Raw genomic sequence first — 112,152 nt, forward strand, 5'->3', positions numbered from 1 at the left:
CCGCCGCCACGACCGCAGCGCGAACACCACCAGGCCGGCCGCGCCGAGCGCCAGCGCCACCAGCACCGACGGGCCGATCCCGCCGCCGCCCTCACCGACCGCGGTGAGCGCGTAGACGAACAGCGGCAACCCGAGCCCGACCAGCGCGAACCCGGTCCAGTCCAGCCGTCCGGCGCCACCCGGCTCACCGCGCGGCACGTACTTCAGCCCGAGCGCCACCCCGATCGCGCCGATCGGCAGGTTGATCAGGAACAGCCACTCCCAGGACAGCGAGTCCAGCAGCACCCCGCCGACGGTCGGTCCGATCGCGGGCGCGCTGCTCACCGCGATGCCGAGGATGCTCATCACGCGCCCGAGCCGCGCGGGGCCGACCGCCTGGCCGAGGATCGTCTGCCCGGCCGGGGTCAGCAGCCCGGCGGCCAGGCCCTGCACGACGCGCAGCGCGACGAGCCACCCGATGTCGCCGGCCAGCGCGCACAGCCCGGACGCGACGGTGAACGCCGCGAAAGCGCCCAGCCACAGCCGCCCGACACCGATGCGGCGGCCGAGCCACCCGCACAGCGGCAGCGACACGGCGAGCGCGATCAGGTAGGCGGTCGTCACCCACTGCACCTCGCCGAGCGAGGCGCCCAGGTCCGTGCCGATGCGGTCGAGACCGACGTTGACCAGTGACGAGTCCAGCATGCCGACGAAGGCGCCGAAGACGATCACCAGGGAGATCCGCCACACGGGCCAGGGAATCCGTTCCATGATCCCGAAGCTAGAACCTCTAGTAATGTCGAGGTCAATGCTCGCTGAGCAGCACCGTAGGATGGGCGCGGCGAAATCCGGCGACACGGGACGGGACGATGAAGCACATCTACGCGGGCAAGGTCCGGGAGCTGTACTCCGACGGGGACGACATCCTGCTCGTCGCATCCGACCGCATCTCGCTCTACGACGTGGTGATGCCCACTCCGATCCCGGACAAGGGCAAGCTGCTCACCCAGCTGTCGCTGTGGTGGTTCGAGCACCTCGCGGAGATCGTGCCGAACCACGTCGTGTCCACCGACGTGCCCGAGGAGTTCGCCGCCCGCGCGATCCGCGTCAAGCCGCTGAAGATGGTGCAGGTCGAGTGCATCGCGCGCGGCTACCTGACCGGCCTCGGCCTGAAGGAGTACCAGAAGCAGGGCACCGTGTCCGGCGTCGCACTGCCGCCGGGCCTGGTCGAGGGCAGCAAGCTGCCGGAGCCGATCTTCACGCCGACCACCAAGGCGACCGAGGGCCACGACGAGTTCATCACCTTCGACGACGTGATCGCGCAGGAGGGCCGCGAGACCGCGGAGCGCCTGCGGGAGCTGACCCTGGCGATCTACCGCGCGGGCGCCGAGCGGGCCGCCGCGAACGGGATCATCGTCGCGGACACCAAGGTCGAGTTCGGCTGGGACGCCGACGGCGTGCTGACCCTCGGCGACGAGGTCCTGACGTCCGACTCGTCGCGGTTCTGGCCGGCCGACCGGTGGCAGCCGGGCCGCCCGCAGTTCTCGTTCGACAAGCAGTACGTGCGTGACTGGGTCAGCGGCACCGGCTGGGACAAGACGCCGCCCGCGCCGGAGATCCCGGCCGACGTGGTGGCCACCACCCGCGCCCGCTACATCGAGGTCTACGAGCGGATCACCGGACGCACCTGGGGCGCATAAAGAGCGTTCATGGGTCCCGGTACCAACGGGACTTGGACTTATCGCTCGCGGCGGCGGAACCTGGGCTCATGAGCACGGAACGCAAAGTCGCCCTGGTCGCCGGGGCGAACGGGGTCATCGGCCGCAACCTCGTCGACCACCTGGTCTCGCTCGGGGACTGGGAGGTGATCGGGCTGTCCCGGCGCGGCGGGACGGGCCGCGGGCGCGTCCGCCACGTCGCGGTCGACCTGCTGGACCCGGCCGACGCCCGGGACAAGCTCGGCGGGCTGACCGATGTGACGCACGTCTTCTACGCGGCCTACCAGGACAAGCCGACGTGGGCCGAGCTGGTCGGGCCGAACGTCGGGATGCTGGTCAACCTCGTGGACGCGATCGAGCCGGTCGCCCGCGGGTTGCGGCACATCAGCCTCATGCAGGGCTACAAGGTCTACGGCGCGCACCTCGGCCCGTTCAAGACGCCGGCCCGCGAGGACGACGCCGGGCACCTGCCGCCGGAGTTCAATGTGGACCAGCAGAACTTCCTGGAGCAGCGGCAACGGGGCAAGGCGTGGACGTGGTCGGCGCTGCGGCCGTCGGTGGTGTGCGGGTTCGCGCTCGGCAACCCGATGAACCTGGCGACCGTGATCGCGGTGTACGCCTCGATCTCGAAGGAACTCGGCGTACCGCTGCGGTTCCCGGGCAAGCCCGGTGCGTACACGTCGCTGCTGGAGATGACCGACGCCGGGCTGCTCGCGAAGGCGACCGTGTGGGCGGCGACCGACGAGCGCTGCGGCAACCAGGCGTTCAACATCAACAACGGCGACCTGTTCCGGTGGCACGAGCTGTGGCCGAAGCTGGCCCGGTGGTTCGACCTGGAAGTGGCGCCGCCGCTGCAGATGTCGCTGGAGACGGTCATGGCGGACAAGGAGCCGCTGTGGAACGCGATGCGTGAGCGGTACGGGCTGGAGCCGTCGTTCGGCGAGGTGTCCTCGTGGCGCTTCGGCGACTTCGTCTTCGGCTGGGACTACGACGTGATCGCGGACGGGTCGAAGGCTCGCCGGTTCGGGTTCCACGAGTTCGTCGACACCGAGGAGATGTTCCTGTCGATCTTCGACGAGCTGCGCAAGCGTAAAGTCATCCCGTGATGGCTAACCTGAACGCATGAGCACTCCCGTGGAGTTCTACTGGCGCCCCGGCTGCGGCTTCTGCATGGCGTTGCGGGCCGGCCTGGAGCGGGCCGGCCTGCCGTTCACCGAGGTGAACATCTGGGAGGAGCCGGGAGCGGCCGAACGGGTCCGCGAGGCCGCGAACGGCAACGAGACGGTGCCCACGGTCTTCGTCGGCCCGACGGCCATGGTGAACCCCAGCGTGGACGAGGTGCTGGCGGCGGTGCGCGAGCACGCTCCCGAGCTGCTCTGACGCGATCTACCGGTAGGTACAGTGGAGCCGTGGACACCTCGGAGCGGCTGATCCGCAGCACGCAGGAGCTGCTGCGGGACCGCGGCTACGTCGGCACCAGCCCGAAGGCCATCCAGCAGCGCGCGCAGGCCGGCCAGGGCAGCATGTACCACCACTTCAGCGGCAAACCGGCCCTCGCGCTCGCCGCCATCCGCCGCACCGCCGAGGAGTTGCGTGCCGAGACCGAGGCCCTGCTCGCCGGTGGTGGCACCGCGCTCGACCGGATCGAGAAGTACCTCCTGCGTGAGCGGGACGTCCTGCGCGGGTGCCCGGTCGGGCGGCTGGCCCAGGACCCGGACATCGTCGCCAGCGAGGACCTGCGGCAGCCGGTGCACGAGACCTTCGACTGGCTCCGGCGCCGGCTCGCCGAGGTCCTCGCCGACGGCGTCGCACGCAACGAACTGCCCGCCGATCTGGATCCGGACGCCACCGCGGTTACCCTCGCCGCGGTCGTCCAGGGCGGCTACGTGCTCGCTCGGGCGGCCAGTTCCGCGGAACCCTTCGAACGTGCGATTGATGGGGTACGGAAGTTGCTTGGAGCGATTTCCCAACACTGACCGTAATTTGGACGCCGTTTTCCCGCCCCGCGTGTATCGGCATCACCCGGTTGCGGTACAAATGCGCGCAACTGTCGGTATGCCTTCGCGTCTCGAAAGGTGGGTCCGGTGAACGACGAAGTGTCGGTGGCCGAACTGCTCGAGCGCGAGGGCTGGACGGAACAGCCGCGCGCGCCGAGATCCCGGTTCCAGGTGGTGGCCGTGATGCTGGCCGTCGTCCTGGGGTGCGGGCTCGCCGCGATCCTGGTCAAGGTCGGCGCGGACACCCAGCCCACCGACGACGCCGCGTTGTTCAGCCTCCCGTCCGGGCCGACCGGTGGCCTCGCCGGCGGTGGCGTCCCGGAGAACCCGCACACCACCGAGCGCACCAACAGCTCGTCCCGCGTCGTGGTCACCAACCAGGCCACCGACGCCGACGCACCCGGCAACGGCATCCCGTGGTCCACGAAACCGCGCACCAGCACCTCCACCGAAACGGTGACGGTGACCGACTCCAACCAGCCGCCGGCCTCGAGCACCGATCCGGGGTCGCCGCCCGGGCAGACCGGCCCGAGCCAGACCGGCACCGCGCCCGGCGGTGACACCACGACCACCACCACCCCGTCGCGCACGCCCCCGAGCTGCATCCTGATCATCCTCTGCCGCCCGTAAGCTCGGCCGGGTGGAGATCTTTCACCTGCGCTACTTCGTCGTGGTGGCCGAGGAGCTGAACTTCTCGCAGGCCGCCCGCAAGCTCCACATGGCCGCGTCCCCGCTGAGCCAGCGCATCAAGGACCTCGAACACGAGCTCGGGCACCAGCTGTTCCGGCGCAGCACGCACAGCGTCGAGCTGACCGACGCCGGCGCCGCGCTCCTCCCGCTGGCACGCGAAGCCCTGGAACACTTCAACGCGATTCCGTGGCGCCTGCGCGAGGCCATCGGGCCCCGGCACCGGATGGCGCTCATCGGGGTGCCCGCCGGGCTGCACCCCGATCTGCGGGCCCGCGTGCAGGAGCTGGAGGAACGCTGCCGCGACCGGTTCGACCTCAAACGCTGGCCCGGCCGCACCAGCGATCTGATCGAGGCGGTGCACGACGGCCGGCTGAGCCTCGCGCTGGTCCGGCTGCCGGTGAGCGACCCCGCGCTGGAGGTCGTGCGGGTGCTGTCGGAACCGCTGGGCGCCGTCGTGCCCGCCGACCGGTTCGCCGGCCGCGACTCGCTGAGCCTCACCGACCTCGCGGACCTGCCGTACGTGCCGGTGCCACCGGAAGCGCAACCGTTGTATTTCGAACAACTGGACCAGGAATTGCGCGCGGCAGGTGTGAAGAAACGCCTCAAACCGCCGCAGACGGACTATTCCGGGGTCGCCGAGATCGTCGCGAGCGGGCTCGGGTTCACCGTCTCGATGCTCGACCCGCGCAGCCCGATGCGCAACTACAGCGTCGAGAACGTGGCCGTGCTCCCGATCACGGATTTCCACCCCGAGCTGCGGACCGGCCTGATCTGGCGGCGTGACCGGGCGTGCGACGGCGCCGAGCTGACCGGGCTCGTCGCGGACGCCAGGGAGGTTTTCCGGCAATTGGTATGACCGCTGTGGTCATACCAATGTTCGCGCATTGATCATTCCCTTTCCGCGTTTTCCGGCCTACCGTCGAATTGTCAGGTGAGGACGAGAACGAGGAGCAGGAATGAGTGGTCCACTCGACGGGATCCGGGTCATCGACCTCTCCACGGTGGTGATGGGCCCCTACGCCGCGCAGATCCTCGGCGACCTGGGCGCGGATGTCATCCGGATCGAGGCGCCCGGCGACTCGGCCCGCAACGGGCACTACCGCACCACGCCGGGCATGACCGCGCTGGCGATGGCCGTGAACCGCAACAAGCGCAGCGTGGCCCTCGACCTCAAGGACGACGAGCAGCGGGCGCGGGCGCTCGCGCTGATCGACACCGCGGACGCCCTGATCACCAACATGCGGCCCGGCGCGCTCGGCAGGCTGGGCCTGACCTACGACGAGCTGTCCCGCCGCAACCCGAAGCTGGTCTACGCGCACGCGCAGGGTTTCCGCGGCGACTCCGACCGCGCCGGCCACGCCGCCTACGACGAGACCGTGCAGGCCGCGTCCGGGCTGGTCGACATCGCCAACCGGGCGCTGGGCAAGCCGGTGTACCTGCCGACGATCCTCGGTGACAAGGTGTCCGCGCTGACCATCGCCTACTCGGTGCTCGCCGCGCTGCTGCACCAGCGCAGGACCGGGCGGGGCCAGCGCATCGAGGTCCCGATGACGGACACGCTGATCGCGTTCAACCTGGTCGAGCACCTCGCCGGGCACACGTTCGAGCCGCCGTCGGCGCCCACCGGGTTCCCGCTGTCGATGGGGCAGGGTCACCGCGCGGTGCGCACCAAGGACGGCCTGGCGTGCGTGATCCCGTACAACCCGCGGAACTTCCGCGACTTCTTCGCCGCGGCCGGGCGGCCCGAGCTGGCCGAGGACCCGCGCGTGAACGGCGACTACGTGGACGCGGCGGACAAGGACGCGCTGGCCGCCCTGATCGAGGAGTGCGCTCCGGCGCTGACCACCGCGGAGTGGGCGGAGGTGTGCGCGAAGCACAGCATCCCGATGGCGCCGGTGCTGGAACTCGACCGGGCCGAGGAGGACCCCTACGTCCGCGACGGCGGGTTGATCCAGCTGGTCGAGCACCCGACCGAGGGCGCGATCCGCACGGCCGGCATCCCGGTGCGGTTCTCGGAGACGCCGGCCGAAATCCGCCGCCTGCCGTCGGTCCCGGGCGCGGACACCGAGGAGGTCCTGCGCGAGGTGAGCGGACGATGAAGGCCACCGCGGTCGCGCAACACCTCACCACGCCCCTGACCAGCCCGGCCTACGCGCCGACCGTGCCGCGGTTCACCGATCGCGAGTACCTCAACATCGTCTACCGCACCGATCGGGACGCGCTACGAGCCGTCGTTCCGGAACCGCTGGAGGTCGACGAGCCCCTGGTGCGCTTCGAGGTGATGCGGATGGGCGACGTGAGCGGGTACGGCCCGTACACCGAGGCCGGGCAGGCGATCCCGGTGCGGCTCGGCGACGAGCGCGGCGAGTACCTGCACGCGATGTACCTGGACAACTTCCCGGCCACAGCGTCCGGCCGCGAGGTCAGCGCCTACCCGAAAACCGTTGGCGCGCCACGGTTGTGCGTCGACCACGGCGCACTGGTGGGCACGCTGGACTACGGCACGCTGCGGGTCGCGACCGCGACCATGGGCTACAAGCACCACCGCCTGGACCCCGGCGAGGCCCGCGAGCAGATCGCCGTGCCGACGTTCATGCTCAAGATCGTCCCCGGCTACGACGGCCGTCCACGCGTCGCCGAGCTGGTCCGCACCCGGATCACCGACGTGACGGTCAAGGAGGCGTGGACCGGGCCCGCGCGGCTGCAGCTGTTCGAGCACGTCCTGGCCCCGCTGGCCGATCTGCCCGTGCGGGAGGTCGTCTCGGCGAGCCACGTGCTGACCGATCTCACCCTGGCGCCGGTCACCCCGGTGCACGACTACCTGGAGGCGTCATGAAGATCGCGGTGATCGGCGCCGGCACGATCGGCCTGTCCTGGGCCGCGCTGTTCGCCGGGCACGGGCACGAAGTGCGGGTCAGCGACCCGCGCCCGGACCTCGTGGAAGCGGTGGGCGACCTCGACGTTCACATCGCGGCCTCGGTCAGCGAAGCCGTGCGCGACGCGGACGTGGTGCAGGAGAACGGACCCGAGCGCCTGGACTTCAAACGGGAGCTGTTCGCCAAGCTCGTCGCCGAGGCGCCCGCGCACGCGCTGCTGCTCAGCTCGTCCTCGGCGATCCCGTCGAGCGAGTTCACCGCGGGGATCGACGGCTCGCGTGTCCTGATTGGACACCCGTTCAACCCACCGCACGTCATGCCGCTGGTGGAGGTGGTCCCCAACCCGCGCACGACCGAGGAAACCGTGCGGAAAGCCGTGGAGTTCTACCGCTCCCTGGGCCGCGTCCCGGTCGTCGAGCACCGGGAAGTTCCCGGTTTCGTGGGCAACCGGCTGCAGAACGCCCTGCAGCGCGAGGCGATCCACCTGGTGCAGGAGGGTGTGGTCGATCCGGCCGGGCTGGACGAGGTCGTGGTCAACTCGCTCGGTCTGCGCTGGGCGGCGGTCGGGCCGTTCCTCGGCTCGCACCTCGGCGGCGGGCCGGGCGGCTACCGGCACCTGGCCACGCACATCGGATCGTCGATGCGGCGCCTGACGCTCGGGCAGCCGGACGACAGCCCCGAGGCGACCGAGCGCGTCATCGAAGCCGTGGAAAAGGCCTACGGCGACCGGGAATACACCGAACTCGCGGCGGAGCGCGACCGCAAGCAGCTCGCGATCCTCGCCGCCCGCGGACAAGGAGACACGAAATGAGCGCCGATTTCTACGGCTACGAGGACCTGCTGTCCGAAGAGGAGCGCAAGACGCTGCTCAAGGCCCGCGACTTCCTGCGCGCCGAGGTCAAGCCTCTGGTCAACGAGTACTGGGCGCGCGGCGAGTTCCCCCGCGAGCTGATCGGCAAGTTCCGGGAGCTGGGCCTGGCCGGCGTGGCGTACGAGGGCTACGGCGATCCGCTGCCGCGCGGCAGCCACCTGCTGACCGGGATGCTCGCCGCGGAGTACTCGCGCGTCGACGCGTCCGTGGCGACCTTCTTCGGTGTCCACAACGGACTCGCGATGTACAGCGTGTACGCCGGCGGCGACCAGGAACAGCGCGACCGCTGGCTGCCTGCCATGGCCGCGATGGACAAGATCGGCGCGTTCGCGATGACCGAACCGCTCGGCGGGTCGGACGTGGCCGGCGGCATGCGCACCACCGCCAAGCGCGAGGGCGACACCTGGGTGCTCAATGGGGCCAAGCGCTGGATCGGCAACGCCACCTTCGCCGACCTGGTCGTCGTGTGGGCCCGCGACGTCGACGACAACCGCGTCAAGGGGTTCGTCGTGGAGACCCCGGCCGAGGGGTTCGCACCGGTCAAGATCGAGAACAAGGTCGCGTTCCGGATCGTGGAGAACGCCGAGATCACCCTCACCGGCGTGCGCGTGCCGGAGGCGAACCGGCTGCAGAACATCCGCTCGTTCCGGGACGTCGCCGAGATCCTGCGCGCCACCCGCGGCGGCGTTGCCTGGCAGGCGCTGGGCGTGATGATCGGCGCGTACGAGGCCGCACTCGCGTACGCGAAGGAGCGCGAGCAGTTCGGCAAGCCGATCGCCGGCTTCCAGCTCGTGCAGGACCTGCTGGTCAAGAGCCTGGGCAACATCACCGCCTCGTGGGGCATGCTGGTCCAGCTCGCCCGGCTGCAGGACGCCGGGATCTTCCGCGACGAGCAGTCCTCGCTGGCCAAGGCGTTCGTCACCGCGCGCATGCGCGAGGTGGTGGCCTGGTGCCGTGAGCTGCTCGGCGGCAACGGGATCGTGCTGGACTACGACGTGGCGCGGTTCTTCGCCGACGCGGAGGCCATCTACTCCTTCGAGGGCACCCGCGAGATGAACACCCTGATCGTCGGCAAGGCGATCACCGGCCAGAGCGCGTTCGTGTAGCCGATCTCGCATTACAGATCGGTAACTGTCAGCAACGAATTCCCCCTTTCAGGCGAAGAGAAGTCGTACGCCTGGAAGGGGGATACATGCACTCTCGGTGGTTAGCCAGACGCTTACTCGCGTTCATCGGGACGGGACTGATCACGTTGGGCCTGGTCACGGCGATCTCGGCCCCGCAGGCCGCCGCCGCGCCACCGCCCGGCTTCGTGCTGCTCGACCAGCCGACCGGTCAGAACGCGTTCGACCTCACCGACTTCGCCTACCTGCCGGACGGCAGCTACCTGACCACCGGCAAGGGCGGCAAGCTCAACTGGACCTCCACCGACGGCAAGACCACGCGGACCCTGCGCACCCTGAGCGTACGCAACCAGGGTGACCTGGGCCTCGTCAGCGTGGCCGTGGCGCCCGACTACGCCACGTCGAAGGCCATCTACCTGATCCGCTCGGTGCCCGGCGCGACGTCGTTCACGCTGCGCCTGGCGAAGTGGACGGTCACCGGTTCCCCCGAGCCGACCGGCATCACCGGTGAGCAGACGCTGCTCGAGATGCCCGGCGGGTCCGATGTGCACGGGATGACCGGTCTCATCGCGGCCGACGACGGCACGCTGTGGGTGTCCACCGGTGACAACGCCGACTACACCCGCGTCGACGAGAACGCGCTGAAGACGCTGGACGTCAACAGCCCCCAGGGCAAGGTCCTGCACATCAACGCCAACGGCAGCGGCGTGTCGACCAACCCGTACTACGACGCGGCCAACCCCACCGCCACCCGCAGCAAGGTGTTCGCGAGCGGTTTCCGCAGCCCCTTCCGGTTCACGCTCGACCCCAGCAGCGGCCTGCCCGTCGTCGGTGACGTCGGCTGGAACGAGTGGGAGGAGCTCGACCTGGTGCAGCCGGGCCGCAACTACGCCTGGCCGTGCTGGGAAGGCAACCACCGCACCCCCGGCTACGCGGACCTGCCCGGGTGCGCGTCGGTGACGAACAGCGCGCCGCTGTGGGAGTACCACCACGGTGACGCCTCCAACCAGGGCAACAGCATCACCGCCGGCATCGTCTACACCGGATCCAGCTACCCCGCCGACTACCAGGGTGCGTTCTTCTTCGGCGACTACGTCGGCAAGAAGCTGTGGACCGCGCGCTGGAACACCGCGGGCACGCTGACCCAGGCGCCGCAGGATCCTCCGCTGGCGACCGACATCGGCGGCCCGGTCAAGTTCGCCGCGGCCCCCAACGGCGACATCGTCTACGCCGACATCTACACCGGCAACCTGCGCCGCCTGAGCTACGTCACGGGCAACTCGGCCCCGGTGGCGAAGGCGACCACCACCTCCGACCCGGCGACCCGCACCGTCACGTTCGACGCGTCCGAGTCGACCGACTACGACGGTGACGCGCTGACCTACACGTGGAACTTCGGCGACGGCACGACCGGCACCGGCGTGACCACCACGCACACCTACACCGCCGACGGCCCGTTCACCGCGACGCTGACCGTGCGCGACCCGCTCAACAAGACCGGGACCACCTCGTTCACCGTCGCACCGGCCAACCACACGCCGGTGATCACGCTGACCGAGCCGGCCGCGAAGAACTTCGCGATCGGTGAGTCCGTGTCGCTGTCGGCGACCGCGACCGACGCCGAGGACGGCGCGCTGCAGGTCAACTGGACCAGCATCGTGCTGCACTGCCCGGAGGAGGAGACCTGCCACTCGCACCCCGGCGTGGGGGCCAGCGGCTCGACCTTCAGCGTCCCGTTCACCGACCACCCGGACTCCCGGATGATCCTGACGGCGACGACCACCGACAGCGCGGGCGTGTCCACGAGCACCAGCTACACGGCCTGGCCGCGTCAGCACCGGCTCACGCTGACCTCGAACGTGCCCGCGTCGCTGCAGATCCCGTCCGAGGGCGGCGTGAACAGCGCGCTGGTGACCGAGGGCGTCACGCTCGACGTGGTGGCCGCGGAGACCGCGTCCGACGGCGCGTCCAAGTTCTCCGCCTGGGAGAACGGGGCGACCAGCCGGACGCGCACGTTGACGGTCACCTCGGATCTGACGCTGACCGCGACCTACGCGACGGCCATCGACCAGCGCTACAACAGCGACCCCGCGGTGCGGGCGCTGCTGGGCGCCCCGACCGCGCCCGAGGTGCAGGACGGCAACGTCAACTACCGGGTCTACGCCAACGGCCGGATGTACTGGTCGGCGCAGACCGGCGTGCACGAGATCCACGGCGCGATCCTGGGCAAGTTCCTGGAGCTGGGCGGTCACACCCGCTTCGGCGCGCCGACGACCGATGAGCTGACCACGCCGGACGGGGTGGGCAAGTACAACCACTACATCGGCACGCCCGGCACGCTGACGGCGTCGATCTACTTCTCGCCGAACACCGGAACCCACGCGATCTGGGGTGCGATCCGGGAGAAGTGGGCGGAGAAGGGCTGGGAGGCCGGCCCGCTCGGCTACCCGACGACCGATGAGCTGGTGACGCCGGACGGGATCGGCCGGTACAACCACTTCAGCAAGGACGGGTCGATCTACTGGACGCCGGCGAACGGGGCCCACTCGATCTGGGGCCTGATCCGGCAGGTGTGGCAGCAGACCGGCTGGGAGGCCGGGCCGATGGGCTACCCGGTGACCGACGAGCTGATCACGCCGGACGGGATCGGCCGGTACAACCACTTCAGCAAGGACGGGTCGATCTACTTCTCGCCGTCGACGGGCGCGCACGAGATCTACGGCGCGATCCGGGCCCGGTGGGCGGCCCTGGGCTGGGAGAAGTCGTACCTCGGCTACCCGACGACGGGCGAGTTCGCCTCGGCGGGTGGACGGCGGAACAACTTCCAGTGGGGCTACATCCAGTGGTACCCGAACGGAACGGTCGTCGACCGGCGGTACTGAGTTCCGCTGAGAAAGCCGCCCTCCTCGCCACGCGCGGGGAGGGCGGTTTTTCGTTGTCAGTAGTAGAAGTGCAGCGTGTCGAGCAGCCGGTGGTCCGGCTTCGGGTCGCCGAGCTCGATCGCGACCTCGGTGATCAGGGCCTGCGTCAGCGCGGTCAGCGCGGTCAGCGACCGCCGGTGCGAAACCCCACTGGTCTCCGCGAACAGCCCCACCTCCGCGAACTCCACCAACGGCGACGCGGCGTTGTCGGTCAGCGCCACCACCGGCAACCCGGTTTCCTTGGCATACCCCGCCACCCGCACGGTGTCCGCGGCATAGCGGCGCACCGAGAACACCACCAGCAGCTCGTCCTCGCGCAGTTCCTTCAGCTCGTCGGGCAGCGAACCGCCGCCCAGCTGGTGCACCGCGGGCAGGATCTCACCCAGCCGCTGCGCCGCCAGATCCGCCACCGGCCGGCACTCCCGCAGGCCCATCACATGCACGCGCGGCGCCCGCGCGACCAGCTCCACCGCCCGCAACCACGACGCCCGCTCCAGGTGACCGAACGTGCGCGCCAGGTTGGTCTGTTCCTGTTCCAGCGTCGCGGAGAGCAGGCCGCCCGGTTCCGCCTCACCGGCGTGCTCGGCGCGCCGCGCCACCTGCGCCTGTTCGGCCACCCACGCGCGGCACAGCTCCATGATGTCGGGATATCCGGGCAGCCCCAGCGAGTTCGCGAACCGCGTCACCGACGACTCGCGCACCTCCAGCAGCCGCGCGGCCTCGGTGATGCCGCGGTAGGCCGTGCCCTCCGGGTCGGCGAGCAGCAGGTGCGCGATGCGCAGCTGCCCGGAGACCAGTTTCGGCAACCGGCTCCGGAGCAGCTCCGCCAGCTCCTGGTAGCTCCCCGGGGCCTTCACACGCGCAACTCCACGACGGTGACGCCGGCGCCGCCGACCGGATCGTCCATCGCCATCAGCGCGGCCGGTGCTTCGTCCAGCGTGATCCGCCGGCCGATCAGCGCATCGAGGTCCATTGTGGATCGTTCGATCACGGCGAGCATCTCCGGGTACTCGTGGGCCTGGATGCCGTGGCTGCCGAGGATTTCCAGTTCGTCGGCGATCACCCGGTGCATCGGGATCGGCGGCACGCCCCGCCCCGGCGGCATCAGCCCGACCTGGACGTGCCGGCCACGCGGGCGCAGGCTCGCCACGGAAGCCGCGCAGGTCTGCGGCAGGCCGACGCAGTCCAGCGACACGTGGGCGCCGCCGCCGGTGATGTCACGGATGGCGGCGGCGGTGTCCTGCGCAGCGTCGACCGTGGCTTCCGCGCCGAGTTTCGTGGCCAGCGCGAGGGCTTCCGGCGAGAGGTCGACGGCCACGACCCGCGCGCCCGCGGCGACGGCGAGCATGACCGCGGAGATGCCCGCGCCGCCGCAGCCGTGCACGGCGACCCACTGCCCGGCGGTGGCCCGCCCCTGCCGCAGGACGGCGCGGAAGGCGGTGCCGAAGCGGCAGCCGAGGGCGGCGGCCGTGGTGGATCCGAGGCTGTCGGGGAGGCGGACGAGGTTGACGTCAGCGTGGTCGAGGGCGACCAGCTCGGCGAAGGATCCCCAGTGCGTGAACCCGGGCTGGGTCTGGTTCGCGCAGATCTGCTGGTTGCCGGTGACGCACTGCTCGCACGCGCCGCAGGCGCACACGAACGGGACGGTGACACGGTCACCAGGTGACCAGCGGCGCACCCGGTCGCCGGTCGCGACGATCCGGCCGGCGAGTTCGTGACCGGGCACGTGCGGGAGGGTGATGTCGCTGTCGTGGCCGCGCCAGCCGTGCCAGTCGCTGCGGCACACGCCGGTCGCCTCGACCGCGACGACCACGCCGTGTGGGGCGGGTGACGGGTCGGGCAGGTCGCGGACCTGCGGTGTTGCCCCGAACTCGGTGAAGACGACTGCGCGCACCCCGACACCCTACGTGGCTTCAGCGGCCGAAGCGCAGCGTCAGAAGACGGCCACGCTCAAGGCCTGCGCGATCTCCTTGCCCAGAGCGTGCGTCGCCGCCCCGGCGCCCGACCCCACCTTCACCACCAGTGAACCGCCGAACGGCTGCCGCTCGACGACCTCGATCCGCTCCCCCAGCGCGATCGCGTGGTCGGCGAGGTAGCGCAGCATGTCGGGATCGGTGTCCCACACCCGCACGATCTGCCCGACCGCGCCCGGTTCCAGCTCGTCGAGCAGGCGGGTCGGCACCTCCTCGACGCTGCCGTCGGCCGCGGGGATGGGGTCGCCGTGCGGGTCGCGGACCGGGTTGCCGAGCTTGGCCGCGATGCGCTCGATGAGCCGGTCGGAGACCGCGTGCTCGAGCGCGTCGGCCTCGCCGTGGACCTCGTCCCAGGTGTAGCCCAGTTCCTGGACCAGGTAGGTCTCGATGAGCCGGTGCCGCCGCAGCACGCCCCGCGCGAGCCGGCGGCCCTCGGGGGTCAGCTCGATGCCGCGGTAGGGGACGTGCTCGACGAGGCCCTGCTGGGCGAGTTTGGTGACCATGCCGGACGCCGACGAGGGGCTCACCTCGAGGCGGCCGGCCAGGGTCGTGTTGGTGACGGCCTCACCGCGCTCGACCAGGCCGTAGATGACCCGGATGTAGTCCTCGATCGACGAGGAGGGCGAGCGGTGCGGACTGTCAGGCATGCTAATAACTCTACGTGCGGTCCCGGCGGGAGTCAGCCTTGCCTAACTTCCCGGTGACCAGCGGTAGCGGATCCAGCCGGGGACCGGTTGCGCGCCGAGCTGGGCGTAGAAGGCCGCTGCCCGCTCGTTGCCCTCCTGCATGTCCCACTCGACGCGCCCGTCGGTGCGCGCCCGCAGGGCGGTGAGCAGTTCGTTGCCGAGCCCGTGGCGCCGGTGTTCGGGGCGGATGTAGAGGTCGTCCAGCCAGATGCCCGGGCGGCCCTCCCAGGTGGAGAAGTTCCAGGAGCAGAAGGCCATCCCCGCGACGACGTGGTCACCCGGCGGCTCCGCGATGAGGACCCAGGCCTTGGGCTCCGGACCGAACAGGTGCTTGGTCATCTCGGCGCGGTCCAGGGCGAGGGAGTCGTTGCCCTCGTAGCGGGCGTGCTCCTCGATGAGCGCGCAGATCTCCTCGACGTCGCCGACCTCGGCTTCTCGTACGGCCATGTGACCCATGCTATGCGGGGATTACGCCCAACCGGAGGCGGTGCCTGATCCGGTCACGCTAGTCTCTGCTTGAACTGCGTTCCACACAGGGGGTAGGGGACAGATGACCGAGGGCAACGGGCAGGCCCCGATCGGGCCGACGGTGGGCGCGGGCCTGAGCGCCGCGGGAGGCGCCGGGTACCGCTTCGACCCCGACCAGATCGCCGCGCTGATCCCGAAGTGGGAGGAGTTCCGCGACGACATCTACCGTGACTACGTTCGGTTACAGACGGCCTGGTCCGACGCGACTGCACCCTCACCTGATCAGCCAGCGGTTCGCAATGCGACGCAGACACAGTCATCCATAAAAGCGGCTATGGACCACAACAGGGCGATGCTCACGTACGCCCAGACGTGGATCGATCACCTCAGGAAGGCGAACGGAACCTACGTCGAACAGGACCAGGAGGCCGGACGGGGTCTGTATGGTGACTCCAGCAACACTGATGGTCACGGTCTGTACTGAGAGGGAGAGCGCATCATGAGGCAACCGATCCGGACCGTGACAGCGGCTCTGGTCGCGCTGCTAGCTGCGGCGGCGTGCTCGCCATCCGGGGGAACCCCACAGAGCACGACGAATGGACCAGCGACCGGCGCGCCCACTCCATCTCAGGCCAATGGACGTGATGTGGCCCCTGCTGTCAATGCCCCACTTGATGCAACGGCCTTCGCTTCGAACGCATGCAAGAGCCTGACAAAACCGCAGACGGAGGAGCTGGGGATCTCCTCCCAGGGCGAGCAGATCGAGCCCAGGGACTGCAGCTGGAAGTTTGGCGCCACTCTCGACTGGGTGGTGCAACTCTTCTACACCACCGTCGAAGGCGGTTTGCAAAATGACTACAACAAGCACGCCGCTGGCGCCTACGACAACGGCGGGTATTTCGAGCCGACGACCATCACCGGCTACCCCGCTGTCTTCAGCAATCTCTCCGACTTCCGCGCCAGCGGAACCTGCGATTTGAATGTCGGGATCGGAGGCGACACCATCTTCCACGTGACCGTCACCGGCCCGGCTGGTAAAGACAATTGCAAAGCCGCCTCCACGGTGGCCGCGAACGTCATCGAGACCATCAAGACCGGGGGAGAATGATGACCGGAGCTGTCCTCGGGTCGGCCGCCTCTCTGGAGTCGATGAGCGGCCAACAGATTTACGACAACTTTCACAACGCTCCTGGTCCGGTCGGCCTGCAGAACGCCCAGCACAACGTTGGTGCTGTTATGAAGCAGTACGAGGTTCGCAGCAGGCAGATCACCTCGCTCATCGGTCTGATGGAAGAAGGCTGGACCGGCAACGGCGCTGATGCGGCAAAGCACAGTGTCTCCGCGTTGGCTACTGCTCATTCGGGTGCTGCTGCGGCCATGAAGACGGCCAATGACCTCATCGAAAGCCAGAGTCAGGCATTCTTCGACACCAAGAACAAGGTCGTCCCCGTTCCCGAGGTTCCGGAGGCTCCTCCGGCGCTCAAGGAGATCATCGGCGACACGAGCAGCGGCTGGAGCCAGATGGCGAAGGTCGCGGCGGCCAATGCGGCTGCCAAGCAGAACGTCGAGGCCATGCAGGTCTGGTCGACGACCTCCGGTGACAACGGTGCCCGGATGCCGACCACCTACGGCACCCTCGACGCCGGCGTGCTCGGCGTCTCCCAGGGCGCCCAGCCCGGCGGCAGCGTCGACATCCAGAACAAGCCGACCAGTGACGGGCCGAGCTTCGGGGGCGCTGGGGGTGCCTCCCGAGGCGGCGGTGGCGTCACCGGCGGCACCTCGTCCCTGTCGGGGCCCTACCAGGCCCCCACCGGGCAAATCCCCGCCGACGGGCGCACCGTCGCCTCCGACGCGGCTTACGCGCCGCCCGCCGCGGCGTCCTACAACCCGCCCCAACAAGGCGGGTACGGCAGCAACAGTTACGGCACGCCCGGCGGCGGCGCGTACGGCGTGCCCGGCTACGGCAGCACCACCGGATACCGCGGCGCCAACCCGGCCGGCGGGCGGTTCGGGACGGGCACCGGCGCCGGGGCGGGCCGTGGCGGCGGCGTCGGCTCCGGCCGGGGCTTCGGTGCGGGTGGAGCGGGCCGTGGCGCGGGCTTCGGTCCCGGCAGCGGGAGCAACCCGCTCAGCGAGGGCAAGCGCTTCGGCGCCGGGAACCCCGCCGCGGCGGGCGAGTCGTTCGCTCGCGGGGGCGGTGGCGCGTCGGGGCGGGCCGGCGCTGCCGGGAGTCCGGGTGCGATGGGCGCCGGCGCGGGCAACCGGGGCAGGGGCGAGGACGACGACGAGCACCAGCGGAAGTACATCGTGGACGAGGACGAGCACTTCCAGCTCACCGCGGAGGGCGAGAAGGCCGTCGACCCGATCACGGGCATGACCGTCTCCCCGCCGGTCCTCGGCCAGTAGCGCCATGTGGTTCGCCGAACCGGAACGGTTCCCGGTCGACCTCCTCGCGGCCATGGTCGCCAAGGTCACCGGCGCCGAACTGCACCTCGCGCTCGCACCGCAGGCCGTGTGGCGCCCCGACGACGCCCGGCTCGCCTTCGACCGCACCGTCGAGGCCGCCCTCGCGCGCTACCACGTGCCCACCCGCGACGAGCCGACGTTCGCCGACCTCGCACGCCTGCTCACCACCCCCGCGGAGGCCCGGTTCGGGTGGCTGTCGGACACGACGACCGGGGTGAACGTCTCCACGCTCGTCGCCGCCGACCAGCGGTTCGGGGTTGTCGCCGTGCGGGAGGGACAGGAGATTTCGGTCCGGACCTTCCAGCGCGACCGGCTCAGCAAGGTGCTCGCCGACGTCCTCCCGCAGGGCGTACGCAAGTCCCCGGAGCCGTCGCTGACCGTGCTGCGCAGCGAAGTCCGGGGCGCGCGACAGGCGGAGATGAACGGCACGCGCCCCAGCCGCGCGGTGATGCGCGCGGACTACCTGGCGTCTCTCGAGCCGTACTTCATCGCCGAGCTGCACGCCGAGGTCCGCGACCACAGCGGCCAGCCGCGGCACCCGCGCTTCCCGCTGCGGGTGTACGACAACGCCGAGGGCCGCTGGACCGTCCTCACCAAGCCGCACTACGACGACCAGCTGCTCCACTTCGCGCCCGCCACGGCCGCCGACGTGGCCGACCGGCTGGACGACCTGCGCCGCGAGCTGACCTGACGGGACGCCCCTCGGCACTCGCGATCGCGCGAGTGGCGCTTTCGTGACGCCGCGAGAGGCACAGTCGCGTAGGACCGAGCCCGAGTGGGGCGGTGCGGCGGTCGTACCGGGTCGCGGCGGCGCGAGTGGTGCTTTTCGTAGCGCCACGAGAGGCACAGTCGCGTAGGACCGAGCCCGAGTGGGGCGGTGCGGCGTGCGGCGGTGCGGCGGTCGTACCGGGTCGCGGTGGCGCGAGTAGCGCTTTTCGTGGCAGCGCGAGAGGCACAGTCACGCAAGTGCCCGGACCGAGGTGGGGATCGAGGCTGCCGTGATGGCAGTCGCAACGGCACGAGGGGCACTCTCGTGCCGTTGCGAGAAGCACACTCGCGCAGTGTCGGCTCCCAGGGGTGTTTGAGGCAGCCGTTGCGACAGTCGCCATGGCGCGAGTGGCACGTTCGTGCCGGGCGAGAGGCACAGTCGCGCAAGCCCCGGGCCCACGCGGAGGCCGAGGCGGTAGATGCACCAGTCGCAGCGGCACGAGAGACACTCTCGCGCCATGCGAGAGGCACTGTCGCGCAGGCGGCGGTGACCGGGGGGCGGTCGTGCAGCAGCCGCAGCGGCACGAGTGGCACGTTCGTGCGGAGCGAGAGGCACACCCGCGCCGGTGCCGTCTCCCAGAGGGGATCGAGGCGGCCGCTGCGCCAGTCGCCATGGCGCGAGTGGCCCTTTCGTGCCGCGTGAGAGGCACCGTCGCGCAGGTGACGGGCCAGGCGGGGACCCGGAGGGGCCTGCAGCAGTCGCAGCCGCATGAGGGGCGCCTGCGGCAGTCGCAGCCGCATAAGGGGCGATCTCGCGCGGTACGAGCGGCACCCTCGTCGAGGGCCAGGCCCGGGTGGAGATCGAGCCGGTAGACGCGGCAGTCCTAGCCGATCGATCGATCGGTCGGCTACTCTCCTTCCATGACCTCGGTGGACCTCGAGATCGACGACGGTGTCGCGCGCATTTGGCTCAATCGGCCGGAGCGTCTCAACGCCGTCGCGCCCGTGCTTGTCGACGACCTGCTCTCCGCGCTGGATCGGGTGGGCGATGCGAAAGCCGTCATCCTCGCCGGGCGGGGGCGGGCCTTCTGCGCGGGCCACGACCTGAAGGAAACGCCCGCCGGGGACTCCCGTGCGCGCATCGAACGCCTGCAGGACGTCACGCGCCGCCTGCGGAGCATTCCCCAACCGGTCATCGCGGCCGTGCACGGGTACGCCATCGGCGCTGGGGCGGAGTTCGCGCTCGGGTGTGATCTCGTTCTCGCCGCTGAGGACGCCGTCTTCGCGTTTCCCGAGGCCGGCCTCGGGCTCAGCGTCACCGGCGCCGCGTCCCGCCTGCTGCCCCTCATCGTCGGGCCGCTCAAGGCGAAGGAACTCCTCCTCCTCGGCGAGCGCGTCGACGCCCGCACCGCCCACGCGCTCGGCCTCGTCAACGCCGTCGTCCCCGACGTGCACGCCACCGCGCTCGACTGGGCCCGCCGCATCCCCGCCCACCCGGCCACCACCCTCGCCAAGCGCGCCCTCGACGCGGGCATCGACAGCGCCCTCGAACAGGCCCTCGAACTCGAGGTCAGCCACGCCCTGATCACCGAGCACCTCCCCGAGAACGCCCTCGGCAGCCGCGCATGATTCCGGATGACCTTGTGGCCCTCACCCGTCGTGCGGCGCGGTTGTGGCCCGGCCGCACCGCGTGGCTCTTCGACGAAACCGCCACCAGCCTCACCTTCGCCGACATCGACCGTGAGACCGACCGTCTCGCCGGAAGTCTCCACGCTCTCGGCATCGAACCGGGCGACCGAGTCGCCGTCATGCTGCGCAACGAGCCTGCCTTTCCCCTGCTCTGGCTCGCGCTCGCCAAGTGCGGGGCGGTCCTCGTCCCCGTCAACACCAACTACCGCAAGCTCGACGGCGCCCACGTCATCCGCCACTCCGGCGCCCGCCTCGCCATCGCCGCGCCCGAATTCACCGACCTGCTCACCCGCATCGGCATCCCCACCCGGACCCCGGACGACCTGCCCGCCGGCCCACCACCCGAACACCACCCGGCCGCCGAAGCACCCACCAACATCCAGTACACCTCCGGCACCACCGGCGCCCCCAAGGGCTGCGTCCTGCCCCACCGCTACTGGACCACCCTCGCCCGCAGCCTCGTCGACGACTTCCCCCACCTCACCGGCCAGGACACGATCCTCACCGCCCAGCCGTTCCACTACATCGATCCACAGTGGAACGTCGCGGCCGGGCTCGCCGCGGGCGCGAAGCTCGTCGTGCTCGACCGCTTCCACCCCACGACCTTCTGGCCCAAGGTCCGCGAGCACGGCGTCACCTGGTTCTACTGCCTCGGCCTCATGCCGACGCTCCTGCTCCGCCAGCCCCCACACCCCGACGACACCCGACACGCCGTCCGCTCGGTCATGGCCTCCGCCATCCCCCGCGACCTGCACGCCGACCTGGAGGCCAGGTGGGGCGTCCCCTGGTACGAGGCGTTCGGCATGACCGAAACGGGCGGCGACATCCGCGACCGCCCGGAGGACCACCGGCCCGGCAGCGGCTGCATCGGCCGCCCCATCCGGGAACGCGAGGCGATGATCGCCGACGAGGACGGCAACCCGGTGCCCCGCGGCGGCACCGGTGAACTGCTCATCCGCGGCGTCGGCCTCATGCACGGCTACCACGACGACCCCGAAGCGACCGCGCGGGCGTTCCGGGGCGGCTGGTTCCACACCGGCGACCTGGCCACAATGGACACCGAGGGCCGCATCCACTACGTCGGCCGCACGAAGGACATGATCCGCCGCAGCGGCGAGAACATCTCGGCCGACGAGGTCGAACGCGCCCTCCGGCAGCACCCCGCCGTCGAGCTGGCGGCCGTCATCGCCGTGCCCGACGACCTGCGCGGGGAAGAGGTCAAAGCCTTCATCGTGCCGGCCGCGGACACCACCCCGGACGAGCTGGCCGAGTTCTGCGCCACCCAGCTCGCCTACTTCAAGGTCCCGCGCTACTGGTCCCTCACCACCGACCTGCCGCGCACCCCGTCGGAGCGCATCGCGAAGGGCAAGCTCGCCGCCCTGGACACCCCGACCTACGACCGGGTGGCGCAGACGTGGCTCTGACCACCGAGCAACGCGTCCACCGCGCCGCGGTCAAGCTGTTCGCCGCCAAGGGGTTCCACGGCACCGGCATCCGCGACCTGGCCCAGGCCGCGGGGATCTCCAGCGCCAGCCTCTACCACTACATGGGCACCAAGGAGGACCTGCTCGTCGGCATCATGCGGGAGTGCCTCGACCGGCTCCTGCTGGCCGCGCGTCAGACGCTGGACACCATGGACGAGCCAGCCGACCCCGCCGACGCGCTGTCCGCCCTGGTCACGCTGCACGTCATGGCCCACGCCGCCCAGCCCGACGAGACCCGGGTGGTGGACAACGAGGTCAGCGCCCTGTCCCGGCCCGCGCGGCGGTGGATCGTCGGCCTGCGGGACGAGTACGAGGACATCTGGGCCACCACCATCGCCAAGGGCGTCGCGGCCGGCGTGTTCGACGCCCCGGAACCGGCCGTGACCAGGCTCGCCCTGCTGGAGATGTGCACCGGAGTCGCCCGCTGGTACTCACCGCGTGGTCCACTGCCGCTGGACCGCCTCGCCGCCCGATACGCCCAGCTCGCGCTGCGCATGCTGGGCAGCCCGTCACCCCCGGGTGGGAAGGCCGCCGAACGGGCCCGCGAGGTCGCCGCCCAGGTGTGGCGCATACGGCCCTAGCTGGGGTCTTGCCGACTCGGCCGGGCTGAGGGACCCTCGAAGGGTGACTGAGCGAACGATCCAACTGGAATTGGATGAGCAGGGTCTCGCACTGGGCCTCCCTGCCCCGTCCCACCCTCAGGATCATGTACACGATGTGCCCTACCGCCCCGTCCAGTTCCGTGACGACGACCTGCCCACCGCGCTCGAGCGCTGTGCGCACTGGCTCAGGTCGGCACAGGAGTGGCTGGGCGAGCCGGTGGATGTGGTCTCCATCCACCTCGACTACGACGACCGCGAAGGCGCGCCGTACTACGACCTGAAACTCCTCTGCAACGAGGAGGACCTGGCCGGGGCGCCGCGCGCACTGCGGGACGCCGCCAACGAATCCTGAGGTAGTTGTCAGATCCCTCGGGGCCGCCTCCGGACAAGTTCCGGGGGCGGTCCTGAGGGTTGTTCTCAGCCCAGCGCGCCGCTGATCTTGACGTGGCCCTTCAACAGGTTGCGGGCGATGGTGCGGCGCTGGATCTCGTCGGTGCCCTCGTAGATGCGCAGCAGCCGCAGCTCGCGGTACCACCGCTCGATCGGCAGCTCTCGCGTGTAACCCATGCCACCGTGGATCTGCAGGACGCGGTCCACGATCTCGTTGGCCTTGATGCCGCCGTACAGCTTCGCGATCGACTGCGCGTGGCGGGAGTCCATTCCGGAATCGACCTGCCAGGCCGCGTGCAGCACCAGCCAGCGCAGCGCTTCCAGCTCCACGCCGGAGTCGGCGATCATCCACTGGATCGCCTGCCGGGTCGCGATCGGCGCCCCGAACGTCTCGCGCGTGTTGGCGTGCTCGATCGCCATCGAGATCAGCCGCTCGCAGGACCCGATCGCGCGGGCCGGCAGCAGGTAGCGGCCGCGGCCGATCCACTGCATCGCCAGCGCGAAGCCCTGGCCCACCTCGCCGAGGATCTGGCTCTCCGGCACCCGCACGTCGTCGAACACCAGCGACGCCGGGCCCCACTCGCCCATGGTGTCGATCGGCTCGGACTTCCAGCCCATGTCGCGGTCGACCAGGAAGCAGGTGACGCCGCCGTTGGCGCCCTTCTCCGGGTCGGTGACCGCGAACACCATCACGAAGTCGGCCTCGTTGCCGCCGGTGATGAACGTCTTCTCGCCGTTGATGATCCAGTCCGCGCCGTCCTTGCGGGCCGAGGTGCGGATGTTCTTCGCGTCCGACCCGGCGCCCGGTTCGGTGATCGCGAAGCACGACTTGCGGTCGCCGGCGATCGTCGGGAGCAGGTAGCGCTCCTTCTGCTCGTCGTTGGCGTGGAACAGGATGTTGTCCGCCGCGCCGCCGAAGCGGAAGGGCACGAAGGTGCGGCCCAGTTCGGCCTCCAGGAGCGCGGTCATCACGGCCGACAGGCCCATGCCGCCGTACTCCTCGGGGGTCTGCACGCCCCAGAAGCCGGACTCCTTCGCCTTGAGCTGAAGCGCGGTCAGCTCGTCCGAGGTGAGGCCGGGTTCGCCACGGCGTTCGCGGCGCAGCACCTCCTGTTCGAGCGGCATCAGCTCACGCTGCACGAACGTGCGCACCCAGTCGCGCACTTCCCGCTCTTCGGTGCTCAAGCTGAAGTCCATCGTCGGCCCTCCTACTAAGCGCTTGCTTACCTGTCAGGCTAGCGCACGCCGCTCGTCACCGGAATGGAGTTCGGTGAGGAACCCTCGCAGCACGGCGGTGACCTTGGCCGGTCGTTCGACCGGCGGGAGGTGACCGGCGTCCGGCAGGTCGAGCCGCCGTGCCCCGGTGATACCCGCGCTGAGCAGGGCAGATACCTCCTGGATCTCCGGCACGTCGAGGAGACCGTTGACCACCAGCGTGGGTGCCACCACCTCACCCAGCCGGCCGGTGGGGCCCGGTTCCAAATGACGTTCGGTCCGCTGCGGCCCGGTCCAGGTCCGCCGGAAGACGCCGCGGAGCATGTCGAGGACGAGTTCGGACGGTTCCGGCACCAGGAACCGCGCCTGGGCCACCGCCATCGCCTCGACGTCGGCCGGGTCGGGCTCCCGGGTCCGCGCCGCGTAGGCGCGCAGCCGCTCGGCCGGGACCGCGCTGTGCACCTCGCGCGCCGCGCGGGCGCGCATCGACTCCGGCCACTCGCGCCCGGACAGGCCCGAGCAGATCAGCACCAGCCCGCTGACCCGGCCCGGGGCCGCGAGTGCGGCTTCGAGCGCGTACGACCCGCCCATCGAACAACCGACCAGGGTCGCCCGGTCGATGTCGAGCGCGTCCATCAGCCCGAGGAGGTCCGCGTAGTGGCGGTACTCGCCGGCCGCGTCCCCGGACCCGCCGAAGCCGCGCTGGTCGTAGCGGATCACGCGGTACTGGCCGGCGAGCCCGTCGAACTGGTCGTCCCACATGCGCCGGTCGCCCGCGCCCGCGTGCACGAAGATCACGGCCGGGCCGACGCCGGCCTCGTCGTAGGCCAGGTCGGCCCCGTTGACGTGAACCAGGTTCATGACGGCCAACGTAGGCGGATCATCCGCTGCTCGCGCCCGTGTTCGCGCACCGCGTAGGTTGGGGGCGTGATCGAGTGTGCGGTGTGGTGGGCGGTTCCGCTGCCGAACGACCCCGGGTACCTCGGCCTGCTGGACGACGTGGAACGCGGCCGCCACCGCGCCTACCGGCAGGAGATCGACCAGCGGCGGTTCCTCACCGGGCGGGCGCTGGCCAAGACCGTCGCCGCGGAGCTGCTCGGCCGCGCCCCCGCCGAGGTGACGTTCGACGCCACCTGCGACGACTGCGGCAAGCCCCACGGCAGGCCGCGCGTGCCCGGCGCCGGGTTCGACCTGTCCATCTCGCACTCCGGCGAGCGGATCGGGGTCGCGGTGACCAGCGGTGTACCGGTCGGCCTCGACGTCGAGACCGCGACTCGCCGGGCGGACGACTCGCTGATCGCCTACGCGCTGAACGAGACCGAGCAGGCGGCACTGGACGGCCTGACCGACGCGGAGCGGGTGGCCGCGTTCTTCCGGTACTGGACCGGCAAGGAGGCGCTGATGAAGGCCACCGGGCGGGGGCTGCGGATCCCGTTGCGGAGCATCACGCTGGCCGGCCCGGACGAGCCGCCCCGCCTGGTCGCCTCGGCCGACCCCGCGCTGGATCCGGTGCGCACGCGTCTGCACGACCTGGACCCCGGCGAGGGCTACCGCGCGGCGATCGCCGTGCTGGCGGACGAGGACCTGAAGGTCACCGAGCGCTGGTGGGCGCCTACCTAGAGGACTGACCGCCGGCCGGCAACGGCAGGCAACCCGCCTCCCGAGCCACCCCTCTCCCGCAACCCGATCCCCAGCCAAATCGGTTGCTGAGCCACCGGGTCAAGGCACGCTTTCCCGCCTTGACGCGGTGTCTCGGCAACCGAACACTGAGAGATCGGGTTCGGGAGGTCACAGCTCCAACCCCATAGCCCGCAGCAGCGTCTGGAACTTCGCGGACGTCTCGTCCAGCTCGGCCTTCGGATCGGAGGCCGGCACGATTCCCCCGCCCGCGTACAACCGCAGGCGCGACGCGGACACCTCGGCACACCGGATGGACACCGCCCACTCGCCGTCACCCCGGGCGTCCATCCACCCGATGGTCCCGGCGTAGTACCCGCGGTCGAACGGCTCCAGCTCGCCGACCAGCTGCCGCGCGTCCTCGGTGGGCGAGCCGCAGATCGCCGGTGTCGGGTGCAGCGCGCCGGCCAGGTGCAGCGCCGTGACGTCCGGGTCGGCCAGCTCCCCGGTCACCATCGTGCTCAGGTGCCACATCGTCGGCGTGGACACCAGCGACGGCGTCCGCGGCACGTGCAGGTCGCGGCAGAACGGCCGCAGCGTCTCGACGATCGCCTCGGTGAGGACCTCGTGCTCGATATGGTCCTTGCGCGAGGACGCCAGCCGTTCGGCGTTGTCCCGGTCGGTGACCGGGTCGGCCGAACGCGGCGCGGAACCGGCGTGCGGGTGCGACACGACCCGCCGTCCGCTGCGGGACAGCAGCAGCTCCGGCGTCGCGCCGATGAGCGACCGCGACCCGGGCAGGGCCGCGGCGAACGTGTAGCCGTGCGGGTTGTCCTTGACCAGGTTGTGCAGCACGGCCTTGACCGGCACCTCGCCCGGGAACTCCAGGTCGAGGGCACGCGCGAGCACGACCTTGCGCATGCCGCGCTCGGCCAGCACCCGCACGGCCCGCGCGACCGCCTCCGCGTGGGCGACCGGTTCGGGCACGGCGTGGATGGCGTCCGGACCGTCGACGGTCAGGCGGGGCAGGCCGGCGGCGGCGGGGTGCGCGGGAGCGGCCACGTAGGCCGTTTCCGGCACGACGAGGTGCCCGGGCGTCGCGGTGGTGTCGAAGGGCAGGACACCGACCGCGAGCGCCCCCGGGGTCCCGGCCAGGGCGGCCGGGACCGCGTCACCGAGTGCCGACACGTCGGTGTCGGTGAAGGTCAGCCGAGAGCCGGACCCGAAGATCGTGTGCCGTGAGGTGGCGAAGAAGAAGTCGCCTGGCGTGTATTCCTCGAGCGTCTCTGCGGCATCCACACCCCCATTGTGCTCCCGCTCCGGCGGCGGCGAGCGAAACTGTCACGGGCGCAACAGTTCGCCGCCGACCTGCGGAAACGCGTTACTTGAGGGCGTCGATCAGTGCCGCGCGCTGGCGCTCGCCGAGGCCGCCGGCCCGCCGGTCCGGGTCGATCCCGGCCTTCTCCAGCAGCGCGGCCACCTTGACGGCACCGAGCCCGGGAACCGCCTTCAGCAGCTGGGTGACCTTGGTCTTGCCGATCGTCTTGTCGTCCTTGGCCTTCGACAGCACCGTGTCGATGGACTGCTGACCGGACTTGATCGACGCGAGCAGCTCGGAGCGAGCCTTCCGGGCCTCGGCCGCCTTGGCCAGGGCCTCCGCACGCTGCTCCGGGGTCAACGTGGGCAGAGCCAACGTAGTAGTCCTTCCGTGTGTCGGATATCCGCTCTCGCGGCGACGGCTGGCACCCAGCGAGGTGCTTGCTCACGCAAGCGCTGGCCAGGCCGTCTGGTCCACGCGCCCAGTAAACGCCACCTGGGCCGATGCCGCGACACCGACACGCGAGGAAACCCCCGGTCGGGGCGGGGGCGGCCGGTTCTGGCGACGGGCGGTGTCTTCCACTTAGAGTGACCGCAGACACGTTCATCGCCGAACTTCACCGCGCGGGAGTGCCCATGCTGAGCACGATGCAGGACGGACAGCTTTCCCTTGCCAACCTGCTGGAACACGGAAGCCGGGTGCACGCCACCAGTCAGGTGACGACCTGGACCGACCAGGGTCCCCGCCGCGAGACGTACGCGGATCTGGGCCGTAACGCGGCGCGACTGGCGAACGCGCTCCGTAGTCTGGGGATCACCGGCGACCAGCGCGTCGGCACGTTCATGTGGAACAACGCCGAGCACCTGGCGGCCTACTTCGCGATCCCCGCGATGGGCGCGGTGCTGCACACCCTCAACATCCGGCTGTTCCCCGAGCAGCTGACGTTCGTCGCCAACCACGCCGAGGACCAGGTCGTGCTGGTCGACGGCTCGCTGGTGCCGCTGCTGGCCAAGCAGCTGCCGGAGCTGAAGACGGTCCGGCACGTCATCGTGGCCAACGGCGACCCGGCGACGCTCCAGGCGCCGTCCGGGGTCGAGGTGCACTCCTACGACGCGCTGCTGGCCGCCCAGCCGGACACCTTCGACTGGCCGGAGATCGACGAGCGCTCGGCGGCCGCGATGTGCTACACGTCGGGCACGACCGGTGAGCCCAAGGGCGTCGTCTACTCGCACCGCTCGATCTGGCTGCACTCGATGCAGGTCTGCATGACCGACAGCATGCAGCTCTCGCCCGCCGACCGGGCCCTGGTCATCGTGCCGATGTTCCACGCCATGTCCTGGGGCATGCCGTACGCGGCGATGATGGTCGGCGCGTCGCTGATCATGCCGGACCGCTTCCTGCAGCCGAAGCCGCTCGCGCAGATCCTGGCCTCGGAGAAGCCGACGTTCGCCGGTGCGGTCCCGACGATCTGGCAGGGCCTGCTGCAGCAGCTCGAAGCCGAGCCGCAGGACATCTCGCACCTGCGCGAGGTGGTGGTCGGCGGCTCGGCCTGCCCGCCGGCGCTGATGCACACCTTCGAGGAGCGCTACGGCGTGCCGATCCTGCACGCGTGGGGCATGACCGAGACGTCCCCGCTGGGCAGCGTGGCCCGCCCGCCCGCCGGCGCGACCGGTGAGCAGGCGTGGCAGTACCGGTACACGCAGGGCCGGTTCCCGGCGTCGGTGCGCGCCCGGCTCATCGACGACGACGGCAACGTGCTGCCGTGGGACAACGAGTCCGTCGGTGAGCTGGAGGTCGCCGGCCCGTGGATCGCGGGCGCCTACCACGGCGGCGCGGACCCGGAGAAGTTCCACGACGGCTGGCTGCGCACCGGTGACGTGGGCAAGATCAGCCCGGACGGCTACCTGACGCTGACCGACCGCGCGAAGGACGTCATCAAGTCCGGCGGCGAGTGGATCTCCTCGGTCGACCTGGAGAACACCGTGATGAGCCACCCGGCGGTCGCCGAGGCCGCGGTGATCGGCGTGCCGGACGAGAAGTGGGACGAGCGGCCGCTGGTGGCGGTCGTGGTCCGGGAGGGCCAGAGCGTGACCGCGGAGGAGCTGCGCGAGTTCCTGTCCGACAAGGTCGCGAAGTGGCAGCTGCCGGAGCACTGGACGTTCATCGACGAGGTGCCCAAGACCAGCGTCGGCAAGTTCGACAAGAAACGGCTGCGCGCCTTCCACTCGCAAGGCAAACTCGACGTGACGCACTTCTGATGTTCGCCCGGAGGCCATCCGCGTCGGCTTCGATGCGGATGGCCTTCGCACACCTGGGGGATGCATGGGAATCAGCAGGCGGCAGATGCTGGCGGCCACGGGCGCGGCCGGGCTCGGGCTGGTCGTCGCGGCACCGTCGGCGCAGGCGCTCGACCGGGCGCTGCGGGAGAGCACCCGGCGCGCGATCGGCACGGCGGGCACCACGCTGGACAGCGTCGCGACCCCGGTCGACGGCGCCGCTGCCTACACGCGGCTGACCGGCGGGCCGGGCTGGCCGCTGGTCGTGCGCGAGGACCTGGTGGCCGGGACGGCGGGCCGCGACGACCGGCGCGTCGCGCTCACCTCGTTCGTCCAGTTCACCGATCTGCACATCACCGACTCCGAGTCGCCGGCGCGGTTCGAGTACCTGCACCCGCTGATCGGCTCGGCCCACCGTCCACAGGAGACACTGGGCTCCGTGGCCACCGCGGCCTTGGTGGACCGGGTGAACAGCCTGCGGCGCGGCCCGTTCACCGGGCGGCCGTTCGACTTCGTGATGACCACCGGCGACAACACCGACAACCACGAGCACCTGGAGCTGGACTGGTTCCTCGGCGTGCTCAACGGTGGCGAGGTCACCCCGAACTCCGGCGACCCGGAGCGGTACGAGGGCGTGCAGGCCTCCGGGGACCCGCTGTACTGGAACCCGGACCGTCGGCTCGACGGCGACTGGTCGGCGTTCCCGGTGCTCCCCGGCGTCCTCACCGCCGGCACCCGCACGTTCACCTCCGCCGGCCTGGACGTGCCGTGGTACTGCACGTTCGGCAACCACGACGACAGCATCGTGGGCAGCCTGCCGGACCTGCCCGGGATGGCGCACTGGTACACCGGCCGCTACAAGGTCGTCGGCAAGGACTCGGGCACCGCGCAGAAGCTGGCGCGGGCCATCCGCACGCCGGGCGCGAGCGTGCCGGTCACCGAGCTGTTCGGCGGCAGCGGCACGATCCGCGAGATCACGCCCGACGAGCGCCGCAGGCCGTTCACCACGGCCGAGTTCGTGCAGGCGCACCTCGATCCGGCCCACACCGGTCCCGGCCCGGAGGGCCACGGCTTCACCGGCGGCAACGCCGACGGCATCGACGTCTACTACACGTTCCGCATCGCGCCGGGGATCACCGGCATCAGCCTGGACACCACCACGCTCGCCGGGTTCGCCGACGGCTCGATCGGGCTCGGGCAGTACCGGTGGGTCGAGCAGACGCTCAAGCGGGGCAGCTCGGTGTACTACGACGTCTGGGGCAACCGGGTCACCCGCTCGGTCACCGACGAGCTGTTCATCCTGTTCAGCCACCACACGTCGGACACGATGGGCAACGTCCTGCCCGACGCGCGCCACCCGCTGGAGCCGCGCCTGACCGGGGACGCGTTCGTCGCGCTCCTGCACCGGTTCCCGAACGTGCTGGCGTGGGTCAACGGGCACACGCACGAAAACCGCATCACGCCGCGCCCCGGCGCGACCCCGGCGCAGGGGTTCTGGGAGATCAACACCGCGTCGCACATCGACTTCCCGCAGCACGCGCGCGTGATCGAGGTGGCCGACAACGCCGACGGCACGTTGTCGCTGTTCACCACGCTGATCGAGGCGCAGGCGCCGTACGCGGCGGACTACGGCGACACCTCGCCGGCCGCGCTGGCGTCGCTGTACCGGGAGCTGTCGTTCAACGACCTGCACGCCGACCCGGCCCGCACCGGCGCGGCCGCCGACCACAACACGGAGTTGTTACTGGTCCACCCGTTGCGGTAGGAACGGATCATGACTCAGCTCGACGAGGCCGGGACGGCGTTGTTCCACCAGTCGATGCCGTTCTCCGAGCGGCTCGGCATCGAGGTGCTGGAGCACTCGAAGGACGTCGTCCGGGCGCGGCTGGCGTGGGACGCGACCCTGTGCACGATCGGTGGCGTGCTGCACGGCGGCGCGTTGATGGCGCTGGCCGACTCGACCGGTGCGGTGTGCGCGTTCCTCAACCTGCCCGAGGGCGCGCAGGGCACGTCGACGATCGAGTCGAAGACGAACTTCCTGCGCGGGGTGCGCGAGGGGCACGTGACCGCGACGGCCCGGCCGCTGCACGCCGGGCGCAAGGTGGTCGTGGTGGAGACCGAACTGCACGACGACGCCGGCAAGCTCGTCGCGAAGGTGACGCAGAGCCAGTCCGTCCTCTAGCGACGCCTCATGACCGGGCGGTGGCAGGGTCGCCGTAGGACACGTCCCCGCCGCCCACGAAGGGCAGCAGCCGCTCGGCTTCCTGCTCCAGAGCCGCCCGATCGGCTGCGCGCAGCGGGCGGAACGGGGTGAGCCACAGCGTTCCCGCGTCGAGGGACCAGGTTCCGCGCACCCGGCCGTCCACCAGGATGGTGGGCCGCACCCGCGCCTGGCCGGGCATCACCCGCTTGCGGTCCTCGTCGCTGATGACCCGGGTCCGGTCGGCGTGGCCGAGCAGGGCGTTGTCGAAGGCGGGCAGCAGCCGCACCGGAGCGGGTGTTTCGGGGTCGGGCAGCTCGGCGTCGGCCAGATCGAGCAGTTCCCCGCCGTCGGGGCCGGAGTAGCGGCGCAGTTCGGCGCGCATCTCCGCGACGACCTCGGCCAGGCGGGTCAGTCCGCACCACGCCTGGACGTCCTTCACCCCGGCGGGGCCGAAGGCGGCCAGGTAGCGGCGGATCAGCTCCTTGGCGGCGGTCGCCGTTGCCGCCATCGGCTGTCCCAGCCAGGCCTCGGCTGGCGTGACCGAGACCCCCGACCGGTTGCCCCAGGAACCCCACGCGCCGGTGGCCACGCCGTGGACCAGAGGAGTGCGCAACTCCAGCTCCCCGGCCAGGTTCCGGCCGTCGCGCCCCGGATGGCGTTCGGCCGGCCGCCGGGCCAGCTCCTTGCGCGACAGCGTTCCTCCCGCGAGCAGTTCGAGTCCCTCGGCCACCAGGGACGCGGGGTCCGGGCCGGTGCCGTTCCGGCTGAAGTGGGGCGAGCCGGCCGTGCGATCGAGCACGGGCTGCAGCAGCGGCCGCAGCCGACGGAAGTCGTCGGCCGCGGCGAGGTGCTGGGTGCTGCGGAGCAGAGCGGAGCGGACCACCTGCCGGTCCGCCGGCAGCGCGGTGAGCTGGGACTGCGTGAAGGCGTGGATCCTGCTCCACAACCCGACATAGGCCCAGTTGGGCTCCTGCGCCTGCACCGCGACCAGGTGCCGGATCACCTCCAGCGGGGTGCGATCGGTGCGCCGCAACAGGAACTGGCGGTCCATCAGCGCCCGGTTCAGAGCCCGGAGGGAGAGTGTGGTCACGACAGCCGCACCGAGACGTTGCCCCGGTAGGAACCCCGCAGCAGGGCGAGGAACGCCTGCGGCCCGTCCTCGATCCCACCCTCGACCACGGTCTGCGGGTAGACGAAGCGGCCCTCGCCCAGCCAGCTGCTGAAGTGCTCACGCCAGGCCGCGATCTGCTCCGGCGTGTGGTAGCAGGAGAACGGCAGCAGCTCGACGCCCCTGGCCCCGGCCGCCGCGCGATCGGGCGCCGGACAGCGCTGCGCCGCGTCCCCGAGCTGGCTGGACAGCGAGCCGCAGAGGGCGAATCGCGCGCCAGGCCGGGCCACCTGCAGCGCGCCCTGGTACTGCTCGCCGCCCACGACGTCGAAGAAGGCCGAGATGCCCTCGGGCGCCAGCTCCCGCAGCCGGTCGGCCGCGGAGCCGTCGTGGTAATCGAAGGCGGCGTCGAATCCGAGCTCGTCGACCAGGTAGTCGACCTTCGCCGGGCTGCCCGCGCTGCCGATCACCCGCGCCGCGCCGAGGCACTTGGCGATCTGCCCCGCCAGCGAGCCGGCCCCGCCCGCCGCACCGGAGACGAACACCACGTCGCCTTCGCCGACGGCCGCCACCTCGGCCATCCCGTAGTAGGCGGTCGGTCCCTGGCCGAGGTGGTAGCCGGGGTCGGCGAAGAGGTCCCGATCGAGCTTGACGTACGAGCCGGCCGGGCCTGCCGAGTACTCGCTCCAGCCGGTCATCGACTGGACCAGGTCGCCGGCCTCGAGTTCGGGGCTGTCCGACCGGACCACGGTGCCGATGGCAGCCACCCCGACCCGCTGCCCCGGCTGCCAGGCCGGGACCGGGAGGGTGCAGTCGGCGCGCACCAGGACCTCGCCGTCCACCTCGGCCGTGGCGACGGTGAAGTGGCCGAGCCCGGGGGCGCCGGTGACCTGGGCGGTCAGCTGGATCTCACGGGCGCGATCATGTTCTGTCCTCGTCTCGCGGGTGGCCGCCGAGATCGACCCTAGAAAGGCTTCCGGCCAGTTTTTGACCGGAACTCGCCGGCCGCGCACTTCACCCGGGCGCACCTCATGGTTGGCAACTGGTTTACACCACCGCCGCGGCGGGTGAGAATTTGCGGATGACCCGCGCTCTGCTCGCCGTGCTGGCCGCCGCCATGATGGCGACCGTGACCGTGCAACCCGCGTCCGCCTCCCCCGGCCGCACCGGCGACGAGGCGATCGACTACCACTCATGGGCGCCGGCCGGTCCGTTCGCGCCCGCCGGTGTCGAGTCCTACGCGGGCCGGGACTACGAGCGGTCGCAGTGGACCTCGCCGTTCCACGCACCCGGCTTCGACGCCACCGAACTGATCGCGTCGTGGAACGCCCGGACTCCGCCGCGGACGTGGATCCAGGTCGAGGCGCAGGCGCGGACCGCGACCGGCGAGGAGACCGCGTGGTACGTGATGGGCCGCTGGGCGAGCGGGGACGAGGACATCGAGCGGACGAGCGTCGAGGGCCAGGACGACGCGCACGCGCGGGTCTCGGTCGACACGCTCGTGATGAAACCCGGCGTGTTGCTGCGCTCGTACCGGCTGCGGGTCTCGCTCTACCGCGTCCCGGGCACGCGCGCGACGGCTTCGGTCAGCGCGGTGGGCGCGATGACGTCGAACGTGCCGGACCGGTTCGAGGTGCCGGTTTCCCGACCGGGCAAGGCATCCGGCATCGAGCTACCCGTGCCCGCGTACGCGCAGAACATCCACAAGGGACACTTCCCGGAGTACGGCGGCGGCGGGGAGAGCTGGTGCAGCCCGACGTCCACCGAAATGGTCGTCGAGTACTGGGGCCGCCGCCCACGCGAAGAGGACATGACCTGGATCCCCGCGGACTACCCGGACCGGACGGTCGACTACGCGGCCCGCTACACCTACGACCACACCTACGAGGGCACCGGGAACTGGCCGTTCAACACCGCCTACGCCGCCACCTTCGGCCTGCGCGGGCACGTCACCCGGCTGCACTCGCTGACCGAGCTGGAGGACTACATCGCCCGCGGCATCCCGGTCATCACGTCGCAGTCCTTCCTGGCGGACGAACTCGACGGCGCGGGCTACGGCACCGCCGGGCACATCATGGTGGTCATCGGGTTCACCGAGAACGGCGACGTCATCGCCAACGACCCGGCCGCGAACACCAACGACAACGTGCGCACCATCTATCCGCGGGCCCAGTTCGAGAACATCTGGCAGCGCACCAAACGGCACACCGCCGACGGTTCGGTCGCGAGCGGTCCGGGCGGCGTCGTCTACCTGATCACGCCCTGACCGCGCCGACGGGGACATCGAGGCCAGAGCGCTTACTGGTAACTGGTGAACCCGTTCGGGTCACGGCGGTCGCCTCCTGCGCGATCGTCTAATATCGCCCGCCTACAAAAGACACCGCGCCTCACGCCGGATTTCCCGATACTCTCGGTACCGGTGGGGGCAGACTAACCACGAGGCATGGTGGTCAACAATGGCGGCAACGGGCTGCAGTGCGACCCATGGACGATGAGAGTCGCGCTGTGATCGGCGAGGCCCGGCCCCCCAGCGCGCTCGCGAACGCCCGCGGACGTCCCACGGCGGCACGCGTGTCCGACGACGTCCTGCTCGACGCCGCGCGCCGGTGCGTCCTCGCCTCCGGGCTGCGGCGCACCACGCTGGCCGAGATCGCGCGGACCGCGAAGGTCAGCCGGATGACGCTCTACCGGCGCTTCCCCGACGTGCACAGCGTGCTGTCGGCGCTGATGACCCGCGAGTTCGGCGCGCTGCTGCACCAGGCGACGGTGAGCGGGGCCGACGCGCCGACCGCCCGCGCGCGCCTGGTGCGCAGCTCGGTGGCCGCGGTGCGGCTGCTCAACGCCGACCCGCTGATGCGCACGATCCTCGACGTGGACACCGCACTGGTCGTGCCCTACATGCTGGAACGGCTCGGCGGCACCCAGCGGCTCGGCGAGAAGTTCATCGTCGCGCTGCTGGAGGCCGGGCACCGGGACGGCTCGATCCGGCGCGGATCCACGGCCGTGCAGGCGCGGTCGGTGCTGCTCGTGGTGCAGTCGTTCGTGCTGTCGCTGCGGCCGGCCACCGCGGACGTCGCGGCCGAGGCGCTGCTCGGCGAACTGGCCCACCACCTCAACGCGGCCCTGCGGCCGCTGTGACCCCGAGGACGTCCTTGCCCGCACCAGCCCTGACCATCGACCGGCTGTCCAAACGCTACGGACCCGTGGTGGCCCTCGACGACATCTCCTTCGAGGTCGGACCGGGTGAGCTGTTCGGGTTCGTCGGCAGCAACGGCGCCGGCAAGACCACGACGATGCGCATCGTGCTGGGCGTGCTCGCGGCGGACCGCGGCGAGGTGCGGTTCGGCGGTGACCCGGTCACGCTCGCCACCCGGACGCGGATCGGGTACATGCCCGAGGAACGCGGCCTGTACCCGAAGATGCGCGTGCTCGACCAGCTGGTGTACCTCGCCGAGCTGCACGGGCTGGACAACACGCGGGCGCACCAGGCGGCCGAGGGGTGGATCGAGCGGCTGGGGCTGCGTGAGCGGCGCCGGGACGAGGTGCAGAAGCTCAGCCTCGGCAACCAGCAGCGCGTGCAGCTCGCCGCCGCGCTCGTGCACGATCCGGCGCTGCTGGTGCTGGACGAGCCGTTCTCCGGGCTGGACCCGATCGCGGTCGACGTGATGAGCGAGGTGCTGCGGGAGAAGGCGGCGACCGGCGTGCCGGTGGTGTTCTCCAGCCACCAGCTGGATCTGGTCGAGCGGTTGTGCGACCGCGTCGGGATCATCCAAAACGGACGGATGGTCGCGTGCGGGACGGTGGCGGAGCTGACCTCCGCAGCCGGGTCGCGGCTGGTGGTGTCCGCGCCGGAGGCCGCTCCGGGCTGGGCCAAGGAGCTGGCCGGGGTCCGGGTGGTGGCCGAGGAGCCGGGCCGGACCGTGCTGGAGCTGGATCCGGGGGTGGACGACCAGCACGTGCTGTCGGCCGCGCTGGCGACCGGGGCGGTGCGAGAATTCCGGTGGCGGCGGCCGAGCCTGGCCGAGCTGTTCCGGAACGTGGTCACGGGGAGCGGAGAATGACGGTCTCGCCCATCAAGGGTGTGTTCCTGGTCGCGCGGCGGGAGCTCAACACGCGCCTGCGCACGCGGTCGTTCGTCGTCGGGACCGTGGTGATCCTGCTGGTGCTGGCCGGGTACCTGCTGCTGCAGGCGACGCTGATCAAGGACGCGGACACCTCGAAGGTCGGGCTGACCGGGCAGACCACGGGCATCGCGGCGCAGCTGCGGGAGGCGGCCGAAGCGGCCGGCTCGCACGTCGAGACGGTGCTGGTGGCGAGCCCGGAACAGGGCGAGCAGCAGGTGCGCGACGGTGATCTGGACGCGCTGGTCTCCGGCAGCGCCGCCGACCTGCGGGTGGTGGTGGAATCGGAGCTGGACCAGCGGCTGCGGGCCGTGCTGAACGGGATCGCGCAGCAGCAGGTGCTGGACGCGAAGCTGCTGGAGGCCGACCTCGACCCGGCGCAGGTGATGCGGGAGGTGGGGCAGGCGCAGGTCCAGTTGACCGAGCTGGAACCCCGCGACGCGGACGCCGGCCAGCGGCTCGCGGTCGGGCTGGTGATCGTGTTCCTCATGTTCTTCGCGATCCAGGCCTACGGCGGCATGGTCGCGCAGGGCGTGGTCGAGGAAAAGGCGAGCCGGGTCGTGGAGATCCTCCTGTCCACGCTGCGGCCGTGGCAGCTGATGCTGGGGAAGGTGATCGGGCTCGGGCTGGTCGGGTTGGTGCAGTTGCTGATCCTGGCGGTGGCCGGACTGGCGATGACGGTCGGCAGCGGCGTGCTGACGCTGGGCGGAGTCGCGATCGGCACGGTCGCCTGGGGCTTGCTGTGGTACCTGCTGGGGTTCTTCCTGTACGCGACGGTCTACGCGGCGGCCGGTTCGCTGGTGTCGCGGCAGGAGGACACGGCGTCGGTGGTGACGCCGGTGAGCATGACGCTGATGGTGGGCTTCGTGGCGGGGTTCAACGTGCTGATCCAGGACCCGGATTCCACTGGTGCCCAGGTGCTGTCGCTGATCCCGGTGTTCTCACCGATCCTCATGCCGGGCCGGATCGCCGCCGGGGTGGCCGCGACGTGGGAGGTGGCGGTGGCGCTCGTGCTGACCGTGCTGTTCGGGGCGCTGCTGACCTGGGTGAGCGGCCGGGTGTACCGGAACGCGGTGCTGCAGACGGGAAGCCGGGTAAGGCTACGGGCAGCACTGCGGCTGTAGGAAGACCGGCGGCGGGCCTGCATGACCGGCGGCCGGGAACGCAAGCGGGCTGGTAATCAGCCTGACCGCGCGGCAGCCCTGCACAACCGCCGCCCGGCAACGCGACAGCACCGAGCACCCCCGGGGCCGCGCGGCAGCCCTGCACAACCGCCGGCCGGCAACGCAACAGCACCGACTACCCCAACCAGACCTCCCCCGCCCCCGATCCACAGCCCGCTTTTGGTCGCCGATCAGGCGTGTCAAGGTACTCTTTTGATGTGCTCCGAGGTCTCCGGACACGTCTTCCAAGTAGACTGGCGGAGGAGCCCGGAGGAGTGTTTCATGGCAAGGAGACCGAGAAAGTACTCGCCGGAATTGAAGGCTGAGGTCGTCAACGCGGTACTCGAGGGCGGGCTGAGCTATACCGAAGCGGCGCGCGATTTTGATTTGGTCGCGCAGACGGTGCATAACTGGGTGACGGCCGAGAAAAAGAAGAGAGCTGAAGAGTCGCCGACCGCGACGCGGGGTCAGGTGGGCGAGCTGGAGCGGCGTATCCGCGAACTGGAGCAGGAGAACGCGTTCCTGAAAAAAGCGGCAGCCTTCTTCGCGAAAGAACAACGGTAGCCCAGCGCTACGCGTGTATTGCAGCGGAGAAGGCGCATTTCGATGTGGCCCTGATGTGTCGGCTGATGGGTGTGTCACGCTCGGGCTTCTACGACTGGGAGCGTCGCGCGGTCTCGGCGCAGGAACAGCGCCGGGGATTGTTGATCGAGCAGATTCGCGTGGTGTTCGCCGCCTCGAAGCGCACCTACGGCTATCGGCGCGTGCATGCCGAGCTGGTGCGCGGCGGCGTACAGGTCGACGACGAGCTGGTGCGGCGGCTCATGCGCCAGGCGCGACTGTTTCCCGTGCAGGTCAAGCCCCGGCGCGGGCTGACCGTCGCCGACCGGGTTGCCGGCCCGATCCCCGACCTGGTCAGACGGAACTTCACCGCGTCGGCACCTGGGGAGAAACTGGTCGGCGATATCACGCAGCTCAACACCGGTGAAGGCGCACTCTTCCTGGCAACAGTGATCGACTGCTACTCGAAAAGCATCCTCGGATGGTCTGTGGATGAGCATTACGATGCAGAACTGGTGTGCACGGCGATGACGATGGCAGCGCACCGTATCCGACTGCCCGCCGGATCGATCTTCCACTCCGACCGCGGTAGCCAATATACCTCCTACAGTTTTGGGCGACTACTACGAGAAGAGAATGTTCGGCAATCAATGGGCCGCACCGGGATCTGTTTTGATAACGCTATGGCCGAGTCGTTCTTCGGGAAGTTGAAGACGGAGTGGATGCACCACCGACATTTCGCGACCAAGAAGGAGGCTCGCCGCGAGATCATCCGCTTCATCGAAGGCTTCTACAACACACGCCGACTACATTCAGCGCTGGGATATCGACCACCGATCGAAGTGCTCGACGAATGGTTCACCAATCAGCAGGTTGCGTGATACAGTCCGCTTGAGCCGCGTCCGAGATTTTCGGAGCACATCACTTTCCCGCCTTGACACGACTGCTCGGCGACTGAAACACAATCAGGCATCGGGGGCGGGGGTGGTCGGAAGGTGACCTTCCGGCGCCGTAGGCGCCTCCGCCCGTAGGGCGGGCTCTTCGCCTGCCCAACGTCACCTCTAAAGATCAAAAGATGTCCTCGCCGGACGGGCAGGCTCCGGGATGACGGGGGAATGCAGGCACCTCACCTCGGGTGGGTGGTCGCCGGGTGGTCATCCCGTCGCCTTCCGGTTTGTGCATATCACTTTGAGCCAGGCCCGCAAGGTTGGCATGTTCGGCCGCGGGAGAGAGCCCGGGTTGCGGGCCTGGCTCAAAGTGATCGTCACGTGTCAGGCGACGGGATGACCACCCAGCTACCTTGGGTTCAAAGGCTGCGCTGCGCGCTCTGGTTGATTGCGTTGAAGCGGGTTAGCGCTACCTTTCGTTCCTCCGCGTGGTCCACCATCGGGGACGGGTAGTTCTTCGGGGGGTGCGGCAACTTCCAGGGTTGGTGCACGGCTTTCCCTGGAATCTCCCGTAGTTCCGGCACGTACCGTCGCACGTAGTCGCCGTTCGGGTCGAACTTTTCGCCCTGGGTGGTGGGGTTGAAGACGCGGAAGAACGGCGCCGGGTCCGTTCCCGTGCCCGCCACCCACTGCCAGTTCAGCTGGTTGGACGCCAGGTCGCCATCAACCAAACTGTTCATGAAGTGCCGCGCGCCCAGCCACCACGGCTGGTGCAGGTCCTTGACCAGGAAACTCGCCACGATCATCCGCACCCGGTTGTGCATCCAGCCCTCCGCGAGCAGCTGCCGCATCCCCGCGTCGACGATCGGGTAGCCCGTCCGGCCCGTGCGCCACCGCTCGAAAGCGTCCAGGTCGGTGTCGTACTCCAGCTCGTCGAACCGGCTGTCGTAGTTCCGCCGCGCGGTTTCCGGGCGGTGGTACAGCACGTCCGCGTAGAACTCGCGCCACGCCAGCTCGCTGCGCAGCGACTCGGCGTCCTTGCCACGCACCGCATCCAGACCGGCCAGCAGCGTGCGCGGGTGGATGCAGCCCCAGCGCAGGTACGGCGACAGCCGCGTCGTGGCGGGCCGGTCGGGGCGGTCGCGGTCGGTCGCGTAACCGTCCAGACCGCCGTCGAGGAACCTCTCCCACGCCTCACGCGCGGCAGCCTCGCCCGGGCGCGGCAGGGACATCGAGCCCAGGTCGGGGATTCCGGGCAGGCGAAACGGTTCCTCCGGTTCGAGCCAGTCCACTTCGGACCGCGCGGCCGGGGCGCGCCACCCGTGCCGGCACCAGGCCCGGTAGAACGCGCTGAACACCCGGTACGGCTCGCCGTCCGGTTTGGTGATGCGGCCCGGGGTCACGGCGTAGGACGAACCGCACTCGACCCACTCGATCTCCCCCAGCGCCTCGGCCACCGCCCGGTCCCGGCGGCGTCCGTACGGCCCGGTGTCGGTGCTGACGTGCACGCTGCCCGCACCGATCGACCGGGCCACTCGCGGCACCTCGCGCACGGGATCGCCGTGCACCACCATCAGCCGCCCGTCCAGGCTCTCCGCCAGCGACTCCAGGCACCCGTACAGGAACGCCTGCCGTGGCCTGCCCGCTGGCTTCAGCAGCGCTTCATCCAGCACGTACAGCGCGAGTACCCGGGTGGCGCGTTCGCTCGCGCTCAGCAGGGCGGGCAGGTCGGCCAACCGCAAATCGCGCCGAAACCATAACAAGGCGGTACCCACCGGTCCGACTCTAGGCGATCCGGGTCAATCCGGCTCGGCGACTACTCGGCCAGGAACGCCGGTGACCGTGCGTACGTCTAGATCATGTGCGGCAGACACCGGAGAACCCCGTGTTCGTGGGCGCCCATGCCCTGGTCGGCCGGGTCCGGACGCTGTTTGGCCCGGAGCTCCGCGTCCGCGGCGACGTGCCGCTCCCCCTGGTCTGCCTGCTCCGCAAACCGGGTTCGGTGACGTTCCTGCCCCGGCCGGGCGCCCAGCTGGACGTCGAGCTCCGCCAGGTCCCGCACGCCTACCTCGACGCCGGCGCCGTGCGCAACCCGGCGGTCCTGCCGCTGCTGGAAGAGCTGTACGACCGCCTCGGCGCGGACGCGTTCGGCCACGGCCACCTCAAGCACTTCGACCACTACCGGCTCGCGCAAGGGCGACCGGCCGATCGTGCGGTTGCTGCGCGACTGGACCGGGCAGCGCGGACCGGGCGGGGCGGACGCGGCGGTCGAGCACGTGCCGGCGGGCGGCTGGAGCAAGGTCGCGCTCAGCGTGCCGTGGTGGATCCTGCGGTACTTCGGGTTCCGGTGGGGTCGGCACCGCGTGCCCGGGCTGGGCCGGGAGAGCCGCTGGTTCATGCGGCAGCCGTTCATGGTTCCGCGCCACTCGGCGGACTTCCTCGGGTTCGCCGAGCGCCTGACCCGGGACCGGCTCGGGTCGGAGAACCCCGAGCAGCTGTTTCGATCGGAGCACTATTTGCCGGCCCGCTGACCAACCTTCACACACGGCGCCTGCCGCTTCAGTTGGTGGTGTTCGCGACGCCGTATCTGGCTTCCATCATCAGTACGGCCTCGTCCACGACGTGTGCCATCGATGCGTCGTCGGGAGACCAGTTCATGAGCAGCATCCGGGGCCAGAAGACGTAGTTGGAGATCATCCCGAGAAACTGGGTAGCTGCCAGCTCCGTGTCGTCCAGCTTGGCCGTTCCTAGGGCTTTCTCGGTGTCGAGATACCGGCGTACCGAGTCGAAGTAGGGCATCTTGCCGCGCTCGAAGTGGGCCTCGCCCAACTCGGGGAAGCGTGGCAGCTCGGCGATGACGATGCGGAAGAGGGCCGCCATGCCGGGCCGGGTAAGGAGGGCAACGTACCGGCGGCCGATCGCAGTCAGGCCCGCCCGCAGGTCGCCCGTCGGTGGGCGGAGGTCGCCTTCGTCCTCGACCTTCCAGGACTCCGTCACGATCGCGTCGAACAGCGCCGCCTTGGTCGGGAACTGCTTGAACAGGGTCGCCTTCGACACCCCAGCTGCCTCGGCGACCTTGGCCAACGACGTGCCGGCGTACCCGCCGTCGAGGAACAGTCGGGTGGCCGCCTCGATGATGGCTGCCCGCTTCTGCTCGGCGACGCGCCGGTGGTAGGTCGAAGACTCCGTCGTCATGGACGCATCCTACGCGAGACGAGTCACTTGACTCACCACCTGTCGTGGACGTAGCTTGGTGGCGAGGTGAGTCACTCGACTCACCTCCGTTTGTAGAGAGGACCGCGTCATGGGACGCTTCGACAAGCACACCGTTCTCGTCACCGGCGGCACCGGCGGGCAGGGCGCCAGCCACGTCCGGGCCTACCACGAGGAGGGGGCGAACGTCGTCATCGCCGCGCTCTCCGAAGGGCCGGGCGAAGAACTCGCCGCCGAACTCGGCGAGCGGGCACTGTTCGTCCGCCTGGACGTCACCGATGAGGACGCCTGGGCCGCGACGGTCACCGAGACCGAACGCCATTTCGGGCCGATCGCGGTGCTGGTCAACAACGCCGGCGTCCAGAACCCCGCAGTGCCGATCGAGGCGATCGAACGGCGGGTCTGGGACCGCATTCTCGACGTCAACCTCACCGGCGCGTTCCTCGGCATCAAGGCCGTGACCCCGTCACTGCGCCGCAACGGCGGCGGAGTGATCGTCAACATCGCCTCCACGATGGCCCACGTCGGCACGTCGCTCTACGCGCCCTACGTCGCCAGCAAATGGGCGCTGCGCGGGCTCACCAGGACCGCCGCGCTGGAGCTGGGCCGGGACGGCATCCGGGTCAACTCCATCCACCCCGGCGTCATCTCCACCCCGTTGATCAGCGAGCCGATCGCGGGCCAGCCGCCCATCGCGGACTTCTTCTCGCCCGAGCCGTACGCCATCCCGCGGTTGGGCACCCCGGCCGACATCACCGCTCTGCTCCTCTACGTCACCTCGGCCGACGCCTCATTCGTCACGGGCTCGGAGTTCGTCGCGGACGGCGGGCTCCTGCTCGGCCCCGCCCTGCAGCCCGACACGACGGCGGCGTGACCGAATCACCAGCCGCCCTGAGCGCCCCGTCGGTCCGGCTGGGTTTCTGCGGGGGCCCGGTGGGGGTCTATCCCGTGATCGGTGTTTCTGGCGGTTCGGTTAGTAGGTTTCGGCGGCCGGCCAGCGGTCACCGAAGGTGATGGCGAAGGCGTTGAGTACGGGTTTCCAGCGCATCGTCCATCGGGCGCGGCCTGTGCCGGTGGGGTCCAGGCTGCGGGTCACAAGGTACAGGCACTTCAGGGCGGCCTGCTCGGTTGGGAAGTGGCCGCGGGCTCGCACCGCCCGCCGGTAGCGGGCATTGAGCGATTCGATCGCGTTGGTCGAGCAGATCATTTTTCGGATCTCGACGTCGTAATCGAGGAACGGCACGAACTCGGTCCAGGCGTTGCGCCACAGTCGGACCAGCGCCGGATACTGCGCAGACCATTTGTCGTCCAGTTCCTGCAACGCCACTTCCGCCGCTGTCGCGTTGGGGGCCTCGTACATGGCTTTGAGGTCCCGTTTGAGCGCGTCGGTGTATTTCCGGGAGGTGAGCCGGAACGAATTGCGGATGAGGTGGATGATGCAGGTTTGCACGATCGCGGCCGGCCAGACTTGTTCCACCACCTCGGGCAAGCCTTTCAAACCGTCGCAGACGAGGAAGAACACGTCCTTCACGCCGCGGTTTTTCAGATCGACCAGGACGCTCATCCAGAACTTGGCGCCCTCGCCGCCGCTGCCCGCCCACAGGCCGAGCACGTCCTTACGGCCGTCCACGGTGACACCGATGGCGGCGTAGAAAGGCCGGTTGGCCACCTGGCTGTCGCGGACCTTGACCACGATCGCGTCGATGAACACCGCGGCGTAGACGACGTCGAGCGGACGGCTGGCCCAGTCCTGCATCTCCGCCACGACCTTGTCGGTGATGCGGGAGATCGTTTCCTTGCTCACCGAGGCGCCGTAGATCTCGGCGAAATGCGCCGAGATTTCACCGGTGGTCATCCCCTTCGCATACAGGGACAGCACGATCTCGTCCACATCGGTGAGCCGACGTTGCCGCTTCTTCACAATCTGCGGCTCGAACGTGGATTCCCGATCCCGCGGAACCTCGATCTCCACCTCGCCGGCCGCGTCCGAGAGCACCGTCTTCTTCCGGGTCCCGTTACGCACATTCGCCGAATCACGCCCCGGCTCGGCACGATGCTTCTCATGTCCGAGGTGCTCGGTCATCTCCTCATTCAGCGCGGTTTCCAACACGTTCTTGGTGAACAGCTTCAACAGCCCGTTCGGGCCGGTCAGCTCCAGCCCCCGCTGCCGGGCCTCGGCCACCATCGCCACCGCAGCGGCCTGCTCCGGTGACAACCGCTTCTCACTCTTACGTGGAGTCACAGCCCCAGATGTCATCACTCACAGTGCCCATCCCGCCGGACCTCAGCCCGGCGTGTCGGGCCAGAAACACCGATCTTGAAACAGTCCCGAGGGCCTGGATGCGGAAGGCGGTCAGCTCGGTGTACTGCTGTTCCTTGGCGGACAAGCGTTGCTTGAGCTGGTGCACTTGCTGCTTGAGCCGGTCGATCTGAGCGTCGCGGGGGTCGGCGATGGCTCCGGCGTCCCGCAGTTGGTCGCGGCGGCGTTCGAACACCTCCTTGAGGGGCAGGTGGGTGCGGCGCGCGGGACGCCGCTGGCCGCGGCGAGGGCCTTGACGTCGCACTTGCCGCCACGCGGGATCTCCCCGCGCAGCAGCCGGTCCATTGTGGCCCGAATCGCGGCTTCCCTCTGCGTGCTGACTTCCTCGATCAGCCGTCCCACGGTCACTGGCCGGCATGCTGGCGGCGTCGATGTCGGTCAGGACGCGTTGTGCCCGGTCGAGCTGGGCTTGCAGCCGGGTCCGGGTGCCCACGTGTGCCTCCTTGATAGGCAAGCGGTACAGCGAGAACGAGCCCCGGGAGGCGAACGGGTGCCTGGCGGCGGGGTGATTCTTTTGGAGAGCCGGCCGGGTTTTGGGGCTCAGTTTCCGGGACTCTGGCTGGTTTCGGGGGTCGACTCGGTTTGGGAGAGCCCGCTGGGTTGTCGGGAGCTGCCTGAGATTCAGGAACCGCGCGCCAGATGCCTCGGGCGGGTTCCACTCGCGCCCGCGCGAAAGGGCCACTCGCACGCCCACGACATGCCCACTGACCACCGCGCCACTGGACCAACCGCGGTAGGACGCCCGCTGACACCGCGCGAGAGAGCCATTCGCCCACCCACGAGAGCACCACTCGCAGGGGCACCACTCGCAGGGGCGCCACTCGCACCTGCACGAGAGCGCCACTCGCGCCCGCGTGACAGTGCCACTCGTACGCCCACGACATGCCCACTCACCGCCGCATCAGTGGGCCAACCGCGGCACGCACCCCCGGCAGCCGCACCAAAGCGCCACTCACGCACCCACAAGATGCCCACTCACCGCCGCATCACTGGAGCAAACCGCGGCACGCACCCGCTGACACCGCGCGAGAGGGCCATTCGCCCACCCACCAGAGGGCCACTCGCACGGGCACCACTCGCAGCCGCGCGTGAGCGCGACTCGCGCACCCACGCGATACCCACTGACCGCCGCATCAGTGGGCCAACCGCGGCACGCACCCCCGGCAGCCGCACCAAAGCGCCACTCACGCACCCACAAGATGCCCACTCACCGCCGCATCACTGGAGCAAACCGCGGCACGCACCCGCTGACACCGCGCGAGAGGGCCATTCGCCCACCCACCAGAGGGCCACTCGCACGGGCACCACTCGCAGCCGCGCGTGAGCGCGACTCACGCACCCACGCGATACCCACTCACCGCCGCATCACTGGACCAACCGCGGCACGCACCCCCGGCAGCCGCACCAAAGCGCCACTCACGCACCCACAAGATGCCCACTCACCGCCGCATCACTGGACCAACCGCGGCACCCGCCCGCTGACACCGCGCGAGAGGACCACTCACGCACCCACCAGAGGGCCACTCGCACGGGCACCCTCGCGCCCGCGCGAGAGCGCCACTCGCACGGGCACCACTCGCAGCCGCGCGTGAGCGCGACTCGCGCACCCACGCGATACCCACTCACCGCCGCATCACTGGACCAACCGCGGCACGCACCCCCGGCAGCCGCACCAAAGCGCCACTCACGCACCCACAAGATGCCCACTCACCCCCGGCATCACTGGAGCATCCACCGCCCGAACAAAACAAAACGGCGCGCCCCACCAGGGACGCGCCGTCGAAAGAACGCCGGACGAACTCAGCGCTCGGAGATCGCGGTGTACTCGCGCTCCTTCTCGCCGATGTAGATCTGCCGCGGGCGGCCGATCTTGGTCTGCGGGTCGTTGATCATCTCGCGCCAGTGCGCGATCCAGCCGGGCAGCCGGCCGAGCGCGAACAACACCGTGAAGAACTGCGTCGGGAACCCGAGCGCGCGGTAGATCAACCCGGTGTAGAAGTCGACGTTCGGGTAGAGCTTGCGCTCGATGAAGTAATCGTCGGAGAGCGCGGTCTCCTCGAGGCGCTTCGCGATGTCCAGCAGCTCGTCGTTGGGCGCGAGCTTGCCGAGGATCTGGTCCGCGGTGCGCTTGATGATCTTGGCGCGCGGGTCGTAGTTCTTGTACACCCGGTGGCCAAAGCCCATCAGGCGCACGCCCTTTTCCTTGTTCTTCACGCGGCTGACGAAGTTCGCCACGTCACCGCCGTCGGCCTTGATGCCGTTCAGCATGTCCAGCACGGCGCTGTTGGCGCCACCGTGCAGCGGCCCGAACAGCGCCATGATGCCGGCCGAGATGCTCGCGAACAGGTTCGCCTCGGACGAACCCACCAGGCGCACCGTCGACGTGGAGCAGTTCTGCTCGTGGTCGGCGTGCAGGATGAACAGCAGGTCCAGCGCCTTGGCGACCTCGGGGTCGACCTCGTACGGCTCGGCGGGCAGGCCGAACGTCATCCGCAGGAAGTTCTCCACCAGGCCCAGCGAGTTGTCCGGGTACAGGAACGGCTGGCCGATGGACTTCTTGTACGCGTACGCCGCCAGCGTCGGCACCTTGGCCAGCAGCCGGACGGTGGACAGCTCGACGTTCGGCTCGTCGAACGGGTTCAGCGAGTCCTGGTAGAAGGTGGACAGCGCGGCCACCGCCGACGACAGCACCGGCATCGGGTGCGCGTCACGCGGGAAGCCGTCGAAGAAGCGCTTGAGGTCCTCGTGCAGCAGGGTGTGCCGGTTGATCTTCTGCGTGAAGTCGTCCAGCTGCGCCTGGGTCGGCAGGTTGCCGTAGATCAGCAGGTAGGACACCTCGAGGAAGCTGGAACGCTCGGCCAGCTGCTCGATGGGGTAGCCGCGGTAACGGAGGATCCCGGCGTCGCCGTCGATGTAGGTGATGGCCGAGGAACACGACCCGGTGTTGACGAAACCAGGGTCATACGTGATGTACCCGGTCGACGCCAGCAGCTTCCCCAGCTCGATGCCGGGAGCACCCTCGACGGCATTGACAACCTTCAGCTCGTGCTCGCCAGTCGGTAGGCGCAGCGATACGGTGCCGCCACCGGTCGCCGCAGTCGCGTCGGACATGCAGGTCGTCCCTCTCACGGTCACACGGGCCGGCAGCTCCTGCAGGTCACACAGGCAGCTTTGTGATCGCGCGTGACCGGAAATCGTCCGCGCACACCGCCCCGCTGGGGTATTAATTCCCCCATTACGCTAGTCGAACAACGGGCCTTCGCGCAGCCGTTGTGTTACCTAGAGCAAACCGTTGGGATCAGGTTCACACCATCTCGGCCGCGGTGGGCGGTTCGGCGCCGCTCCGGGACACGGTGATGGACGCAGCCTTGGCCGCGAAAGTCAAGGCCTCGCGCCAACCGGACTCGCCCAGATCGGTGAGCGTGCCCACATTCCGGTCGTGCAGCCACGACAGCAGCGCGCCCTGCACGGTGTCGCCGGCGCCGATCGTGTCCACCAGCTCGGCGGGCGCGGACGGTACCGAAACGGTCACGGATGCGGTGTGGACGGCCAACCCGTCGCCGCCGCGGGTCAGCACCACGGCGTCCACCCCGGCGTCGAGCCACGACTTTATCGCCGCGTCCAGCCCGGCCGGGCCAGCCAGCCACTCGCCGTCGTCGTCGGACAGCTTCAGCAGCCGCACGTCGGGCAGCCACGACGCGAACCGGCGGCGGTAGGCGTCGGCGTCGGCGATGAGGTCGGCCCGGATGTTCGGGTCGAGCGCGGTCAGCACACCCCGAGCGGCCTCGCGGCGCAGCACGGTCTCGTAGGTGGTGGCGCCGGGCTCCAGGACCATGCCGAGGGTGCCCAGGCACAGCACGGTGACGTCCTCGGGCAGCGGTCCCGGGTCGGCGACGAGGCGGTCGGCCGTGCCCTCGGTGTAGAAGGTGTAGCTGGCCGACCCGTTCGGCGCGAGGGCCACGACGGCGAGGGTCGTGTTCTCCACGCCCTCCTGCACCATCGATATGTCGACATTCGAGGCCATCAGCCGTTCCCGCAGGGCCTGACCGAACCGGTCGGTCGAGATCCGGGACAGGAACGCGGTCGGCGTGCCGAGCCGCCCGGCCGCGAGGGCCACGTTGTACGGGCCGCCGCCGAGGCGCGGCACCAGGGACGTCAGGCCGTCGTTCGTCTTCTCGGCACCCGGCACCAGGTCGACCAGCGCCTCGCCACCCACCACGATCACGGGCGAGATGCTAGCCCGCCCAGGAGCAACTCGGACAGCGCCGTGAAGGCTTCGGCGTCGGTCACCCCCGTGCGGGAGCCGACCACGCCGGTCTGGATGGCCTCGACGAGCACCGTGGCCATCTCCGCGATGAGCGTGGCGTGCACGTTCCGGAACACCCCGTCCGCGACGCCCTTGGCGATGAACGACCGGATCTTCGCCGCCGCGGCCCGGCTGTTCAGCTCGTAGGCCGCGCGCGCCGGGGCGAAGTCGTTGATGTCCCGCATGAACGCCGCGGACGCCCGGTTCAGGTGGTCGGCGATGCCGCTCAGGTAGACGCCGATGATCTCGCGGGCGTCCTCGACGCCGGCGATCCGCTCGTCGAGCTCGCCGGCGGCGCTCTTGAAGTAGTGCTGCACCACCCGGACGGCGAGCTGCTCCTTGCTCGGCGCCAGCGCGTACAGCGTCGACTTCGAGCAGTGCGTCTTGGCCGCCAGGTCGTCGAGCGTGAAGTGGACGAAACCGTCGACCAGGAACAGCTCCTCCAGCTCGGCGAGCAGCGCGCGTTGCCGGGAGGTCAGCGCCTTGCCGCCCGATGGCGGGAGCACCTCGCGACTGGTCATGGAACCACCGTATGTGCTGTACTGGAGACGATTACAGAGTACTGCTTCGAGTACACCCGGAGGCAACCATGCCGGTCGACCGCCTGCTCCCCGACCGCGAATACGAGGACCTGATCGCGCTGGCGAGGGAACTGGCCCGCGACGAGCTCAAGCCGCTCGCCGCCGAGTACGAGGAGGCCGAGCGCTTCCCGCGGGAGCAGTTCCGGCTGCTCGGCAAGTCGGGCCTGCTCGGGCTGCCGTACTCCGAGCGCTGGGGCGGCGGCGAGGTGCCGTACGAGGTGTACCTGCAGGTCGTGGAGGAGATCGCGGCGGCGTGGATGTCGGTCGGCGTCGGGCTGTCGACGCACATCATGTCCTGCTACGCGCTGGTGAACTACGGCACCGACGAGCAGCGCGACCGCTGGTTGCCGGACATGCTCGAGGGGCAGCTGCTGGGCGCGTACGCGCTGTCGGAGTCGCACGCCGGGTCCGATGCGTCGGCGCTGGCGACGCGGGCGCGGCTGGACGGGGACGCCTACGTCGTCAACGGCACGAAGGCGTGGATCACGCACGGCGGCAAGGCGGACTTCTACACGACGATGGTCCGCACGGGCGAGGACGAGATCTCGTGCCTGCTGGTGGACGGGCGCACGCCGGGGCTGTCCGCGGCGCCGCCGGAGCGGAAGATGGGGCTCACCGGGTCGACCACGGCGCAGATCATCTTCTCCGACGCCCGGGTGGACGCCGACCGGCTGATCGGCCCGGCGGGCGCCGGGATGCGGATCGCGCTGTCCTCTTTGGACTCCGGACGGCTCGGGATCGCCGCCTGCGCGGTGGGTCTGGCGCAGGCGGCGCTGGACGAGGCGGTGGCGTACGCGAAGGGGCGCACGCAGTTCGGCAAGCCGATCATCGACTTCCAGGGGCTGGAGTTCCTGCTCGCCGACATGGCCGCCGCGGTCGACTCGGCCCGCGCGACCTACCTCGACGCGGCGCGGCGCCGGGACCGCGGGATGCCGTTCGGCCGCCAGGCGTCGGTCGCGAAGCTGATCGCGACCGACGCGGCGATGAAGGTGACCACCGACGCGGTCCAGGTCCTCGGCGGAGCCGGCTACACGCGCGACTTCCCGGTGGAGCGCTACATGCGGGAGGCGAAGGTGCCGCAGATCTTCGAGGGCACCAACCAGATCCAGCGCATGGTGATCGCCCGCCACCTGAAGCGGGCCTGATTGCGGAACTCGCTGGGGCGAGCGGGGAACTCGCCCGCCCCAGCGTGGGACTCGCGCGGCCGAGCGTGGAACTCGCGCGGCTGAGCGTGGGACTCGCCCGCCCGAGCGTGGAACTCGCGCGGCTGAACGCGAGACTCGCGTGCGAGCGTAGGACTCGCCCGCCCCAGCGTGGAACTCGCGCGGCCGAGCGTGGAACTCGCCCGCCCCAGCGTGGAACTCGCGCGGCCGAGCGTGGAACTCGCGCGGCTGAGCGTGGGACTCGCGCGGCCGAGCGTGGGACTCGCGCGGCTGAGCGTGGAACTCGCGCGGCTGAGCGTGGGACTCGCGCGGGCGGGTTCCGCGTTCCGCAGCGCTACTCGGCGTAGCGGCGCGGCGCCACCACGCCCTCGCCGCTCGCGTCGTCGAAGTGGTAGACCTCGCGGCCGCGCACGAAGACCCGCATGGCGCGGTTCATCACGTCCAGCGGGTCGCCGGACCACAGCACGATGTCGGCGTCCAGGCCGGGCTTCAGCGAGCCGATCCGGTCGTCCAGCGACAGCATCTCCGCCGGGTTCACCGTCAGCGCCCGCAGCGCCGTCTCCGGGTCCAGCCCGTCCTTGACCGCGAGCGCGGCCTGGTACACGAGGAAGTTGATCGGCACCACCGGGTGGTCCGTGGTGATCGCGATCCGCACCCCGGCCCGCGCCAGGATCCCGGCCGAGCGCAGCGTCCGGTTCCGCAGCTCGACCTTCGACCGCGTGGTGAACAGCGGCCCGAGGATCACCGGGACGCCCTTCTCCGCCAGCACGTCCGCGATCAGGTGCCCCTCGGTGCCGTGGTTGACCACCAGCTTGTAGCCGAACTCCTCGGCCAGCCGGATCGCGGTGACGATGTCGTCGGCGCGGTGGGTGTGCTGGTCCCAGTACAGCTCGCCGTCGAGGACCTTCGCCAGGGTCTCCAGCGTCAGGTCGACGTCGAACGGCTTGCCCTCGGCCCGCGCGTGGTCGCGCTGCGCGACGTAGTTGCGGGCCTTCGTGAACGCCTCGCGGATGATCGCCGCGACCCCCAGCCGCGTCGACGGCGTCTGGCCCTTGTCGCCGTACACGCGCTTCGGGTTCTCGCCCAGCGCGCTCTTCACGCTGACCGCCTCGTCGAAGACCATGTCGAGCGCGGTGCGGCCCCACGTCTTCACGGCGACCGTCTGCCCGCCGATCGGGTTGCCCGAGCCGGGCTTGATCACCACGCTCGTCACGCCGCCGGACAGGGCGTCGTCGAAGCCGATTTCGAACGGGTCGATGCCGTCGAGCGCGCGGAAGCGGGCGCCGTTCGGGTCGGTCATCTCGTTGGTGTCGTTGCCGGCCCAGCCCTCGCCCTCCTCGTGCACGCCGAGGTGGGTGTGCGCGTCGACGAACCCGGGCAGCACCCAGGTGCCCGAGGCGTCGACCAGCTCCGCGTCCTCCGGGACGTCGACCTCCGCGGCCGTGCCGACCGCGGAGATCCTGCCGTTCTCGATCAGCACCGTGCCGCCGTCGATCGGGTCACCCTCGACCGGCACCACGTATCCGCCCACAATCGCCTTCACCATGGTGAGCAACGCTAACGGAACCGCTTTTCCAGGTGCACGAGGTGGTAGTGCGCCTCGGGGGTTCGCCCGGTTTCGGCGTATCCGAGCCGGGCGTACAGGCGCAGCGGGCCCTCGCTCAGCTCGCCGGTGAACAGCCGCAGCACGCGCACCTGCGGCGGCAGCCGATCCTCGGCCGCCTTCACCAGCGCCGAGCCGAGTCCCGCGCCCTGCCGGTCGGGAGCGACCACCAGGCGGCCGACCTCGCCCACCTCGCCGCGCAGGCGGATCCGGACGCTCGCGACCAACCGCCCGGACTCCCGCACGCCCCAGGTGACCACGTCCGGATCCGCGAGCACCGCGGCCAGCTCGCCGAGCGTCTCGGTCAGCGGCGGCAGGTCGAAGCTGCGATGCGCCCGCGCTTCGGTGAGGAACGCGGCGCGCTGCAGGGTCAGCAGCTCGCCCGCGTCCGCCGCGCCGAGCCGGATCGGCTCAGCCATGGACCCGGACTCCCCAGCTGCCGGTCCACGACGTGCCCGGCTCCAGCTCGATCAGATCGGTGCCCGAGTTCAGCGCGTCGGCCGGGCAGGTCATCGGCTCGATCGCGACCGCGCGGCCGCGGCCGACCAGGTCCGCGGGCGTGAACACCTGCACCCACTTGAAGTCCGGCCCGGTCCACACGTCGACGCTGCGCTCGCCGTGCGACAGGACGTGGTGGAACCGGCCGTCGTCACCGGCGACGAGACCGCCGAACGCGGTGTCCAGGTCGACCCTGGCCAGGACCCGGCCCGCGCGGAAGTCGTACTCGGTGCCGGCGGTGTCCTGCTCGTCGCCGTAGGGCAGCTGCTGGTCGCCGAGGTACGGCCGCACGCGGGTGGCGGGCAGGGTCAGCGTCAGCTCGTCGGTCGGCACGTCGCCGATGCGGAAGTACGGGTGCGCGCCCACCCCGACGCCGATGGCCGACTCGCCCTCGTTGCGGATCTCGTGGGTGACGGTCAGCTCGCGCGGCGCCAGGTCGTAGGTGATCCGGGCCTGCAGCGGCACCGGCCAGCCCGGCTGCTTCTCCACGTCGATCTCGAAGGTGATCGACGATTCGGCGTGCTCGACGAGCGTCCACTCGCGGTGCCGGGTCAGGCCGTGGATCGCGTTGCCGCGGGCCTCCTCGGTGACCTCCAGCTGCTGCTCCTCGCCCCGGTGGGTCCACCGGGCGGCCTTGGTGCGGTTGGGCCACGGCAGCAGGATCTGCCCGGCGCCCTTCGGCGGGTGGGCGTCCTCGGCGAAGGTCTCCAGGTAGGGCACGCCGCTGATCTCGAACGCCCGCAGGCCCGCACCGATCTCGGTGACGACGGCGCGCGCGTTGCCGCGGGTGATCTCGAACTGCTGTCCCGTGGGGTTGGCCATGGCCCCGAAGATACTGGGCGGCGAACTAACTAGACCGGTCGTCATAGTTTGCGCTACGGTGATCGACATGGTCCGGAGAACCGACACCCGTCGCCGCATGGTCGCCTCGGCCGCGGAGCTGTTCCACACCCAGGGCTACCACGCGACCGGCCTGAACCAGCTGGTCAGCGCCGGTGGCGCGCCGAAGGGCTCGCTGTACTTCCACTTCCCCGGCGGCAAGGAGCAGCTGGCCGCCGAGGCGGTCACGTTCTCCAGCGAGAACATGGCGGACCTGCTGCGCTCGACGCTCGGCGCCGCGCCGGACGCGGGGACGGCCATCACCCGCGTGATCGACGCGCTGGGGCGCAACCTCGCCGACTCGGACTACCGGTCCGGCTGTCCTATCGCGACGGTCGCGTTGGACGCCGCGGACAGCGAACCGATCCGGCAGGCGTGCACCGACGGGTACGCGTCCTGGCACGCCGTCCTCACCGAGTACCTCACCGGGCAGGGCGCCGATCCCGCGACGGCGGCGACGCTGGCCACCATCGCGCTCAGCGCCATCGAGGGCGCCCTGCTCCTGGCCAGGACCCAGCACGACCTCGCGCCGCTGCACGCCGTGGGCGACCACCTGCGCGCCACCTTCGAACGGGAGCTGACATGAAGGTCCACCACCTCAACTGCGGCACCATGCGTCCCCTCGGCGGGCGGCTGATCGACGGCCGCGGCGGGTTCCTGCACCGCGCCGAACTGGTCTGCCACTGCCTGCTCGTCGACACCGGCTCCGAACTGGTCCTGATCGAGACCGGGATGGGCTCACCGGCCGTCGACCGCGCGGACGAGTGGCTCGGCGCGAAGTTCGTGCGCATGGTCGGCGTGCGGACGTCGGTGGCGGAGACCGCGGCCGAACAGGTCCGCCGGCTCGGGTACGCGGTCGAGGACGTCCGGCACATCGTGCTCACCCACCTCGACCTCGACCACGCCGGCGGGCTGGTCGACTTCCCGCACGCCACCGTGCACGTCTACGCCGAGGAGCTGCGGGCGCTGCGGTCACCCCGCGACGAGAAGGAACGCGGGCGGTACCAGCAGGTCCACTTCGCGCACGGTCCACAGTGGAGCAGCTACCCGGACACCGGCGAGAAGTGGTTCGGCTTCGACGCGGTGCGCCAGCTCAAGGGGTTGCCGCCGGAGATCCTGCTGGTCCCGCTGGGCGGGCACACGCGCGGGCACGCCGGGGTGGCCGTGGACACCGGACACGGGTGGCTCCTGCACGCCGGTGACGCGTTCTTCCACCACGGCCAGATCGACCCGGCGCGCCCGCACGCCACCCCGGGCCTCGCGTGGTTCGAGGCCCGGGTGGAGACCGTGCCGGGCGCGCGGCGGGAGAACCACCGGCGGTTGCGCGAGCTGGTGCGCGACCACGGCGACGAGGTCACGGTGCTGTCGGCGCACGATCCTTACTTCTTTCGGCACGCATCGCGAGCCAGTTGACCACCCACAGCAGGACACCGACGCCGAGCAGGATCGCCGCGATCGTGTAGTCCCGCGCCGGACGGCCGGACAGCGGGCTCACCAGGTACAGGCAGAACACCGCGGCCAGCGCCGGGATGATCGTCGGCGCCCGGAAGTGCGGGTGGTCCACCTTCTCCCGGCGCAGCACCAGCACCGCCACGTTGACGATCGCGAAGACCACCAGCAGCAACAGCGCCGTGGTGCCGCCCAGCACGCTGATGTCCACAGTGGACACCAGGATGATGGCGATGACGCTGGTGAACACGATCGACACCCACGGCGTGCGGCGCAGCGGGTGCACCGTGCCGAGCACCTTCGGGATGATCCGCTCGTTCGACATGCCGTAGAGCAGGCGGCTGGCCATCAGCATGTTGATCAGGGCCGAGTTGATGACCGCGAACAGGCCGATCGCGGAGAACACCTCGCGCGGGAAGCCGGGCGCGCCGACGTCGAGCACCTTGAGCAGGGCGTTGCTCTTCGCCGCGGACAGCTCGTCGGCGGGCACCAGCAGGGAGGAGGTCAGCGAGACCAGCACGTAGATGGTGGCGGCGACGACCATCCCCCACAGCATCGCCTTGGGGAAGATGCGCACCGGGTCGCGGCACTCCTCGGCCATGTTGACCGAGTCCTCGAACCCGACCATCGCGAAGAACGCGAGCGAGGTCGCCGAGGTGATGGCGACGAGCGCGGTCTGGTCGGCGGTGTCGAACTCGACCAGACGGCCGGGGTCACCGTTGCCGTTGAGCACCGCCCACACGCCGACGCCGATGATGATCAGCAGGCCGGACAGCTCGATGCAGGTGAGCACGACGTTCGTCTTCACCGACTCGCTGACACCGCGGAAGTTGATGGCGGCGAGGCCGACGACGAACAGCGGCGCGATCAGCCAGCCGGGGAGGTCGACGAACTCCTTGAGGTAGGTGTTGGCGAACGCGATCGCGGCCGAGGAGGCCGACGTGATGCCCGAGCACATGACCGCGAAGGCGACCATGAAGGTCAGGAACGGGACGCGGAACGCGCGGTTGGCGTACAGCGCGGCGCCCGCCGCTCTCGGGTACTTGCCGACCAGCTCCAGGTAGCTGAACGCGGTCATGAACGCGACCACGAACGCCAGCAGGAACGGCAGCCACAGCGCGCCGCCGACCCGGCCGGCCACCTGGCCGGTCAGGGCGTAGACGCCGGTGCCGATGATGTCCCCGACCACGAAGAACAGCAGGAGCTTCGGGCCGATGACCCGCTTGAGCGCGGGTTCCTGAGTAGTGCTCACCTCAGCCATGCCGGAGAAGTGTGCCCCAATCCGTTTTGCCGGGCCACGCTTTCGGGGGAATGCCCGCCGTTTGGATCAACGGGACATCCAGGCTGGCAGGCGTGACCGGCCGGGACACGGGTAACCGGGGGTGTGGACGGTTTCCTGGCGATCTACCTCAACGACCAGCTCGCACTCGGGGTCGGCTGGCGCGAGCTGGCCCGGCGGGCCGCGGGCAACAACCGCGGCACCGCGGTGGGCGAAACACTCGAACGGGTGGCGACGGAGATCGCCGAGGACGTCGACACGTTCCGGTCGATCATGGACCACCTGGGCGTCCGCCAGAACCCGCTGAAGACGGCGGCGGTGTTCGGCGCGGAGCGGCTGTCCCGGTTCAAGCCGAACGGGCGGCTGCTGGCTTATTCGCCGCTGAGCCGCTTCCTGGAGCTCGAAGTGCTGACGATGGGGATCGACGGGAAGAAGCAGCTGTGGACGACGCTGCGCGACCTGGCCGGCCTCGCCGACCAGGTGCCCGGCGTCGACTTCGACACGCTGATCGAACGGGCCGCGAGCCAGCGCGCGCTGCTGGAACCACACCGCGTGCGGGCGGGCACCGAGGCGTTCCAGGCCGGCGAGTAGCCGGCGCGCCTACTTCGTGACCGCCGCGGCTCGGTAGCGCCAGAACGCGGGCAGCAGCGCGACGGCGATCGCCATGAAGACGATCACCAGCACCCCGCCACCGGTCGCCGCGGCGGCCGTGCCCACCGCGGCCGCGGTCCAGCCGTGCGTGAGGTCGGCGATGCGGGGCCCGCCCGCGACGACCACCGTGAACGCGCCCTGCATGCGGCCGCGCATCTCGTCGGTCGCGGCCATCACCAGGATCGCCTGGCGGTAGATCGCGCTCACCATGTCCGCGGCGCCGGCCAGGCACAGGAACACCACGGCCAGCCACAGCGAGTTCGACAACCCGAACCCGATCACCGCCACGCCCCACGCGCAGATCGCGACCGTCACCGCGACACCCTGCCGCCGGACCCGGCCGAGCCAGCCGGAGAACAACCCGATGACGACCGAGCCGATCGGGATCGCCGCGTACAGCCAGCCCAGGGCGAGGCCGCCGCCGGGTGGGTCGCCGAAGGTGCGCTCGGCCATCTCCGGGAACAGGGCCCGCGGCATGCCGGCGACCATCGCGATGATGTCCACGACGAACGAGGCGAGCAGGACCTTCTGGGTGCCCATGTAGCGGAAGCCGTCGAGGACGTCCTTGAGACCGGCGGCGCGGACGGTGCCGGACAGCGGCGGCAGCGGTGGCAGCCGCCAGACCGAGAAGAGCGCGACGACCAGCGCGATCGTGTCGATCAGGTAGAGCGTGGGCAAGCCGATCACCGGCATCAGGGCGCCGGCGGCCATCGGCCCGAACACCATGCCGAACGTGTTCACGGTGCCGGACAGCGCGGCCGCCGCGGGCAGCAGTTCCGGTTCGATCAGCCGGGCCACGATCGCGCTGCGGGTCGGCATGTTGATCGCGAAGAACGCCTGGTTGAACGCCAGGAGCACGAAGACCAGCCACACCGAGCCGATGTCGAAGAACGCCTGGGCCCACAGCAGGGCGGACACGACGGCGATGCCGGCGTTGCCGAAGATGAGCAGCTTGCGGCGGTCGACGGTGTCGGCGATCGCGCCGCCCCACAGCCCGAAAACGAGCAGCGGGACCAGCGCGACGATGCCGGTCAGGCCGACGTACCCGGACGAGCCGGTGAGGTCGAAGACCTGCTTCGGCACGGCGACGGTGGTGAGCTGACTGCCGATCGCGGTGATCGCGGTGCCGGTGAACAGGCGCCGGAAGGCGGGCGTGCGCAGCGGCCGCACGTCCACGACCACCGATTTCAGCAGTTTGCGCTTCTTGCCCCGTTGCGACCCGGCCTCGACACTCACAACCGGCCAGTTTAGCCGCGCTAACTAACCAAGCGCTGGTGATTTACCTCGCCGACCGCAGAACTCGCCGGCACGACCGCAGAACTCGCCGCCACGAACGCAGAACTCGCGCCCAGGAGCGTGGGACTCGCCGGCACCCGCGCGAGTTCCACGCTCGGGCGCGCGAGTTCCACGCTCGGGCGCGTGAGTTCGGCGTTCGGGTCAGGGGGCGACGCGCTCGATGTGCCAGCCGTCCTGGGTGCGCACGTACCGCAGCCGGTCGTGCAGCCGGTTCTGCTGCCCCTGCCAGAACTCGACGACCTCGGGCCGGATGCGCCACCCGCCCCAGTGCGGCGGCAGCGGCACCTCCTCCACGTCGCTGAAACGGCGCTCGATCGACGACAGCGCGACGTCCAGGTCCCGCCGGCTCGTCACGACCTTCGACTGCGGCGACGCCCAGGCCCCGAGCTGGGAGCCGCGCGGGCGCTGCTTCCAGTACTCGGCGGTCTCCTTGACGTCGACCTTCTCCACCTCGCCGCGCACGGTCACCTGCCGCTGCAGCGCGTACCAGGGAAAGGTCGCCGACGCGTACCGGGTCACGGTCAGGTCGTGGCTCTTGTTCGAGGTGTAGTTCGTGTAGAACACGACGCCGCGCTCGTCGAGGCCCTTGCACAGCACGGTGCGGGAGGACGGGCGGCCTTCGGCGTCGGCGGTGGCCAGCACCATGGCGTTCGGCTCGGCGACCCCGGCGGCGATGGCCTGGTTCAGCCAGTCCTGCAACTGCTCGGTCCAGCTGCCGGCCAGGTCGGCCTCGTCCAGCGCTTCGCCGTCGTAGGCCACCCGCATGCCGGGAAGGCGTACCGCAACGTCGTCGATGTTTTCGACCTCTGGCATGTGCCGACCTCCGCGACCCGCTTACTCACCCGTAACAGCCCACGTTAGGGCCTGGGAAGCCGCTCCGAAAGCCGACGAACGGTGACACCGGCCACGGCCCAGCAGCTCCTCGGCGGTCACCGCGTCCGGGGCCAGCGCGGTGATCAAGAACCCGGCGACCGGCAACGGGGTCACCGCCCACCAGTCGCCGCTCGACGGCTGCGCCACTTCGTCGCCGACCAGCAGCTCCGTGGCGAGCACCCGGTGCCCGGCCAGTACCGCGGCACTGGCATCGAGGGCCGGGTCGCCGACGGTGAGGGTCTGGTCCAGCACCGGCCTGCCGCCGGAGGTGACGCGCTGCGACGTGGTGAGCCGTCCGGGTGCTTCACCCGCGCGGCCGAGGACCAGCACCTCACGCGTGCGGAACCGTGCGGTCTCGTCGAGGGTCGCGACCAGTTCCGCGGTGTGCCGGGCCCGCGCGGTGACCACGGTCGGCTCTGGCCGGTACTCCAGCGAACCGCCGGGGCCGACCTCGACGCGCACCGACGACGTGCTGGCTGCGGCGGCAGGCCCGGGCAGCGCGAGCGTCGCGGCGACCCCGGACAGGCGCAGGTCCGCGCCCGGTCCGACCACGACGTCCAGGACCAGCTCGTCGCCGCCGAGCGGGGCGGTCGCCGAGTTCACCAGGTGGACCCGGGCCGCCGCGCCGGACCCGCGCCGCGGTACCAGGGTCAGTGGCGCCATCGACGTCAGCTCCCGCAGCACCGTCCGCCCGCCGGCCGCCTCGGCGACGAGCCGGGCGTGCGCCTTCACCCGGCCAGCTGTTCGCGCACCCACGCCGCCACGCCGGGCGCGTCCGGCGTGCGCACCAGCGACTGCGTGATGACCGGCAGCTCGCCGCGCATGCGGTGGGCGTCGGAGGTCATCACGTCCAGGTCGGCGTTCACCAGGTGCGCGATGTCGATCTTGTTGATGACCAGCAGGTCGGCGGTCGTCACGCCGGGCCCGCCCTTGCGCGGCACCTTGTCCCCGCCCGCGACGTCGACCACGAAGATCTGGCTGTCCGCCAGGCCCCGGCTGAACACCGCGGTCAGGTTGTCCCCGCCGCTTTCGATGATCACCAGCTCCAGCCCGGGGAACCGGTCTTCCAGTCGTTCCACCGCGTCGAGGTTGGCGGTGATGTCGTCGCGGATCGCGGTGTGCGGGCAGGCGCCGGTCTGCACGGCCTCGATGCGCTCGGGGTCGAGCACGCCGGCCTTGCGCAGGAAGTCGGCGTCCTCGGTGGTGTAGATGTCGTTGGTCACCACGGCGAGGTCGATCTCGTCGCCGAGCGCCCGGCACAGCGCGGCGGTCAGCGCGGTCTTGCCGCTGCCCACGGGGCCGCCGATGCCGATGCGGAACGCGCGGCCGCGCGCGGGCGGCGTCTCGTACCGGTCGGGTTCGGTGGCCGTCGGGTCGAAGTTGACCGGGTGCACGTGGCCGTGACCGTGTCCGTGTTCAGCTGGCAAAGAGACGCACCTCTTCCTCGTGGTGGCGCAGGTGTGCTTCGGCGAGCAGGTCCAGCGCCGGTGAACCGGGCGACGGCAGCCGGGCCGGGTCGGTCCCGGCGTAGCCGGCCGCCTGCTCGGCGACGGCGTCGAGATCGGGCCCCAGCGCGGCCACCATCGCGTTGACGGTGAACGGGTCGAACCCCAGCAACCGCACCGCCGCACTGGCCGGTCCGCTGACCGCGAGGTAGGCCACGGCCAGCGCCGCGTCCCGCGGTGTGCCGCCCGAAACGCCGGTGAGCGCGCCGGTGATGATCGGGTGGTGCGGGCGCGGGGTGGCGGCCAGCAGCTCGTCGATCACCGGTGACGGCCAGGCGATCCGGCCGGCGCGCGCGGTGCCACGCCCCTGCGCGCGCGATGCCGTGCGCTGGGCCGGCGACGGCGTGCGGGCGTCGAGTTCCTCGTCCAGCCGCGTCCACTGTCTACTCACGACGGACGCGGAAGCGAAGACGGCGGATAGGTATCCGGCCGTCCACAAGCGACCGTGCAGGAACCCGGGCAGGTCGGCGGTGGTGCGGATCAGCCCGCGCGCCACCGCTTCCTCGAGCCCGCCGGAGTGCACGTGACCGCCGCCCGGGAACCGGGAGTCGGCCAGCAGGATCGCGGAGATGCCCATCAGAACAGGAAGTACCGCTGGGCCATGGGCAGTTCGGCGACCGGTTGCGGTTCGATCAGCTCGCCGTCGACGTGCACGGCGAAGCTGTCCGCGTCGACCTGGATGTCCGGCAGGGCGTCGTTGAGCACCATGTCGGCCTTGGTCACGCGGCGCACGTTGCGCACCGGCACGAGCGACCGGGTCACCGGGAGGCCGGCCGCGAGGGCCTCGGGCGCGACGAAGTACACGCTGCTAGCCGCGGCCACGGACGGCGCGGCGCCGAACATGGGCCGCGCGAGCACCGGCTGCGGCGTCGGGATGGACGCGTTGGCGTCGCCCATCGCGGCCCACGCCACGAAGCCGCCCTTCAGCACCACGTGCGGTTTGACGCCGAAGAACTTGGGCTCCCACAGCACCAGATCGGCGAGCTTGCCGACCTCGACCGAGCCGATCTCGCCGTCCATGCCGTGCGCGATCGCCGGGTTGATCGTGTACTTGGCGACATAGCGACGGGCGCGCAGGTTGTCGGCCGCGCCGTCGCCGGGCAGCGCGCCACGGCAGCGTTTCATCACGTGCGCGGTCTGCCAGGTGCGGATGATCACCTCACCGATCCGGCCCATCGCCTGCGAGTCCGAACTCATCATCGAGATCGCGCCGAGGTCGTGCAGCACGTCCTCGGCCGCGATGGTGCTCGGGCGGATGCGGCTCTCCGCGAAGGCCAGGTCCTCGGGCACCGACGGGTTGAGGTGGTGGCACACCATCAGCATGTCGAGGTGCTCGTCGAGGGTGTTGACGGTGTGCGGGCGGGTCGGGTTGGTCGACGACGGCAGGAAGTTCGGCAGCCCGGCCACCTTGATGATGTCCGGCGCGTGCCCGCCGCCGGCGCCCTCGGTGTGGTAGGCGTTGATCGACCGGCCGGCCACCGCGTCCACTGTGGATTCCAGGAACCCGGCCTCGTTGAGCGTGTCGGTGTGGATCGCCACCTGCACCCCGGATTCGTCCGCCACCGTCAGGCACGCGTCGATCGCGGCCGGGGTGCTGCCCCAGTCCTCGTGCAGCTTGAACCCGCCCGCGCCGGCCGCGAGCTGTTCCCGCAGCGCCTCCGGCCGGACGGTGTTCCCCTTGCCCAGCAACAGGACGTTGACCGGCTGGCCGTCCATCGCCCGCAGCATCCGCACCAGGTTCCACGGGCCGGGCGTGACGGTGGTGGCCTTCGTGCCCTCCGACGGGCCGGTGCCGCCGCCGACGAGCGTGGTCAGGCCGGAGGCGAGCGCGGTGTCTACGAGCTGCGGGCAGATGAAGTGCACGTGGCAGTCGATGCCACCCGCGGTGAGGATCCGGCCGTTGCCGGACAGGATCTCCGTGGCCGGGCCGATCACCAGGTCCGGGTCGACGCCGTCCATCGTGTCCGGGTTGCCCGCCTTGCCGATGCCGACGATCCGGCCGTCCCGCACCCCCACATCGGCCTTGACCACGCCCCAGTGGTCGAGCACGACGGCTCCGGTGATCACCAGGTCCGGCGCGCCCTCGGCGCGGGTCGCCATGCCCTGGCCCATCGACTCGCGGATCACCTTGCCGCCGCCGAAGAGCACCTCGTCGCCGGAGCCGGCGCCCATGCTGCGGTCCTCGGTGACCTCGATGAGCAGGTCGGTGTCGGCCAGCCGGATCCGGTCGCCGACGGTGGGGCCGAACAGCTCGGTGTAGCGCTCGCGGTCGATGCTGCTCACTCGCCGTCCTTCCGCAGGCCGGGAACGGTTCGCGAGCCGGCCAGCGGCACCAGGCCGACCTCGCGCTCCACGCCCGGCTCGAAGCGGACGGAGGTGCCGGCGGGGATGTCCAGGCGGTGACCGCGGGCCGCCGCCCGGTCGAATTCGAGCGCCGGATTCGTCACCGCGAAGTGGTAGTGCGAACCGACCTGCACCGGGCGGTCACCGGTGTTGCTCACCCGCAGCCGCACGCGCGGGCGGCCCGGATTCAGCTCGACGGGCGATCCGGCCGGGATGATCTCTCCTGGACGCACGCGCGCTCCTCAGACGATCGGGTCGTGCACGGTGACGAGCTTCGTGCCGTCCGGGAAGGTGGCCTCGACCTGCACGGAGTCGACCATCTCGGGCACCCCGTCGAGCACCTGGTCCCGGGACAGCACGGACCGGCCGCTGGACATCAGCTCGGCGACGGTGCGGCCGTCGCGGGCGCCCTCCAGCACGTGGTCGGTGATGAGGGCGACGGCCTCCGGGTAGTTCAGGCGCACGCCGCGCTCCAGCCGGCGCCGGGCCACGTCGGCGGCGACGTGGACGAGCAGCTTGTCGCGCTCCTGGGGGCTCAGGTGCATGCGCTCAGGTCTATCACCGCGATGAGTGCGACACGCGCGTGCGAAACACAGGATTTACGTGCGAACGACCCATCCGGCTGAATCGTTCTCGTAATCGTGACCGAAACCACCGCTTTCTTCGATTGCTCCTAGGCCGTTCGAGGGGCATGGTGTGGTCACCGTGCGACGAGGCGCCCCGAGCGCGTCACGCGCGCGTAACAACTCCTGTCGGGGAAATGCGCAGCGAAAGGTTTCCACCAGTGACTACCTCAGCGCCCGTTGCGAACAACACTGAACCGGACGACGGGTTCAAGCCCGGGCTGGAAGGCGTGGTCGCCTTCCGCACCCAGATCGCCGAGCCGGACCGCGACGGCGGCGCGCTGCGCTACCGCGGCGTGGACATCGAGGACCTGGCGGGCAAGGTCAGCTTCGGCGACGTGTGGGGCCTGCTGGTCGACGGCCGGTTCGGCGACGGACTGCCGCCGGCCGAGCCGTTCCCGATCCCCGTGCACACCGGTGACGTCCGGGTGGACGCGCAGGCCGCGCTCGCGATGGTCGCGCCGATCTGGGGGTTCCGCCCGCTGCTGGACATCAGCGACGAGGAGGCGCGGGAGAACCTGGCCCGCGCGTCGGTGATGGCGCTGTCGTACGTGGCGCAGTCCGCGCGCGGGGTCGGGGTGCCCGCGGTGCCGCAGTCCCGGGTCGACGAGGGGCGGACGATCACCGAGCGGTTCATGATCCGCTGGCGCGGCGAGCCGGACCCGGCCCACGTCAAGGCCGTGGACGCGTACTGGGTATCGGCGGCGGAGCACGGGCTGAACGCGTCGACGTTCACCGCGCGGGTGATCGCCTCGACCGGTGCGGATGTGGCGGCTGCGCTGTCGGGCGCGATCGGCGCGATGTCCGGACCGCTGCACGGCGGGGCGCCCGCGCGGGTGCTGCCGATGATCGAGGCGGTCGAGAAGGAGGGCGACGCGCGCAAGGTCGTCAAGGGGATCCTGGACCGCAAGGAGCGGCTGATGGGCTTCGGGCACCGGGTGTACCGGGCCGAGGACCCGCGGGCCCGCGTGCTGCGGCGGACGTGCCGGGAGCTGGGCGCGGAGCGGTACGAGGTGGCCGAGGCGCTGGAGCAGGCCGCGCTGGCGGAACTGCGGGAGCGGCGCCCGGACCGCGCGATCGAGACGAACGTGGAGTTCTGGGCGGCGGTGATCCTGGACTTCGCGCAGGTGCCGACGCACATGATGCCGGCGATGTTCACGTCGGCGCGCACCGCCGGCTGGGCGGCGCACATCCTGGAGCAGAAGCAGACCGGACGACTGGTCCGCCCCTCGGCGAGCTACGTCGGCCCGGGCCCGCGATCGCCCGAGGAGGTCGAGGGCTGGTCGGCGGTCAAGCCGCTGTAAGCGCTTTCTGGCTGTGGCAGGCCCCGGAACCCGCGTGGTTCCGGGGCTTTTCCGGTTACGCGCCCTGCGGGGTGACCGCGCGCAGCACCGGCCGCACCAGGGTCGCGCCCACCAGCAGGATCGCGGCGGCGCCGAGGCACGCGGCTTGCCAGCCGTCGCCCGCGTTGTACAGCAGGCCCGCCGAGAAGGTGCCGATGGTGGCGCCGAGGAGTGTCGCGCTTTCGTAGATGCCCATCGCGCGGCCGAGGCTGACACCGGCCGCCTCCGCGACGATCTCCTGCTCGACCGGAACCGCCGCGGCGAACGCGGCCGCCGACAGCACCCACATCCCCGTCAGCACCGCCGGGTTCGGCGCGAACGACAGCCCGGCGGCGAAGACCGCGCTGGACCCCATCGCCAGCGACAGCACCGTCGTGCGGCCCAGTCGTCCGGTGACCTTGTGCAGGTACTCCGGCAGTGTCGTGTAGACGATGAACCCGGGCAGGAAAACCCCGGCGATCTGGGGCAGCTCCAGGTGGTGCCCGCGCTGCAGGTGCAGGAGCAGGAGCAGCGCCACGCCCGCCTCGGCGAGCGCGGTGATGACGACGAGCAGGAGCATCGGCCGCAGCCGACGGCCCAGCTGGCCGAAACCCTGGCCGCCCGCCTTTCGCGGTGCGGGGACCGGACCGGCCGGCGCGAGCATCACCACCGCCGCCACCGCGCACGCCGCCGCGCCCAGCCAGAACACTCCGCGGTAGTCGATCCGGGACACGAGCGACATCGCGGCCACGAAGGCCACCCACGTGCCCCCGCCCTCGGCGGCGAACAGCTTGCTGAACGCGGCCTTGTCGGCGCCCAGCCCCTCCCCCACGCGCGCCCGCAGCGACACCCAGAACACCGCACCGCCGACACCGCCGAGCACCGCCGCCGCGAACGCCGGTCCGAGACCGGGCGTGGCCGCGTACCCGGCGAACGACAGTCCATACAGGACGGCCCCGAACGCGGCCAGGCGTCCCCGGTCCACCCGGTCGGCGAGCGCCCCCGCCACCGGGCGCACCACGAACGACACCAGCGTCTCCAGCGCGGTCAGCGCCCCCACCTCGGCCGCGCTCGCCCCCAGCGCCGTGCCCGCCCACAACGGCAGGAAGAAGTCCAGGACCTCGACCGGCCCCCGCGTCAGCGCCGCGGCCCACTCGTTCTGCTGGGCACGCCCCTTGCCCGCCATCCCGTCCCCCCAGTTTTCAGGATACGATCGTATCTTAAAACCTCCGCTCCTAGGATGACAACCGTGCCCAAGATCGTCGACCGGCCCCAGCGCCGCCGCGAGATCGCCGAAGCCCTGCTCCGGCTGATCGCCCGGGAGGGCATCGAGACGGTCAGCGTGCGCACCGTCGCCGCCGAAGCCGGCCTGTCCCCGGGCGCCGTGCAGAAGTACTTCTCGACCCGCGAGGAGCTGTTCCACTTCGCCTTCGACCTGACCAGCGAACACATCGAGCGGCGCTGGATGAAGGTGCCGCAGGACCACCTGCTCACGATGCTGCGCGCCCTGGTCGCCGAGGCCCTGCCGCTGGACGACCAGCGCCGCGCCGAGGTGATCGTCATCCTCGCCTTCACCGCCCGCGCCGCCGTCCTGCCGCACTGGGCGCACCACCTCCGCCACGGCTACGGCTTCCTGCGCGAGCAGACCACCGACTTCCTCGACCAGGCCCAGCGCCAGGGCCACATCCGCGACGACCTGGACGCCGGAAGGCTCGCCGACATCGTCATGGCCCTCACCGACGGCTTCGCCCAGCACCTGCTCCAGGCCGAGCCCGGTTCGGAGCTGCACCGCCGCCTGCTCGGTTCCCTCGAGCTCGCCCTCACGGAGCTGCTCACGCCGCGCGCGGCAGAATGACGGCATGCTGCCCAGCACCGAGTTCGCCCTGCTCCGCCGCCTGTCCCTGGAACAGGCGAACGGCCGCGCGCCGTCGATGGTCGCCGCGGTCGTCCGCGACGGCGAGGTCGCCTGGTGGGGCGCGCGGGGCACCGTCGAGGGCGACGCGCCCGACGACGACACCCAGTACCGGCTCGGCTCGATCACCAAGTCGCTCGTCGCCGCGCTCGTGATGCGCCTGCGCGACGAGGGCCGCCTCGACCTCAACGACCCGCTGGACAAGCACGTCCCCGGCACCAGCTTCGGCGCCTCGACGGTCGGCCAGCTGCTCTCGCACACCGGCGGCCTGACCGCCGAATCGCCCGGCTCCTGGTGGGAGCGCACCGCGGGCGGCGACTGGGCCACCCTGGAGGCGAGTCTCGCGCGGAACGCGCTCAAGAACCGCCCGGGCAGCCGCTTCCACTACTCCAACGTCGGCTACGGCGTGCTCGGCGAGCTGATCGCCCGCCACCGCGGCACCGACTGGCTGACCGCACTGAACCGCGAGGTCCTCGAACCGCTGGACATGTCGCGCACGACCCCGCACCCGCGGGGCAGGCACGCACGCGGCTGGGCCGTGCACCCGTTCGCCGACCTGCTGCTGCCCGAGCCCAGCCCGGACGCCGGCGCGATGGCCCCGGCCGGCCAGCTGTGGTCGACGGTCCGCGACCTGGCGCGCTGGACGTCGTTCGTCGGCGGCGACACCGCGGACGTGCTCAGTCCGGACACCGTCGCCGAGATGCGCGCGGTCGCCACGGTGGACGACGCCGACACCTGGACCTCCGGCTACGGCCTTGGCCTGCAGGTCCTGCGGCACCAGGGCAAGCGGCTGGCCGGGCACACCGGGTCGATGCCCGGGTTCCTCGCCTGCTCGCTGGTCGACGAGTCCACCGGCACCGGCGCGCTGACCTTCGCCAACGCCACCACCGGCCCGGCCATCCTGGGCCTGGTGGTGGACCTGATCGCGATCGCCGACGAGCACGAGCCGAACCTGCCGGCGGAGTGGCGGCCGTCCGAGGTCGACCGCGCCCTGCTCACCCTCACCGGCCTGTGGCACTGGGGCCCGACGCCGTACCACCTGCGGCTGCTCCCGGGCGGCATGCTGAGCCTCGCCCCGGTCAGCGGCATGGGCCGGGCGTCCCGGTTCCGCCCGGTCGCCGAGGACGAGTGGCTCGGCCTGGACGGCTACTACGCCGGTGAAACCCTGCGCGTCGGCCGCGACGCCGACGGGACGCCGCGGCACCTGGATCTGGCCACGTTCATCTTCACGCGCACCCCCTACGACCCGGCCGCGCCCATCCCCGGCGGCGTCGACCCGGAGGGCTGGCGTACCGCATAGTGGGACCGCCACCGGCGTTACGCACCGGAAACGCGACCTGCGAGACTGGGCGCATGACCGATGAGCTGACCATTCCGGCAGAACTGAAGCCCTCCGACGGGCGCTTCGGCTGCGGACCGTCCAAGGTCCGGGCGGAGCAGCTGGCGAACCTCGCGTCCGAGGGCGCCGCGTACATGGGCACCTCCCACCGGCAGAAGCCGGTGAAGTCCCTCGTCGGACGGGTGCGCTCCGGTCTGTCCCAGCTCTTCTCCCTGCCCGAGGGCTACGAGGTCGTGCTCGGCAACGGCGGCACCACGGCGTTCTGGGACGCCGCCGCGTTCGGCCTGGTCGACGAGCGGGCCCAGCACTTCACCTACGGCGAGTTCTCGTCGAAGTTCGCCAAGGTGACCTCGGACGCGCCGTTCCTGGGCGACTCGATCGTCGTCAAGGCCGAGCCGGGCAGCGCCCCGGAGATCGCCTACGAGCCGGGCGCGGACCTGGTCGGCTGGGCGCACAACGAGACCTCGACCGGTGTCGCGGTGCCGGTGCGGCGCCCCGCCGGCAGCGAGGGCGCGCTCGTCGCGATCGACGCCACCTCGGGCGCCGGCGGCCTGCCGGTCCAGGCCGAGGACTTCGACGTCTACTACTTCGCGCCGCAGAAGTGCTTCGCCTCCGACGGCGGCCTGTGGCTGGCCCTGATGTCGCCCGCGGCCGTCGAGCGCGTGGAGAAGATCGGCAACAGCGGCCGGTGGATCCCCGAGTTCCTGTCGCTGACCACGGCGCTGGACAACTCGCGCAAGGACCAGACGTACAACACCCCGGCGGTGGCGACGCTGTTCCTGCTGGCCGACCAGATCGAGTGGATGCTCTCCAACGGCGGCCTGGACTGGGCGGTCTCGCGCACGAAGGACTCCTCGACGCGGCTGTACGAGTGGGCCGAGGAGACCAGCTACACGGTGCCGTTCGTGAAGGACCCGTCGCTGCGCTCGCAGGTCGTGGGCACCATCGACTTCGTCGACGAGATCGACGCGGCGAAGGTCGCCAAGGTGCTGCGCGCGAACGGCATCGTCGACGTCGAGCCGTACCGCAAGCTGGGCCGCAACCAGCTACGCGTCGGCATGTTCCCCGCGATCGAGCCGGGCGACATCACGGCGCTGACGAGCTGCATCGAGTGGGTCGTCGAGCGGATGGGCGACTAGTCCCAGCACCAGGAGCAGCAGGACGCCGACGAGGACGTAGCTCTCGGCCAGCGGCCAGACGCTCCGGTGGTCCCACAGCGGGCTGACGACGAACACGACTGTCGCGAGGGCGGCGGTTCCGAGCACGAGTGGCCGGAGCCGCCGCCCTCGCCACGTCAGGACGCCGATCACCGGCGCCGCCCACACCCAGTGGTGGGTCCAGGACACCGGCGAGACCAGCAACGCGCCGAGGGCGCACGCGAGCAGCGCGACCACGGCGTCGGCGCGGCGCATGACCAGCACGGTGACGACGAGCGTGACGGCCACCGCGACCAGCCAGGCCCAGGCCGGGGCGCCGAGCCGGGCGAGCAGGCCGTGCAGGGACTGGTTGCCGATGTAGCCGGGGTCGCCGACCCGATCGCCGGCGAAGACGAGCTTCGTCCAGCAGGTGACCGACGCCTGCGGCGCGATCGCCCACGCGAGCAACGCGCAGCCGGCGAACGTCCCGATCGCCCGTGCGGCGGCGCGGAAGTCCTTGCGCAGCAGGAAGAACAGCACGAACGCGGCCGGGGTCAGCTTGATCGCGGCGGCGAGCCCGACCAGGAAACCGCGGCGGCGGACCGGGGCCAGCGCGTCGACCGCGACGAGCAGCACGAGCAGCAGGTTGATCTGGCCGAACCCGAGCGTGGCGCGCACCGGTTCGCTGAACAACGCGACGGCCTGCACGACCAGCGCCAGGCCGCCGAACACGTGCAGCCGCCGGTCGTAGTGCCGGAAACACAGCGCGACGACCACACCGAGCGCGACGACGGACACGATGGTGATACCGACGAGCGCGACGTCCGCCGGAACCACCAGCAGCGGCGCGAAAACGAACGCGGCGAACGGCGGATAGGTGAACGGCAGCAGCGTGCCGTTGCGGGTGGGCGGCAACGGGCCGTACGGGTCACCGCGGTCGAAGAACGCCTGCGCGCCGAGCCGGTAGACGTCCAGATCCAGCCCGTCCAACCGTTTCCAGGCCAGCAGGATCCCGACCAGCACGACCTCGATCGCCACGCCCGTGGCCAGAACCCGCCGCCCCATCGCGCAATCCTCGCGGATCCCGATCACCGGGGTGTCCTCCGGGTGGCCGAACGGGTGGAACTGCTGCAAGATCGACCAAAAAGTGTCGGCGCGCCTGCCCCGTCAAGCGGACGCGCCGACCTACCGTGAACACCCGAAGGTGAAGTCAGGAGGAGGCAGCGGATGCGGACGCTGAGGGTGGTCGGGCTGCACGAGGACGGTAAGTCCATCGTGTGCGAAGACCCGGCGCGGCGCGAGCGTTTCCTCCTGCCCGCCGATGAGAAGCTGCGTGCGGCCGTCCGGGGCGATGTTCCCAGGCTCGGGCAGATCGAAATCGAGACGGAGAGCCAGATGCGACCACGCGAGATCCAGGCCCGGATCCGGGCCGGCGAGTCGGTGCAGCAGGTCGCGGACACCGCCGGGGTGGCGGTGGAGCGGGTGGAGCGGTTCGCGTACCCGGTGCTGCTGGAGCGGTCCCGGACCGCCGAGCTGGCGCAGTCGGCGCACCCGATCCGCGAGGACGGCCCGGACGTGCGCACGCTCGGCGAGATCGTGGCCTACGCGTTCGGTGTGCGGGGTCAGGACTACTCGCAGGCCACGTGGGACGCCTGGCGCGGCGACGACGGCCGGTGGATCGTGGCGCTGCGGTGGACCGCGGGGCGCTCGGACAACGCCGCGCACTGGCAGTTCTCGGCCGGTGCGCACGGCGGCACGGTCACGGCGCTGGACGAGCACGCCGAGGACCTGCTGGACCCGCACCGCACGCCGCGGACGCTGCGGGCGGTGGGCGCGGAGGCGGAGGCCGAGGCCGAGCCGGCGGACGAGGAGCCGGCGCAGCCCACGCTGGACATCGACGCCCAGCCGGACCCGGCGGCCGCCAAGCCGAAGCCGAAGAAGAAGGCCCACCCGGCGGTCCCGGCCTGGGAAGACGTGCTGCTGGGAGTCCGCAGCCAACGAGGCTGAGCCAGAGGACGGCGCGCCAGCGCCGTGCCCCGACCCCAAGGTAGCTGGGTGGTCATCCCGTCGCCTGACACCGGAACGATCACCTTGAGCCAGGGCCGCAACATCCCCGCTCACGCGAGATGACATGCCAACCTTGCGGCCCTGGCTCAAGGTGATACACACAAACCGGAAGGCGACGGGATGACCACCCAGCGACCACCTCGCCAAGACGAGACGAGGCACCCCTTGGTCATCCCGGAGCCTGCCCGTCCGGCGAGGACATCTTTTGATCTTTAGAGGTGACGCAGGGCAGACGAAGCACCCTCACCGCGCCACCGGCCCCACCCCGGACCGCCGCCCCGGGGCCAGCGACGCGTGCCGCTGCCCCGGCCCCTCCCCGTACCGCGACGCCAGCCAATCGGCCACCAGCCCGGTCCCCGCCGCGTAGACGCCCTTGTGCGCCAGGTCGATCACCAGCTCCCGGCGCGGCCACGTCCACGGCGGCGCCCCCACGCCGGTCGCGTTCTCCAGCGTCTGGTCGTTCGTCAGCCGCACCGCCCAGAACATCGCCGAGGCCCACGGGCCCCGCAGCCCGGCCGTCGCCATCACGCCGCGCAGCGCGCCGAGCAGCACGCCCTGCCCGAAGTGCATCGCCAGGTTCACCGACCGCCGCGGCCGGTCCGGCAGGCCGGCCAGCCGCGACAGGGTCCGCCCCGGCACGTACGAGTCCGGCCGTCCGGTGAACCGCTGCTCGACCTTCTCCGCCGCCGTCATCGCCAGCACGCCCGCCAGCCCGGCGACCGCACCCTGCGCTACCGCTCGTGCCCACATGCGGCCACGGCTACCCGCCCCACCCGAATCGAATCGCGGCCGCGGGGTACAGAACCGTGGTGAAACGAATCCTGGAAGCCGCCGAGTCCCTCCGCGCCGTCGACCCCGCGGCGACCGCGGTGGCCCGCGGGCTGCGCAAGGTCATCGGCCGCGGCGCCGCCGACCGCCTGCTGCGCGGCGCGTGGCTCGGCCACCCCGTGCACCCGCTGCTGGTCACCCTGCCGATCGGGGCCTGGGTGTCCGCCGCGGTGCTCGACCTGTCCGGCCAGCCCGAAGCCGCCCGGCGCCTGGTGTCGATCGGCCTGGCCGCCACCGCGCCGACGGTCCTCACCGGGCTCGCCGAGTTCTCCGGCCTCGACCGGGACCAGCGGCGCGTCGGGGCCGTCCACGCGCTCACCAACACCCTCGCCGCCGGGTGCTTCCTCGCCGCCAACCGCACCAGCCGCCGGAACGCCCGCTTCTGGACCGCGGCCGGGCTGGTCGCGCTCAGCGCCGGCGGCGCGCTCGGTGGGCACCTGTCCTACGCGCAGGGCGCGGGCGTGGGCCGCTGGTCAGCCCTCCAGCCGGGCGACCAGTGACTTCGGCGCCACCGTCCGGTAGGCCTCCCGGACAATGGCCCGCACCTCGACCGCGGTGCCCGACGTAGGGCGGCCGGAAGAACCGGTCCGGCTCGGCCGACACCATCTCCTCCTGCACCCCCGACGGCGCGGCGCACCAGAACGCCACCCGGTCGTCGTGGTGGTGGTCCGCGTACATCACGAAACTCTTCCGGCTCCGGACGAACCAGGCCGGCTCCCCGTGGCTGAGCCGCTCCGAGACCTCCGGCAGGGCCAGGCAGATCTCGCGCAGCGGCTCGATCGGGTCCATCAGAACACGACGGCCAGCACGCCGAACCAGGACAGCACGATCCCGGCGGCCGCCCCCAGCGCGACCCACCGGATGATCGGCAGCTTCCGCGCCAGCCACAACGACGGCGCGATCCCGGCGGTCACCACGACCGCCGCGACCAGCACCAGCCACCCGGCGGTCTCCGCGGCCAGCGCGATCGCCAGCGCCATCATCGCGACGATCACCACGGCCGCCACGAACCCGGCGACCACCAGCCCGGTCGCCCACGGCGTCGGCTCGTCCCCGACCCCGGCGAACAGCCGCCGCGGCGTCTCGGCCGGCGGTGGTGGCGGGACGACCATCTGCTCGCCGGTCACCGGGTCGACGTAGTGCACCGGCGTCCCCATCACCGCGGCCACCCGCGACGCCAGCTGCTGCCCGCGCCGGGACACCACGGTCGCGGCCTCGGCCGGGTCGCTCGACGACCGCCGCAGCGCGGCCGCCACCTGCGCCCACTCGTGCAGCGCGTCGGCGAGGTCGACGCCCAGCGCGAGGCTGTGGGGGTCGATTTCGCGCGTGTACACGTCGCCGTGCCCCTTCAGCACGGCGCGGTCGCCGCGGACCCGCAATTCCACGCATGCACCTTTCCGGCCGTCACGCCAGGACGTCGTCAATTTACCGCCGCGGCGAGCTCGTAGAACGCCACCGCCGCGGCCGTGGCCACATTGAGCGAGTCGACGCCCTCGCTCATCGGGATCCGCACCGCGACATCGGCGCTCGCCAGCGCCTCCGCGGTCAGCCCGGGCCCCTCGGACCCGAGCAGCAGGGCCGTGCGGCCGCCACCGGCGGCCACCTCGCGCAGCGTCCGCGAGTCCGCCCGCGGCGTCAGCGCCGCCACCCGGAACCCGGCCGCCCGCACCCGCTCCAGCCCGGACGGCCACGGCGTCAGCGCGGCGAACGGCACCCGCAGCACGTTGCCCATCGACACCCGCACGCTCCGCCGGTACAGCGGGTCCGCGCAGCCGGCGCCCAGCAGCACCCCGTCCACCCCGAGCGCGGCCGCGTTGCGGAACAGCGCGCCGATGTTCTCGTGGTCGCCGACGCCCTCCAGGATCGCGATCACGCGGGCCCGCGCCAGGATCTCGTCGGCGTCCGGCTGCGGCGCGCGGTCGGCCACGGCGAGCACCCCGCGGTTGAGGTGGAACCCGACGACCTTCGCCATCACCTCGGCCGAGGTCACGTACGCCGGCACCGGCACGTCCGCGAGCTCGGGCGCGAGCTCCGCGATCCGCCGCTCGACCCCCAGCAGCGCCCGCGGCGGGTAGGCTGACGCGAGCAGGCGCCGGACCACCACGGTTCCCTCGGCGATCACCAGGCCGCGCCCGCCGGGCCGGTCCGGTCGCCGGTCGGCCGTGGAGAGGTCCCGGAAGTCGTCGAGCCTGGGATCACCCTCGTCTTCGGTTCGCACGATCTGCGCCACGGCATGAAGTCTGCGGCTTCGGGGTAGATCCTCCGTCGTCGGGGTGGGTGCTCCGAACGTGCTGAGTACCACTGGGCCGAACGGACCAGCACCGGCGGAAGTCGGGCGCGTCACGGCGGCGCCACCGATTTGGCCGATGACCGTGTGCCGACGGTGTGCGACCGTTGTCGGCCGGGGTGCCGGGGCGATCTCCACCGCCGCGGCCGAGGACCAAGAGCAGGGATGGCATGGGCAAGGACGTGTCGGCGGACAGCTTCAGCTCCCGGGACCGGGCGCGGTACCGGCACAAGCTCCAGCGGTGCCTGGACACCCTGGCCCGGATGCTCGCCGACGACGGCTTCTCGTTCCCGCGAAGACACATCGGACTCGAGGTCGAGCTGAACCTCGTGGACGACGAGCTGCGACCGTCCATGTCCAACAGCGCGGTGCTGGAGGCGCTGGACAGCGAGTCCTTCACCACGGAACTGTCGCAGCACAACATCGAACTGAACGTGCCGCCGCGCCCGCTCGCCGGGAAGTCCGCGATCGAGCTGGAGCACGACCTGATCGGCTACCTGGGCGAGGCCGACCGGAACGCGACCGCGGCCGGCGCGCGGCTGGCCGTGATCGGCATCCTGCCGACGCTCACGCCGGACCACTTCGACCAGAAGTGGATCACCAACAACACCCGCTACACCCTGCTCAACGACCAGATCTTCGCCGCCCGCGGGGAGAACATGACGCTGTCCATGGACGGCGCCCCGCTCGGCGGGCACAACCCGGAGCGGTTGCGCACCTACTCCGAGTCGATCCTGCCCGAGGCCGCGTGCACGTCGGTGCAGCTGCACGTCCAGGTCGCGCCGGAGGAGTTCGCCACCCACTGGAACGCCGCGCAGTGCCTGGCCGGTGTGCAGGTGGCCATCGGCGCGAACTCGCCGTTCCTGCTCGGCAAGGCGCTGTGGCACGAGACCCGCATCCCGCTGTTCCTGCAGGCCACCGACACCCGGCCGGAGGAGCTGCGCAACCAGGGCGTGCGACCGCGGGTGTGGTTCGGCGAGCGGTGGATCACCTCGATCTTCGACCTGTTCGAGGAGAACGTCCGCTACTTCCCGGGCCTGCTGCCGGAGACCGACAGCGAAGACCCGCTGGACGCGCTGGAGGCCGGGCAGGCGCCGAAGCTCACCGAGCTGATGCTGCACAACGGGACGGTGTGGCGCTGGAACCGCCCGGTGTACGACGTGGTGGACGGCAAACCGCACCTGCGCGTGGAGAACCGCGTCCTGCCCGCCGGGCCCACCGTGCTCGACATGATGGCCAACGCGGCGTTCTTCTACGGCGCGCAACGGGCGCTCGCCGAGGCGGAGCGTCCGGTGTGGACACAGATGTCGTTCCAGGCCGCCGAGGAGAACCTCTACGCCGGCGCGCGCAACGGGTTCGACGCCCAGCTGTACTGGCCGGGCCAGGGCTGGGTGCCGCCGGACGAACTGGTGCTGCGCGTGCTGCTGCCGCTCGCGGTCGAGGGGCTGCGCAGCGCCGACGTGTCCGAGGCGGCCATCGACCGCTACCTCGGCGTCATCGAGCAGCGCTGCCTGACCCGCCGCAACGGAGCGTGGTGGCAGCGGGCGACGGTCACCGAGGCGGAGGACCGCGGCGCCGACCGGGACACGGCGCTGAACACGATGCTGGGCCGCTACCTCGAGCTGGGCCGCGGCGGCGAGGCCGTGCACACCTGGCCGGTGGACACCGAGTGATCACCGGCGGCTCTGTTCGGGTCAATCCGGACTTGTTAGGGTAGCCTAAGTGACCGATCTCGCTTACAGTGCCACTCATGGCGGCTCCCCTCGCGGTTGACTCGGACCTGACCCAGACCCCGTTCTCGACCACCCTGAGGGAGTCGACCCGGCGCGCGCACGACCGGGCGCACCACTCCCGGTACATGCGCGAGCTGTTCGGCGGCGACCTGGACCTGAGCGAGTACGCGCGGCTGGCCGCCCAGTACTGGTTCATCTACCAGGCGATCGAGGAGGCCGCGGACGCCATGCGCCGCGACCCGGTCGGCGGCCGGTTCGTGTTCGACGAGCTGCGCCGCGTACCCGCGCTGGCGGTCGACCTGGAGTTCCTCTACGGGCAGCGGTGGCGGGACCGCGTCACGCCGGTCCCGGCGACCGAGGACTACGTGCGGCGCATCCGCTCGGTGGCCTTCGACTGGGCCGGTGGCTACGTCGCCCACCACTACACCCGCTACCTCGGCGACCTCGCCGGCGGCCAGGCCGTGCGGAAGCTGCTGGCGAAGGCCCACGGCGTCGAGGGGCCGGGCGCGATGTTCTACCACTTCGACGACATCGACAACGTCCCCGCGTTCCGGAAGCGGTACAAGGCGCTGCTCGACGACACCCCGTGGACCGGTGCCGAGCGCGAGCGCATCGTCACCGAGACGCTGGTGGCGTTCGAGTTCAACATCGCGGTGCTCGACGAGCTGGCCCAGTGATCATCCGCACACCCCGTTGACCTCCATCTAGCTGGAGATTGCAGGCTTGCGACATGACCGGTTCCCGCAGTGCGGACAGCGGCTCCCCAGTTAGCTTCCCGCGCGCGCGAGGACTAGGTTTTGATACCGCAAGGGACTCTGCGTCAGACAAGAAGGAGGGCTGATGGCCCGCTACGAGCTTCCTGACCTCGACTACGACTACGGCGCGCTCGCCCCGCACATCTCGGGTCAGATCAACGAGCTGCACCACAGCAAGCACCACGCGACCTACGTCAAGGGCGCCAACGACACCCTGGACAAGCTCGCCGAGGCTCGGGACAAGGGCGACTTCGGCTCGATCGTCGGCCTGGAGACCACGCTGGCGTTCAACCTGGCCGGGCACGCCAACCACGTGGTGTGGTGGAAGATCCTGTCCCCCGAAGGCGGCGACAAGCCGACCGGCGAGCTGGCCTCGGCGATCGACGAGGCGTTCGGTTCGTTCGACAAGTTCCAGGCGCAGTTCAACGCGGTCGCCACGACGATCCAGGGCAACGGCTGGGCCGCCCTGTCGTGGGACCCGGTGGGCAAGACGCTGATCACGCAGCAGCTGCGTGACCACCACAACAACCTCATCCTGCCGACCGTGCCGATCCTGCTGGTCGACGTGTGGGAGCACGCCTTCTACCTCGACTACAAGAACGTCAAGGCGGACTACGTCAAGGCGCTGTGGAACGTCTACAACTGGGCGGAGATCAGCAAGCGTTTCGACAACGCCGTCTCCGGCGGCAACGGCCTGCTCCTCTGAGCGTCGGCCCGATCGAGGGGTCCTGCCGCGCACCCGCGCGGACAGGGCCCTTCTTTTTTTCCCGCTTGACCTCGACCACAGTGGAGGGTGCACGCTGACCACATGGATGTCGACGCGTACCTGGCCCGCATCGGGGCCGACCGGCCGGCCGCGCCCACCGCGGCGGCGCTGCGGGACCTGCACGAGGCCCACCTGCTGACCGTGCCGTTCGAGAACCTGAGCGTGCACCTGCCCGAGCGGATCGTGCTCGACGAGGACGCGTTGTTCGACAAGGTCGTGCGGCGCCGCCGGGGCGGTTTCTGCTACGAGCTGAACGGCCTGTTCGCGGCGTTGCTCCGCGAGCTCGGCTACCGGGTCACCCTGCTGGGCGCCCGCGTGTTCGGCGGCGGGCGGTGGGGCGCGCCGTTCGACCACCTGGCGCTGCACGTGGACCTGGACGAGCCGTGGCTGGCCGACGTGGGCTTCGGCCGCTTCGCCCGCCACCCGCTGCGGCTGGCGGCGAGCGAGCCGCAGTCCGACCCGGAAGGCGAGTTCCTGGTGCTGGACGCGCCGGACGGGGACATCGAGGTGCGGCTGAACGGCGAGCCGGCCTACCGGCTGGAGAAGCGGCCGCGGGAACTGGCCGACTTCGGCCCGACCTGCTGGTGGCAGGCCACCTCGCCGGAGTCGCACTTCACGCAGAACGTGCTGACCACGATCTCGACGCCGTCCGGCCGGATCACCCTGGCGGGCGACAAGCTGATCGAGACGGTCGACGGCAAGCGGGCCGAGCGCGAGCTGAGCGACGCCGAGAAGGTCGAGGCGTACCGGGTGCACTTCGGGATCGACATGAACGAAGCCCCGGCGCTGGGATCCTTTCCGGCGCCGGGGCTCCGCCCGTTCCCGAACTGACTGCCGCTCCCACCACGAAGCGGACAAGCCTTAGGTTAGCCTAACTTCACCAGTCGCCGCAAGGGGCGGTCGAGGACGATCTTTCGACCACCCGTCCGTGTGGTCCCGGACAGTTGTCCAACGTTCAGGGGATCACTGATCGAACTCGCTCGGTCACCGGATAGCGTTCGGGGCGTGAAGTCGTCGACAGTGATCGCGGTCGTGCTCGGCGTCCTGCTGTCCTTCGCGTCCGTCGCCGGCGCGGCCGGCTACCTGTGGTCGCAGGGCAGCGACGCGCCGCCGCCCGCCCCCGGGCTGCCCGCCGTCTGGCCCAGCCGGGACGGCGAGCTGCCGCGCCGCGTGCCGATGCCGACCGGGGAGATGCTCGCCGCGCTGCCCGCGGGCAGCGCCGGCCACGTGCTGTGCCAGGCCCTGTCCGAGCAGCGGTGGGAGGCGGTGCTCGGCGGCACGACGCTGCGCGAGGTCCGCGGGAACGTGTGCCACCTGGTCACCGGCAGCCTCGACGTCGGCCTGCGACTGGACAACGCGCCGGCCACGCTGCGGTCGCCGCAGTCGGTGACGGTGTCCGGGCGGGCCGCCGAGGTCGAGTCGAGCGGCACCGTCAACGCGCGGCTCAACGTCCACCTGGTCGACGACGCGCCCAGCGCCGAGGTGCACCCGTTCCTGCGCGTCGACATCACCCGGTACGCCGTCGCCCGCCCGGGCCTCACGCTGGACGACCTCGCCATCTCGATCGCGCGGGACGTCATCGACGCGACCATGGCGCCCGGCCCGGACCTGCCCGCGCAGGGCCGCGAGGGCGTGATCGCGATGCGGGCGACCGAGCCGGTGCCGGGCTACGGCATCCAGGACGCGCCGTGGCCGGTGGTGTCCTGGCAGCTGTGCACGCAGCTGGCGAAGGCGATGAGCACGAGCCCGTCCACGGCGAAGCCGAGGTTCGACGGCCGCTGCACGGTGCGCACGGTCCAGGCGGCGCTGAGCGACGACGTGACGCCGCGCGCGTACCCGGACACGCTGGCCGGCCGCCCGGCCCTGATCACCGACGACGTGGTGGCGGTGAAGCTCGAGGACGACTCCAGCCAGGAACTGACGTTCACCGGAACGGGCCGGGACCTCAGGGCACTCGCGGAGACCGTGCTGCCCGCGCTCCTCGGCCGCTGAGCACCCGTAGGCCGGCCAGCCGCACCGGGCGCGTCATCCCGCCCCGCCGAGCCAGCACCGCCGCGCACACCACGGCCGCCACCGCGGAGATCACGCCGCCGATCAAGAACGGGGACCGGCCGCCGAAGGTGTCGGCCATCCACCCCACCATCGGGCCGCCGATCGGGTTGCCGCCGATCAGCACCAGCACGTAGAGCCCCATCACGCGGCCGCGCATCTCCGGGCTCACCGAGGTCTGCACGAGCGAGTTCGCCGTGTTCAGGAACGTGATCGTGGCGAACCCGAGCGGGATCAGCGCGATGCCGAACGCCAGGTAGGTCGGCATGAACCCGGCGACGAACTCCACCGCGCCCAGGCTGAACGCCGCGATCAGCAGCAGCCGCACCCGCGGCCGCCCCCGCGCCCCGCGCCGCGCGGCCATCAGCGAACCCGTGAACGTCCCGACCGCCAGCAGCGTGGACAGCAGCCCGTAGCCGTCGGCCTGCGTGGCGAACACGTTGCCCGCCACGATCGCCAGCGACGTGAAGAACGTGATGCCGAACGTGCTGACGAAGAACACCAGCACCATCAGCGAAACCAGGTCCGACCGCCCGCGCACGTACGCCAGTCCCTCGCGCAACTGCCCCTTCGCGCGGGCGACGGCCGGGCCGCGGAACAGCTTGTCCGGGTCCATCAGCAACAGCCCGGTGATCACGGCCAGCGTGCTGACCGCGTTCGCCAGGAACATCCAGCCCGTGCCGACCCACGTGATCGCGAACCCGGCGATGGCGGGCCCGACGATGCGGGCCATGTTGAACACCGACGAGTTCAGCGCGACCGCGTTCGTGATCTGCTTGCGCCCCACCATCTCGGCGACGAACGACTGCCGCGCCGGCACGTCCAGCGAGCTGAAGATGCCCAGCACGAAGCACAGGACGTAGACCTGCCACAGGGTCACCACCCCGGACACGTCGAGCAGCCCGAGGACCAGCGCCTGCACCCCGATGCCGCTCTGGATGGCGATGCACAGCTTGCGCTTGTCCACCCGGTCGGCGAGCACACCGGCCCACAGGGACAGCATCAGCGTCGGCAGGAACTGCAGCGCCACCGCGATCCCCAGCGCCACCGGGTTGTTCCCGGACAGCTGGAACACCAGCCAGTCCTGCGCGATTCGCTGCATCCAGGTGCCGATGTTGGAGATGATCTGGCCGGAGAAGAACAGCCGGTAGTTGCGCACCCGCAGCGACGCGAACATGCTCGCCTTCGGCTGAGCCCGTTCCTCGGGCTCTTCGGCGGGGGCGGCGGCCGGCTTGGGCCGCATCCGGCCGGACGGTGCGGTGCACGCGGTGCGGTCGGCGGGTGGTGCCTGGCCCCGGGTAGCTGTGTTCGTCAGTTCGGACTGTCCGTCAGTACCCGTGTTGAGCCCCACCGTTATTCGTTCCCCGCCATCCTGTCGATGATCTCGGCGGCGCGGGCGAGCACTTCCCGCTCGTCGCCGCTCAGTTCTGCCAGCTTCCGGTCCAGCCAGGCCTCGCGCACCGAGATCGTCTCCCCGACGAACGCCCGGCCCCGCTCGGTCAGGGCGACGATCGACTGCCGCCCGTCCGTCGGGTGCGGGCTGCGCGCCACGTACCCGAAGTCCTCCAGCGCCGCGATGACCCGGGTCATCGACGGCGGCTGGACGCCTTCCTTCGCCGCGAGCTTGCCCGGCGTGAGCGGTCCGCACTTGTGCAGCGTGGACAACGCCGCCAGCTGCGTGAGCGAGACGTTCTCGTCGGTGCGCTGCGCCCGGAGCTTGCGGTTCAGCCGCACCACCGCGAGACGCAACCGGCTCGCCAGGGCAGGCTCCCGCATATCGGACACATAGTTAGCATACCTCACGATCAACAGGACGACCCGGTGAAATCGGTCGCATCAGCTCCGGCGCTCGAACCAGGTGACCACCACGCCGTTGTCGAACGCCTTCCGGTCGGTGACCGCGAACGGTGTCGGGTCGAACTTCCCGTCCACCACCGGGATCCCCGCGCCGGCCACGACGGGGTAGCTCTTGATCACCATCCGGCCGACCTCCGGCCACACCGCGCCGGCCAGCTTGCCGCCGCCGCACAGCCAGATGTCCTTGCCCTCCTCCTGCTTGAGCGAGCGGACCAGGCCGAGCGGGTCGCCGCCGACCACCGTCACGGCCGGATCCGGGCTCGGACCGAGGGTGCTGGAGACGACGTACTGGCGCAGGTGCGCGTAGGGACTGGTGAACCCCTGGTCCAGACCGGGGCGGTAGGTGCCGAGCCCCATCACGACGGTGTCGAACCGCCGGTTGGGCGCGTTCTCCAGGCCGAACGCCGCTCTCATCATCGTCGGGACGGTCTCCGGGTAGGACTCGTTCATCCACGCCATGTACGCCGCGACCTGCGCCTCGTCGCCCTGGGGGTAGAAGTCGTACTCGCCGCCCGGGCCGGCGATCCGGCCGTCGATGCTCACGCCCACGTAGTAGACCAGCTCTCGCATGAAGTGCTCCATTCGTAGTACTCTGTCCGTAGTGGTTACGACCGTAGTACTACAACTGGAGTGGTGTCAATGGTGCGCAGGAACGACGAACGGCGGGCGGCTCTGCTGGACGCCGCGATCGAGGTGCTGGCCCGGGAAGGCGTCCGCGGCCTCACCTATCGCGCCGTCGATGTGGAAGCCGCCGTGCCGGCCGGCACGGCGTCCAACTACTTCCCCAACCGCGACGACCTGCTGTACCAGACCGCGCAACGGGTGTACGAGCGTCTGCAGCCCGACGCGGCGACGATCGAACGGCAGCGGACCGCGCCCCGGGACCGGGCGACCTACACCGAGCTGATGCGCGAGCTGGTGGGCCGGATCAGCGCCTTCCGCAGCGGCTACCTCGCGCTGCTCGAACTACGCCTGGAGGCCACCCGCCGCCCCCGGTTGCGGGAGCTGCTGACCGAACGCGTGCGCGCGGACGTCGAGGCGAACGTCACCTACCACGAGCAGTCCGGGCTGCCCGGTGACGCGACCGCGGTGCGGCTGCTGATCCTCGCCCTCAACTGGCTCATCGTCGAGCAGCTCACCCTGCCGGACGTGTTCGGCGAGGCCGAGCGCGACCAGCTCGTCGTCGCCGCGGTCGAGCGGCTGGTGGCTCAGCCGAGCGCCTCCTGAATCGGCCCCACGCCGAAGTAGGCCACGAACGCCACGGCGATGATCCACAGCAGCGGGTGCACCTTCCGCGCGCCGCCGGTGACGACCTGGATCAGCACGTAGGAGATGAACCCGACGCCGATCCCGTTGGTGATCGAGTAGGTGAAGGGCATGACGACGATCGTCAGGAACGCGGGCAGCGCGATCCGGAAGTCGGTGAAGTCGATCTCGCGGACCTGGCTGATCATCAGCGCGCCGACGATCACCAGCGCCGGCGCCGCGGCCTCGACGGGGATCACCTCGTACAGCGGGGTGAAGAACATCGCGGCGAGGAACAGCAGCCCGGTGACCACGTTCGCCAGGCCGGTCCGCGCGCCCTCCGCGATGCCGGCCGCCGACTCCACGTACACGGTGTTCGAGCTGGCCGAACCGACGCCACCGGCGACCGCGCCGAGGCTGTCCACGAACAGGGCCTTGCCGGTGTTCGGCAGTTCGCCGTCGCGGCGGAGCAGCCCGGCCTCCTTGCCGAGGCCGGTCATCGTGCCGATGGTGTCGAAGAAGTCGGTCAGGATCAGCGTGAACACGATCAGCGCGGCGGTGATCGCCGGGACCTGCACCCACGCGTCGAAGTTGACCTCGCCGATCAGCGACAAGTCGGGCAGCCCGGCGATCTGGTCGGGCAGCGCGGGGTAGCCGAGGTTCCAGCCCTTGGGGTTGGTGCCGCCGGCCGGGCCGGCCTTGACGATCGCCTCCAGGACGATCGCGATCACGGTCGTCACCAGGACGCCGATCAGGATCGCGCCGCGCACGCGCCTGGCGACCAGGATGCCGGTGATCAGCAGCCCGATCACGAACACCAGCGTCGGCCAGCTCGCGATCGAGCCGCCGATGCCCAGCCCGACCGGCACGGTGGTGTTCGCCGCGTCCGGGATGCGCCGCACGAAACCGGCGTCCACCAGGCCGATCAGGGTGATGAACAGGCCGATGCCGACCGCGATGGCGGCCTTCAGCGCGGGCGGCACGGCGCGGAACACCATCGTGCGCACCCCGGTCAGCACCAGGACCAGGATGATCAGGCCGTTGAGCAGCACCAGGCCCATCGCCGCCGGCCAGCTCATCTGCGGCGCGACGCTGACCGCGATCAGCGAGTTGATGCCGAGCCCGGTGGCCATCGCGAACGGGTAGTTCGCCACGACGCCCATCAGGATCGTCATCACCCCGGCGATCAGCGCGGTCACGGCCGCCACCTGCGGGACCGGCAGGATGTTGCCGAACAGGTCCTTGTGCGCGCCCGCGTCCTGCGCCGAGAAACTGCCGATGATCAGCGGGTTGAGCACCACGATGTAGGCCATCGTGACGAACGTGACCAGCCCGCCGCGCACCTCGCGGCCGACGCTCGACCCGCGTTCGGTGATCTTGAAGAACCGGTCGAGCCCGGTCCTGCCGCCCTGCTCAGCCAATGCAACCTGCCTTACCTGCTGCTCCTGCGATGACCCGCGGGTAGCCTTCCTGACGTGGCCGATCCGATCAACGCCGGGGATGTTAAACGTCCGTTGCTTCCGGTGCCCGAGTTGCCTGAGCGACTGGTGGTGCTCTACCCGGTCGTCGTGGTCGGCACACTCGTGTGGTTCACCGGGTTCGTCGTGCTCGGCGCGCTGCGCGTGTTCGGCGCCGGCGGGCCGGCGGACGTGTGGATGTGGACCTGCCTGGCCGGCGGCGTCCTCGGGCTGATGGGGATGGGCATCATGAGCTGGCAGCGCTGGGCCCGCCGCCGCGGTTCGCGGAGCGCCCAGACGGGCCTCTAGAGCGTGTCCTGTACGGACACGGCCTAGAGCAGGAAGGTCGTCGTCGCGGGGTCGTTCAGCACGGCTTCGACCAGGTGGCGGTCCGACCAGCGGCCGGTGGCCCAGGCGAACGCGCGGGCCAGCCCTTCGGGTGAGTCCTCCGCGTGATGTTCCCCGTGAAACGTCCCACTTTCGACCCACCACGGCGTGGCGCGCTTGACTCCGTCGACCTCCACGGTCAACTCGTCGTGCACCACGAGCCCACCCTCGGGCAGCGGGATGCCCAGCAGCTCCGCCGCCAGGACCAGCGCGGTCATCTCCGGCCACGGCACGAACTCGCCCGCGCTGCTGACCCGGGCGTCCGCGTGCTCGGACAGCAGCGGGATGTCCAGCAGCTCGGCGAGCGCGGCCACGTCCGCGCCAGGCGAGGCGGCGACCAGGCGTTCCGGCGCCCACACCGCACCCAGCCAGGGCAGGTCGAGCACCGCGGCCCGCTCGGCGTCGACCACGGACCCGTCGACCGTGCGCACCCGCTCCGGCGCGTCCAGCTCGCTCCACTCCAGGTCGGCGGCGGCCAGCACGGCGTGCGCGCGCAGGATCAGGCCCGGCGGGATCTCCCGGTCCGGGTCGCCGAGCCGGTCGAGCAGGTCGGCGGCGTCGTCGAGGTCGCGCACGGCCAGCTCCGACCGGACCCCGGCGGCGGCCAGCACGTCCGGGCGCACCCCCACGTCGGGCACCGGGTCGTAGAGACCGGTCAGGCCGTCCGCGTCCGGCAGCCGCCACTCGGCGGGCGGACGACCGGCGAGCAGCGCGTTGCGCTCCAGCCAGGCCGCCGACGGGCTGTCCGGCATCGTCAGCGCCTGCCAGGTCTCGCGCTGCCCGGCGATCAGCCGCAGCGCCCGCGGCCAGGCGTCGTCCGCGACGAGATCGAGGTCGCGGATCTCCGGCAGCTCGTCCTCGCCGGGCACCACCCGGAACTCGTCGAGCACGCCCAGTTCGGTGAGCACCCGCACCGGCCACTGCTCGGCGAAGTCCGCGTCCAGCACCGCGAACGGCCCGTCCTCGTCGAACACCTCCGGGTCGAAGACCTCACGCAGCGGCGAGTTCGGCAGCACCAGCTCGTCGGCCCGGCGCCAGCCGTCCGCCGACGGCAGCGCGAGCGCGCCCAGCCCCTCCGCCGAGGTCTCGGAAACCAGGCGCAGCACGGCTTCCGCGAGCGGGCGGGTGTCCAACCCGGACTCGGCGTCGGCCAGGCTGCGCTCGACCGCCTCGCGCAGCGCGGGCGCGTCGAGCAGGTCGGCGGCCTCCGCCTGCTTCGCGCCGAGGCGCTCCAGCAGCGGGTGCGCCGCCTCCGGGTGCACCAGCCGCAGCCCGCCCACCTCGGCGTCGGCCAGCAGGTCGAGCAGCTCCGACGCGCCGAGCAGCACCGCGCCGCGCGGCCCGGGCAGCGTCCGCCCGTCCGCCAGCGGCACCGGCAGCGCGCCCAGCTCGTCTGCGGTCACCTCGTGGTTGTCCAGCAGCGGCAGGAAGGCGTCGTACAGCGCGCGCCACCACTCCGGGGCCCGGTCCACGCCGATCAGCAGGTCGACCAGGTCGGACACGTCCAGGCGGTCGGCGTCCACGGTCGCCAGGACCTGCGCCGCCTCGTAGCCGCTGATCCCGGCCAGGCCGGGCACGACACCGGCGAGCAGTTCCAGCAGCCGCGGCGACTCGACCGACAGCACCCGGGCGCTCGACGGCACCAGGTCGTCGCCCTCGGCCGCGGGCAGCCACGCCTGCGTCGCCAGCTGGCGCCCCACCAGCTCGCGCAGCTTGCCGTCCACTTCGGACAGCGGGAAACCGGCCTCGGGCACCAGGTCCAGCCGGTCCCCCGGGGCGAGCTTGCGCACCAGCGCCGGGTACTCGCGGGCGGCCGCGGCCAGCGCGGCGTCGGCGCCGGGCAGCACCCGCCGCCGCGACGGCTCCAGCGGCACGGTCGCGATCAGCCGGGCCGGCAACGACAACCGTTCGTCGGTGGGCGTCGGCGCGTGCAGCACGTCCTCGGTCAGCCGCCCGTCGGCCGGCTTCGCCCAGACCACGTTCTCACCGGCCTGGGTCAGCCAGCGGACCGTGCCGGACGGCGTGGTCAGCTCGACGACACCGTCCTCTTCGGACCGCGCCCACTCCGCGCCGGGCGCCTCGATCCGCGCCAGCCACGGCAGGGACAGCAGGAGGTCCTCGGCCTCGTCCGTCAGGCGCGCGAGCAGCTCGTCCGGGTCGACGCCGTCGCGCAGTGGCAGGCGGACCTCGGTGTCGAAGCCGCCGGGCAGGTCCTCGTCCGCCGGCCAGGGCAGCCGCAGCACCGGCACCGCGCCGTCGCGCCCGGCGGCCTCCCTGGTCCGCGTCTCGGAGAAGGCCACCCCACCGGTCCGCGAGATCACCCGCGGTTCGCTGCTGACCGCGAGCACCGCCGCGAAGCCCACGCCGAACTGCCCCACGGTGTCGCCCTGCTTCGCCGACGCGCGCAGCGAAGCCAGCGAAGCGACTCCGGCGGCGTCGAGCGGCGCGCCGGTGTTGGCGACCCGGAGTTCGGCGCCGACGACGGAAACCCGCAGCGTGCCGGGGATCCCGGCGAGCGCGGCGGCGTCGGCGGCGTTCTGCGCCAGCTCGACGAACAGCCGGTCGCGGTAGCCGCCGGTCCGCAGGTCGCCCTCGGCGTTGGTGTCTTCGGTGAACCGGGTCGGCGAGTCCCGCCAGGCCCGCAGCACCGAGGCCCGCAGCGCCTCGGTGCCGAACGGATCACTCAGCTGACTCACTCGCCGTCTCGACGTCCGCGGTGGCGCCCGTCTCGGTCTTCGGCTCCTCGACCGGCTCCATGTCCAGCAGCGAGTCGTCGTAGACCAGCTCGGCGACCGGCACCGACGAGGTCACCTCGACCTCGACCTCGGAGTGCGCGCCGCAGCCGTACTCGACGTGCACGACCGTGCCGTCGGCCGGGGCGATCTCGTTGCCGCACACGCCGAACGCGGCGCGCAGCGAACCGGCGAGCGGGAGGTAGAAGCCGCAGGTGCCGCAGTGGGCCGGCGCGCTGCGCGCCATGTCCGACCGCGGGCCGAACTCGCCGCGGTGCCACCGCGTGGCGGCCTCCTCGCGGCCGAAGCGGGACATGACGTGCACGCGGCCCAGCCCGGCCTCGTGCGCGACCTCCTCGACCGCCGGGTCGTCGGACCGCAGGTACGCCGGGACCAGCCGCGGGTCGTCCTTGTCCGGCGGGAGGATGTCGCCGACGCCGAGGTCACCGGCCCGCACCCGGCGCTCCCACGGCACCCACTGCGGGGCGATCAGGGCGTCCGGGCCGGGCACGAGCACGACCTCGCTCACCGTCACCGGGGTGTCCGGGCCCGCGTTCGCGACCGTCACCGACCAGCGCCAGCCGCGGTAACCGGGCACGTGGGCCTCGAAGAGGTGGCTCGCCGACACCGCGTCCTCACGCGACACGCCGACGTGCGCCCCGACCTGCTCGGCCCCCGCCTCTTCGACCGCGGCCTCGCGCGCGAGATCGACCGCCTCGGCGAGAGCGCGCTCCACGGAGCCGTCGTCCAGGGTGAGCAGCAGCGTCATACCCCAATTGTGCCCCGCGCGCCTCGGGCCGCCGTGTCAGGGTGGAGGGGTGCGCACCCTGATCACCCTGACCCTCGCCACGGTCGTCGCACTCGGTGGCTGCGCGGCCGCGGCACCGCGGGCGCCGGCCACCGTTGCGCAGCTAACGGTGCAGGTGCTGGAGACGCTGCCGCACGACCCGGCGGCGTTCACGCAGGGGCTCGAGTTCTCCGGCGCCACGCTGTACGAGAGCACCGGGCTGGTCGGGCAGTCGTCCGTGCGGGCCGGGGCGCCCGGGCAGCCGCCGGCCACGCGCGTGGACCTGCCCGCGCCGCTGTTCGGTGAGGGCATCACCGTCACCGGCCCGACCCTGTGGCAACTGACCTGGCAGAACGGCGTGGCGATCGAGCGGGACGCGCGGACGCTCGCCGAGCTGCGGCGTGTGTCCTACGACGGCGAGGGCTGGGGGCTGTGCCACGACGGCGGACGGCTGGTGATGAGCGACGGCTCGGACCGGCTCACCTTCCGCGACCCGTCGACGTTCGCGGTCACCGGCGAGGTCACCGCGCATTCCGGCGAGCAGGAGTTCGCACAGCTCAACGAGCTGGAGTGCGTGGGCGGCGCGGTGTACGCCAACGTCTGGAAGACCGACCGGATCCTGCGCATCGACCCGGCGACCGGCGAGGTGACCGCCCAGATCACCGCGGCCGGGCTGCTCACCCCGGCCCAGGCGGCGGCCGCGGACGTGCTCAACGGCATCGCCGCGATCCCCGGCACCGACGAGTTCTTGATCACCGGGAAGCTCTGGCCGGTGATGTTCCGGGTGAAATTCGTCCCCGCTTCCTGATCACCCAGCGCGTCGGCCCAGCAATACGGCAAGATTGACGCGTGCGGCGCAAACGGAAGTGGACACCGGCACCGGGTGCCGGGCAACCGTGGCGCGCCCAGGGGCGCTTCTACCCGGAGTCGTCGGCGGTCCCGAACGCGGACGAGGCGCCGACGAGCGCGTTCCCGGCCGGCGGCCGCACACCGCCGCCACCACCGCGTGGCGCGCGGCCGTTCCCGCCGCGGCAGGGCCCGCCCCCGCCGCAGCGCCCGTGGCAGGGCGAACCGCCGCGCCGTGAACCGCCGCCCCGCCGCACCGAGCCGCTCTACGAGCACTACGACACCGACGGCTACGCGGGCTCCGCGCGCCCGGAACCGGAGCCGGCCGCGGAGCACCGCACCGAGGCGACCGCCGGGCCGCTGCCCCGGATGCCGAAGAAACTGACCGTCACGCGCGTCGCCGCGCTGCGCAGCCGCGAGCTGGGCGGCCGCGCGGTCGGCATGTTCCAGCGCGCGACGAAGGCCGACGGCGCCGACAAGTCCGGTCTCACCTCGCTGACGTACGCGGTGATGCTGAACTACGCCAGCGACGCGGCGATGGCCATCGCGCTGGCCAACACCCTGTTCTTCGCGGCCACCAGCGGCGAGGGCCGCGGCAAGGTCGCGCTGTACCTGCTGATCACCATCGCGCCGTTCGCGCTCGTCGCGCCGGTCATCGGCCCGCTGCTGGACCGGATCCAGCGCGGCCGACGCCTGGCGATGTGCCTCACCTCGGTCGGCCAGGTGCTGATGGCCGTGCTGATGGCGCTGCACTTCAACGACTGGGGCCTCTACCCCGCCGCGCTCGGGAAGATGGTGCTGTCCAAGTCGTTCACGGTCCTCAAGTCGGCGGTCACCCCGCGGGTGGTGCCGCCGGACATCACGTTGTCGAAGACCAACGCGCGGCTCACGGTGTTCGGGCTCGCCGCGGGTGGTGTGTTCGGTGCCATCGCCTCCGGGGTGAACTCGCTGTTCGGGTCGGCGGGCGCGCTGTGGTTCACAGCGGTGATCTGCGTGGCCGGTGCCGTGCAGGCCATGCGGATCCCGGCGTGGGTCGAGGTGACCGAGGGCGAGGTCCCGGCGACGCTCAAGGCCCACCCGGCGAAGAAGAAGAAACGGCAGCCGCTGGGCAGTGACGTGGTGCTCGCCCTGTGGGGCAACGGGACCATCCGCGTGCTGACCGGGTTCCTGATGATGTTCGCGGCGTTCGCCGTGAAGGCGCAGGCGGAGCAGACCGGGCAGAGCCCGTTCATGCAGCTGCTGCTGCTCGGCCTGATCGGTGGCGCGGCCGGGCTCGGCGGGTTCGTCGGCAACGCGCTCGGATCGCGGCTGAGCTTCGGGCACCCCAGCCAGGTGATCTTGGGCTGCGCGGGCGCCGCGCTCGCCTCGACGATCCTCGCCGCCGTCATGTCCGGGATCGTCACGGCCGCGATCGTCGGTCTCGTCGGCGCCACGTCGAGCGCGCTGGCGAAGATCAGCCTCGACGCGGTGATCCAGCGCGACCTGCCGGAGGAGTCGCGGGCGTCGGCGTTCGGCCGGTCGGAGACGGTGCTGCAGCTGGCGTGGGTGTTCGGCGGCGCGATCGGCCTGCTGCTGCCGCCGACGTACTGGATCGGGTTCCTGGTGGTGTCGATCCTGCTCGCGCTCGGCCTGGCGCAGACGTTCCTGCTGCAGAGAGGCGCGTCACTCCTGCCCGGTCTGGGCGCGCGGCGGGACCGCAGGCCGGCGCGAACCGGCAACGGGGCCGCTCCCCGCGTGCAGTGACCCGACCCGTAGTGTTTCCGCCATGCGGCGAACTCTGCTGTTGCTGTCGGCCGGGGCGCTGGCGCTGACCGGCTGCTCCGCCCACGTCGGACCGCCCGAGGTCACCTTCTTCGGCGACGGGCGCACCGTCAACGCCGAACCGATCGTGAACTGCGACGCGCTCCTCAAGTCGTGCTCGGAGAACCCGGACGCCGCCGTGACGCTGAAGGTGCGCCCGGGCAAGCCGGTGCAGATCTCCGTGCCGTCCGAGATCGGCGACACGCCCTGGCTGGTGAACGTCCAGTACGCCAACGCCAAGGGCGAGCTGCAGCCGGTGAAGCAGCAGTTCTTCTCGCCCGGGGACAAGCTCGCCTACACCGCGACCGGCGCGGCGCCGGACGACCAGCTGGTGGTCGTCGAGGTGCAGCAGCTCGGCGCTGCTTACGCGGCCGATCAGGCGGGGAACCCCATTCTGGACGAGAACGGGAATCCGCAGCTGGTGGCTCGGGCTTTGTGGTCGCTGCAGGTTGAGCCTGGGGCCTGAGCCGCTACGCGGGTGTTGAGGGCACCGGCTTCGCTTCGCTACGCCCGGATCTGCCCCTCCCGAACCCGATCTTTCAGTGTTCGGTTGCCGAGAAGCGGCGTCAAGGCGGGAAAGCGTGCCTTGACCCCGCTGCTCGGCAACCGATTTGGCTGGGGATCGGGTTGCGGGAGAGGGGTGGCTCGGGCGGTGGGGCCGGTTGCGTTGCCGGGTGCGGCTTCGCTGGGTGGTCGCGGCCGGTCGTGCCCACGTCGCCCCCCTGCTCGGGGGTGTGAGCCGGCTTACGGGTCGAGGTCGCGGGCCACCGCGCGCATCACTTCGGCGATCCGCTTGGTGTTCTTGCGGTCCGGGTAGCGGCCGCGGCGCAGGTCCGGCTGCACCTTCATCTCGAGCAGCTTGATCATGTCCTCGATCAGGCCGTGCAGCTCCTCCGCCGGGCGGCGGCGCGCTTCGGCGACCGAGGGCAGGCTGTCGATCAGCCGAACGGACAGGGCCTGCGGACCACGGCGGCCGTCGGCGACGCCGAACTCCAGCCGCTGGCCGGCCTTGAGTGCCTCGACCCCTTGGGGGAGCGCGGTCTTGCGGATATAGACGTCCTGGCCGCCGTCCTGGGTGACGAAACCGAACCCCTTCTCCGCGTCGTACCACTTGACCTTGCCGGTCGGCACTGCCCTCACCGTTCCTTCGCTCTGAGTAAGTCATCTCGCGTACCGGCGGCACGTGACCGCCTGCACGACGAACGCGCCCTGGGCGTACCCAGGACGCGTATCCACCAGCCTATCCCGGTATGCGCCCTCCGGTGAAGAAGATATGGGTTCTAACCTTGTGCCATGGATACTCCGGCCAAGACTTCCCCGCGCAAGCCGTTCCTCATGCGGCTCGGGATCGGTGTGTTCGCCGTCGGCGTGCTGGCCGTGCTGGCCGTGTTCGTCCTGTTCGCGTTCGGCCTGCGGGACCTCCCGGTGTGGCTGAGCGCCGTCGCCGGGGTGGCCACGCCCCTGGGCATCGCACTGTCGCTCATCTCACTGGTTCGCGAGCACCGGAAAGCGGCTGCCGGCTGAGCCAGCCGGGGAACTCCTCCAGGCTGGAGAAGACCACCTCCGCCCCCGCCTCGAGCAACTCCTCGCGGCTGCAGGGGCCCGTCGTCACGCCCACCGGCACCGCGTCGGCGGCCAGCGCGCCCCGCACGTCCCCCAGGTGGTCGCCGGCGTAGATCGACGCGCCGTGCTCGCGCAGGGCCACCGCCTTGCCGTCCGACCACAGCTCGCCCACGAGCACGTCGACGGCCAGGCCGAGCGCCTTCACGTGCAGCGCCGCGTTCGGCCCGTACTTGCCGGTGACGACCACCGTGCGGCCGCCCGCGTCGTGCACCGCGGCGAGCGCCTCGTGCGCGCCCGGCAGCGCGACCGTCTCCGGGATCACGATCTCCGGGTACAGCTGGCGGAACCGGTCGACGAGGCCGGTGATCCGCTCCTCGGGCGCGCCGAAGTCACGCAGCACCATGTCCAGCGGCGGGCCCAGGTTGGCGGCGAAGTGCTCACCGTCCAGCGGCAGGCCCGCCTCCGCACCGAGCGCGTTCATCACCGCGACCATGCCCGGCCGCGGGTCGATGAGCGTCATGTCCAGGTCGAATCCGACGACGATCCCCACGCCAACCACGGTAGCCGGACCCTCCGACAGTTCCGGACGCCGTCTCACCTCCGCTTTACAGTGAGCCCATTCGGGTCAACCTGCTTGACATTGCAGCCGCCTGTGTCAAGCTGATTTTGTGACTGAGATCACCGACTCGTTCGCGGAGCGCACCAGGACGTCGCTCCGGGAGATCCTGCTCGACGCGGCGGCCGACATCCTGGCGGCGCGGGGCTACGCGGCCCTGCGGATGGTGGACGTGGCGTCGGCGGCCGGGGTCAGCCGCCAGACGGTCTACAACGAGTTCGGCAACAAGAGCGCGCTCGTGCAGGCGGTCGTCCTGCGCACCACGGGCGAGTTCCTGGACGGCATCCACCACCGGTTCGCCACCGCGCCCGATCTGCTGACCGGCATCCGCGACGCGGTCACCTACACGATCGAGCACGGCCGGGAGAACCGACTGGTCGCTTCCGCGCTGGGCACACCGCAGGGTGAGGACCTGCTGCCGCTGCTCACCACCCGGGGTGAACCGGTCCTGTCCGCGGCGATGGAGGTCGCCGCGTCCCACTACCGGGAGTCCCTGCCCGCGCTGAGCGCCGAGGCCGCGAACCTCCTCGCCGAGACCGTGGTCCGGCTCTCGTTGAGCCACCTGGTGCTGCCGACCCACACCGCGACCGAGGCAGCCGACCTGATCTGCGCCGCGATCGCACCGGCCATCACCCGTTACGCGTCCACAATGGAGTGTGAGCAGCCATGACCGATACGCTTCCCGTGCACCGCACCGGGTTCACCTCGCTGCGCAGGGGCGGGCTGAACTGGGACTCCTTCCCGCTGCGGCTGTTCGTCAAGGGGAACCGCAAGTTCTGGAACCCGGCCGACATCGACTTCAGCCAGGACGCCGAGGACTGGCAGACCCTCACCGACGAGGAGCGCCGGTCGTCGACGTACCTGTGCGCGCAGTTCATCGCCGGCGAGGAGGCGGTGACGGAGGACATCCAGCCGTTCATGAAGGCGATGGCCGCCGAGGGCCGGTTCGGTGACGAGATGTACCTGACCCAGTTCTGCTTCGAGGAAGCCAAGCACACCGAGGTGTTCCGCCGCTGGATGGACGCGGTGGGGCTGACCGAGGACCTGACCTCGTACGTCAGCGAGAACCCGCACTACCGCAAGCTGTTCTACGAGGAGCTGCCCGAGTCGCTGGCCGTTCTGGAGCACGACCCCAGCCCGCTGAACCAGATCCGGGCGAGCGTCACCTACAACCACGTGATCGAAGGCAGCCTGGCCCTGACGGGCTACTACGCGTGGCAGAAGGTCTGCACGACGCGCGGCATCCTGCCCGGCATGCAACAGCTGGTGAAGCACATCGGCGACGACGAGCGCCGGCACATGGCATGGGGCACCTTCACCTGCCGAAGGCACATCGCCGCGGACGATTCCCTGTGGGACGCGGTGCAGCAACGCATGGGCGAGCTGTTGCCGCACGCGCTCGGCATGATCGAATGGGTGCAGAACCAGTTCGAGGAGCCGCGCCCGTTCGACAACGACCCGCAGGAGTTCATCGAATACGCGGCCGACCGAGCACAACGCCGCCTGGGCGCCATCGAATCGGCACGCGGAGTCCCAGTAGGACAGATCGACCTGGACTACTCACCGGAACAGCTGGAAGAAACCTTCGGCGAAGAAGACGCCAAAGCACTAGCGAACGCACTGAGCTGACGGCGCACCAGCGCCGCGCAGTGAACCCAAGGTAGCTGGGTGGTCATCCCGTCGCCTGACACGTGACGATCACCTTGAGCCAGGGCCGCAACCCAGGCCGCCAACCGGCGGCCGACCATGCCAACCTTGCGGGCCTGGCTCAAGGTGATATGCACAAACCGGAAGGCGACGGGATGACCACCCAGCGACCACCTCGCCAAGGCGAGGTTCCTGCATTCCCCGTCATCCCGGAGCCTGCCCGTCCGGCGAGGACATCTCTTGATCTTTAGAGGTGACGTTGGGCAGGCGGGGAGTCCGCCCTTCGGGCGGGAAGCGCCTACGGCGCCGAACGGTCACCTTACGACCACCCCCGCCCCCGATGCCTGATTGTGTTTCAGTCGCCGAGCAGGCGTGTCAAGGCGGGAAAGAGTACCTTGACACGCCTGCTCGGCGACCAAAAGCGGGCTGTGGATCGGGGGCGGGGGAGGTCTGGTTGGGGTAGTCGGTGCTGTTGCGTTGCCGGCCGCCGGTTGTGCAGGGCTGCCGCGCGGCCCCGGGGATGCTCGGTGCTGTCGCGTTGCCGGCCGCCGGTTGTGCAGGGCTGCCGCGCGGCCCCGTGGGGTGGTCGGTGCTGTCGCGTTGCCGGCCGCCGGTTGTGCAGGGCTGCCGCGCGGCCCCGTGGGGTGGTCGGTGCTGTTGCGTTGCCGGCCGCCGGTTGTGCAGGGCTGCCGCGCGGCCCCGGGGATGCTCGGTGCTGTCGCGTTGCCGGCCGCCGGTTGTGCAGGGCTGCCGCGCGGCCCCGGGGATGCTCGGTGCTGTCGCGTTGCCGGCCGCCGGTTGTGCAGGGCTGCCGCGCGGCCCCGGGGGTAGTCGGTGCTGTCGCGTTGCCGGCCGCCGGTTGTGCAGGGCTGCCGCGCGGCCCCGTGGGGTGGTCGGTGCTGTCGCGTTGCCGGCCGCCGGTTGTGCAGGGCTGCCGCGCGGCCCCGGGGGTAGTCGGTGCTGTTGCATTGCCGGGCGGCGGTTGTGCAGGGCTGCCGCGCAGTTGGTTGCCTGCCGGCCCAGCTCTCGTTGCCGGCTTGCGTCTTGTTATTCCAGGTCCAGGATCTTCAGCGCCTTTTCCCGCATCTCGACCTTCCGGATCTTCCCCGTCACCGTCATCGGGAACTCGTCGACGATGTGCACATACCGCGGAATCTTGTAGTGCGCCAGCTTCCCGGTACAGAACTCCCGCAGTGCCTCCGCCGTCAGCGGCTGCGCTCCTTCCCGCATCCGGATCCACGCCATCAGCTCCTCGCCGTAGCGCTGGTCCGGCACGCCGATCACCTGCGCGTCCAGGACATCCGGGTGCGTGTACAGGAATTCCTCGATCTCCCGCGGGTAGATGTTCTCGCCGCCGCGGATGACCATGTCCTTGATCCGCCCGGTGATCTGGATGTAGCCCTCTTCGTCCATCACGCCGAGGTCGCCGGTGTGCATCCACCGCGCCTTGTCGATCACCTCGGCCGTCTTGTCCGGCTGGTCCCAGTATCCGAGCATCACCGAATAGCCCCGCGTGCACAGCTCACCCGGCTCGCCGCGCGGCACCGTCAGCCCGGTCTCCGGGTCGACGATCTTGACCTCCAGGTGCGGCCCGACCCGGCCGACCGTCGACACCCGCCGCTCGATCGAGTCGTCCGACCTCGTCTGCGTGGACACCGGCGAGGTCTCGGTCATGCCGTAGCAATTGGACACCTCGGCCATGCCCATCCGCTCGATGACCTGCTTCATCACCTCGACCGGGCAGGGCGAACCAGCCATGATGCCGGTCCGGAGGCTGCTCAGGTCGTAGTCCTCGAAGCCCGGCTCGGCCAGCTCGGCGATGAACATCGTGGGCACCCCGTACAGCGACGTGCACCGTTCCGCTTCCACCGCCTTGAGCGTGGCCTTCGGCTCGAACGACGGCGCCGGGATCACCATGCAGGCCCCGTGCGTCGTCGCCGCGAGGTTGCCCATCACCATGCCGAAGCAGTGGTAGAACGGCACCGGGATGCAGATCCGGTCCGCCTCCGTGTAGTGGCACAGCTCGCCGACGAAGAAGCCGTTGTTGAGGATGTTGTGGTGCGACAGCGTCGCGCCCTTCGGGAATCCCGTCGTGCCCGAGGTGTACTGGATGTTGATCGGGTCGTCGGCGGACAGGCCCACCTCCGGCAACGCCTTGCCCCGCCCGGACTCCACCAACTCCGCCCACTCGGCCGAACCGAGCAGCACCACCTGCTCCAGCCCGGAGCACCGCGGCCGGACTTCGTCGATCATCGCCGCGTAGTCCGACGTCTTGAACGTGCGCGCCGCCACCAGCATCCGCACCCCGGCCTGGTTCAGCACGAACTCCAGCTCGTGCGAGCGGTAGGCGGGGTTGATGTTGACCAGGATCGCGCCGATCTTCGCCGTCGCGTACTGCAGGAACGTCCACTCGGCACAGTTCGGCGACCAGATCCCGACCCGGTCGCCCTTGACGATGCCGCGCCCGGCCAGCCCGGCGGCCAGGGCGTCGACCTCGGCGGCCAGCTCCCGGTAGGTCCACCGGCGGCCCGAGGCGTACTCCACCAGCGCGTCCCGGTCCCCGAACGCGGCCACGGTCCGGTCGAAGTTGTCACCGATCGTGTCACCCAGCAAGGGCACCTCGGAGATACCCGACGCATAACTCGGCACGGCTGGCATGACGCCTCCTCGGACGCGGTCGACACTGACTGTGACCGAGTCTAGAAATCCCGGCGCGCCCCGGACACCCCCTAGAGTGGGTGGCATGCGGCTTTCGATCGTCGACTCGTTCACCGGCACCCCGTTCGCGGGCAATCCGGCCGGGGTGGTGCTGCTCGACCAGCCGGCCGACCCCGCGTGGATGCAGTCCGTGGCCGCCGAGCTGCGGCACTCCGAGACGGCGTTCGTCGAGGTGTCCGGCGACGGCCCGAAGTCGCTGCGCTGGTTCACGCCGACGGTCGAGGTGGACCTGTGCGGGCACGCGACCCTCGCCGCCGGGCACGTCCTGGGCGGTGAGCAGGTGTTCACGACCCGCAGCGGCGAGCTGCGCACCCGCGCCGCCGACGGGTGGGTCAGCATGGACTTCCCGAGCGACCCGCCCCGCGCAGCCGAAGACGACGTCGTCGGCGCTCTGCCGGGCGTGACGGTCGCGAGCGTCGCACGCGGCAAGTGGGACATCCTGGTCGAGGCCACCGACGCGGCCCAGGTGCGCGAGCTGAAGCCGGACCTCGACGTCATCGCCGGCTGGGACGCGCGCTGCGTGATCGTCACCGCGCCCGCCGACCGGGACGACGCCGACTTCGTCAGCCGGGTCTTCGGGCCCGCCGTCGGCGTGCCCGAGGACCCGGTGACCGGCTCGGCGCACTGCCTGCTCGCGCCGTTCTGGGCGGCGCAGCTGGGCCGCGCCGAACTGGTCGGCGAGCAGGCATCGGAGCGCGGCGGGATCGTCCGGGTCGTGCTGAACGGGGACCGGGTGACGCTGTCCGGGCAGGCCGTCACCGTCGTCAGCGGGGAGCTGCACGCCTGATGCGACTCGTCCTGAACCTGATCTGGCTGGTGTTCGCCGGCTTCTGGATGGCCCTGGCGTACGTGGTCGCGGGGATCATCTGCTGCGTCCTGATCATCACGATCCCGTTCGGCATCGCGTCGTTCCGCATCGCGAACTACGCGCTGTGGCCGTTCGGCCGGACGATCGTCGACCGCCGCGACGCCGGGGCCGGGTCCCTGCTCGGCAACGTCATCTGGATCGTCTTCGCCGGGTTCTGGCTCGCGATCGGCCACATCGTCACCGGGATCGCCCTGTGCGTCACGATCATCGGGATCCCGCTCGGGCTGGCGAACTTCAAGCTCATCCCGGTCTCCCTGATGCCGCTGGGCAAGACGATCGTGCCGGTCGACCGCGGCACCGAGGCGTACTACCGCCCCTGACCGAGCCAGGTCGTGCACGCCGCCCGGAGCGCCTCGGCACCCTGCGGCGCCACCCACGCCACGTGACCGTCCGGGCGGATGAGGACGGCGTCCGGAACGGGCTGCGTGCACTTGGCGGCGACGAGATCGAGACGACCCGGCCAGCTCCGCGCGACCGCGGCCAGTTCCGGATCGCCGGCGAGGTCGAGCAGCACCGCCCGGCCCGGGTGCAGCAGGGTGAACAGCCGGGTCGCACCGCGCTCGGTGACCAGGTCGAGGTCGGGAACCCGCCGTCCCAGCAACGGATCCGCGTCGCCGAGCGGGTAGCGGACGTCCAGCGCGGAGATCATGCCCGCGAGCGCGGAGTTCACGTCGTCGATCTCGATCAGCCCGGCGAACACCTCCCGCAGCGCCTCGGTCTGCGCGCCCGGGCGGCCCAGCGCGGTCTGGGCCCGCGTGTTGTGCAGGACCCGGTGCCCCACCGGGTGCCGCTCCGCGTGGTAGGTGTCCAGCAGGGACTCGGGCGCGTGGCCGCGGACGACCGCGGCGAGCTTCCAGCCCAGGTTGACCGCGTCCTGCACCCCCGTGTTCAGCCCCTGCCCGCCGGCCGGGTAGTGGATGTGCGCCGCGTCCCCGGCGAGCAGCACGCGGCCCCGCCGGTAGTCCGCGGCCTGCCGGGCGGCGTCACCGTACCGGGAGATCCAGCGGGGGCTGTGCATCCCGAAGTCGGTGCCCGCGATCTTGACCAGTGACTCCCGCAGCCGGTCGGCCGTGACCGGCTCGTCCCGGCCGGCCACCCGGTCGTACTCGGTCGTCATGACGCGGTACCAGCCCGGTTCGAACCCCAGCACCGAGAAGTCGCCGTGCTCGGTGCGCCGCATGAAGACCGGCTCGCCGGGCGGGTCGGTGAGTTCGACGTCGCCGAGCAGCGCGGTGAGGGTCGCCGGGGTGCCGGGGAACTCGATACCGGCGAGCCTGCGGACGGTGCTGCGCCCGCCATCGCACCCGGCCAGGTAGGCCGCGTCGAAGGTGGTGCCGTCCGCCACCGCGACCTCGACGCCGTCGGCGCCCTGCCGGACCCCGGTCACCTCCGACGACCAGCGCACCCGCACCCCGAGTTCGGCGGCCCACTGTTCGAGCAGCTGTTCCACCTGGGTCTGCAACAGGTTCAGCACGAACGGGTACCGTGTCGGCAGCCGGCTGAAGTCCAGCCACAGCCCGGAAAAGTGCCCCACGTTCCGGGGGCGGCCGGGCGTCAGGAACCGGTCGGCGACACCCCGCTGGTCCAGGACTTCCAGGGTGCGCGCGTGCAACCCGCCCGCGCGTGACTCGCCGCGGCGCCCGGGCAGCCGGTCCAGCACCGTCACGTCCACGCCGGCCAGCCGCAGCTCGCAGGCCAGCATCAGACCGGTCGGCCCGCCGCCGGCGATCACCACATCCGTCATCACGCTCTCCTCTCTAACATGATTAGAGAGTTCTCTACTTCTGTTAGAGTGTCAAGCCGTGGCGATCAACCCCGAGGTCATCGCGCGGACCGCGCTGCGACTGCTCACCGACGTCGGCCTCGACGGGCTCACCATGCGCGTGGTGGCGACGGAACTGGGCGTGCGGGCCCCGACCCTGTACTGGCACGTGAAGAACAAGCAGGAACTGCTCGACGCGATGGCGACAGCGATCCTCCTCGAAGCCCTGGACGGCCTGGAGGCCCCGGGCGCAGGCGTCACCTGGGAGGAGTGGCTGGCGGACAACGCCCGGCAGCTGCGGCGCACGATGCTGCGCTACCGCGACGGGGCGCGCGTGCTGGCGGGCACGAACACCGCGCACCCGGCGATGTTCCGGTTCGTCGAACTCACCCTGCGCACGCTGCGGGACGCCGGCTTCACGCTGGACGACGCCGCGGAGGCCTACCCGACCCTGCTGAACTACACGATCGGCTTCACCATCGAAGAACAGGCCCGCACCGGCGTCGCCTACGAAGGGGACAACCCGTACGAACCGGACCGGCTGGAGCGCATGGTGGACGGCGACCAGTTCCCGCTGAGCGCCCGTCTGGTGCGGCGCCTGTTCAGCCCGGACACCGACGCCGCCTTCGAGGCCGGGCTGGACATCGTCCTGACCGGCATCCGCACGAAGTACGGCATCGGCACCTGATCACTCGGACACGAGTGCCCGCAACAACTCGACCAACGATTCCTGCCTGTCCCGGTCCAGGGACACCAGCGGCGAAGTCCGGTTGAGGCGCTCCAGCACCCCGGAGCGCGCCTGGACTCCGGCGTCGGTCAGCACGATCTCCTTGGCGCGCCGGTCGGTGGGGTGCGGCCGCCGCCGCACCAGCCCCTGGTCCTCCAGGCGGTCGATCACGAACGTCGCGTTCGAGGCCTCGCACGACATCCGGCTCGCCAGTTCGCGCGCCGTGATCGGCTCGGACAGCTCGCGCAGGGCGACGACCTGCGCCGGCGTCAGGCCGACCTCCTCCCCGACCCGGCGGACCTGCACGTCGAGGCGGCGGGCGAACTCGTGCACCAGCTTGCACACGTCGCGATCGATCTCGACATCCGCCATGCCACGAGTCTAGCGAAGATGGTTCGAGCTATGGTAGTTCTAGCTCGTATTATTACAACTCGAACCTTCTTGGGGGTGGACAGTGCCGTTGTCCGTGTTCTCGCTGATGCTCGTGGTCTTCGGGCTCACGACCGGCGAGTTCGTGATCGCCGGGCTCGTCCCGGACGTGGCGGCCGGGCTGTCGGTGTCCGTGCCGGCGGCCGGGTTGCTCGTGAGCGCCTACGCGGTCGGCATGATCGTCGGTGGTCCGGTCGTCACCGTGCTGACCGCGCGCATCGGCCGGAAACCGCTGATCATCGGGCTCGTCGCGGTGTCCGTGCTGGGCAACCTGGGATCCGCCGTCGCGCCGGGGTACGCCGTCCTGCTGCTGTCGCGGTTCGTCGCGGGCCTGATCGTCGCGACGTTCTTCGCGGTCGCGATCACGACCACGGCGGCGATGGCGCCGGAGGGCAGGCAGTCGAGCATGATCGCCAAGGTCGCGCTGGGCATGAACCTCGGCATCATCCTGGGCACCCCGCTGGGCACGTTCGTCGGGCACCACGCCGGGTGGCGGGCCACGTTCGTCGCCGTCGCCGCGATCACGCTGCTCGCGCTGCTGCTGGTGCTGCGGTTCGTGCCGGCGTTCCCCGCGGCGGGCGGGTCGGCCGTGCGCGACCTCCGTGTGCTCGCGGATCGCGAGGTGCAGCTCGGGATCGTCCTGACGGCCGTCGGGAACCTCGGCGTCGTCACCGTCTTCACCTACATCGCCCCGCTGCTGACCGACGTCGCCGGGTTCGCCGCGGACGCGGTGCCGGTGCTGCTGCTGGTGTACGGCGCCGGCGCGGTGATCGGGAACCTGCTCGGCGGGCGGCTGGCGGACCGCGCGCTGATGCCGTCACTGGCCTGGATGCTGACCGCGCTGGCCGGCACCCTGGTGCTGTGGTGGCTCGCCGCGGACAACCGGGTGGCGGTGGCGGTCCTGACGTTCGTCCTCGGCGCGCTGGCGTTCGCGATCATCCCCGGGATGCAGACGCGGGTGCTCACGGCGGCGGGAGCGGCGCCCACGCTGGCGATCGCGGTGAACGCCTCCGGGTTCCAGCTCGCCGCGGCCTTCGGCGGATGGCTGGGCGGCGGGCTGATGGCGGGCGCCGGGCCACGCGCCCTCTACCCGGCGGCCGCCCTGACCACCCTCGCCGGCCTGGGTATCGCACTGGCGATGCTGCGCCGCGACCGGGCGAAGACGGTCAGTCCTCCGGCTGCCACGGCAGCGGAACGATGAGGCAGGGCCCGCCGACGAACAACCCGCCGTCGATGCCCAGCACCTTGCCCCCGGCGTACAGGTAGGGCGCCTCGATCTGGCTGGGGTGGATCCCGAGCTGGTCGGCGATCACGCTGTGCCCGTGCACGATCCGCTCGCCGCCGAGCTGCTCCAGCAGGTAGTCGGCGATGTCCGGGCCGTGCGGCCCGCGGAAGGCGTAGCGCGTCGTCATGCGGCGCCACACGTCCCACCACTCCACCAGGTCCTCACCGGCCAGGATCTCCCGCACGGTGGTGTTGATGTCCTCGGCGTCGTCGCCCCAGTCGAGGTATTCGACGGTGTCCGAGTGCATCAGCAGGTGGTTCGCGGCGTGCGCGACCAGCGGGCGGCTGGTCAGCCACTCGACGTGCTCGTCGGTCAGCGCGTCCTGATCGGACAGCTGCCCGCCGTTGATCTCCCAGCTGCGGGCGAAGCTGCGCGGCCCGAAATCGGACGGCACCTCGGTGTCGCCGAACCGGTGCATGCCCAGCAGCAGGATCTCGTGGTTGCCGAGCAGCGTCCGCGTCGACCCGCCCGCCTCGGCGGCCTGCCGGTGCAGCCGCATCACGAGGTCGATCACGCCGATCCCGTCCGGGCCGCGGTCGACGAAGTCGCCGAGGAACCACAGGTGCGCCTGCCCACCGGACCAGTCACCGGCCTCGTCGACCAGCCCGGCCCGGCGCAACGCGGCCGCCAGCTCGTCCCGGTGCCCGTGCACGTCGCCGACGACGTAGGTGCGGGCATCGGGGCGCTGGTGGTCGTCCATCCCTCGACGATAGGCGGTTGCCGCAGGTCAGGTGAGCACCGCCCCGTCCCCGAACGGGTCCTGGGTGCGGCCGACCAGATCCGCGATCGAGTCGAGCACCAGCGTCGGCCGGTACGGGTACCGCTCGGCCGACTCCTTCGTCGAGATGCCGGTGAGCACCAGGATCGTCTGCAGCCCGGCCTCGATCCCGGAGTGCACGTCGGTGTCCATCCGGTCGCCGATCATGACCGTGCCCTCGGAGTGCGCGCCGAGGGTGCGCAGCGCCGAGCGCATCATCAGCGGGTTCGGCTTGCCCACGAAGTACGGCTGCCGCCCGGTGGCCCGCTCGATGAGGGCGGCTATCGACCCGGTGGCCGGCAGGCTGCCCTCCAGGCTGGGCCCGGTGGCGTCCGGGTTGGTCGCGATGAACTTCGCCCCGGCCTCGATGAGCCGGATGGCACGGGTGATCGCGGTGAAGCTGTACGTGCGCGTCTCGCCGAGCACGACGTAGTCCGGGTCGCGGTCGGTGAGCACGTACCCGGCCTCGTGCAGCGCGGTGGTCAGCCCGGCCTCGCCGATGACGAACGCCGACCCGCCGGGCCGCTGGCTGTGCAGGAACTTCGCGGTGGCCAGCGCGGAGGTCCAGATGCGCTCCTCCGGCACGTCCAGCCCGGTGCGCAGCAGCCGCGCCCGCAGGTCCCGCGGGGTGTAGATGGAGTTGTTGGTCAGCACCAGGAACGGGGTGTCGTTGGCCCGCAGCTCGGCGAGGAACTCGTCGGCGCCGGGCACCAGGTGCTCCTCGTGCACCAGCACGCCGTCCATGTCGGTCAGATACGTCCAACGGCTCATGCCTGAAGACTAGCCGGGTGCACCGTCACCGCGGTGGCCTTGATCGCGAGCCGGACCGGCACGCCCGGCTCCAGACCCAGGTCGGCGACCGCGGCCGGGGTGAGGTCCGCGGACAGACCCGCCGCCCAGCCCGCACCCGCGGCCCGCACCCGGATCACCGGTCCGTGTGGTTCGAGCGCGCCGACGACCGCCGCGATCGTGTTGCGCGGGCTGCCGTGCGGGCCGTCGTCGGCGGGGTGGACCGACACCGCGCTGGGCTCGAAGACCGCCACGGCGGGCTCGTTCTCGACCGCGTCCGGCGCCAGGATCCCGGCCACCACCGCGCCGTCCGCGGTCCGCAGCCCGCCCTCGACCGCGGTGCCGGGGACCAGGTTGAGCCCGGCGATCCGCGCGGTGAACGCCGTCCGGGGCGCGGCCAGCACCTCGCGCGTCGGACCGCGTTCGACCACCCGGCCGGCGGACAGCACGACGACGTGGTCGGCCAGGGCCAGCGCGTCCAGCGGATCGTGGGTGACCAGCACGGTCGCCCGGTGCGGGTCGGCGGCCAGCACGCGGCGCAGCAGGCCGCGGATCGCCGGGGCGGCGTCGACGTCGAGCGCCGCCAGCGGCTCGTCGAGCAGCAGCAGGTCCGGGTTGCCGGCCAGGGCGCGGGCGACCGCGACGCGCTGCGCCTGGCCGCCGGAGAGCTGCCCGGGCTTGCGGTCGGCGAACTCGGCGGCGTCCACTTCGGCCAGCCAGTGCCGGGCGATCTCCCGCGACCGCGCGCGGCTCGCGCCCTTGGACCGCGGCGAGAACGCGACGTTGTCCACAACGGACAGATGCGGGAAGAGCAGCGCGTCCTGCGACAGCAGCCCGACCGCCCGGTCGTGCGCCGGGAGGTCGTGCAGGTCCCGGCCGCCGAGGGTGATCACGGCGTGGTCCGGGCGGAACAACCCGGCCAGGCAGCCGAGGATGCTGGACTTGCCGGAGCCGTTCGGGCCCAGGATCGCCAGCACGCTCCCGGCCGGCACGTCGAAGTCCACGGACAGGCCGAAGGTGCCGCGCGTCAGCTCGATCTCGGCGTGCAGGCTCACCGCGCGGTCCCCTCCAGCGCCCGCGGCCGGGCGACCGCGATGACCACGATCGCGACGACGATCAGCAGCAGCGCCAGCGCGACCGCGCTGTCCACGTCGACCTCGGCCTGCGTGTAGACCTCCAGCGGCAGCGTCCGGGTCACGCCCTCGAGGCTGCCGGCGAAGGTGATGGTGGCGCCGAACTCGCCCAGCGCGCGGGCGAAGCTGAGCACCGCGCCCGAGCCGAGCGCGGGCATCAGCAGCGGGATCGTGACGCGGCGGAACACCGTCCACGGCCGGGCGCCGAGCGTCGAGGCGATCTGCTCGTAGCGGTCCCCACCGCTGCGCAGCGCGCCCTCCAGGCTCACCACGAGGAACGGCATCGCGACGAACGTCTGCGCGATGATCACCGCGGTCGTGGTGAACGGGATCTGCACGCCACCGGTGACGCTCAGCAGGTAGCCGAGGAACCCCTTGCGGCCCAGCAGGTAGAGCAGCGCGAGCCCGCCGACGACGGGCGGCAGGACCAGCGGCAGCAGCACGATCGCCCGCAGGATCCGGATGCCGGGCACGGTCGAGCGGGCGAGCACGACCGCGAGCGGCACGCCGAGCACGATGCACGCGAGCGTCGACACGGCCGCCGTCTCCAGCGACAACCGCAGCGCGGCGAGCGAGGCGTCGGTGACGATCAGGCCGGGAACGCGGCGGAGGTCGGTCCGCACCAGCAGACCGACCACCGGCAGCACGACGAGCGCGAGGGCGAGCGCCGCGGGCACCCACAGCACCCACGGCACCCGCCGGGTCCTACGGAGCGCCAAAACCGGCCTTCCGCAGCTCGGTCCGGCCCTGCTCGCCCAGCACGAACGCGACCCACTGCTTCGCGAGTTCGCTCTGCGGCGCGTCCTCGACGACGGCGATCGGGTAGGAGTTGATCGCCGCGGCCGCCTCCGGGAAGTCGACCCGGTCGACCTTGCCCGCGGCGCTGGCGGCGTCGGTCACGTAGACCAGGCCGGCGTCCGCGTCCCCGGTCTGCACCTTGTTCAGCACCTGCTTTACGTCCTGCTCCTCGCTGGCCGGCTTCAGCGTGACACCGGTACTCCGCTCGACCTTCTCCGTCGCGGAGCCGCACGGCACCTGCGGCGCGCAGACCACGACGGTCAGGCCGTCCTTCGCGAGATCCGCGAAGCTCGTGATGCCCTTCGGGTTGCCCGGCGCGACCGCGATGGCCAGCCGGTTCGTCGCGAACACCGACGGCGAGCCGTCGATCACCCCGGCCTGCACGGCCTTGTCCATGTTGGTCTGGTCGGCCGAGGCGAACACGTCGGCCGAGGCGCCGTTGGACAGCTGCTGCACGAGCGCGGACGAGCCGGCGAAGTTGAACTTCACGTCGGTGCCCGGGTGGCTGCTCTCGAAGGCCGTCTCCAGCGCGGTGAACGACTCGGTGAGCGAGGCGGCGGCGAACACGGTCAGCGTCCCGCTCTCGCTCCCGCCCGACGAGCCGCAACCGGCGACCAGCAACGCGACCGCGACCAGGGCGCCTGCCTTCGTCAACTCTGTCCTCCCGGAGTCTCGACGACCACCGTGGTCGCCTTCACCACCGCGACCGCCAGCGCCCCCGGCTTGAGGCCGAGCTCGCGCACCGCTTCGGCGCTCATCAGCGACACCACGCGGAACGGGCCGCACTGCAACTCGACCTGGGCCATCACCTTGTCCACGACCACGTCGGTGACCAGGCCGACGAACCGGTTGCGGGCCGACCGGCCGACGCCGGAGGGGTCGTGGGGCCGCGCGGCCTGTTCCCGCGCGAACGCGGCCAGCTCCGCGCCGTCGACGACCTTGCGGCCGGCGCCGTCGGTGGTGGCGGTCAGCTGCCCGCCCCGCACCCAGCGCCGGACGGTGTCGTCGCTGACGCCGAGCAGTTCGGCGGCCTCGGATAACCGGAATTGCGGCATGCGGAGGACATTACTTCCGCATTTGCGGAAAAGCTACGGGTTGCCGCCGAGAACGTCCTCCCGCATCAAGGCGAGCAGTTCGTTCTGGTAGCGCTCGATGACCTCGCGTTCGGCCGGGCCGAACTTCTCCAGCACCTTCTCGGTGACCACGAGCGCCGACTCGAACAGCGGCGCCACCTTCTCCTCGTCCACCGGCAGCACCTCGACCAGGACCTTGCGGCGGTCCTTGGCGTCCCGCACCCGGCGGACGAATCCCGCGCGCTCCAGGCGATCGATCACCCCGGTGACCGCGCCGGTGGACAGACCGGTGAGCTTGGCGATCTCGCCCGCGGTCAGCGGCCCGTCGGCGCGGGCGGCCAGGTCGAGGGCCTTGTGGTCGGTGGCGGACAGGCCCATCTTCTCGGCGATCTGGGCGTGCCGGAGGACGGCGAGGGTGCTGCTTTCGCGGCCGATCTCGGCGAACCGCGCCAGCACGTCGCGCGGCACCGGGTACCTTTTTTCCTCCGGCATCCGGCGCGTCCCTTCCCAAGTCGTCTGCGCGGTTGAAACACTCTGCTTCCGAGACATTCTAGTGAGGATCGGCCGGACGGTCGGCGGGTTAGGCTGGTGTCAATGAGTGCGGTAGATCTCGGGCTCCCCCGCGTGCCGGGCACACGCGGAACCACGCAGCCCCGCCCCGACAACCCCGCCCTCGTCGACACGTTCGGCCGTGTGGCCACGGACCTGCGCGTGTCGCTGACCGACCGCTGCAACCTCCGCTGCACGTATTGCATGCCGGCCGAGGGCCTGCCCTGGATGCCGGGCGACGAGGTGCTCACCGACAGCGAACTGGTGCGGCTGCTGCGGATCGCGGTCGAACGGCTCGGGGTCACCGACATCCGGCTCACCGGCGGTGAACCGCTGCTGCGGCCCGGGCTCGAGCACCTGGTCGCCGAGATCACGGCGTTGCGCCCGCGGCCCCGGCTGTCCATGACCACCAACGGGATCGGGCTCGCCAAGCGCGCCCGCGCGTTCGCCGAGGCGGGTCTGGACCGGATCAACATCTCGCTCGACACCGTCGACCCCGAAACGTTCGCGAAGATCACCCGGCGCGACCGGCTGAGCCACGTGCTGGACGGCCTCGCCGCCGCGCGCGCCGCCGGGCTGGACCCGGTGAAGGTCAACGCGGTGCTGCTGCGCGGGATCAACGAGCACGAGGCCGCCCCGCTGCTGCGGTTCTGCCTCGAGCACGGCTACCACCTGCGATTCATCGAGCAGATGCCGCTGGACGCCCAGCACGGCTGGAACCGCGCCGACATGGTGACGGCCGAGGAGATCTTTTCCTTGCTCAGCAAGGAGTTCACGCTCTCGCCCAGCCCGGAGGCACGCGGCGGGGCGCCCGCGGAGCGCTGGCTCGTCGACGACGGGCCGGCCGACGTCGGGATCATCGCGTCGGTCACGCGGCCGTTCTGCGCGGCCTGCGAGCGCACCCGGCTGACCGCCGACGGCGCCGTGCGGTCGTGCCTGTTCAGCAACGACGAGACGGATCTGCGGGCGCTGTTGCGCGGCGGCGCCGGCGACGAGGAGATCGCCCAGGCCTGGCGGATGACGATGTGGGACAAGCTGGCCGGCCACGAGATCAACGACGCCGGCTTCGCCCAGCCGATCCGGCCGATGAGCGCGATCGGGGGATGAGTCTTGACCGTCAGCGTCCTGGTGCGCTATTTCGCGTCCGCGCGCGCGGCCGCGGGCGTGGAAGAAGAGGTACTCCAGTTGCCGGCGGGCGCCTCGGTCGCCGAGGCCGTCGTCGCTCTCCGTGATCGCCATCCGGAGACCCTGCCCCGGATCCTCCAGGCGGCCAGCTTCCTCGTCGACGGGGTGGCCGTCCGCGACCCCTCACGTCCCCTCCCGGAGGGGGCCGAACTCGACGTGCTGCCGCCCTTCGCGGGCGGTTGAACGAGGTTCACGAATGGTCCAACCGCGCCAAAACGACGTGACCCAGACCTCACGATCGGTGAAATATCTCGACTTGGAAACGGCCAGGTAACGGCGCGCTGACCAGGAGAAACGACGAGATCGGCACAGGTTGCTCGATGTTACTGTGATGTAGGTCACACGTCGAATAATTTCCGATCACGCTCGCCGTTACGTACCGTCGCTTTTCGGCTGGCCCCGACCGGCCACGGCAACACCGGGATTCCGAGCGCCAAGTCCTGTCCGGCGGAATCCCGGACCAAACCCCGAGCGAAAGAAGATCTTCCGGACAGGGACGAAGAGGGTCGGACCCGAGCGTTCCGCGAAGGCCCGATTGGCTCGCCCGGACCCCGCCGGGTGGAGCAGGACCCGTTCCCGGGTTCGCCTCGCAGCATGGCTCGTCGGCGCGAAGATCGAGTTGATGGAATGTCCTACCGAGGCAAGCACCGCAAGATGTCCCCCGCCGCTCGCAACATCGCCCGAGTCGCTGTCGCGGGTATCGCGGTCGGCACCCCGCTGGCGATCGCCGCGACCCCCGCGCAGGCCGCCAGCGTCAACTGGGACGCCATCGCGCAGTGCGAGAGCGGTGGCAACTGGAGCACCAACACCGGCAACGGCTACTACGGTGGTCTGCAGTTCTCCGCCAGCACCTGGAAGGCCTACGGCGGCACCGGCAACCCGGCGAACGCGTCGCGTGAGCAGCAGATTGCCGTCGCCGAGCGCGTCCTGCAGGGCCAGGGCATCGGCGCCTGGCCGGTGTGTGGCAAGAAGGCCGGCTCTTCGGCGAGCTACAAGGGCAGCAACACCCAGGGCTCGACCCAGAAGAAGGCCGCCACGCCGAAGAAGAAGACCACCACCACCGCTCCGAAGAGCACGCCCAAGAAGAGCACCCCGGCTCCGGCGGTGAGCGTTCCGACCTCCAACCCGAACGGTGACTACACCGTGGTGGCCGGCGACACGCTGTCCGAGATCGCCAAGAAGTTCAACGTCGAGGGCGGCTACCAGAAGCTCCAGGAGCTGAACTCGCAGTACATCTCGAACCCGAACCTGATCCTGGTCGGGCAGAAGATCGCCACGAAGTGACGCTGGGGGTGTCCGGCCGCCCCACCGCAATCCCCCGGGCGGTGGGGCGCCGGCACCCTGGCGGTTCGGGTTCTCGTGACCCGTACCCGCCCGCGTCCGGCCCTCAGGGCCGTTGGCCTGCTCCGTCCCGCCCCAGTCGGTTCGGGTAGGTCCCCGGGGGGCCACCACGGCCAGGGAGTCGACCGACGCGAGCCGCCCCAGCGGTTCCGGGCAGGGCGCCCCGATCCGCCGTGATCAGGGGGAAGTTGACCCACTCGTCTGCGCCCCAGCGCTTCGGGCAGGCTCCCAGGCCACCACGGTCAGGGAGTCCGCCCACTTGAGCCGCCCAGCGGTCCGCGCAGGTCCCCTCAGGCCACCACGGCCAGGGAGTCGACCGACGCGAGCCGCCCCAGCGGTTCCGGGCAGACCCCTAGGCCGCCCCGATCAGGGGAAGTTGGCCTGCTCGTCCCGCCCCAGCGGTGTGAGCAGGCTCCCGCGGTCCGCCGCGATCAGGGGGAGTTGACTCACTCGTCCGCGCCTCAGCGCTTCGGGCAGGCCCCTCATGCCACCACGGTCAGGGCGGTGACCCGCTTGAGCCGCCCAGCGGTTCCGGGCAGGCCCCCAGGCCGCCTGATCAGGGGGAGTTGACCCACTCGTCCGTGCCATCGGTGAAGTGCTGGTGCTTCCACACCGGCAACTGGGCCTTCACCTCGTCGACGAGCTCGGCGCAGGTCGCGAAGGCCTCGGCACGGTGGTCGGCGGAGACGGCGCAAGCCAGCGCCACGTCCCCGATCTCGAGCGCCCCAACCCGATGGCTGACAGCGACGGCCCGAACCCCCCTCGGGCGGCCGGCAACCTGAGCCACCACGCGGGCGAGAACGTCCCCCGCAGTCGGGTGCCCCTCGTAGAAGAGCGCCTTGACGCCCTTCCCCCCATCGTGGTCCCGGACGACACCACCGAAGGTGACAACCGCCCCGGCGGCCTGATCATCCACGAGGGCAGCATGCTCCTCGACGGACAAGGCCCGATCCGTCACCTCGGCCCGCACGATGCGCGTGGCCGCCGATTCCGCGCTCACCGCGCCCTGGAGGTCGGCAGCGTCCGATCCCGCCCCAGCCCCCTCCGGCGCCTCAGCACCAGCCTGAGGACCGTCCACGGCGCTCCCGGCGTCAGCCTGGGCACCCGGCGCAGCTGCGGCACCAGCCGCCTCAGAACCTCCAGCGGCCGCACCCCCCACTCCGGCACCCGGCTCAGCCGCCTCCAAGCCGTTCGCGGCCACCGGGCCGTCCGCGCTCGTCACCGTGGCCCCCGCAGCGGCCGCCTCCCCGGCCGGACGCGGGTGGTCGCCACCCGCGAGCTGGTCCACCGCGTGCATCAGCACCCCGTCGAGCACGCCGAGCCCGTCCGTCACCCCGCCGCGCGAGCCGGGCAGGTTCACCACCAGCGTCCGGCCCGCCACGCCGGCCAGGCCCCGCGACAGCACCGCCGTCGGCACCTTCGGCAGCCCCGCCGACCGGATCGCCTCCGCGAGCCCCGGCAGCTGGTGGTCCAGCAGCGGCGCCGTCACATCCGGCGTGCGGTCCGTCGGCGACACCCCGGTCCCGCCGGTCGTGATGACCACCTGCACGTCGTCACGCAGCGCCTCGCGCAGGGCCTGGGCCACCGGGTCACCGTCGGGCACCACCCGCGGCTCCGGCACGTCGAACCCGCGCTCCCGCAGCCACCCGACGATCACCGGCCCCGTGTGGTCCGCATACACCCCCGCCGACGCCCGGTTCGACGCGACGATCACCCGTGCCGTGCGCTTCTCGTTGCTCATGGCCGCTCCCAGACACCGGACTTGCCACCGAGCTTGCGCTCCAAACGGACCCCGTCCAACGTGGCTGCGGGATCGACGGCCTTGATCATGTCGTGCACGGTGAGCCCCGCGACGGCAACCGCCGTCAGCGCCTCCATCTCGACCCCCGTGCGATCGGTGGTCTTGACGGTCGC

At 71.0% G+C, this 112,152-nt stretch carries 117 protein-coding genes and 1 pseudogene (2 of these 118 cut by a window edge); 61 read left to right on the plus strand and 57 right to left on the minus strand.

The window, feature by feature from the left end:
* Positions 1–750, minus strand: the 5' portion of a protein-coding gene (locus L1857_RS33400) for an MDR family MFS transporter (RefSeq protein ID WP_233157144.1). Its footprint begins 645 nt before the window's first position; only the first 750 of its 1,395 coding nucleotides appear in the window; it begins with the start codon at positions 748–750; its stop codon lies beyond the left edge, outside the window.
* 98 nt (positions 751–848) lie between these two features.
* Here L1857_RS33400 and L1857_RS33405 point away from each other — a divergent pair, with 98 nt between their 5' ends.
* From L1857_RS33405 to L1857_RS33455, 11 genes are all read left to right on the plus strand, one after another.
* Entirely contained in the window at positions 849–1,679 is an 831-nt protein-coding gene (locus L1857_RS33405; protein ID WP_094004453.1) for a phosphoribosylaminoimidazolesuccinocarboxamide synthase, read from the plus strand.
* A 68-nt stretch (positions 1,680–1,747) separates the two neighbouring features.
* Positions 1,748–2,803, plus strand: a complete 1,056-nt coding sequence (locus L1857_RS33410) for an SDR family oxidoreductase (RefSeq protein ID WP_116111548.1) — start codon at positions 1,748–1,750, stop codon at positions 2,801–2,803.
* A gap of 16 nt (positions 2,804–2,819) precedes the next feature.
* Positions 2,820–3,077: a glutaredoxin family protein gene (locus L1857_RS33415; protein ID WP_094004451.1), complete on the plus strand. Its 258-nt coding sequence runs from the start codon at positions 2,820–2,822 to the stop codon at positions 3,075–3,077.
* Positions 3,078–3,106: 29 nt separating this feature from the next.
* Positions 3,107–3,673, plus strand: a complete 567-nt coding sequence (locus L1857_RS33420) for a TetR/AcrR family transcriptional regulator (protein ID WP_116111549.1) — start codon at positions 3,107–3,109, stop codon at positions 3,671–3,673.
* A gap of 108 nt (positions 3,674–3,781) precedes the next feature.
* Positions 3,782–4,324 carry a hypothetical protein gene (locus L1857_RS33425; protein ID WP_116111550.1) on the plus strand — a complete coding sequence of 181 codons (543 nt, stop codon included), beginning with the start codon at positions 3,782–3,784 and terminating at the stop codon, positions 4,322–4,324.
* A 10-nt stretch (positions 4,325–4,334) separates the two neighbouring features.
* Positions 4,335–5,240, plus strand: a complete 906-nt coding sequence (locus L1857_RS33430) for a LysR family transcriptional regulator (protein ID WP_249467259.1) — start codon at positions 4,335–4,337, stop codon at positions 5,238–5,240.
* A gap of 100 nt (positions 5,241–5,340) precedes the next feature.
* Positions 5,341–6,483 (plus strand): CaiB/BaiF CoA transferase family protein, encoded by a 1,143-nt coding sequence (locus L1857_RS33435; protein ID WP_116111552.1) that lies wholly within the window; start codon positions 5,341–5,343, stop codon positions 6,481–6,483.
* Complete coding sequence (locus L1857_RS33440) at positions 6,480–7,220, plus strand: acetoacetate decarboxylase (RefSeq protein ID WP_116111553.1); 741 nt, start codon at positions 6,480–6,482, stop codon at positions 7,218–7,220. Before L1857_RS33435 ends, L1857_RS33440 begins: the two co-directional genes overlap by 4 nt.
* Positions 7,217–8,071, plus strand: a complete 855-nt coding sequence (locus L1857_RS33445) for a 3-hydroxyacyl-CoA dehydrogenase NAD-binding domain-containing protein (protein WP_116111554.1) — start codon at positions 7,217–7,219, stop codon at positions 8,069–8,071. The genes L1857_RS33440 and L1857_RS33445 overlap by 4 nt, the downstream gene beginning before the upstream one ends.
* Positions 8,068–9,237 carry an acyl-CoA dehydrogenase family protein gene (locus tag L1857_RS33450; protein ID WP_116111555.1) on the plus strand — a complete coding sequence of 390 codons (1,170 nt, stop codon included), beginning with the start codon at positions 8,068–8,070 and terminating at the stop codon, positions 9,235–9,237. Before L1857_RS33445 ends, L1857_RS33450 begins: the two co-directional genes overlap by 4 nt.
* A gap of 146 nt (positions 9,238–9,383) precedes the next feature.
* Positions 9,384–12,137, plus strand: a complete 2,754-nt coding sequence (locus L1857_RS33455) for a PQQ-dependent sugar dehydrogenase (protein ID WP_116111556.1) — start codon at positions 9,384–9,386, stop codon at positions 12,135–12,137.
* A gap of 56 nt (positions 12,138–12,193) precedes the next feature.
* On the opposite strand, the gene L1857_RS33460 is transcribed toward L1857_RS33455, so the two are convergent.
* Genes L1857_RS33460 through L1857_RS33475 form a run of 4 tightly spaced genes read right to left on the minus strand, consistent with a single transcriptional unit; the run spans position 12,194 to position 15,282 of the window.
* Positions 12,194–13,033: a MurR/RpiR family transcriptional regulator gene (locus tag L1857_RS33460; RefSeq protein ID WP_116111557.1), complete on the minus strand. Its 840-nt coding sequence runs from the start codon at positions 13,031–13,033 to the stop codon at positions 12,194–12,196.
* Positions 13,030–14,070: a zinc-dependent alcohol dehydrogenase family protein gene (locus L1857_RS33465; protein ID WP_116111558.1), complete on the minus strand. Its 1,041-nt coding sequence runs from the start codon at positions 14,068–14,070 to the stop codon at positions 13,030–13,032. The genes L1857_RS33460 and L1857_RS33465 overlap by 4 nt, the downstream gene beginning before the upstream one ends.
* A 39-nt stretch (positions 14,071–14,109) precedes the next feature.
* Positions 14,110–14,796: a metal-dependent transcriptional regulator gene (locus tag L1857_RS33470; protein ID WP_094004440.1), complete on the minus strand. Its 687-nt coding sequence runs from the start codon at positions 14,794–14,796 to the stop codon at positions 14,110–14,112.
* Between the two features lie 42 nt (positions 14,797–14,838).
* A complete protein-coding gene (locus tag L1857_RS33475) occupies positions 14,839–15,282 on the minus strand; it encodes a GNAT family N-acetyltransferase (RefSeq protein ID WP_094004439.1) in 444 nt (147 codons plus the stop codon).
* 103 nt (positions 15,283–15,385) lie between these two features.
* Between L1857_RS33475 and L1857_RS33480 the strand changes: the two genes are divergently transcribed.
* From L1857_RS33480 to L1857_RS33515, 8 genes are all read left to right on the plus strand, one after another.
* On the plus strand, positions 15,386–15,787 hold the full coding sequence (locus L1857_RS33480; protein ID WP_116111559.1) for a hypothetical protein: 402 nt from the start codon (positions 15,386–15,388) through the stop codon (positions 15,785–15,787).
* A 15-nt stretch (positions 15,788–15,802) separates the two neighbouring features.
* Positions 15,803–16,411, plus strand: coding sequence for a DUF3558 family protein (locus L1857_RS33485; RefSeq protein ID WP_116111560.1), 609 nt, complete (start codon positions 15,803–15,805; stop codon positions 16,409–16,411).
* Between the two features lie 128 nt (positions 16,412–16,539).
* Positions 16,540–17,709, plus strand: coding sequence for a hypothetical protein (locus tag L1857_RS33490; protein ID WP_240323272.1), 1,170 nt, complete (start codon positions 16,540–16,542; stop codon positions 17,707–17,709).
* A gap of 4 nt (positions 17,710–17,713) precedes the next feature.
* Entirely contained in the window at positions 17,714–18,460 is a 747-nt protein-coding gene (locus L1857_RS33495) for an ESX secretion-associated protein EspG (protein ID WP_094004436.1), read from the plus strand.
* A gap of 938 nt (positions 18,461–19,398) precedes the next feature.
* The gene (locus tag L1857_RS33500; RefSeq protein WP_116111562.1) at positions 19,399–20,106 is read left to right on the plus strand and encodes an enoyl-CoA hydratase/isomerase family protein; all 708 of its coding nucleotides are present in this window, start codon (positions 19,399–19,401) and stop codon (positions 20,104–20,106) included.
* Positions 20,103–21,590 carry an AMP-binding protein gene (locus L1857_RS33505; protein ID WP_116111563.1) on the plus strand — a complete coding sequence of 496 codons (1,488 nt, stop codon included), beginning with the start codon at positions 20,103–20,105 and terminating at the stop codon, positions 21,588–21,590. Before L1857_RS33500 ends, L1857_RS33505 begins: the two co-directional genes overlap by 4 nt.
* The gene (locus L1857_RS33510; protein WP_116111564.1) at positions 21,581–22,231 is read left to right on the plus strand and encodes a TetR/AcrR family transcriptional regulator; all 651 of its coding nucleotides are present in this window, start codon (positions 21,581–21,583) and stop codon (positions 22,229–22,231) included. The genes L1857_RS33505 and L1857_RS33510 overlap by 10 nt, the downstream gene beginning before the upstream one ends.
* 43 nt (positions 22,232–22,274) lie before the next feature.
* Positions 22,275–22,604: a hypothetical protein gene (locus tag L1857_RS33515; RefSeq protein WP_026153533.1), complete on the plus strand. Its 330-nt coding sequence runs from the start codon at positions 22,275–22,277 to the stop codon at positions 22,602–22,604.
* Positions 22,605–22,669: 65 nt separating this feature from the next.
* Here L1857_RS33515 and L1857_RS33520 read toward each other — a convergent pair whose 3' ends face one another.
* The gene (locus L1857_RS33520; RefSeq protein WP_094004432.1) at positions 22,670–23,839 is read right to left on the minus strand and encodes an acyl-CoA dehydrogenase family protein; all 1,170 of its coding nucleotides are present in this window, start codon (positions 23,837–23,839) and stop codon (positions 22,670–22,672) included.
* Between the two features lie 33 nt (positions 23,840–23,872).
* Positions 23,873–24,718, minus strand: coding sequence for an alpha/beta fold hydrolase (locus tag L1857_RS33525; RefSeq protein ID WP_116111565.1), 846 nt, complete (start codon positions 24,716–24,718; stop codon positions 23,873–23,875).
* A gap of 66 nt (positions 24,719–24,784) precedes the next feature.
* On the opposite strand from L1857_RS33525, the gene L1857_RS33530 reads away from it, so the two are divergent.
* Positions 24,785–25,477 carry a 4'-phosphopantetheinyl transferase family protein gene (locus L1857_RS33530; RefSeq protein WP_094004430.1) on the plus strand — a complete coding sequence of 231 codons (693 nt, stop codon included), beginning with the start codon at positions 24,785–24,787 and terminating at the stop codon, positions 25,475–25,477.
* A 168-nt stretch (positions 25,478–25,645) separates the two neighbouring features.
* Here the strand turns inward: L1857_RS33530 and L1857_RS33535 are convergent, their stop codons facing one another.
* Together L1857_RS33535 and mihF are read right to left on the minus strand one after the other, a co-directional pair.
* The gene (locus L1857_RS33535) at positions 25,646–26,773 is read right to left on the minus strand and encodes an isochorismate synthase (protein ID WP_249467261.1); all 1,128 of its coding nucleotides are present in this window, start codon (positions 26,771–26,773) and stop codon (positions 25,646–25,648) included.
* An 82-nt stretch (positions 26,774–26,855) separates the two neighbouring features.
* Complete coding sequence (gene mihF / locus L1857_RS33540; protein ID WP_026153534.1) at positions 26,856–27,167, minus strand: integration host factor, actinobacterial type; 312 nt, start codon at positions 27,165–27,167, stop codon at positions 26,856–26,858.
* A gap of 260 nt (positions 27,168–27,427) precedes the next feature.
* On the opposite strand from mihF, the gene L1857_RS33545 reads away from it, so the two are divergent.
* From L1857_RS33545 to L1857_RS33555, 3 genes are all read left to right on the plus strand, one after another.
* A complete protein-coding gene (locus tag L1857_RS33545; protein ID WP_094004428.1) occupies positions 27,428–29,050 on the plus strand; it encodes a long-chain fatty acid--CoA ligase in 1,623 nt (540 codons plus the stop codon).
* An 85-nt stretch (positions 29,051–29,135) separates the two neighbouring features.
* Complete coding sequence (locus L1857_RS33550; protein ID WP_094004533.1) at positions 29,136–30,833, plus strand: TIGR03767 family metallophosphoesterase; 1,698 nt, start codon at positions 29,136–29,138, stop codon at positions 30,831–30,833.
* Between the two features lie 9 nt (positions 30,834–30,842).
* Positions 30,843–31,250, plus strand: a complete 408-nt coding sequence (locus L1857_RS33555) for a PaaI family thioesterase (RefSeq protein WP_027933891.1) — start codon at positions 30,843–30,845, stop codon at positions 31,248–31,250.
* Positions 31,251–31,257: 7 nt separating this feature from the next.
* Here L1857_RS33555 and L1857_RS33560 read toward each other — a convergent pair whose 3' ends face one another.
* Together L1857_RS33560 and L1857_RS33565 are read right to left on the minus strand one after the other, a co-directional pair.
* Positions 31,258–32,361, minus strand: coding sequence for a winged helix DNA-binding domain-containing protein (locus tag L1857_RS33560; RefSeq protein ID WP_116111569.1), 1,104 nt, complete (start codon positions 32,359–32,361; stop codon positions 31,258–31,260).
* On the minus strand, positions 32,358–33,392 hold the full coding sequence (locus L1857_RS33565) for an MDR family NADP-dependent oxidoreductase (protein WP_205413308.1): 1,035 nt from the start codon (positions 33,390–33,392) through the stop codon (positions 32,358–32,360). Before L1857_RS33565 ends, L1857_RS33560 begins: the two co-directional genes overlap by 4 nt.
* A 68-nt stretch (positions 33,393–33,460) precedes the next feature.
* On the opposite strand from L1857_RS33565, the gene L1857_RS33570 reads away from it, so the two are divergent.
* From L1857_RS33570 to L1857_RS33595, 6 genes are all read left to right on the plus strand, one after another.
* Positions 33,461–34,645, plus strand: coding sequence for a C39 family peptidase (locus L1857_RS33570; RefSeq protein WP_116111570.1), 1,185 nt, complete (start codon positions 33,461–33,463; stop codon positions 34,643–34,645).
* A 218-nt stretch (positions 34,646–34,863) separates the two neighbouring features.
* On the plus strand, positions 34,864–35,517 hold the full coding sequence (locus tag L1857_RS33575; protein ID WP_233157141.1) for a TetR/AcrR family transcriptional regulator: 654 nt from the start codon (positions 34,864–34,866) through the stop codon (positions 35,515–35,517).
* 14 nt (positions 35,518–35,531) lie between these two features.
* Positions 35,532–36,440 (plus strand): ABC transporter ATP-binding protein, encoded by a 909-nt coding sequence (locus L1857_RS33580; protein WP_094004424.1) that lies wholly within the window; start codon positions 35,532–35,534, stop codon positions 36,438–36,440.
* The gene (locus L1857_RS33585) at positions 36,437–37,624 is read left to right on the plus strand and encodes an ABC transporter permease (protein WP_094004423.1); all 1,188 of its coding nucleotides are present in this window, start codon (positions 36,437–36,439) and stop codon (positions 37,622–37,624) included. Before L1857_RS33580 ends, L1857_RS33585 begins: the two co-directional genes overlap by 4 nt.
* Before the next feature lie 321 nt (positions 37,625–37,945).
* Positions 37,946–38,227, plus strand: coding sequence for a transposase (locus L1857_RS33590; protein ID WP_249464791.1), 282 nt, complete (start codon positions 37,946–37,948; stop codon positions 38,225–38,227).
* Positions 38,228–38,244: 17 nt separating this feature from the next.
* Complete coding sequence (locus L1857_RS33595) at positions 38,245–39,105, plus strand: IS3 family transposase (protein ID WP_249467338.1); 861 nt, start codon at positions 38,245–38,247, stop codon at positions 39,103–39,105.
* A gap of 425 nt (positions 39,106–39,530) precedes the next feature.
* Here the strand turns inward: L1857_RS33595 and L1857_RS33600 are convergent, their stop codons facing one another.
* Entirely contained in the window at positions 39,531–40,874 is a 1,344-nt protein-coding gene (locus L1857_RS33600; RefSeq protein WP_094004422.1) for a cryptochrome/photolyase family protein, read from the minus strand.
* Positions 40,875–40,963: 89 nt separating this feature from the next.
* Positions 40,964–41,290, minus strand: a complete 327-nt coding sequence (locus L1857_RS33605) for a hypothetical protein (protein ID WP_094004421.1) — start codon at positions 41,288–41,290, stop codon at positions 40,964–40,966.
* 31 nt (positions 41,291–41,321) lie between these two features.
* Between L1857_RS33605 and L1857_RS33610 the strand changes: the two genes are divergently transcribed.
* Entirely contained in the window at positions 41,322–41,642 is a 321-nt protein-coding gene (locus L1857_RS33610; RefSeq protein WP_094004420.1) for a hypothetical protein, read from the plus strand.
* A gap of 28 nt (positions 41,643–41,670) precedes the next feature.
* Here L1857_RS33610 and L1857_RS33615 read toward each other — a convergent pair whose 3' ends face one another.
* Positions 41,671–42,306, minus strand: a complete 636-nt coding sequence (locus L1857_RS33615) for a TetR/AcrR family transcriptional regulator (RefSeq protein WP_094004419.1) — start codon at positions 42,304–42,306, stop codon at positions 41,671–41,673.
* Between the two features lie 109 nt (positions 42,307–42,415).
* Here L1857_RS33615 and L1857_RS33620 point away from each other — a divergent pair, with 109 nt between their 5' ends.
* The gene (locus tag L1857_RS33620; RefSeq protein ID WP_094004418.1) at positions 42,416–43,198 is read left to right on the plus strand and encodes an SDR family NAD(P)-dependent oxidoreductase; all 783 of its coding nucleotides are present in this window, start codon (positions 42,416–42,418) and stop codon (positions 43,196–43,198) included.
* Between the two features lie 99 nt (positions 43,199–43,297).
* Here the strand turns inward: L1857_RS33620 and L1857_RS33625 are convergent, their stop codons facing one another.
* The 5 genes from L1857_RS33625 to L1857_RS33645 form a co-directional block, all read right to left on the minus strand.
* Complete coding sequence (locus L1857_RS33625) at positions 43,298–44,509, minus strand: IS256 family transposase (RefSeq protein ID WP_429728364.1); 1,212 nt, start codon at positions 44,507–44,509, stop codon at positions 43,298–43,300.
* Positions 44,510–44,552: 43 nt separating this feature from the next.
* On the minus strand, positions 44,553–45,077 hold the full coding sequence (locus tag L1857_RS33630; protein WP_162831240.1) for a hypothetical protein: 525 nt from the start codon (positions 45,075–45,077) through the stop codon (positions 44,553–44,555).
* Positions 45,078–46,444: 1,367 nt separating this feature from the next.
* The gene (locus tag L1857_RS33635; RefSeq protein WP_094009091.1) at positions 46,445–47,755 is read right to left on the minus strand and encodes a citrate synthase; all 1,311 of its coding nucleotides are present in this window, start codon (positions 47,753–47,755) and stop codon (positions 46,445–46,447) included.
* 193 nt (positions 47,756–47,948) lie between these two features.
* Entirely contained in the window at positions 47,949–48,869 is a 921-nt protein-coding gene (locus L1857_RS33640; protein WP_094009090.1) for a carbohydrate kinase family protein, read from the minus strand.
* Positions 48,866–49,471, minus strand: a complete 606-nt coding sequence (locus tag L1857_RS33645; RefSeq protein WP_116114484.1) for a TetR/AcrR family transcriptional regulator — start codon at positions 49,469–49,471, stop codon at positions 48,866–48,868. The genes L1857_RS33640 and L1857_RS33645 overlap by 4 nt, the downstream gene beginning before the upstream one ends.
* A gap of 68 nt (positions 49,472–49,539) precedes the next feature.
* Between L1857_RS33645 and L1857_RS33650 the strand changes: the two genes are divergently transcribed.
* Positions 49,540–50,676, plus strand: a complete 1,137-nt coding sequence (locus tag L1857_RS33650; RefSeq protein ID WP_116114486.1) for an acyl-CoA dehydrogenase family protein — start codon at positions 49,540–49,542, stop codon at positions 50,674–50,676.
* A 352-nt stretch (positions 50,677–51,028) separates the two neighbouring features.
* Here L1857_RS33650 and L1857_RS33655 read toward each other — a convergent pair whose 3' ends face one another.
* The 3 genes from L1857_RS33655 to L1857_RS33665 are packed head-to-tail and all read right to left on the minus strand — an operon-like array spanning position 51,029 to position 53,617.
* Positions 51,029–52,240, minus strand: a complete 1,212-nt coding sequence (locus tag L1857_RS33655; RefSeq protein ID WP_094009097.1) for an amidohydrolase — start codon at positions 52,238–52,240, stop codon at positions 51,029–51,031.
* Between the two features lie 11 nt (positions 52,241–52,251).
* The gene (locus L1857_RS33660; protein ID WP_116114488.1) at positions 52,252–52,716 is read right to left on the minus strand and encodes a GNAT family N-acetyltransferase; all 465 of its coding nucleotides are present in this window, start codon (positions 52,714–52,716) and stop codon (positions 52,252–52,254) included.
* Positions 52,709–53,617 carry an aldose 1-epimerase family protein gene (locus tag L1857_RS33665; protein ID WP_116114490.1) on the minus strand — a complete coding sequence of 303 codons (909 nt, stop codon included), beginning with the start codon at positions 53,615–53,617 and terminating at the stop codon, positions 52,709–52,711. Before L1857_RS33665 ends, L1857_RS33660 begins: the two co-directional genes overlap by 8 nt.
* A 67-nt stretch (positions 53,618–53,684) precedes the next feature.
* Between L1857_RS33665 and L1857_RS33670 the strand changes: the two genes are divergently transcribed.
* The gene (locus tag L1857_RS33670) at positions 53,685–54,260 is read left to right on the plus strand and encodes a TetR/AcrR family transcriptional regulator (protein ID WP_094009096.1); all 576 of its coding nucleotides are present in this window, start codon (positions 53,685–53,687) and stop codon (positions 54,258–54,260) included.
* A complete protein-coding gene (locus tag L1857_RS33675) occupies positions 54,257–55,087 on the plus strand; it encodes an MBL fold metallo-hydrolase (RefSeq protein WP_094009085.1) in 831 nt (276 codons plus the stop codon). The genes L1857_RS33670 and L1857_RS33675 overlap by 4 nt, the downstream gene beginning before the upstream one ends.
* Here the strand turns inward: L1857_RS33675 and L1857_RS33680 are convergent.
* Positions 55,029–56,384, minus strand: a complete 1,356-nt coding sequence (locus L1857_RS33680) for an APC family permease (protein WP_094009084.1) — start codon at positions 56,382–56,384, stop codon at positions 55,029–55,031. The genes L1857_RS33675 and L1857_RS33680 overlap by 59 nt on opposite strands.
* 123 nt (positions 56,385–56,507) lie before the next feature.
* Between L1857_RS33680 and L1857_RS33685 the strand changes: the two genes are divergently transcribed.
* Positions 56,508–56,993: a hypothetical protein gene (locus tag L1857_RS33685; protein WP_094009083.1), complete on the plus strand. Its 486-nt coding sequence runs from the start codon at positions 56,508–56,510 to the stop codon at positions 56,991–56,993.
* A 9-nt stretch (positions 56,994–57,002) separates the two neighbouring features.
* On the opposite strand, the gene L1857_RS33690 is transcribed toward L1857_RS33685, so the two are convergent.
* The 8 genes from L1857_RS33690 to L1857_RS33725 form a co-directional block, all read right to left on the minus strand.
* Positions 57,003–58,289 (minus strand): MFS transporter, encoded by a 1,287-nt coding sequence (locus L1857_RS33690; protein ID WP_094009082.1) that lies wholly within the window; start codon positions 58,287–58,289, stop codon positions 57,003–57,005.
* A 201-nt stretch (positions 58,290–58,490) separates the two neighbouring features.
* Positions 58,491–59,162 (minus strand): pyridoxamine 5'-phosphate oxidase, encoded by a 672-nt coding sequence (gene pdxH / locus L1857_RS33695; protein ID WP_094009081.1) that lies wholly within the window; start codon positions 59,160–59,162, stop codon positions 58,491–58,493.
* A gap of 21 nt (positions 59,163–59,183) precedes the next feature.
* Positions 59,184–59,954 (minus strand): urease accessory protein UreD, encoded by a 771-nt coding sequence (locus tag L1857_RS33700; protein WP_094009080.1) that lies wholly within the window; start codon positions 59,952–59,954, stop codon positions 59,184–59,186.
* Complete coding sequence (ureG, locus tag L1857_RS33705) at positions 59,951–60,649, minus strand: urease accessory protein UreG (RefSeq protein ID WP_094009079.1); 699 nt, start codon at positions 60,647–60,649, stop codon at positions 59,951–59,953. The genes L1857_RS33700 and ureG overlap by 4 nt, the downstream gene beginning before the upstream one ends.
* Positions 60,639–61,304: an urease accessory protein UreF gene (locus L1857_RS33710; protein ID WP_094009078.1), complete on the minus strand. Its 666-nt coding sequence runs from the start codon at positions 61,302–61,304 to the stop codon at positions 60,639–60,641. The genes ureG and L1857_RS33710 overlap by 11 nt, the downstream gene beginning before the upstream one ends.
* Positions 61,304–63,010, minus strand: coding sequence for an urease subunit alpha (locus L1857_RS33715; protein ID WP_249467264.1), 1,707 nt, complete (start codon positions 63,008–63,010; stop codon positions 61,304–61,306). Before L1857_RS33715 ends, L1857_RS33710 begins: the two co-directional genes overlap by 1 nt.
* A complete protein-coding gene (locus tag L1857_RS33720) occupies positions 63,007–63,303 on the minus strand; it encodes an urease subunit beta (protein WP_094009076.1) in 297 nt (98 codons plus the stop codon). The genes L1857_RS33715 and L1857_RS33720 overlap by 4 nt, the downstream gene beginning before the upstream one ends.
* 9 nt (positions 63,304–63,312) lie before the next feature.
* Positions 63,313–63,615, minus strand: a complete 303-nt coding sequence (locus L1857_RS33725) for an urease subunit gamma (RefSeq protein ID WP_094009075.1) — start codon at positions 63,613–63,615, stop codon at positions 63,313–63,315.
* A 215-nt stretch (positions 63,616–63,830) separates the two neighbouring features.
* Between L1857_RS33725 and L1857_RS33730 the strand changes: the two genes are divergently transcribed.
* Entirely contained in the window at positions 63,831–64,997 is a 1,167-nt protein-coding gene (locus L1857_RS33730; RefSeq protein WP_116114498.1) for a citrate synthase 2, read from the plus strand.
* A 55-nt stretch (positions 64,998–65,052) separates the two neighbouring features.
* Here the strand turns inward: L1857_RS33730 and L1857_RS33735 are convergent, their stop codons facing one another.
* Positions 65,053–66,201 carry an MFS transporter gene (locus tag L1857_RS33735; RefSeq protein WP_116114500.1) on the minus strand — a complete coding sequence of 383 codons (1,149 nt, stop codon included), beginning with the start codon at positions 66,199–66,201 and terminating at the stop codon, positions 65,053–65,055.
* A 54-nt stretch (positions 66,202–66,255) separates the two neighbouring features.
* Between L1857_RS33735 and L1857_RS33740 the strand changes: the two genes are divergently transcribed.
* Genes L1857_RS33740 through serC form a run of 3 tightly spaced genes read left to right on the plus strand, consistent with a single transcriptional unit; the run spans position 66,256 to position 69,405 of the window.
* On the plus strand, positions 66,256–66,870 hold the full coding sequence (locus tag L1857_RS33740) for a TetR/AcrR family transcriptional regulator (RefSeq protein ID WP_116114502.1): 615 nt from the start codon (positions 66,256–66,258) through the stop codon (positions 66,868–66,870).
* Between the two features lie 4 nt (positions 66,871–66,874).
* Complete coding sequence (locus L1857_RS33745; protein WP_116114504.1) at positions 66,875–68,227, plus strand: serine hydrolase domain-containing protein; 1,353 nt, start codon at positions 66,875–66,877, stop codon at positions 68,225–68,227.
* A gap of 53 nt (positions 68,228–68,280) precedes the next feature.
* On the plus strand, positions 68,281–69,405 hold the full coding sequence (gene serC, locus L1857_RS33750; protein WP_094009070.1) for a phosphoserine transaminase: 1,125 nt from the start codon (positions 68,281–68,283) through the stop codon (positions 69,403–69,405).
* Here the strand turns inward: serC and L1857_RS33755 are convergent.
* On the minus strand, positions 69,313–70,536 hold the full coding sequence (locus L1857_RS33755; protein WP_233157549.1) for a glycosyltransferase 87 family protein: 1,224 nt from the start codon (positions 70,534–70,536) through the stop codon (positions 69,313–69,315). The two genes, serC and L1857_RS33755, sit on opposite strands and share 93 nt — an antisense overlap.
* Before the next feature lie 93 nt (positions 70,537–70,629).
* On the opposite strand from L1857_RS33755, the gene sepH reads away from it, so the two are divergent.
* Complete coding sequence (sepH, locus tag L1857_RS33760; protein ID WP_094009069.1) at positions 70,630–71,409, plus strand: septation protein SepH; 780 nt, start codon at positions 70,630–70,632, stop codon at positions 71,407–71,409.
* Positions 71,410–71,712: 303 nt separating this feature from the next.
* On the opposite strand, the gene L1857_RS33765 is transcribed toward sepH, so the two are convergent.
* A complete protein-coding gene (locus L1857_RS33765) occupies positions 71,713–72,219 on the minus strand; it encodes a hypothetical protein (protein ID WP_094009068.1) in 507 nt (168 codons plus the stop codon).
* A 59-nt stretch (positions 72,220–72,278) separates the two neighbouring features.
* On the opposite strand from L1857_RS33765, the gene L1857_RS33770 reads away from it, so the two are divergent.
* Entirely contained in the window at positions 72,279–72,797 is a 519-nt protein-coding gene (locus tag L1857_RS33770; protein ID WP_116111352.1) for a DUF2231 domain-containing protein, read from the plus strand.
* Here the strand turns inward: L1857_RS33770 and L1857_RS33775 are convergent.
* The 3 genes and pseudogenes from L1857_RS33775 to L1857_RS33785 form a co-directional block, all read right to left on the minus strand.
* A pseudogene (locus L1857_RS33775) lies at positions 72,771–73,086 on the minus strand (MmcQ/YjbR family DNA-binding protein). The gene L1857_RS33770 and the pseudogene L1857_RS33775 overlap by 27 nt on opposite strands.
* Positions 73,086–73,682 (minus strand): DUF2537 domain-containing protein, encoded by a 597-nt coding sequence (locus L1857_RS33780; protein WP_094009067.1) that lies wholly within the window; start codon positions 73,680–73,682, stop codon positions 73,086–73,088. Before L1857_RS33780 ends, L1857_RS33775 begins: the two are co-directional and overlap by 1 nt.
* A gap of 35 nt (positions 73,683–73,717) precedes the next feature.
* The gene (locus tag L1857_RS33785; protein WP_094009066.1) at positions 73,718–74,527 is read right to left on the minus strand and encodes a TrmH family RNA methyltransferase; all 810 of its coding nucleotides are present in this window, start codon (positions 74,525–74,527) and stop codon (positions 73,718–73,720) included.
* A 227-nt stretch (positions 74,528–74,754) separates the two neighbouring features.
* On the opposite strand from L1857_RS33785, the gene L1857_RS33790 reads away from it, so the two are divergent.
* The 5 genes from L1857_RS33790 (at position 74,755) to L1857_RS33810 (ending at position 79,830) form a co-directional block, all read left to right on the plus strand.
* Positions 74,755–76,257 carry a glutamate-cysteine ligase family protein gene (locus L1857_RS33790; protein ID WP_116111347.1) on the plus strand — a complete coding sequence of 501 codons (1,503 nt, stop codon included), beginning with the start codon at positions 74,755–74,757 and terminating at the stop codon, positions 76,255–76,257.
* A 77-nt stretch (positions 76,258–76,334) separates the two neighbouring features.
* A complete protein-coding gene (locus L1857_RS33795; RefSeq protein ID WP_116111346.1) occupies positions 76,335–76,994 on the plus strand; it encodes a biliverdin-producing heme oxygenase in 660 nt (219 codons plus the stop codon).
* 163 nt (positions 76,995–77,157) lie between these two features.
* The gene (locus L1857_RS33800) at positions 77,158–77,778 is read left to right on the plus strand and encodes a superoxide dismutase (RefSeq protein ID WP_094009063.1); all 621 of its coding nucleotides are present in this window, start codon (positions 77,158–77,160) and stop codon (positions 77,776–77,778) included.
* Positions 77,779–77,880: 102 nt separating this feature from the next.
* The gene (locus L1857_RS33805) at positions 77,881–78,669 is read left to right on the plus strand and encodes an arylamine N-acetyltransferase family protein (protein WP_116111345.1); all 789 of its coding nucleotides are present in this window, start codon (positions 77,881–77,883) and stop codon (positions 78,667–78,669) included.
* Between the two features lie 174 nt (positions 78,670–78,843).
* A complete protein-coding gene (locus L1857_RS33810; protein WP_116111344.1) occupies positions 78,844–79,830 on the plus strand; it encodes a hypothetical protein in 987 nt (328 codons plus the stop codon).
* Here the strand turns inward: L1857_RS33810 and L1857_RS33815 are convergent.
* The 3 genes from L1857_RS33815 to L1857_RS33825 all read right to left on the minus strand — a co-directional run bounded on the left by L1857_RS33815 (position 79,784) and on the right by L1857_RS33825 (position 82,314).
* Positions 79,784–81,064 carry an MFS transporter gene (locus L1857_RS33815; protein WP_249467535.1) on the minus strand — a complete coding sequence of 427 codons (1,281 nt, stop codon included), beginning with the start codon at positions 81,062–81,064 and terminating at the stop codon, positions 79,784–79,786. The two genes, L1857_RS33810 and L1857_RS33815, sit on opposite strands and share 47 nt — an antisense overlap.
* Before the next feature lie 176 nt (positions 81,065–81,240).
* A complete protein-coding gene (locus tag L1857_RS33820) occupies positions 81,241–81,663 on the minus strand; it encodes a MarR family winged helix-turn-helix transcriptional regulator (RefSeq protein WP_116111343.1) in 423 nt (140 codons plus the stop codon).
* Between the two features lie 60 nt (positions 81,664–81,723).
* Positions 81,724–82,314, minus strand: a complete 591-nt coding sequence (locus L1857_RS33825) for a dihydrofolate reductase family protein (protein ID WP_094009092.1) — start codon at positions 82,312–82,314, stop codon at positions 81,724–81,726.
* A gap of 69 nt (positions 82,315–82,383) precedes the next feature.
* On the opposite strand from L1857_RS33825, the gene L1857_RS33830 reads away from it, so the two are divergent.
* Complete coding sequence (locus L1857_RS33830; protein WP_116111342.1) at positions 82,384–82,971, plus strand: TetR/AcrR family transcriptional regulator; 588 nt, start codon at positions 82,384–82,386, stop codon at positions 82,969–82,971.
* Here the strand turns inward: L1857_RS33830 and L1857_RS33835 are convergent.
* Positions 82,953–84,410, minus strand: coding sequence for an NCS2 family permease (locus L1857_RS33835; RefSeq protein ID WP_094009058.1), 1,458 nt, complete (start codon positions 84,408–84,410; stop codon positions 82,953–82,955). The two genes, L1857_RS33830 and L1857_RS33835, sit on opposite strands and share 19 nt — an antisense overlap.
* A gap of 102 nt (positions 84,411–84,512) precedes the next feature.
* On the opposite strand from L1857_RS33835, the gene L1857_RS33840 reads away from it, so the two are divergent.
* The gene (locus L1857_RS33840) at positions 84,513–84,755 is read left to right on the plus strand and encodes a DUF2530 domain-containing protein (protein WP_094009057.1); all 243 of its coding nucleotides are present in this window, start codon (positions 84,513–84,515) and stop codon (positions 84,753–84,755) included.
* 23 nt (positions 84,756–84,778) lie between these two features.
* On the opposite strand, the gene L1857_RS33845 is transcribed toward L1857_RS33840, so the two are convergent.
* Positions 84,779–87,529, minus strand: a complete 2,751-nt coding sequence (locus tag L1857_RS33845) for a sacsin N-terminal ATP-binding-like domain-containing protein (protein WP_249467267.1) — start codon at positions 87,527–87,529, stop codon at positions 84,779–84,781.
* On the minus strand, positions 87,513–88,334 hold the full coding sequence (locus L1857_RS33850; protein ID WP_094009210.1) for a DUF3027 domain-containing protein: 822 nt from the start codon (positions 88,332–88,334) through the stop codon (positions 87,513–87,515). The genes L1857_RS33845 and L1857_RS33850 overlap by 17 nt, the downstream gene beginning before the upstream one ends.
* 49 nt (positions 88,335–88,383) lie before the next feature.
* Between L1857_RS33850 and L1857_RS33855 the strand changes: the two genes are divergently transcribed.
* Genes L1857_RS33855 through L1857_RS33865 form a run of 3 tightly spaced genes read left to right on the plus strand, consistent with a single transcriptional unit; the run spans position 88,384 to position 91,464 of the window.
* A complete protein-coding gene (locus L1857_RS33855) occupies positions 88,384–89,160 on the plus strand; it encodes a glutaminyl-peptide cyclotransferase (RefSeq protein WP_116111339.1) in 777 nt (258 codons plus the stop codon).
* Positions 89,161–89,201: 41 nt separating this feature from the next.
* Positions 89,202–90,941 carry an MFS transporter gene (locus L1857_RS33860; protein ID WP_094009208.1) on the plus strand — a complete coding sequence of 580 codons (1,740 nt, stop codon included), beginning with the start codon at positions 89,202–89,204 and terminating at the stop codon, positions 90,939–90,941.
* Between the two features lie 22 nt (positions 90,942–90,963).
* Complete coding sequence (locus L1857_RS33865; protein WP_094009207.1) at positions 90,964–91,464, plus strand: DUF2771 family protein; 501 nt, start codon at positions 90,964–90,966, stop codon at positions 91,462–91,464.
* A gap of 278 nt (positions 91,465–91,742) precedes the next feature.
* Here the strand turns inward: L1857_RS33865 and L1857_RS33870 are convergent, their stop codons facing one another.
* A complete protein-coding gene (locus tag L1857_RS33870; protein ID WP_017985244.1) occupies positions 91,743–92,129 on the minus strand; it encodes a cold-shock protein in 387 nt (128 codons plus the stop codon).
* 162 nt (positions 92,130–92,291) lie between these two features.
* Here L1857_RS33870 and L1857_RS33875 point away from each other — a divergent pair, with 162 nt between their 5' ends.
* Positions 92,292–92,522: a hypothetical protein gene (locus tag L1857_RS33875; protein WP_017985245.1), complete on the plus strand. Its 231-nt coding sequence runs from the start codon at positions 92,292–92,294 to the stop codon at positions 92,520–92,522.
* On the opposite strand, the gene L1857_RS33880 is transcribed toward L1857_RS33875, so the two are convergent.
* A complete protein-coding gene (locus L1857_RS33880; RefSeq protein WP_094009206.1) occupies positions 92,479–93,111 on the minus strand; it encodes an HAD family hydrolase in 633 nt (210 codons plus the stop codon). The two genes, L1857_RS33875 and L1857_RS33880, sit on opposite strands and share 44 nt — an antisense overlap.
* 118 nt (positions 93,112–93,229) lie before the next feature.
* Here L1857_RS33880 and L1857_RS33885 point away from each other — a divergent pair, with 118 nt between their 5' ends.
* Together L1857_RS33885 and L1857_RS33890 are read left to right on the plus strand one after the other, a co-directional pair.
* Positions 93,230–93,847, plus strand: coding sequence for a TetR/AcrR family transcriptional regulator (locus tag L1857_RS33885; protein ID WP_116111336.1), 618 nt, complete (start codon positions 93,230–93,232; stop codon positions 93,845–93,847).
* Entirely contained in the window at positions 93,844–94,806 is a 963-nt protein-coding gene (locus L1857_RS33890) for a R2-like ligand-binding oxidase (RefSeq protein ID WP_116111335.1), read from the plus strand. The genes L1857_RS33885 and L1857_RS33890 overlap by 4 nt, the downstream gene beginning before the upstream one ends.
* 1,065 nt (positions 94,807–95,871) lie before the next feature.
* On the opposite strand, the gene L1857_RS33895 is transcribed toward L1857_RS33890, so the two are convergent.
* Entirely contained in the window at positions 95,872–97,482 is a 1,611-nt protein-coding gene (locus L1857_RS33895) for an AMP-binding protein (protein ID WP_116111334.1), read from the minus strand.
* An 85-nt stretch (positions 97,483–97,567) separates the two neighbouring features.
* On the opposite strand from L1857_RS33895, the gene L1857_RS33900 reads away from it, so the two are divergent.
* Both L1857_RS33900 and L1857_RS33905 read left to right on the plus strand, forming a co-directional pair.
* Entirely contained in the window at positions 97,568–98,329 is a 762-nt protein-coding gene (locus tag L1857_RS33900) for a PhzF family phenazine biosynthesis protein (protein WP_094005802.1), read from the plus strand.
* The gene (locus L1857_RS33905; RefSeq protein WP_116111333.1) at positions 98,329–98,730 is read left to right on the plus strand and encodes a YccF domain-containing protein; all 402 of its coding nucleotides are present in this window, start codon (positions 98,329–98,331) and stop codon (positions 98,728–98,730) included. The genes L1857_RS33900 and L1857_RS33905 overlap by 1 nt, the downstream gene beginning before the upstream one ends.
* Here the strand turns inward: L1857_RS33905 and L1857_RS33910 are convergent.
* Positions 98,718–100,154, minus strand: coding sequence for an FAD-dependent monooxygenase (locus L1857_RS33910; RefSeq protein ID WP_249467269.1), 1,437 nt, complete (start codon positions 100,152–100,154; stop codon positions 98,718–98,720). The genes L1857_RS33905 and L1857_RS33910 overlap by 13 nt on opposite strands.
* Before the next feature lie 58 nt (positions 100,155–100,212).
* Between L1857_RS33910 and L1857_RS33915 the strand changes: the two genes are divergently transcribed.
* Positions 100,213–100,860: a TetR/AcrR family transcriptional regulator C-terminal domain-containing protein gene (locus tag L1857_RS33915; protein WP_094005799.1), complete on the plus strand. Its 648-nt coding sequence runs from the start codon at positions 100,213–100,215 to the stop codon at positions 100,858–100,860.
* On the opposite strand, the gene L1857_RS33920 is transcribed toward L1857_RS33915, so the two are convergent.
* Positions 100,861–101,271 (minus strand): MarR family winged helix-turn-helix transcriptional regulator, encoded by a 411-nt coding sequence (locus L1857_RS33920; RefSeq protein ID WP_094005798.1) that lies wholly within the window; start codon positions 101,269–101,271, stop codon positions 100,861–100,863.
* Positions 101,272–101,353: 82 nt separating this feature from the next.
* On the opposite strand from L1857_RS33920, the gene L1857_RS33925 reads away from it, so the two are divergent.
* On the plus strand, positions 101,354–102,529 hold the full coding sequence (locus L1857_RS33925; RefSeq protein ID WP_233157289.1) for an MFS transporter: 1,176 nt from the start codon (positions 101,354–101,356) through the stop codon (positions 102,527–102,529).
* Here the strand turns inward: L1857_RS33925 and L1857_RS33930 are convergent.
* From L1857_RS33930 to L1857_RS33960, 7 genes are read right to left on the minus strand one after another with little or no spacing between them, the layout of a single operon-like run.
* Positions 102,495–103,313, minus strand: a complete 819-nt coding sequence (locus L1857_RS33930; RefSeq protein ID WP_116111331.1) for a metallophosphoesterase family protein — start codon at positions 103,311–103,313, stop codon at positions 102,495–102,497. The genes L1857_RS33925 and L1857_RS33930 overlap by 35 nt on opposite strands.
* A 27-nt stretch (positions 103,314–103,340) precedes the next feature.
* On the minus strand, positions 103,341–104,141 hold the full coding sequence (locus L1857_RS33935) for an HAD-IIA family hydrolase (protein WP_116111330.1): 801 nt from the start codon (positions 104,139–104,141) through the stop codon (positions 103,341–103,343).
* On the minus strand, positions 104,138–105,214 hold the full coding sequence (locus L1857_RS33940) for a sulfate/molybdate ABC transporter ATP-binding protein (RefSeq protein ID WP_116111329.1): 1,077 nt from the start codon (positions 105,212–105,214) through the stop codon (positions 104,138–104,140). Before L1857_RS33940 ends, L1857_RS33935 begins: the two co-directional genes overlap by 4 nt.
* The gene (locus L1857_RS33945; protein ID WP_094005794.1) at positions 105,211–105,987 is read right to left on the minus strand and encodes an ABC transporter permease; all 777 of its coding nucleotides are present in this window, start codon (positions 105,985–105,987) and stop codon (positions 105,211–105,213) included. The genes L1857_RS33940 and L1857_RS33945 overlap by 4 nt, the downstream gene beginning before the upstream one ends.
* Positions 105,988–105,997: 10 nt before the next feature.
* Entirely contained in the window at positions 105,998–106,744 is a 747-nt protein-coding gene (gene modA / locus L1857_RS33950) for a molybdate ABC transporter substrate-binding protein (RefSeq protein WP_116111328.1), read from the minus strand.
* Entirely contained in the window at positions 106,741–107,145 is a 405-nt protein-coding gene (locus L1857_RS33955; protein ID WP_094005792.1) for a TOBE domain-containing protein, read from the minus strand. Before L1857_RS33955 ends, modA begins: the two co-directional genes overlap by 4 nt.
* A 33-nt stretch (positions 107,146–107,178) precedes the next feature.
* Complete coding sequence (locus L1857_RS33960) at positions 107,179–107,655, minus strand: MarR family winged helix-turn-helix transcriptional regulator (RefSeq protein ID WP_162830721.1); 477 nt, start codon at positions 107,653–107,655, stop codon at positions 107,179–107,181.
* A 102-nt stretch (positions 107,656–107,757) separates the two neighbouring features.
* On the opposite strand from L1857_RS33960, the gene moaA reads away from it, so the two are divergent.
* The 3 genes from moaA to L1857_RS33975 all read left to right on the plus strand — a co-directional run bounded on the left by moaA (position 107,758) and on the right by L1857_RS33975 (position 110,181).
* Positions 107,758–108,819, plus strand: coding sequence for a GTP 3',8-cyclase MoaA (moaA, locus tag L1857_RS33965; protein ID WP_116111327.1), 1,062 nt, complete (start codon positions 107,758–107,760; stop codon positions 108,817–108,819).
* Positions 108,820–108,822: 3 nt separating this feature from the next.
* The gene (locus tag L1857_RS33970; protein WP_094005789.1) at positions 108,823–109,080 is read left to right on the plus strand and encodes a MoaD/ThiS family protein; all 258 of its coding nucleotides are present in this window, start codon (positions 108,823–108,825) and stop codon (positions 109,078–109,080) included.
* A gap of 444 nt (positions 109,081–109,524) precedes the next feature.
* A complete protein-coding gene (locus tag L1857_RS33975) occupies positions 109,525–110,181 on the plus strand; it encodes a LysM peptidoglycan-binding domain-containing protein (RefSeq protein WP_094005788.1) in 657 nt (218 codons plus the stop codon).
* A gap of 613 nt (positions 110,182–110,794) precedes the next feature.
* Here L1857_RS33975 and L1857_RS33980 read toward each other — a convergent pair.
* Together L1857_RS33980 and moaC are read right to left on the minus strand one after the other, a co-directional pair.
* Positions 110,795–111,979: a molybdenum cofactor biosynthesis protein MoaE gene (locus L1857_RS33980; protein ID WP_094005778.1), complete on the minus strand. Its 1,185-nt coding sequence runs from the start codon at positions 111,977–111,979 to the stop codon at positions 110,795–110,797.
* Positions 111,976–112,152, minus strand: partial view of a cyclic pyranopterin monophosphate synthase MoaC gene (gene moaC / locus L1857_RS33985; protein WP_094005777.1) — the final stretch only. The gene runs 294 nt beyond the window's last position; only the last 177 of its 471 coding nucleotides appear in the window; its start codon lies off the right edge, out of view — the gene reads right to left on this strand; its stop codon occupies positions 111,976–111,978. Before moaC ends, L1857_RS33980 begins: the two co-directional genes overlap by 4 nt.

Source organism: Amycolatopsis thermalba (assembly GCF_023376025.1).
GTDB classification, from domain to species: domain Bacteria; phylum Actinomycetota; class Actinomycetes; order Mycobacteriales; family Pseudonocardiaceae; genus Amycolatopsis_E; species Amycolatopsis_E thermalba.

Excerpts from the sequence above, each read along its gene's own strand:
- L1857_RS33445 (WP_116111554.1), top strand. The coding sequence starts at position 7,217 with ATGAAGATCGCGGTGATCGGCGCCGGCACGATCGGCCTGTCCTGGGCC.
- L1857_RS33725 (WP_094009075.1), bottom strand. The coding sequence starts at position 63,615 with ATGCACCTGAGCCCCCAGGAGCGCGACAAGCTGCTCGTCCACGTCGCC.
- L1857_RS33410 (WP_116111548.1), top strand. The coding sequence starts at position 1,748 with ATGAGCACGGAACGCAAAGTCGCCCTGGTCGCCGGGGCGAACGGGGTC.
- L1857_RS33815 (WP_249467535.1), bottom strand. The coding sequence starts at position 81,064 with ATGTTCGCGTCGCTGCGGGTGCGCAACTACCGGCTGTTCTTCTCCGGC.
- L1857_RS33450 (WP_116111555.1), top strand. The coding sequence starts at position 8,068 with ATGAGCGCCGATTTCTACGGCTACGAGGACCTGCTGTCCGAAGAGGAG.
- L1857_RS33615 (WP_094004419.1), bottom strand. The coding sequence starts at position 42,306 with ATGACGACGGAGTCTTCGACCTACCACCGGCGCGTCGCCGAGCAGAAG.
- L1857_RS33680 (WP_094009084.1), bottom strand. The coding sequence starts at position 56,384 with ATGGCTGAGGTGAGCACTACTCAGGAACCCGCGCTCAAGCGGGTCATC.
- L1857_RS33710 (WP_094009078.1), bottom strand. The coding sequence starts at position 61,304 with ATGGGCATCTCCGCGATCCTGCTGGCCGACTCCCGGTTCCCGGGCGGC.
- L1857_RS33790 (WP_116111347.1), top strand. The coding sequence starts at position 74,755 with ATGGGCAAGGACGTGTCGGCGGACAGCTTCAGCTCCCGGGACCGGGCG.
- L1857_RS33875 (WP_017985245.1), top strand. The coding sequence starts at position 92,292 with ATGGATACTCCGGCCAAGACTTCCCCGCGCAAGCCGTTCCTCATGCGG.
- L1857_RS33405 (WP_094004453.1), top strand. The coding sequence starts at position 849 with ATGAAGCACATCTACGCGGGCAAGGTCCGGGAGCTGTACTCCGACGGG.
- L1857_RS33415 (WP_094004451.1), top strand. The coding sequence starts at position 2,820 with ATGAGCACTCCCGTGGAGTTCTACTGGCGCCCCGGCTGCGGCTTCTGC.
- L1857_RS33935 (WP_116111330.1), bottom strand. The coding sequence starts at position 104,141 with ATGAGCCGTTGGACGTATCTGACCGACATGGACGGCGTGCTGGTGCAC.
- L1857_RS33660 (WP_116114488.1), bottom strand. The coding sequence starts at position 52,716 with ATGGCTGAGCCGATCCGGCTCGGCGCGGCGGACGCGGGCGAGCTGCTG.
- L1857_RS33900 (WP_094005802.1), top strand. The coding sequence starts at position 97,568 with ATGCGGCTTTCGATCGTCGACTCGTTCACCGGCACCCCGTTCGCGGGC.
- serC (WP_094009070.1), top strand. The coding sequence starts at position 68,281 with ATGACCGATGAGCTGACCATTCCGGCAGAACTGAAGCCCTCCGACGGG.
- L1857_RS33980 (WP_094005778.1), bottom strand. The coding sequence starts at position 111,979 with ATGAGCAACGAGAAGCGCACGGCACGGGTGATCGTCGCGTCGAACCGG.
- L1857_RS33590 (WP_249464791.1), top strand. The coding sequence starts at position 37,946 with ATGGCAAGGAGACCGAGAAAGTACTCGCCGGAATTGAAGGCTGAGGTC.
- L1857_RS33525 (WP_116111565.1), bottom strand. The coding sequence starts at position 24,718 with ATGAACCTGGTTCACGTCAACGGGGCCGACCTGGCCTACGACGAGGCC.
- L1857_RS33930 (WP_116111331.1), bottom strand. The coding sequence starts at position 103,313 with ATGGACGACCACCAGCGCCCCGATGCCCGCACCTACGTCGTCGGCGAC.
- L1857_RS33575 (WP_233157141.1), top strand. The coding sequence starts at position 34,864 with ATGGACGATGAGAGTCGCGCTGTGATCGGCGAGGCCCGGCCCCCCAGC.
- L1857_RS33645 (WP_116114484.1), bottom strand. The coding sequence starts at position 49,471 with ATGACCAGTCGCGAGGTGCTCCCGCCATCGGGCGGCAAGGCGCTGACC.
- L1857_RS33910 (WP_249467269.1), bottom strand. The coding sequence starts at position 100,154 with ATGACGGATGTGGTGATCGCCGGCGGCGGGCCGACCGGTCTGATGCTG.
- L1857_RS33480 (WP_116111559.1), top strand. The coding sequence starts at position 15,386 with ATGACCGAGGGCAACGGGCAGGCCCCGATCGGGCCGACGGTGGGCGCG.
- L1857_RS33850 (WP_094009210.1), bottom strand. The coding sequence starts at position 88,334 with ATGACGCTGCTGCTCACCCTGGACGACGGCTCCGTGGAGCGCGCTCTC.
- L1857_RS33960 (WP_162830721.1), bottom strand. The coding sequence starts at position 107,655 with ATGCCGGAGGAAAAAAGGTACCCGGTGCCGCGCGACGTGCTGGCGCGG.
- L1857_RS33735 (WP_116114500.1), bottom strand. The coding sequence starts at position 66,201 with ATGGCGGGCAAGGGGCGTGCCCAGCAGAACGAGTGGGCCGCGGCGCTG.
- L1857_RS33675 (WP_094009085.1), top strand. The coding sequence starts at position 54,257 with ATGAAGGTCCACCACCTCAACTGCGGCACCATGCGTCCCCTCGGCGGG.
- L1857_RS33890 (WP_116111335.1), top strand. The coding sequence starts at position 93,844 with ATGACCGATACGCTTCCCGTGCACCGCACCGGGTTCACCTCGCTGCGC.
- L1857_RS33865 (WP_094009207.1), top strand. The coding sequence starts at position 90,964 with ATGCGGCGAACTCTGCTGTTGCTGTCGGCCGGGGCGCTGGCGCTGACC.
- L1857_RS33740 (WP_116114502.1), top strand. The coding sequence starts at position 66,256 with ATGACAACCGTGCCCAAGATCGTCGACCGGCCCCAGCGCCGCCGCGAG.
- L1857_RS33635 (WP_094009091.1), bottom strand. The coding sequence starts at position 47,755 with ATGTCCGACGCGACTGCGGCGACCGGTGGCGGCACCGTATCGCTGCGC.
- L1857_RS33955 (WP_094005792.1), bottom strand. The coding sequence starts at position 107,145 with ATGCCGCAATTCCGGTTATCCGAGGCCGCCGAACTGCTCGGCGTCAGC.
- L1857_RS33745 (WP_116114504.1), top strand. The coding sequence starts at position 66,875 with ATGCTGCCCAGCACCGAGTTCGCCCTGCTCCGCCGCCTGTCCCTGGAA.
- L1857_RS33765 (WP_094009068.1), bottom strand. The coding sequence starts at position 72,219 with ATGTGGGCACGAGCGGTAGCGCAGGGTGCGGTCGCCGGGCTGGCGGGC.
- L1857_RS33825 (WP_094009092.1), bottom strand. The coding sequence starts at position 82,314 with ATGCGAGAGCTGGTCTACTACGTGGGCGTGAGCATCGACGGCCGGATC.
- L1857_RS33475 (WP_094004439.1), bottom strand. The coding sequence starts at position 15,282 with ATGGCCGTACGAGAAGCCGAGGTCGGCGACGTCGAGGAGATCTGCGCG.
- L1857_RS33665 (WP_116114490.1), bottom strand. The coding sequence starts at position 53,617 with ATGGCCAACCCCACGGGACAGCAGTTCGAGATCACCCGCGGCAACGCG.
- L1857_RS33650 (WP_116114486.1), top strand. The coding sequence starts at position 49,540 with ATGCCGGTCGACCGCCTGCTCCCCGACCGCGAATACGAGGACCTGATC.
- L1857_RS33820 (WP_116111343.1), bottom strand. The coding sequence starts at position 81,663 with ATGCGGGAGCCTGCCCTGGCGAGCCGGTTGCGTCTCGCGGTGGTGCGG.
- L1857_RS33655 (WP_094009097.1), bottom strand. The coding sequence starts at position 52,240 with ATGGTGAAGGCGATTGTGGGCGGATACGTGGTGCCGGTCGAGGGTGAC.
- L1857_RS33800 (WP_094009063.1), top strand. The coding sequence starts at position 77,158 with ATGGCCCGCTACGAGCTTCCTGACCTCGACTACGACTACGGCGCGCTC.
- L1857_RS33895 (WP_116111334.1), bottom strand. The coding sequence starts at position 97,482 with ATGCCAGCCGTGCCGAGTTATGCGTCGGGTATCTCCGAGGTGCCCTTG.
- L1857_RS33520 (WP_094004432.1), bottom strand. The coding sequence starts at position 23,839 with ATGGACTTCAGCTTGAGCACCGAAGAGCGGGAAGTGCGCGACTGGGTG.
- L1857_RS33495 (WP_094004436.1), top strand. The coding sequence starts at position 17,714 with ATGTGGTTCGCCGAACCGGAACGGTTCCCGGTCGACCTCCTCGCGGCC.
- pdxH (WP_094009081.1), bottom strand. The coding sequence starts at position 59,162 with ATGCCAGAGGTCGAAAACATCGACGACGTTGCGGTACGCCTTCCCGGC.
- L1857_RS33795 (WP_116111346.1), top strand. The coding sequence starts at position 76,335 with ATGGCGGCTCCCCTCGCGGTTGACTCGGACCTGACCCAGACCCCGTTC.
- sepH (WP_094009069.1), top strand. The coding sequence starts at position 70,630 with ATGCGGACGCTGAGGGTGGTCGGGCTGCACGAGGACGGTAAGTCCATC.
- L1857_RS33625 (WP_429728364.1), bottom strand. The coding sequence starts at position 44,509 with ATGGTGGCCGAGGCCCGGCAGCGGGGGCTGGAGCTGACCGGCCCGAAC.
- L1857_RS33730 (WP_116114498.1), top strand. The coding sequence starts at position 63,831 with ATGCGCAGCGAAAGGTTTCCACCAGTGACTACCTCAGCGCCCGTTGCG.
- L1857_RS33500 (WP_116111562.1), top strand. The coding sequence starts at position 19,399 with ATGACCTCGGTGGACCTCGAGATCGACGACGGTGTCGCGCGCATTTGG.
- L1857_RS33905 (WP_116111333.1), top strand. The coding sequence starts at position 98,329 with ATGCGACTCGTCCTGAACCTGATCTGGCTGGTGTTCGCCGGCTTCTGG.
- L1857_RS33545 (WP_094004428.1), top strand. The coding sequence starts at position 27,428 with ATGCTGAGCACGATGCAGGACGGACAGCTTTCCCTTGCCAACCTGCTG.
- L1857_RS33485 (WP_116111560.1), top strand. The coding sequence starts at position 15,803 with ATGAGGCAACCGATCCGGACCGTGACAGCGGCTCTGGTCGCGCTGCTA.
- L1857_RS33670 (WP_094009096.1), top strand. The coding sequence starts at position 53,685 with ATGGTCCGGAGAACCGACACCCGTCGCCGCATGGTCGCCTCGGCCGCG.
- L1857_RS33585 (WP_094004423.1), top strand. The coding sequence starts at position 36,437 with ATGACGGTCTCGCCCATCAAGGGTGTGTTCCTGGTCGCGCGGCGGGAG.
- L1857_RS33975 (WP_094005788.1), top strand. The coding sequence starts at position 109,525 with ATGTCCTACCGAGGCAAGCACCGCAAGATGTCCCCCGCCGCTCGCAAC.
- L1857_RS33505 (WP_116111563.1), top strand. The coding sequence starts at position 20,103 with ATGATTCCGGATGACCTTGTGGCCCTCACCCGTCGTGCGGCGCGGTTG.
- L1857_RS33435 (WP_116111552.1), top strand. The coding sequence starts at position 5,341 with ATGAGTGGTCCACTCGACGGGATCCGGGTCATCGACCTCTCCACGGTG.
- L1857_RS33830 (WP_116111342.1), top strand. The coding sequence starts at position 82,384 with ATGGTGCGCAGGAACGACGAACGGCGGGCGGCTCTGCTGGACGCCGCG.
- moaA (WP_116111327.1), top strand. The coding sequence starts at position 107,758 with ATGAGTGCGGTAGATCTCGGGCTCCCCCGCGTGCCGGGCACACGCGGA.
- L1857_RS33550 (WP_094004533.1), top strand. The coding sequence starts at position 29,136 with ATGCTGGCGGCCACGGGCGCGGCCGGGCTCGGGCTGGTCGTCGCGGCA.
- L1857_RS33920 (WP_094005798.1), bottom strand. The coding sequence starts at position 101,271 with ATGGCGGATGTCGAGATCGATCGCGACGTGTGCAAGCTGGTGCACGAG.
- L1857_RS33570 (WP_116111570.1), top strand. The coding sequence starts at position 33,461 with ATGACCCGCGCTCTGCTCGCCGTGCTGGCCGCCGCCATGATGGCGACC.
- L1857_RS33555 (WP_027933891.1), top strand. The coding sequence starts at position 30,843 with ATGACTCAGCTCGACGAGGCCGGGACGGCGTTGTTCCACCAGTCGATG.
- L1857_RS33440 (WP_116111553.1), top strand. The coding sequence starts at position 6,480 with ATGAAGGCCACCGCGGTCGCGCAACACCTCACCACGCCCCTGACCAGC.
- L1857_RS33620 (WP_094004418.1), top strand. The coding sequence starts at position 42,416 with ATGGGACGCTTCGACAAGCACACCGTTCTCGTCACCGGCGGCACCGGC.
- L1857_RS33805 (WP_116111345.1), top strand. The coding sequence starts at position 77,881 with ATGGATGTCGACGCGTACCTGGCCCGCATCGGGGCCGACCGGCCGGCC.
- L1857_RS33490 (WP_240323272.1), top strand. The coding sequence starts at position 16,540 with ATGAAGCAGTACGAGGTTCGCAGCAGGCAGATCACCTCGCTCATCGGT.
- L1857_RS33470 (WP_094004440.1), bottom strand. The coding sequence starts at position 14,796 with ATGCCTGACAGTCCGCACCGCTCGCCCTCCTCGTCGATCGAGGACTAC.